The organism is Lactobacillus iners (genome assembly GCF_011058775.1).
Classification (GTDB): domain Bacteria; phylum Bacillota; class Bacilli; order Lactobacillales; family Lactobacillaceae; genus Lactobacillus; species Lactobacillus iners.
The window spans coordinates 519043-634385 of record NZ_CP049230.1 but is presented as its reverse complement, the minus strand read 5'-3'; the positions used below and the strand labels follow the sequence as shown (position 1 = coordinate 634385).

General features: G+C 32.7%; 102 protein-coding genes, 16 tRNA genes, 3 rRNA genes, 1 pseudogene and 1 riboswitch (2 of these 123 only partly in view). Of the genes and pseudogenes, 11 read left to right on the top strand and 111 right to left on the bottom strand.

Annotation, left to right across the window (positions count from 1 at the left end):
* The 4 genes from G6Z82_RS03225 to parE form a co-directional block, all read right to left on the bottom strand.
* A protein-coding gene (locus tag G6Z82_RS03225) for a peptidylprolyl isomerase (RefSeq protein WP_006730740.1) crosses the window boundary here: on the bottom strand, positions 1-377 show its 5' portion. It extends 220 nt beyond the left edge of the window; 377 of the gene's 597 nt are visible here — the first part of the coding sequence; it begins with the start codon at positions 375-377; its stop codon lies beyond the left edge, outside the window.
* Positions 378-497: 120 nt separating this feature from the next.
* Positions 498-1433, bottom strand: coding sequence for a manganese-dependent inorganic pyrophosphatase (locus G6Z82_RS03220; RefSeq protein WP_006735116.1), 936 nt, complete (start codon positions 1431-1433; stop codon positions 498-500).
* A gap of 78 nt (positions 1434-1511) precedes the next feature.
* Entirely contained in the window at positions 1512-4007 is a 2496-nt protein-coding gene (parC, locus tag G6Z82_RS03215) for a DNA topoisomerase IV subunit A (RefSeq protein WP_164785788.1), read from the bottom strand.
* A gap of 25 nt (positions 4008-4032) precedes the next feature.
* The gene (parE, locus tag G6Z82_RS03210) at positions 4033-5976 is read right to left on the bottom strand and encodes a DNA topoisomerase IV subunit B (RefSeq protein ID WP_164785787.1); all 1944 of its coding nucleotides are present in this window, start codon (positions 5974-5976) and stop codon (positions 4033-4035) included.
* Positions 5977-6086: 110 nt separating this feature from the next.
* On the opposite strand from parE, the gene plsY reads away from it, so the two are divergent.
* Positions 6087-6716: a glycerol-3-phosphate 1-O-acyltransferase PlsY gene (plsY, locus tag G6Z82_RS03205; RefSeq protein WP_006732148.1), complete on the top strand. Its 630-nt coding sequence runs from the start codon at positions 6087-6089 to the stop codon at positions 6714-6716.
* Between the two features lie 32 nt (positions 6717-6748).
* Here plsY and G6Z82_RS03200 read toward each other — a convergent pair whose 3' ends face one another.
* From G6Z82_RS03200 to G6Z82_RS03145, 12 genes are all read right to left on the bottom strand, one after another.
* The gene (locus tag G6Z82_RS03200) at positions 6749-7639 is read right to left on the bottom strand and encodes an aldose 1-epimerase family protein (protein WP_006729963.1); all 891 of its coding nucleotides are present in this window, start codon (positions 7637-7639) and stop codon (positions 6749-6751) included.
* A gap of 16 nt (positions 7640-7655) precedes the next feature.
* The gene (gene hslU / locus G6Z82_RS03195) at positions 7656-9050 is read right to left on the bottom strand and encodes an ATP-dependent protease ATPase subunit HslU (protein WP_006731936.1); all 1395 of its coding nucleotides are present in this window, start codon (positions 9048-9050) and stop codon (positions 7656-7658) included.
* A gap of 10 nt (positions 9051-9060) precedes the next feature.
* Entirely contained in the window at positions 9061-9585 is a 525-nt protein-coding gene (hslV, locus tag G6Z82_RS03190) for an HslVU peptidase proteolytic subunit (RefSeq protein WP_102215202.1), read from the bottom strand.
* A gap of 3 nt (positions 9586-9588) precedes the next feature.
* Positions 9589-10512, bottom strand: a complete 924-nt coding sequence (xerC, locus tag G6Z82_RS03185) for a tyrosine recombinase XerC (RefSeq protein ID WP_102215201.1) — start codon at positions 10510-10512, stop codon at positions 9589-9591.
* 2 nt (positions 10513-10514) lie between these two features.
* The gene (gene trmFO, locus G6Z82_RS03180) at positions 10515-11828 is read right to left on the bottom strand and encodes a methylenetetrahydrofolate--tRNA-(uracil(54)-C(5))-methyltransferase (FADH(2)-oxidizing) TrmFO (RefSeq protein ID WP_006738382.1); all 1314 of its coding nucleotides are present in this window, start codon (positions 11826-11828) and stop codon (positions 10515-10517) included.
* A 49-nt stretch (positions 11829-11877) separates the two neighbouring features.
* A complete protein-coding gene (gene topA, locus G6Z82_RS03175) occupies positions 11878-13965 on the bottom strand; it encodes a type I DNA topoisomerase (protein WP_164785786.1) in 2088 nt (695 codons plus the stop codon).
* Between the two features lie 69 nt (positions 13966-14034).
* The gene (gene dprA, locus G6Z82_RS03170; RefSeq protein WP_006731930.1) at positions 14035-14880 is read right to left on the bottom strand and encodes a DNA-processing protein DprA; all 846 of its coding nucleotides are present in this window, start codon (positions 14878-14880) and stop codon (positions 14035-14037) included.
* 48 nt (positions 14881-14928) lie between these two features.
* Positions 14929-15681 carry a ribonuclease HII gene (locus G6Z82_RS03165; protein WP_006731927.1) on the bottom strand — a complete coding sequence of 251 codons (753 nt, stop codon included), beginning with the start codon at positions 15679-15681 and terminating at the stop codon, positions 14929-14931.
* The gene (ylqF, locus tag G6Z82_RS03160; RefSeq protein WP_006731946.1) at positions 15678-16517 is read right to left on the bottom strand and encodes a ribosome biogenesis GTPase YlqF; all 840 of its coding nucleotides are present in this window, start codon (positions 16515-16517) and stop codon (positions 15678-15680) included. The genes G6Z82_RS03165 and ylqF overlap by 4 nt, the downstream gene beginning before the upstream one ends.
* 213 nt (positions 16518-16730) lie before the next feature.
* The gene (locus G6Z82_RS03155; RefSeq protein WP_102695367.1) at positions 16731-18113 is read right to left on the bottom strand and encodes a S41 family peptidase; all 1383 of its coding nucleotides are present in this window, start codon (positions 18111-18113) and stop codon (positions 16731-16733) included.
* A gap of 4 nt (positions 18114-18117) precedes the next feature.
* Positions 18118-18345 (bottom strand): YozE family protein, encoded by a 228-nt coding sequence (locus G6Z82_RS03150; RefSeq protein ID WP_006731940.1) that lies wholly within the window; start codon positions 18343-18345, stop codon positions 18118-18120.
* Between the two features lie 8 nt (positions 18346-18353).
* On the bottom strand, positions 18354-19205 hold the full coding sequence (locus G6Z82_RS03145) for a DegV family protein (RefSeq protein ID WP_006731914.1): 852 nt from the start codon (positions 19203-19205) through the stop codon (positions 18354-18356).
* Between the two features lie 126 nt (positions 19206-19331).
* On the opposite strand from G6Z82_RS03145, the gene trhA reads away from it, so the two are divergent.
* Positions 19332-19997, top strand: a complete 666-nt coding sequence (trhA, locus tag G6Z82_RS03140; protein WP_006729975.1) for a PAQR family membrane homeostasis protein TrhA — start codon at positions 19332-19334, stop codon at positions 19995-19997.
* Between the two features lie 97 nt (positions 19998-20094).
* On the opposite strand, the gene G6Z82_RS03135 is transcribed toward trhA, so the two are convergent.
* On the bottom strand, positions 20095-21288 hold the full coding sequence (locus G6Z82_RS03135) for a CCA tRNA nucleotidyltransferase (protein WP_006730861.1): 1194 nt from the start codon (positions 21286-21288) through the stop codon (positions 20095-20097).
* Positions 21289-21394: 106 nt separating this feature from the next.
* On the opposite strand from G6Z82_RS03135, the gene G6Z82_RS03130 reads away from it, so the two are divergent.
* Complete coding sequence (locus G6Z82_RS03130; protein ID WP_009310270.1) at positions 21395-22339, top strand: YitT family protein; 945 nt, start codon at positions 21395-21397, stop codon at positions 22337-22339.
* 65 nt (positions 22340-22404) lie between these two features.
* On the opposite strand, the gene G6Z82_RS03125 is transcribed toward G6Z82_RS03130, so the two are convergent.
* The 17 genes from G6Z82_RS03125 to G6Z82_RS03045 form a co-directional block, all read right to left on the bottom strand.
* Positions 22405-23895, bottom strand: a complete 1491-nt coding sequence (locus tag G6Z82_RS03125; protein WP_006735013.1) for an amidase family protein — start codon at positions 23893-23895, stop codon at positions 22405-22407.
* Positions 23896-23938: 43 nt separating this feature from the next.
* A complete protein-coding gene (locus G6Z82_RS03120) occupies positions 23939-25186 on the bottom strand; it encodes a tetratricopeptide repeat protein (RefSeq protein ID WP_009310269.1) in 1248 nt (415 codons plus the stop codon).
* A gap of 89 nt (positions 25187-25275) precedes the next feature.
* Positions 25276-25551 carry an HU family DNA-binding protein gene (locus G6Z82_RS03115; protein ID WP_006729980.1) on the bottom strand — a complete coding sequence of 92 codons (276 nt, stop codon included), beginning with the start codon at positions 25549-25551 and terminating at the stop codon, positions 25276-25278.
* Between the two features lie 145 nt (positions 25552-25696).
* A complete protein-coding gene (gene der, locus G6Z82_RS03110) occupies positions 25697-27004 on the bottom strand; it encodes a ribosome biogenesis GTPase Der (protein WP_006730871.1) in 1308 nt (435 codons plus the stop codon).
* Positions 27005-27072: 68 nt separating this feature from the next.
* Positions 27073-28260: a 30S ribosomal protein S1 gene (gene rpsA, locus G6Z82_RS03105; RefSeq protein WP_006729982.1), complete on the bottom strand. Its 1188-nt coding sequence runs from the start codon at positions 28258-28260 to the stop codon at positions 27073-27075.
* A gap of 58 nt (positions 28261-28318) precedes the next feature.
* Entirely contained in the window at positions 28319-28987 is a 669-nt protein-coding gene (gene cmk / locus G6Z82_RS03100; protein ID WP_006729983.1) for a (d)CMP kinase, read from the bottom strand.
* Between the two features lie 87 nt (positions 28988-29074).
* On the bottom strand, positions 29075-29668 hold the full coding sequence (locus tag G6Z82_RS03095) for an ECF transporter S component (RefSeq protein ID WP_164785785.1): 594 nt from the start codon (positions 29666-29668) through the stop codon (positions 29075-29077).
* An 83-nt stretch (positions 29669-29751) separates the two neighbouring features.
* Positions 29752-29863, bottom strand: a riboswitch (FMN riboswitch).
* Positions 29864-29938: 75 nt separating this feature from the next.
* Positions 29939-30652 carry a hypothetical protein gene (locus G6Z82_RS03090; RefSeq protein WP_164785784.1) on the bottom strand — a complete coding sequence of 238 codons (714 nt, stop codon included), beginning with the start codon at positions 30650-30652 and terminating at the stop codon, positions 29939-29941.
* A 66-nt stretch (positions 30653-30718) separates the two neighbouring features.
* Entirely contained in the window at positions 30719-31438 is a 720-nt protein-coding gene (locus G6Z82_RS03085; RefSeq protein ID WP_006729986.1) for a pseudouridine synthase, read from the bottom strand.
* Positions 31439-31456: 18 nt separating this feature from the next.
* Complete coding sequence (scpB, locus tag G6Z82_RS03080) at positions 31457-32023, bottom strand: SMC-Scp complex subunit ScpB (RefSeq protein WP_006730879.1); 567 nt, start codon at positions 32021-32023, stop codon at positions 31457-31459.
* A gap of 1 nt (position 32024) precedes the next feature.
* The gene (locus G6Z82_RS03075) at positions 32025-32756 is read right to left on the bottom strand and encodes a segregation and condensation protein A (protein WP_006730885.1); all 732 of its coding nucleotides are present in this window, start codon (positions 32754-32756) and stop codon (positions 32025-32027) included.
* Positions 32753-33112: a hypothetical protein gene (locus G6Z82_RS03070; RefSeq protein ID WP_006733169.1), complete on the bottom strand. Its 360-nt coding sequence runs from the start codon at positions 33110-33112 to the stop codon at positions 32753-32755. The genes G6Z82_RS03075 and G6Z82_RS03070 overlap by 4 nt, the downstream gene beginning before the upstream one ends.
* Positions 33113-33122: 10 nt before the next feature.
* Positions 33123-34013 (bottom strand): site-specific tyrosine recombinase XerD, encoded by an 891-nt coding sequence (xerD, locus tag G6Z82_RS03065; protein WP_006732783.1) that lies wholly within the window; start codon positions 34011-34013, stop codon positions 33123-33125.
* On the bottom strand, positions 34006-34887 hold the full coding sequence (locus G6Z82_RS03060; protein WP_006732799.1) for a CvfB family protein: 882 nt from the start codon (positions 34885-34887) through the stop codon (positions 34006-34008). Before G6Z82_RS03060 ends, xerD begins: the two co-directional genes overlap by 8 nt.
* 114 nt (positions 34888-35001) lie before the next feature.
* Entirely contained in the window at positions 35002-36771 is a 1770-nt protein-coding gene (gene pyk / locus G6Z82_RS03055; protein WP_006729992.1) for a pyruvate kinase, read from the bottom strand.
* Between the two features lie 37 nt (positions 36772-36808).
* Complete coding sequence (gene pfkA, locus G6Z82_RS03050; RefSeq protein WP_006730888.1) at positions 36809-37768, bottom strand: 6-phosphofructokinase; 960 nt, start codon at positions 37766-37768, stop codon at positions 36809-36811.
* 138 nt (positions 37769-37906) lie between these two features.
* Positions 37907-41029: a DNA polymerase III subunit alpha gene (locus G6Z82_RS03045; protein ID WP_164785783.1), complete on the bottom strand. Its 3123-nt coding sequence runs from the start codon at positions 41027-41029 to the stop codon at positions 37907-37909.
* Between the two features lie 203 nt (positions 41030-41232).
* On the opposite strand from G6Z82_RS03045, the gene G6Z82_RS03040 reads away from it, so the two are divergent.
* Positions 41233-41439 (top strand): YjzD family protein, encoded by a 207-nt coding sequence (locus G6Z82_RS03040; RefSeq protein ID WP_006731929.1) that lies wholly within the window; start codon positions 41233-41235, stop codon positions 41437-41439.
* A 105-nt stretch (positions 41440-41544) separates the two neighbouring features.
* On the opposite strand, the gene rpmF is transcribed toward G6Z82_RS03040, so the two are convergent.
* The 6 genes from rpmF to uvrC all read right to left on the bottom strand — a co-directional run bounded on the left by rpmF (position 41545) and on the right by uvrC (position 48719).
* On the bottom strand, positions 41545-41736 hold the full coding sequence (gene rpmF, locus G6Z82_RS03035; protein WP_006729996.1) for a 50S ribosomal protein L32: 192 nt from the start codon (positions 41734-41736) through the stop codon (positions 41545-41547).
* Between the two features lie 123 nt (positions 41737-41859).
* A complete protein-coding gene (locus tag G6Z82_RS03030) occupies positions 41860-42654 on the bottom strand; it encodes an SDR family NAD(P)-dependent oxidoreductase (protein ID WP_006733360.1) in 795 nt (264 codons plus the stop codon).
* A 4-nt stretch (positions 42655-42658) separates the two neighbouring features.
* The gene (gene rnz, locus G6Z82_RS03025) at positions 42659-43585 is read right to left on the bottom strand and encodes a ribonuclease Z (RefSeq protein WP_006731917.1); all 927 of its coding nucleotides are present in this window, start codon (positions 43583-43585) and stop codon (positions 42659-42661) included.
* Between the two features lie 6 nt (positions 43586-43591).
* Positions 43592-45514 (bottom strand): acyltransferase family protein, encoded by a 1923-nt coding sequence (locus G6Z82_RS03020; protein ID WP_164785782.1) that lies wholly within the window; start codon positions 45512-45514, stop codon positions 43592-43594.
* A 16-nt stretch (positions 45515-45530) separates the two neighbouring features.
* Positions 45531-46814 (bottom strand): GTPase ObgE, encoded by a 1284-nt coding sequence (gene obgE, locus G6Z82_RS03015; protein WP_164785781.1) that lies wholly within the window; start codon positions 46812-46814, stop codon positions 45531-45533.
* A gap of 87 nt (positions 46815-46901) precedes the next feature.
* On the bottom strand, positions 46902-48719 hold the full coding sequence (gene uvrC, locus G6Z82_RS03010; RefSeq protein WP_102878070.1) for an excinuclease ABC subunit UvrC: 1818 nt from the start codon (positions 48717-48719) through the stop codon (positions 46902-46904).
* A gap of 126 nt (positions 48720-48845) precedes the next feature.
* Here uvrC and G6Z82_RS03005 point away from each other — a divergent pair, with 126 nt between their 5' ends.
* The gene (locus G6Z82_RS03005; protein ID WP_035516732.1) at positions 48846-49775 is read left to right on the top strand and encodes a nucleoside hydrolase; all 930 of its coding nucleotides are present in this window, start codon (positions 48846-48848) and stop codon (positions 49773-49775) included.
* 11 nt (positions 49776-49786) lie between these two features.
* The gene (locus G6Z82_RS06670; protein ID WP_006730860.1) at positions 49787-49903 is read left to right on the top strand and encodes an SPJ_0845 family protein; all 117 of its coding nucleotides are present in this window, start codon (positions 49787-49789) and stop codon (positions 49901-49903) included.
* A gap of 59 nt (positions 49904-49962) precedes the next feature.
* Here G6Z82_RS06670 and G6Z82_RS03000 read toward each other — a convergent pair whose 3' ends face one another.
* The 12 genes from G6Z82_RS03000 to rpsO form a co-directional block, all read right to left on the bottom strand.
* Entirely contained in the window at positions 49963-50340 is a 378-nt protein-coding gene (locus G6Z82_RS03000) for a DUF1828 domain-containing protein (RefSeq protein WP_006733368.1), read from the bottom strand.
* A gap of 36 nt (positions 50341-50376) precedes the next feature.
* Positions 50377-50691 carry a metal-sulfur cluster assembly factor gene (locus G6Z82_RS02995; protein ID WP_006735016.1) on the bottom strand — a complete coding sequence of 105 codons (315 nt, stop codon included), beginning with the start codon at positions 50689-50691 and terminating at the stop codon, positions 50377-50379.
* A 1-nt stretch (position 50692) separates the two neighbouring features.
* Entirely contained in the window at positions 50693-51574 is an 882-nt protein-coding gene (sdaAA, locus tag G6Z82_RS02990; RefSeq protein ID WP_006730005.1) for an L-serine ammonia-lyase, iron-sulfur-dependent, subunit alpha, read from the bottom strand.
* Between the two features lie 21 nt (positions 51575-51595).
* The gene (locus G6Z82_RS02985; RefSeq protein ID WP_006732789.1) at positions 51596-52258 is read right to left on the bottom strand and encodes a serine dehydratase beta chain; all 663 of its coding nucleotides are present in this window, start codon (positions 52256-52258) and stop codon (positions 51596-51598) included.
* A gap of 80 nt (positions 52259-52338) precedes the next feature.
* Complete coding sequence (locus G6Z82_RS02980; RefSeq protein ID WP_006732780.1) at positions 52339-52857, bottom strand: SA1002 family membrane protein; 519 nt, start codon at positions 52855-52857, stop codon at positions 52339-52341.
* A gap of 71 nt (positions 52858-52928) precedes the next feature.
* Positions 52929-53516 (bottom strand): ribosome biogenesis GTP-binding protein YihA/YsxC, encoded by a 588-nt coding sequence (gene yihA / locus G6Z82_RS02975; protein ID WP_006730856.1) that lies wholly within the window; start codon positions 53514-53516, stop codon positions 52929-52931.
* Positions 53506-54795, bottom strand: a complete 1290-nt coding sequence (gene clpX, locus G6Z82_RS02970) for an ATP-dependent Clp protease ATP-binding subunit ClpX (RefSeq protein ID WP_164785780.1) — start codon at positions 54793-54795, stop codon at positions 53506-53508. Before clpX ends, yihA begins: the two co-directional genes overlap by 11 nt.
* 107 nt (positions 54796-54902) lie before the next feature.
* Entirely contained in the window at positions 54903-56231 is a 1329-nt protein-coding gene (gene tig / locus G6Z82_RS02965) for a trigger factor (RefSeq protein WP_006734118.1), read from the bottom strand.
* Between the two features lie 126 nt (positions 56232-56357).
* Positions 56358-57548: an elongation factor Tu gene (gene tuf / locus G6Z82_RS02960; protein ID WP_006730011.1), complete on the bottom strand. Its 1191-nt coding sequence runs from the start codon at positions 57546-57548 to the stop codon at positions 56358-56360.
* Between the two features lie 169 nt (positions 57549-57717).
* Entirely contained in the window at positions 57718-58587 is an 870-nt protein-coding gene (locus G6Z82_RS02955; RefSeq protein WP_006737376.1) for a tetratricopeptide repeat protein, read from the bottom strand.
* Entirely contained in the window at positions 58556-60442 is a 1887-nt protein-coding gene (locus G6Z82_RS02950) for a ribonuclease J (protein ID WP_164785779.1), read from the bottom strand. The genes G6Z82_RS02955 and G6Z82_RS02950 overlap by 32 nt, the downstream gene beginning before the upstream one ends.
* Before the next feature lie 186 nt (positions 60443-60628).
* Positions 60629-60898, bottom strand: coding sequence for a 30S ribosomal protein S15 (rpsO, locus tag G6Z82_RS02945; protein ID WP_006730014.1), 270 nt, complete (start codon positions 60896-60898; stop codon positions 60629-60631).
* A 192-nt stretch (positions 60899-61090) separates the two neighbouring features.
* Here rpsO and rpsT point away from each other — a divergent pair, with 192 nt between their 5' ends.
* Positions 61091-61345, top strand: a complete 255-nt coding sequence (rpsT, locus tag G6Z82_RS02940) for a 30S ribosomal protein S20 (protein ID WP_006730015.1) — start codon at positions 61091-61093, stop codon at positions 61343-61345.
* 50 nt (positions 61346-61395) lie between these two features.
* Here rpsT and holA read toward each other — a convergent pair whose 3' ends face one another.
* The 9 genes from holA to typA form a co-directional block, all read right to left on the bottom strand.
* Positions 61396-62382: a DNA polymerase III subunit delta gene (gene holA, locus G6Z82_RS02935; RefSeq protein WP_006730016.1), complete on the bottom strand. Its 987-nt coding sequence runs from the start codon at positions 62380-62382 to the stop codon at positions 61396-61398.
* Positions 62379-64658 carry a DNA internalization-related competence protein ComEC/Rec2 gene (locus tag G6Z82_RS02930; RefSeq protein ID WP_164785778.1) on the bottom strand — a complete coding sequence of 760 codons (2280 nt, stop codon included), beginning with the start codon at positions 64656-64658 and terminating at the stop codon, positions 62379-62381. The genes holA and G6Z82_RS02930 overlap by 4 nt, the downstream gene beginning before the upstream one ends.
* Positions 64627-65259 (bottom strand): helix-hairpin-helix domain-containing protein, encoded by a 633-nt coding sequence (locus tag G6Z82_RS02925; RefSeq protein ID WP_006730728.1) that lies wholly within the window; start codon positions 65257-65259, stop codon positions 64627-64629. Before G6Z82_RS02925 ends, G6Z82_RS02930 begins: the two co-directional genes overlap by 32 nt.
* A gap of 42 nt (positions 65260-65301) precedes the next feature.
* Positions 65302-66333, bottom strand: coding sequence for a SepM family pheromone-processing serine protease (locus G6Z82_RS02920; protein WP_009310262.1), 1032 nt, complete (start codon positions 66331-66333; stop codon positions 65302-65304).
* A gap of 1 nt (position 66334) precedes the next feature.
* Positions 66335-66817, bottom strand: a complete 483-nt coding sequence (coaD, locus tag G6Z82_RS02915; RefSeq protein ID WP_006730720.1) for a pantetheine-phosphate adenylyltransferase — start codon at positions 66815-66817, stop codon at positions 66335-66337.
* Between the two features lies 1 nt (position 66818).
* Positions 66819-67367 (bottom strand): 16S rRNA (guanine(966)-N(2))-methyltransferase RsmD, encoded by a 549-nt coding sequence (gene rsmD, locus G6Z82_RS02910; protein WP_009310260.1) that lies wholly within the window; start codon positions 67365-67367, stop codon positions 66819-66821.
* A 2-nt stretch (positions 67368-67369) separates the two neighbouring features.
* Positions 67370-67702: a DUF2129 domain-containing protein gene (locus G6Z82_RS02905; RefSeq protein ID WP_006732886.1), complete on the bottom strand. Its 333-nt coding sequence runs from the start codon at positions 67700-67702 to the stop codon at positions 67370-67372.
* Positions 67680-68882 carry an FtsW/RodA/SpoVE family cell cycle protein gene (locus tag G6Z82_RS02900; protein ID WP_006736525.1) on the bottom strand — a complete coding sequence of 401 codons (1203 nt, stop codon included), beginning with the start codon at positions 68880-68882 and terminating at the stop codon, positions 67680-67682. Before G6Z82_RS02900 ends, G6Z82_RS02905 begins: the two co-directional genes overlap by 23 nt.
* Before the next feature lie 143 nt (positions 68883-69025).
* Positions 69026-70861, bottom strand: a complete 1836-nt coding sequence (gene typA / locus G6Z82_RS02895) for a translational GTPase TypA (RefSeq protein ID WP_006731691.1) — start codon at positions 70859-70861, stop codon at positions 69026-69028.
* A 249-nt stretch (positions 70862-71110) separates the two neighbouring features.
* On the opposite strand from typA, the gene def reads away from it, so the two are divergent.
* From def to rnjA, 3 genes are all read left to right on the top strand, one after another.
* Entirely contained in the window at positions 71111-71665 is a 555-nt protein-coding gene (gene def, locus G6Z82_RS02890; RefSeq protein ID WP_006734105.1) for a peptide deformylase, read from the top strand.
* Between the two features lie 136 nt (positions 71666-71801).
* Entirely contained in the window at positions 71802-72026 is a 225-nt protein-coding gene (locus G6Z82_RS02885; RefSeq protein WP_006730026.1) for a DNA-dependent RNA polymerase subunit epsilon, read from the top strand.
* Between the two features lie 8 nt (positions 72027-72034).
* Positions 72035-73714, top strand: a complete 1680-nt coding sequence (gene rnjA / locus G6Z82_RS02880; protein WP_006730027.1) for a ribonuclease J1 — start codon at positions 72035-72037, stop codon at positions 73712-73714.
* Between the two features lie 38 nt (positions 73715-73752).
* On the opposite strand, the gene recD2 is transcribed toward rnjA, so the two are convergent.
* The 18 genes from recD2 to G6Z82_RS02785 all read right to left on the bottom strand — a co-directional run bounded on the left by recD2 (position 73753) and on the right by G6Z82_RS02785 (position 92909).
* Positions 73753-76095, bottom strand: coding sequence for an SF1B family DNA helicase RecD2 (gene recD2, locus G6Z82_RS02875; protein ID WP_164785777.1), 2343 nt, complete (start codon positions 76093-76095; stop codon positions 73753-73755).
* A gap of 27 nt (positions 76096-76122) precedes the next feature.
* The gene (locus G6Z82_RS02870) at positions 76123-76755 is read right to left on the bottom strand and encodes a tetratricopeptide repeat protein (protein WP_006730710.1); all 633 of its coding nucleotides are present in this window, start codon (positions 76753-76755) and stop codon (positions 76123-76125) included.
* On the bottom strand, positions 76755-77411 hold the full coding sequence (locus G6Z82_RS02865; protein WP_006730030.1) for a histidine phosphatase family protein: 657 nt from the start codon (positions 77409-77411) through the stop codon (positions 76755-76757). The genes G6Z82_RS02870 and G6Z82_RS02865 overlap by 1 nt, the downstream gene beginning before the upstream one ends.
* Before the next feature lie 28 nt (positions 77412-77439).
* Positions 77440-78567 (bottom strand): tRNA 2-thiouridine(34) synthase MnmA, encoded by a 1128-nt coding sequence (mnmA, locus tag G6Z82_RS02860; RefSeq protein ID WP_006736520.1) that lies wholly within the window; start codon positions 78565-78567, stop codon positions 77440-77442.
* A 10-nt stretch (positions 78568-78577) separates the two neighbouring features.
* Positions 78578-78913, bottom strand: coding sequence for a hypothetical protein (locus tag G6Z82_RS02855; protein WP_006730032.1), 336 nt, complete (start codon positions 78911-78913; stop codon positions 78578-78580).
* A gap of 30 nt (positions 78914-78943) precedes the next feature.
* Entirely contained in the window at positions 78944-79444 is a 501-nt protein-coding gene (locus tag G6Z82_RS02850; protein WP_102215186.1) for a dihydrofolate reductase, read from the bottom strand.
* A gap of 21 nt (positions 79445-79465) precedes the next feature.
* The gene (locus G6Z82_RS02845) at positions 79466-80422 is read right to left on the bottom strand and encodes a thymidylate synthase (RefSeq protein WP_006731701.1); all 957 of its coding nucleotides are present in this window, start codon (positions 80420-80422) and stop codon (positions 79466-79468) included.
* A 63-nt stretch (positions 80423-80485) separates the two neighbouring features.
* Entirely contained in the window at positions 80486-81013 is a 528-nt protein-coding gene (locus tag G6Z82_RS02840) for an adenine phosphoribosyltransferase (RefSeq protein WP_006730035.1), read from the bottom strand.
* Positions 81014-81108: 95 nt separating this feature from the next.
* Positions 81109-83394 (bottom strand): single-stranded-DNA-specific exonuclease RecJ, encoded by a 2286-nt coding sequence (gene recJ, locus G6Z82_RS02835; RefSeq protein WP_164785776.1) that lies wholly within the window; start codon positions 83392-83394, stop codon positions 81109-81111.
* Positions 83391-84077, bottom strand: coding sequence for a class A sortase (locus G6Z82_RS02830; protein ID WP_006730037.1), 687 nt, complete (start codon positions 84075-84077; stop codon positions 83391-83393). The genes recJ and G6Z82_RS02830 overlap by 4 nt, the downstream gene beginning before the upstream one ends.
* Before the next feature lies 1 nt (position 84078).
* Positions 84079-85917, bottom strand: coding sequence for a translation elongation factor 4 (lepA, locus tag G6Z82_RS02825; RefSeq protein ID WP_006731694.1), 1839 nt, complete (start codon positions 85915-85917; stop codon positions 84079-84081).
* A gap of 189 nt (positions 85918-86106) precedes the next feature.
* A complete protein-coding gene (gene dnaJ, locus G6Z82_RS02820) occupies positions 86107-87240 on the bottom strand; it encodes a molecular chaperone DnaJ (RefSeq protein ID WP_006736862.1) in 1134 nt (377 codons plus the stop codon).
* Positions 87241-87308: 68 nt separating this feature from the next.
* Positions 87309-89156, bottom strand: coding sequence for a molecular chaperone DnaK (gene dnaK / locus G6Z82_RS02815; protein WP_006730040.1), 1848 nt, complete (start codon positions 89154-89156; stop codon positions 87309-87311).
* A gap of 16 nt (positions 89157-89172) precedes the next feature.
* Positions 89173-89721, bottom strand: a complete 549-nt coding sequence (grpE, locus tag G6Z82_RS02810) for a nucleotide exchange factor GrpE (RefSeq protein WP_006733208.1) — start codon at positions 89719-89721, stop codon at positions 89173-89175.
* Between the two features lie 11 nt (positions 89722-89732).
* Positions 89733-90791, bottom strand: a complete 1059-nt coding sequence (hrcA, locus tag G6Z82_RS02805; RefSeq protein WP_006731688.1) for a heat-inducible transcriptional repressor HrcA — start codon at positions 90789-90791, stop codon at positions 89733-89735.
* A gap of 258 nt (positions 90792-91049) precedes the next feature.
* Positions 91050-91793 (bottom strand): hypothetical protein, encoded by a 744-nt coding sequence (locus tag G6Z82_RS02800; RefSeq protein WP_006735630.1) that lies wholly within the window; start codon positions 91791-91793, stop codon positions 91050-91052.
* Between the two features lie 650 nt (positions 91794-92443).
* On the bottom strand, positions 92444-92641 hold the full coding sequence (locus G6Z82_RS02790) for a hypothetical protein (protein WP_153611477.1): 198 nt from the start codon (positions 92639-92641) through the stop codon (positions 92444-92446).
* A 4-nt stretch (positions 92642-92645) separates the two neighbouring features.
* Positions 92646-92909 (bottom strand): hypothetical protein, encoded by a 264-nt coding sequence (locus tag G6Z82_RS02785; RefSeq protein ID WP_206528195.1) that lies wholly within the window; start codon positions 92907-92909, stop codon positions 92646-92648.
* Between the two features lie 31 nt (positions 92910-92940).
* Between G6Z82_RS02785 and G6Z82_RS06700 the strand changes: the two are divergent.
* Positions 92941-93069: pseudogene (locus tag G6Z82_RS06700) on the top strand (site-specific integrase); the annotation flags it as partial.
* A gap of 79 nt (positions 93070-93148) precedes the next feature.
* Here the strand turns inward: G6Z82_RS06700 and G6Z82_RS02780 are convergent.
* From G6Z82_RS02780 to G6Z82_RS02625, 32 genes are all read right to left on the bottom strand, one after another.
* Positions 93149-93238, bottom strand: a tRNA-Ser gene (locus tag G6Z82_RS02780).
* 2 nt (positions 93239-93240) lie between these two features.
* Positions 93241-93314 (bottom strand) — tRNA-Ile (locus G6Z82_RS02775).
* Positions 93315-93320: 6 nt separating this feature from the next.
* A tRNA-Gly gene (locus G6Z82_RS02770) sits at positions 93321-93391 on the bottom strand.
* A 13-nt stretch (positions 93392-93404) separates the two neighbouring features.
* Positions 93405-93477: transfer RNA gene (locus G6Z82_RS02765), tRNA-Phe, on the bottom strand.
* Positions 93478-93483: 6 nt separating this feature from the next.
* Positions 93484-93556, bottom strand: a tRNA-Asp gene (locus G6Z82_RS02760).
* A 2-nt stretch (positions 93557-93558) separates the two neighbouring features.
* A tRNA-Met gene (locus tag G6Z82_RS02755) sits at positions 93559-93632 on the bottom strand.
* A gap of 36 nt (positions 93633-93668) precedes the next feature.
* A tRNA-Ile gene (locus G6Z82_RS02750) sits at positions 93669-93742 on the bottom strand.
* Between the two features lie 13 nt (positions 93743-93755).
* A tRNA-Met gene (locus G6Z82_RS02745) sits at positions 93756-93829 on the bottom strand.
* A gap of 27 nt (positions 93830-93856) precedes the next feature.
* Positions 93857-93930, bottom strand: a tRNA-Pro gene (locus G6Z82_RS02740).
* Between the two features lie 3 nt (positions 93931-93933).
* A tRNA-Arg gene (locus tag G6Z82_RS02735) sits at positions 93934-94010 on the bottom strand.
* Between the two features lie 9 nt (positions 94011-94019).
* Positions 94020-94105 (bottom strand) — tRNA-Leu (locus G6Z82_RS02730).
* A gap of 12 nt (positions 94106-94117) precedes the next feature.
* A tRNA-Gly gene (locus tag G6Z82_RS02725) sits at positions 94118-94189 on the bottom strand.
* Between the two features lie 4 nt (positions 94190-94193).
* Positions 94194-94267, bottom strand: a tRNA-Thr gene (locus G6Z82_RS02720).
* Positions 94268-94299: 32 nt separating this feature from the next.
* Positions 94300-94381 (bottom strand) — tRNA-Leu (locus G6Z82_RS02715).
* Positions 94382-94396: 15 nt separating this feature from the next.
* Positions 94397-94469: transfer RNA gene (locus G6Z82_RS02710), tRNA-Lys, on the bottom strand.
* A gap of 2 nt (positions 94470-94471) precedes the next feature.
* Positions 94472-94544 (bottom strand) — tRNA-Val (locus tag G6Z82_RS02705).
* Positions 94545-94547: 3 nt separating this feature from the next.
* A 5S ribosomal RNA gene (gene rrf / locus G6Z82_RS02700) occupies positions 94548-94664 on the bottom strand.
* Positions 94665-94724: 60 nt separating this feature from the next.
* Positions 94725-97624 (bottom strand): 23S ribosomal RNA (locus G6Z82_RS02695).
* Between the two features lie 217 nt (positions 97625-97841).
* A 16S ribosomal RNA gene (locus G6Z82_RS02690) occupies positions 97842-99412 on the bottom strand.
* Together the 16S, 23S and 5S rRNA genes with 16 tRNA genes alongside form the textbook arrangement of a ribosomal RNA operon.
* A 421-nt stretch (positions 99413-99833) precedes the next feature.
* Positions 99834-100763 carry a bifunctional riboflavin kinase/FAD synthetase gene (locus tag G6Z82_RS02685; protein ID WP_006731077.1) on the bottom strand — a complete coding sequence of 310 codons (930 nt, stop codon included), beginning with the start codon at positions 100761-100763 and terminating at the stop codon, positions 99834-99836.
* Positions 100764-100780: 17 nt separating this feature from the next.
* On the bottom strand, positions 100781-101674 hold the full coding sequence (gene truB / locus G6Z82_RS02680) for a tRNA pseudouridine(55) synthase TruB (RefSeq protein WP_164785775.1): 894 nt from the start codon (positions 101672-101674) through the stop codon (positions 100781-100783).
* A gap of 60 nt (positions 101675-101734) precedes the next feature.
* A complete protein-coding gene (locus tag G6Z82_RS02675; RefSeq protein WP_006731073.1) occupies positions 101735-102091 on the bottom strand; it encodes a ribosome-binding factor A in 357 nt (118 codons plus the stop codon).
* Positions 102092-102124: 33 nt separating this feature from the next.
* Positions 102125-104761: a translation initiation factor IF-2 gene (infB, locus tag G6Z82_RS02670; RefSeq protein ID WP_164785774.1), complete on the bottom strand. Its 2637-nt coding sequence runs from the start codon at positions 104759-104761 to the stop codon at positions 102125-102127.
* 4 nt (positions 104762-104765) lie between these two features.
* Positions 104766-105071: a L7Ae/L30e/S12e/Gadd45 family ribosomal protein gene (locus tag G6Z82_RS02665; protein ID WP_006734288.1), complete on the bottom strand. Its 306-nt coding sequence runs from the start codon at positions 105069-105071 to the stop codon at positions 104766-104768.
* A gap of 1 nt (position 105072) precedes the next feature.
* Complete coding sequence (gene rnpM, locus G6Z82_RS02660) at positions 105073-105369, bottom strand: RNase P modulator RnpM (RefSeq protein WP_006729140.1); 297 nt, start codon at positions 105367-105369, stop codon at positions 105073-105075.
* A gap of 24 nt (positions 105370-105393) precedes the next feature.
* Complete coding sequence (gene nusA, locus G6Z82_RS02655; protein ID WP_006731075.1) at positions 105394-106482, bottom strand: transcription termination factor NusA; 1089 nt, start codon at positions 106480-106482, stop codon at positions 105394-105396.
* A 19-nt stretch (positions 106483-106501) separates the two neighbouring features.
* The gene (gene rimP / locus G6Z82_RS02650; RefSeq protein ID WP_006735224.1) at positions 106502-106978 is read right to left on the bottom strand and encodes a ribosome maturation factor RimP; all 477 of its coding nucleotides are present in this window, start codon (positions 106976-106978) and stop codon (positions 106502-106504) included.
* A 121-nt stretch (positions 106979-107099) separates the two neighbouring features.
* Entirely contained in the window at positions 107100-111362 is a 4263-nt protein-coding gene (locus G6Z82_RS02645) for a PolC-type DNA polymerase III (RefSeq protein WP_164785773.1), read from the bottom strand.
* Between the two features lie 4 nt (positions 111363-111366).
* On the bottom strand, positions 111367-113067 hold the full coding sequence (locus G6Z82_RS02640; RefSeq protein ID WP_006735227.1) for a proline--tRNA ligase: 1701 nt from the start codon (positions 113065-113067) through the stop codon (positions 111367-111369).
* 16 nt (positions 113068-113083) lie between these two features.
* Complete coding sequence (gene rseP / locus G6Z82_RS02635; RefSeq protein WP_006729135.1) at positions 113084-114340, bottom strand: RIP metalloprotease RseP; 1257 nt, start codon at positions 114338-114340, stop codon at positions 113084-113086.
* A 9-nt stretch (positions 114341-114349) separates the two neighbouring features.
* On the bottom strand, positions 114350-115147 hold the full coding sequence (locus G6Z82_RS02630; RefSeq protein WP_006730922.1) for a phosphatidate cytidylyltransferase: 798 nt from the start codon (positions 115145-115147) through the stop codon (positions 114350-114352).
* A 17-nt stretch (positions 115148-115164) separates the two neighbouring features.
* Positions 115165-115343, bottom strand: the final stretch of a protein-coding gene (locus G6Z82_RS02625) for an isoprenyl transferase (RefSeq protein WP_006729133.1). The gene runs 541 nt beyond the window's last position; only the last 179 of its 720 coding nucleotides appear in the window; its start codon lies off the right edge, out of view — the gene reads right to left on this strand; the stop codon is at positions 115165-115167.

The following is a 115343-nucleotide window of genomic DNA, read 5'->3' as shown; positions in this document are numbered from 1 at the left end:
GGCATTGTCTTATTTTGAACAATAAAGAATTGACTGCCATTAGTGTTAGGACCAGAATTAGCCATCGATAATGCACCTCGGATATTAAAAAGAACATCTGAGAATTCATCTTCAAATGAATGACCCCATATACTGGTTCCACCAGTTCCATTTCCTTTGGGATCACCACCTTGAATCATAAAGTCTGATATAACACGATGAAAAATTGTATTATTATAATAGTCTTTTTTGGCTAATTGTAAAAAATTTTCAACAGTCATAGGGGCTTCTTTTTCAAATAACTTAATTGTAATATCACCATAGCTAGTTGTAATACGAACAACAGGACCTACTTCTTGTTCTGGTGCAATTTGTGGAAATACGTTTTCTTTTGACATAAATATAAAAACCTTTCAAAAAAACACTTTGCTTATTTGCTACATAAATAATATATAAACATCAAAAGAAAAGTGTTTTTTACTTAAATTAATTTAATTCAATACTTTAACTCAAAACTTTTAATTTGCAAAAGCCTGCGTTAAAGGTGGAACAACTTGTTTTTTACGAGAAACTACTCCTGGTAAAGCTACAGAGGAATCAACCAATTTTTTATCAAAAGCCTTTTCAAATAAAAGCTTGCATTCATCTGTACCGACAACAATTGCTTCAGAATTAGAATCTAAAATATTAGTTATAACAAGCATAAACATTTCATAATTATCTGATGCACTAGCATTTTGCATTTCTTTCATAAATGCTGCTTTTCTTTCCATAGCTTCAGGTAAATCTACAGTATTAATTTGTGCAATTCTAACAATATGACCATTTAATTCAAAACTTTTAGCATCTAAATTAATTAATTCTTTTTCAGTCTTAGATGCAATATTGGTACCAGCCTTTAGTAAGCTCAAACCATACTCTTGATAATCAACACCAGCTACTTTAGCTAAAAACTCGACAGCATTTTTATCATCTTGGGTAGTTGTAGGTGATTTTAATAATAATGTATCAGAAATAATAGCAGATAACATTATACCAGCTATATTAGCAGGAATTTCTACACCATTTTCCTTATACATTTTCCATACAACTGTACTTGTACAACCTACTGGCTCAGCACGATAGTATAATGGGTTAGCAGTATTGAAATTCATAATCCTATGATGATCAACGACCCAACTAACGTTAACTTGATCAATATCAGCTACACTTTGTTGTGGTTCATTATGATCAACTAGCATAACAGAATCCACTTCATTTTTAACTGTTTTTACTACCCTAGGTGCTTTAAAGCCAAACTTATCTAAGGCATATTGCGTCTCATCATTTGGATTACCTAATGCTACAGCTTCAGTATCATAACCTAATTTATTTTGTAAATATGAAAATGCAATGGCAGTACCAATCGCATCAGTATCTGGATTTTGGTGTCCAAAAATCAATTCTTTTGTCATATTGAAATTACTCCTTTTTTTAACGATACACTATTATTTTAAAATAACATTCAACTAACGTCTAGTAGAGATAATCAGCTAATCAAATAAATCACTAACATCATGCCCAAGTTCTTCGGCTAATGGCATACCTAATTTTAGAGCAACAGGTACACCATCAGAAGTAGTATCAACTACAAATGAGCCATTAGAATACCTATCTCCTACTGGATAATCGTTAGTTCTGATCTTAATCGTACGATCACTAGATGTTTTTATATTAATATCATGATTTTGAGTATATATAAGTGCAGCTACTATTCTATGTGGTTTAGTTTTGAGTTCACGCAATATCATACTACCACGTTTAGCACGCGTAAATTTATTTACCAAATCAACTTGCAATTGCTTAAAAGCTCCTCTTTGAGTAACAATTCCTAATTTGAGTGAATTCAAACATTTGGGATCAAAAGTTATAGCACTAACAACATAATCATCATCGTTTTTTAAATTAATTGATTTTACACCAGCTGCTCTAGGACCAACTAATGGAACTTCATTAACATCAAATCTTAATGCATATGCATTGTTGGTTACGAGCAATATTTCATTATCACTATCAGATTTTAATTGCTCTACCATTAATACATTGCTATGATCATCTTTTAATTTAATCACCATAATAGCTCTTGATTTATAAGTTCTAGTAGGTTGTAAATCGCTTAAAGCAACTTGCTTAATATAGCCATCATTAGTAGTAATTAAAAATGTCAAATCACTATTTAAATTATTAATATCAAATACACTGATGATTCTCTCATCATTAGTTAAAACTATTTCTTGAGATAAATGTTGTCCTGTCTCTCGCCATTTTGTATCAACTAATTCGTATACAGGCCTATAAATTAAATTGCCTTTATTGGTAAATATGTATAAATTACTCAAAGTTGATACAGTTTTATCAAAAATAACCTCATCACCACTAGGTAGCCCATTATCAGCACTATCTGTCGATTGATAAGAACGCAATGATGAGCGTTTCAAGTAACCATTGGCACTAACTAATACACGAACATCTTCTTCACTAAGCAATGCTTTTTCATCAATCTCTATTTTTTTGTATTGCTCAACTATTTGTGTTCTACGTGCTGATCCAAACTCTTTTTTTACATCTTCAAATTCTTTAACTATTACTGCTTCCAGTCGATTTTTATTATTAATAATATCTAAATAATCTAAAATATTAGCCTCTAATTGTTTCTTTTCAGATAGCAATTGATTAACATCTGTATTGGTCAATCTATATAATTGTAAAGATACAATTGCTTCTGCTTGTTTTTCTGTAAAGCTATAGTTATTCATCAAATTAACTTTTGCATCTTTTTTATCTTTAGATGCTCGAATAGTTTTGATGACTTGATCTAAAATATTTAACGCATAGATTAACCCTTCAACTATTTCTAATCGTTGTTTAGATTTTACTAAATCAAAATGTGTCCGTTTTAATACAACGCTTTTTTTATGTTCCAGATATGAAGATAAAATACGTTTCAATCCTAATTGAACAGGTGCCATGTAATCAATAGCCACCATATTAAAATTATAAGAAATTTGTAAATCTGTAGATTTAAATAAATAATTAAGAATATTTTCGCTATCTACTTCCTTTTTCAATTCAATAACTATTGATAAACCATGACGATCAGTTTCATCTCTAACTTCAGTAATACCATCAACATCTTTATTTAAACGAATTTCATCTATTTTTTTGACTAACATAGCCTTATTAACGCCAAAAGGTATTTCGGTAATTACAATTTGTGGTTTTTGTCCTTTAGTTACTTTAATCTTAGTTTTTGCACGAACTTGTATTCTGCCTCTACCAGTTTCATAAGCATCTTTAATGCCTTGATTACCAATGATTAACCCACCTGTAGGAAAATCTGGTCCTTTTATATAAGTCATTAATTCATCAATTTTAGCATCAGGATGTTTTATCAAATAAATTAATGCATCAAGAACTTCAGATAAATTATGAGGCGGAATTTCAGTCGCATAACCAGCTGAAATTCCAGTAGATCCATTTACCAGTAAATTAGGAAAATGGGCAGGTAAAACTGTCGGTTCATACTCTGTATCATCAAAGTTTAAAACCATTTGAACAGTATCTTTATCAATATCCTTCAGTAATAAGTTAGATATTTTGCTTAAGCGTGACTCTGTATAACGCATAGCTGCCGGTCCATCACCATCCATAGAACCGTTATTTCCATGCATTTCAATTAATGTTTGTCGCATTTTCCAATCTTGAGACAAATGTACCAATGCACCATAAATTGAACTATCTCCATGCGGGTGAAAATTACCCATAACATTTCCCACTGCTTTAGCAGCTTTCTTATATGCTTTGTCAAAGGTATTGCCATCTTTGTACATAGCATATAAAATTCTCCTCTGTACAGGCTTAAGTCCATCCCTAATATCAGGAAGTGCACGCTCTTGAATAATATATTTTGAATAGCGACCAAAGCGTTCACCCATAACTTCTTCTAAAGGCATTTCTTTAATTCGTTCATTAATTTTAGTATTAGTCATTAAAAATATTTATCCTCTTAAAATATTATTGATTTTCTAAAATAGATGCATCTTCACCTAATTTAAACTTGACATTTTCATCTATCCATTTTCTTCTTGCAGCTACTTTATCACCCATTAATGTAGTAACTCTACGCTCTGCTAATGCAGCATCATCTATCTTAACTCTAATTAAAGTACGAGTATTAGGATTCATCGTTGTTTCCCATAGCTGATCAGCATTCATTTCACCTAATCCTTTAAATCTCTGTAAAGAATAACCCTTACCAAATTCTTTAACATCCTTTTGCAACTCTTCATCTGTCCAAGAATACTTAATCTCTACATTCTTTCCTTGGCCTTTTTCCAATTTGTATAAAGGTGGCAATGCAATATATACACGTCCCGCCTCTATCATTGGTTTCATATAGCGATAAAAGAAAGTTAATAAAAGAATTTGAATATGAGCACCATCAGTATCTGCGTCAGTCATGATAATAATTTTATTGTAATTCGCATCAGCTATTTCAAAATCAGGTCCTACACCAGCACCTATGGTATGAATCATGGTGTTTATTTCTTCATTTTTAAAGATGTCTTGTAACCTAGCTTTTTGCGTATTCAATACTTTTCCACGCAACGGTAAAATAGCTTGGAATTTTCGATCACGACCTTGTTTAGCCGAACCTCCAGCTGAATCCCCTTCGACCAAGAATAATTCATTTTTTTCAGGATTTCTAGATTGAGCGGGAGTCAACTTACCAGATAAAACTTCTTTCTTTTTTCTTTTCTTACCAGATCTACTCTCATCTCTAGCTTTTTTGGCTGCTTCACGTGCCTCCCGTGCTCTTCGAGCTTTTTGAACTAATTTTTGAGCAAATTCACCATTTTCCATCAAATAATATGACAGTTGCTCATAAATAATATTATCAACTACACTTCTAGCTTGAGGTGTACCTAATTTTCCTTTAGTTTGACCCTCAAATTCCAATAATTCTTCAGGTATTTTAACAGATAAAACAGCACTAAGACCTTCTCTATAATCTGATCCTTCCAAGCCCTTATCTTTTGTCTTTAACAATCCTTGTTTCTTAGCATAATCATTAAATGCTCGTGTAAAGCCACTACGTGCTCCTGCTTCATGACTTCCACCATCAATTGTTCTAACATTATTAACAAAAGATACAACATTCTCAGAATAACCATCATTATATTGACCAGAAAATTCAACTTTAATATTGTCGATCTCGCCCTCAAAATAAAAAATATCTCCTATAGTATCTTTATCTTCATTTAAATAAGATACAAATGATTTGATTCCATCATCATAATAAAACTCATCTTTACGTTGAGGATCACGTTCATCAGTCAAAGTGAAACGAACACCTTTTAAAAGGAATGCAGCTTCTCTCAGTCTCTCCTGAATAGTTTCATATTTATAAATTGTAGTCGAAAATATCTTGGAATCAGGTTTAAAAGTAATCAATGTACCTGTTTTATCAGAAGTTGCTCCTAATTTTTTTAATGTTCCTACAGGCTTACCACCATCAACAAATTCTTCTTCAAAAGCTTGACCATCACGAACTACTCTAACTTTTAACCATTCTGATAGAGCATTAACTACAGAAGAACCTACACCGTGTAATCCTCCTGATGTTTGATAATTCTTTTCAGTGAATTTACCACCTGCATGTAACACTGTTAAAATAACTTCAATAGTAGGTAACCCTGATGCATGCATTCCTGTAGGCATTCCACGGCCGAAATCCTGTACCGATACTGAATTATCTGGATGAATAGTCACATTTATTTCCTTGCCATAACCTGCCATAGCTTCATCAACAGAATTATCTAATATTTCATATACTAAATGATTAAGACCTTGTCGATCAGTCGAACCTATGTACATACCTGGTCTTTTTCTAACTGCTTCCAATCCATGAAGTATTTGAATTGAAGAATCATCATACGTATTATTTAAATTAGTCAAACAATTTTTCCTCCATTTCAAATCAAACTCAATTAATTCTACACAATTTGGATAATTTTATAAATTTTGATAAAATAGTTTTATGTTTAATTGAGGTTGATGATAACATTATGTCTGTATTTAATTCTAATATTATATTATTTATTTTAGCATATTTATTAGGTTCATTTCCTAGTGGACTAATCGTTGGCCTAATATTCTTTAAAAAGGATATTAGAAACTTCGGATCAGGAAATATTGGTACAACAAATACATTTCGAATCTTAGGTCCTAAAGCAGGAATAGCTGTATTATTCGCAGATGTCTTTAAGGGATGGTTAGCAGTAAATATGTTTAAACTATGCCATATCCATGTTGTAAATTTGGTTTTACTGATAACAGGTTTATTAGCAATTTTAGGTCACACATTCTCCATATTTTTAAAATTTAAAGGTGGAAAAGCTGTAGCAACAATAGCTGGTGTTTTGTTTGCATATAACTTTAATTTTACTTTAGTATGTGCAACTATTTTTTTACCTATGATTTTTATCACTAGTTGTATTAGTTTATCTGCTCTAATATCTATTGTAATTATTTTTATTGTGTCCTTTTTATTTCATGACATTTATTTATCTATATTATTAGGATTTCTGGTTTTACTAGTCTATATTAGACATAGATCTAATATTATCAGGTTAATAAATGGAAAAGAAAATATTATCCCCTTTGGATTATTTTATTGGTATAGAAAAATAAAATAAAAAATTCTACTGTTCATCAGTAGAATTTTTTATTATTTTGTTTCATCATGAAATGCCATTGAAAATCCATTACTCCACGTTTGACCGGCAGCAACTCTATTCATACCTATTTTATCTTCTAATTTACCATTAGTATCTTTGGTATCTGCAATTCCCCACCATGGCTCTATACAAATATAATCGGCTGTAACAGGATATTGTGACCATAAACCAACATAAGGTGCATTATCGATGTGAACATTAATATGGTAATTACTTTTATCTGTCTTAATTGACACTTTTGTAGGATGATTATCTAACTGAAAAATCCAAGCGTCCTTTTCAAAAAGTTGATCATTAATTTCAAATAAAGAATTAGTAGAAACAAGTGATCTGTTCTCCCAATCTAGTAAAGGAGCTTCCAAAGGAATTCTTACATGATCAATTGAAGGATCAAATTTAAAATAATAGTCTTCCTTTTTCAAACCTTGGTTAGTTGGTAAATTAAATCCAGGATGACCACCAACACCGAAAATCATTTCTTCACTACCTGTATTAGTGACGATAAAATCTTCCTTAATCAAATTGTTAACTAAACTGTATTTAACCCTAAATTCAAAATCAAAAGGGTACTGTTTTTTAGTCTCTTCATCAGACTTTAATAACAAAGTTATTGATGTATCGTCTTGTTGATCAAGCTCAAATTCCTTTTTATGAGCGAAACCATGTTGTCCCAAATGATATGTTTTATTCTTATAGGTATATTGATCATTCTTTAATCTACCTACTATCGGGAATAAAACAGGTGCGTGCTGTGGCCAAACTTCTTTTTTAGCAGTCCAAATATATTCACATTTGCTATTATTGTCAACAACACTCTGTATCTCAGCCCCTAAAGTTGATACAGTTAAAGTTAAAAAACTGTTTTTTAATTGATATTCCATTACATTAACACCCTCTTTATAATATGAATTTCGTTAAATCCTTATTAGTAATAATATCGCCCAGTTTTTTATCAACATACTGTTCTGTAACGGTGATTTCACCCTCTGACATATCAGGACCATCAAATAAAATATCTTCAAGTAGTTTTTCTAAAATTGTAGCTAATCTACGTGCACCAACATTGTCTGTTCCTTGGTTAACATCATAAGCTATTTTAGCTAGTTTACAAATGGCTTCTTGCGTGAAAATAAGATTTATACCATCAGTCTTCAATAATGATTCATATTGCTTCAACAAAGAGTTCTTTGAATCTTTTAAAATCCTAACAAAATCAGATTCTCTTAAAGGATTTAGTTCAACTCTGATAGGGAAACGTCCTTGTAATTCAGGAATTAAATCACTTGGTTTGCTTTCAGCAAAAGCTCCAGCAGCAATAAATAATATATGTTCAGTATTAACAGGTCCATACTTCGTTGAAACTATTGAACCCTCAACAATAGGCAAAATATCTCTTTGAACACCTTCACGAGAAACTTGACCAGTAGTATTTTTATCACCTGCCACTGTTTTATCTATTTCATCTATGAAAATAATACCATTTTGCTGAGCTTGTACAACAGCCTTTTGATATAAACTATCATAATTAATAAGTTTTTTTGCTTCCTCTTGAATTAAAAGTTCGCGTGCATCTTTAACAGATAGTGTCCTTCTAACGCGTTTTTTAGGCATCAAACCACCCATTAAACTAGACATATCCATTCCCATTTGCCCTATCATGTCGTTCATTTGATTAGCTTTAGTAGCGGATTCAACATAAAGTGTAACTTCATGATTTTCCAACAAACCTTTTTTAAGCTTATCTGCAACAGATGCTCTTTTATCTATAATTTGATCATCTAATTCTTCATCGTCTTCATCGTCATCTTCATCATCCAAAGTGTCGGAAAAAAAGTCAACCCATCTCTCTGAAGGATCATCCTCTTCCTCTTCATCTCCGAAACCTGGCACTAATAATTTTATCAATCGATCATTGGCATGTTCAGTTGCTTCAATTTTAACTCGATCAAACTCTGCTTGTTCTGATATTCGGACGGATTCTTCTACCAAATCACGTACCATTGATTCAACATTACGTCCAACATATCCAACTTCTGTAAATTTTGTTGCTTCTACTTTTACAAAAGGTGCATTAACAATCTTAGCTAACCTACGAGCAATTTCTGTTTTACCAACTCCTGTGGGTCCCGCCATTAAAATATTTTTAGGTGTAATTTCTTGTTGCAAATCTTTTGGCAATTGCAATCTACGATAACGATTATATAATGCAACTGCTACAGCTTTCTTGGCAGAATCTTGTCCAATTATATAATTATCTAATAACTCTACTATTTGTTTTGGGGTTTTTACCATATAATCTCTCCTAAATTTCATCACTAGTTATTTTATCGTCTGTAAATACATCTATTCCTGCTGCAATCAAAACTGCTTCTTTAGCTATGTCACAAGCATCCATATCAGAACTATGTCTAATCATTGCTAATGCTGCAGCTTGTGCATAATTGCCACCTGAGCCTATAGCTACTACATCTTCATCTGGTTCCAATACTTCACCATTACCAGAAATTAATAGTAGATCCTGGTCATTAAATGCTATCATCATAGCTTGTAATTTAGCTAAGGTAGGATCTTTTCTCCAGCCTTGAGCCATCTCAACAGTAGACCTACGTAAATCTCCAGAATAAGTCTCTAGCTTACCCTCTAGCATATCTTGTAAACTTACTGCATCAGCAACACCGCCAGCAAAACCAACTACAACTTGGTTATGATATATACGGCGTACTTTTTTAGCAGTTGATTTTGCTATAACCTTTTCACCTAAAGTTACTTGACCATCTCCAGCAATTGCTATTTTTCCTTTATGTCTAACTGCACATATAGTTGTCATTTTTTATTTCGCCTCATTTTCTTTATTATCTCTAGGAAAATACTTATGATAAATATCACATAAATGTTGTTTAGTTACATGAGTATAAATCTGTGTAGTAGAAATAGATTCATGTCCTAATAATTCTTGAACAGTTCTCAAATCTGCACCATTATTCAGCATCTGCGTAGCAAATGTATGTCTCAACATATGTGGATGAACACTAGCAGATATACCAGCATTTAAAAAGATATTTTTAATAATATATTCTAGTCCTCGACTTGTTATCCTATTGCCATTAGAATTCAAAAAAACATATCCATAATCTGTTTTATGTAATAAAAGTTTTTTTCGAGCTTCCACAAGGTAGTTATTTAGAGCAGTCTTTGCTTCTTCTCCAAATGCAACATATCGATCCTTATTTCCTTTACCATGTACCAATATTAAATTCAATTCAAAATCAATTTGATCTAGTTTCAGGTTTGAAATTTCACTAACACGCATACCAGTTGCATAAAATAACTCTAACAAAGCCATATTACGCAAACCCAATGGCGTAGTCGTCGAAATAGATTTTAAAACCTTGACCATTTCGTCACTATACAAGAATTCAGGTAAATTTTTATGATTTCCCCTCAAACTAATTAATTCTACAGGATTAACGGGAATTATATTTCTCTTATTAAGAAATCTGTAAAACGAACGTAAAGTTGAAATTTTTCGACTTTGGGTGCTACGCTTATCTTTTTTTTGTGCTAAATATTGTATAAAAATTTCAATATCTCTTGATGATAATTTTAGCCAATCAATAAAACCACCATTTTCAACAAAAAAGGTTCGTGCCTCTGACAAATCGTCCATATACGCCTTACAAGTATTAATACTATAATTTCGCTCATTTTTCAAATAATTATAATATAATTTCAAAAAATCATCTGCTTGTTTCAACTTTATAGCCCAACTTTATTTTTAAACTCGTTTAATTCGTCTAATGCTATCTTAGATTGCATTAGATGTCTTTCTTGTTTGTTACGAATCTTCTTTTCCAACTGTGGCATCAACGAATAAGATGCATTCATTGGTTGGAAATTTTTAGCTGATGTAGATGTAATATAATTTGCCATTGATCCTATCGCTGTATTTTTTGGAAAAACAATAGGTGATTCACCGATAGCACGCAACGAAGCATTAATTCCAGCTACTAATCCAGAACCTGCACTTTCAACATATCCTTCTACACCTGTCATCTGACCCGCAAAAAATAAATTCTCACACAATTTTGTTTCATAAGTAGAATTTAAAACTTCCGGACTAGAAATATATGTATTACGATGCATCTTTCCATATCGAACAAATACTGCATTGGCTAACCCAGGTATCAATGAAAATACTCTTTTCTGCTCACCAAATTTCAAATGCGTTTGAAAACCAACAATATTATACATTGAAGCAGAAGCATTATCTTGACGTAACTGTACCACAGCATAAGGTAATTTGCCTGTTTTTGGATCTTCTAACCCTACTGGTTTCAATGGGCCAAATAACATCGTTTTTTCTCCACGCTTTGCCATTACTTCAATAGGCATGCATCCTTCAAAAACATTATTTTTTTCAAACTCATGTAATTCAGCAGTCTCTGCAGTAATTAAATTGTTATAAAAATTAACAAACTGTTCTTTATCCATTGGGCAGTTTAAATATGCAGCTTCGCCTTTATCATAGCGAGATTTTTTATAAACAATGTTATAATCTATCGATTCTGCAGTAATAATAGGAGCAGCAGCATCAAAGAAATGCAATGACTCACTACCACAGAATTCTTTTATTTTCGTTGCTAGCGAATCAGATGTTAGCGGACCTGTAGCAATAATATTAATTCCTTCTTTAGGAATATCCTTAATTTCCTCATTATGCACATGTACATTAGGCAATTCATTAATTATTTGCGTAATCTTTTTACTAAAACTATCTCGATCTACTGCCAAAGCACCACCGGCTGGAACAGCAGTTTCATCTGCTACTCTCATGATCAAAGAATCTAATTGTCGCATTTCTTCTTTTAATAAACCTACCGCATTAGACAACTGATTTGATCGCATAGAATTTGTACAAACTAACTCGGATAAATTGCCAGTTTCATGAGCAGGTGTCATTTTAACAGGTCTCATTTCATATAAGTCAACTTCAATTCCACGCTTGGCCAATTGCCAGGTTGCCTCACTACCAGCTAATCCGCCTCCAATAACCGTAACCTTTTCAGGCATAAACAAATCCTTTCTACCACTAATACCATATCAATCAAAAATCTGGCAACTAGTTACTTTCTTCTTGATCTTCCCTATAATCACCATTAGGACATAAAACAAGCAAGCCTTTTTTAGTTTTCTTTTGAACGAGAAAATGACCATCATTTGGGCAAGTTCTAGCAATAGGCTGATCCCATGAAACAAAATCACAATCAGGATAATTGGAACATCCGTAAAACTTGCGATTTTTTTTGGATTTTTTCTCAATAATATCGCCCTTACCACACTTAGGACAAACAACCCCAACTTTTTTAGTAATAGCTTGTGTATTCCTACAATCAGGGAATCTTGAACAAGCATAAAATTTACCATACCTACCTAATTTGATAACCATAGGTGCACCGCAAACTTCACAATCAAACTTAGCATCTTCATCTTTTATTTGAATTTTTTCCATTTGATCATCAGCTTTAGCTAATTCTTTGGAAAAAGGTTGATAATATGCATCAACAATCTTCACCCAATCTTTTTTTCCAACTTCAACACTATCAAGATCATTTTCCAGTTGTGCCGTAAAATCGACATTAACAATGTCTGGGAAAAATTTCTCAATTAATTTATTAACTATCTCTCCCAATTCTGTAGGAACAATAGATCTTCCTTCTAATTTTACATAATACCGTTTTTGAATAGTATCTATAGTTGGTGCATACGTAGATGGTCGGCCAACACCATTCTCCTCTAACGTATGAACTAAACTAGCTTCAGTATACCTTGCAGGAGGTTGCGTAAAATGCTGATCTGTTGACATTTTGACTAAATCTACTAACTCTCCTTCTACTAATTCGGGTAAATCTTTGTTTTTTTCGGAATTGGAGTCATAAACTTTAGTAAATCCTGCAAATTTCAATTTCGAACCAGTAGTTCTAAATGTAACATCATTTTGAACTATATCAGCTCTTACAGTATCATAAATTGCTGCATTCATCTGGCTAGCAATAAATCTAGACCATATCAAATTATATAAACGATACTCTTCTGGTGTAAGATAATCTTTTATAGACTCAGGTGTTCTAAAAGCAGAAGTTGGTCTAATAGCTTCATGTGCATCCTGTGCATCCCCATCATTTTTGAAATTTTTAGGATTATGTGCAGCAAAAGCATCCCCAAATTCACTTTTAATAAAATCAGCTGCTTCCTGTTTAGCAACGTTAGCAATACGTTTAGAATCAGTTCGCATATAAGTAATTAATCCTACACTACCTTTGCCCAAATTAATTCCTTCATAAAGTGATTGAGCAATCCGCATAGTTCTATGTGTTCGATAACCCAATCTTTTATTTGCTTCTTGTTGCATTGTTGAAGTAGTAAATGGTGCAGCTGCTTGTCTCTTGCGTTCTTTTTTGATCACTTGAGTAACTTCAAAAGGCTGTTTTTTGTCAATTTTAGCTAAAATTTTTCTAACGTCATCATTATTGGTCAAATCAATTTTTTTACCAGCTAATCCATAAAAATCACCATTAAACGTTGATTTTTGCTCATTTTTTTTGAAAGTTGAAGAAATAGTCCAATACTCTTGAGGAACAAAATTAAGAATTTCCTTTTCTCTATCAATTACCAATTTTAATGCAATGGATTGAACTCGTCCTGCTGATAAGCCTTTTTTAACTTTTGCCCATAAAATAGGAGATATAGAATACCCTACAAGTCTGTCTAAAACACGTCTAGCTTGCTGAGCATCTACAATATTCATATCAATAGCCCTTGGTTCTTTAAAGGCAGCTTTAACAGCATCTTTAGTAATTTCATTAAATGCTACACGATTCATATCTTTGGGATCTAAGCCTAAAATATGTGAAATATGCCAAGCAATCGCTTCACCCTCACGATCCGGGTCAGAAGCCAGATATACATTTTTGGCTTTTTTGGCTTCAGCTTTTAATTCCTTAATGGTAGAACCTTTTCCTCTAATAGAAATATATTTGGGTTCATAATCATTATCAATATCAACGCCCATTTGAGACTTAGGTAAATCACGTACATGACCCTTAGATGCAATAACATGATAATTACATCCTAAATATTTTTCAATTGTCTTAGCTTTGTGCGGTGATTCAACTATCACCAAATTCTTCTTTACTTTAGCAGTAGGCATACTCCTAATTGACCTTCCCTTAATTATATTCTATAAACTATAAATTACCAGAAAACTATTTCTTGTCAACTATATAGTATCATCCAAGAAATAATCAATAACTGGTACAGCACCAGCAGCAATTAATTCGTTTGGTCCTTCAGATAAATTACTATTTATAGGTCCTGGAACAGCAAAAATATTACGATTAGCTTCTAAGCCTAAATTAGCAGTTATCAAAGAGCCGGATTTTTTTCGTGCCTCTGTTACTAAAATATTTTCACTCAAACCTGCTAATATCCTATTTCTTTCTGGAAATCTAAATGGTAAAGGCGGTGTATCTGGTAAATATTCACTTAATACTAGTCCTTTTCTAAAAATTTCTTGTTGGAGACCTTCATTTTGATGAGGATAAAAATAATTAAGTCCATTACCTATTACAGCAATAGTATCCCCGTGATTAGCTAAAGTTAATCGATGAGCTAATTCATCAACTCCTTTGGCCAATCCACTAGCAATTACCCAACCATCTTGTATTATATTTGGTATTAATCTCTGCAATACCTGTTCACTATACTTAGTAGGTGTCCTAGAGCCTACTATAACAGTAATTCTCCTCTGCAATAAATCTAAATTACCTCTAGCAAATAAAACTAAAGGTGGATTATATATTTCTTTTAAGCATTCAGGATATATATCATCAAATATAGTTATAACATCACATTGACTACAAATTTTATCTATTAATTTAGAATAATTTTCATTATCAAACGCAGATAAAACAAGACCTCTTAATTCAAAATCAATATTTAATTCATTAATTAGTTGATATGTTATTTCCTTTTCTGAACTAAGTTGAAAAAGAATCTTATACATATTTTTATAGCCAATCTTTTTTTGCAATTTTAGTCGTAAACACAATTCTTTAATATTCATAAAAACCCCTTAAAATATTTACGCTAAAAAGTGGAGTTTTCATTTATATTATCTATAAGAACTAACTGGTTCAAAACTGAAACGATGGATAGGTGTAGGACCATATTGTTTTAATGCAGACAAATGTTTGGCAGTACCATAACCAGCATTATGAGCAAAATCGTATTCCGGATAAAGCTCACCATACGCATCCATCAAACGATCACGAAAAACTTTCGCTACAATACTTGCTGCTGCAATAGAATTTGACTTACTGTCTCCTCTAATCAATTTTAGTTGTGGTAAATCTACAGGGACATCCATAGCATCTACCAGTAAAGCATCAGGTTTTACCTTCAATCCTTTAACTGCACGTGCCATAGCTACTCTATCTGCTTCGTATATATTGATTTTATCAATTAAATCATTATTAGCTAGACCAACGCTCACACACACTGCCTTGTCTAAAATCATTGGAAATAATTCATTACGTTTTTTAGGTGTTAATTTTTTAGAATCATTAACATCTATCAAATCGAAATTTTTATCCAAAATAACAGCAGCTGTCACAACTGGACCAGCTAAAGGTCCTCTACCAACTTCGTCTACACCAGCAACTAATTTGTTTTGACACCAAAATTCTTTTTCATAAGAAAATCTTGTTTTAAATTCTAAAAATGCCTTTTCTTTTTTAGCTTTTTGCATTTTGTAGCTTTTAACTAAACGTTGAACGCCTTGTCTGGAATCATTCTCTAATTTTATTAAAAGATCAGTAGACACATCACCAGAAGACAACAATTTTTTTATTTCAGCAATTGTCATGGTAGATCAAAAGTTATCCTCCCTATTTTGCCTTTACGTAGACGTTGCAAAAAGAAAATCGAAAAACGTTCATAATCATCACGCATTCCAAACAACTGTGTCATAGCTAGCAACAAATCAATATCATTTATTTTTTCTATTTTTTCGGCACTAGTTTTACAAAAGTCAACTAATAAATCTAAATATTGTTCTCTTAAGTATTTTAAAACAAAAATTGATACATCATCAGCATGAAATACGCTATCTTTAATAGCACCGCAAGCAGCTAATTTTAAGCCTATATTTCTATCATCAAATTTGGGCCATAAAATACCAGGAGTATCTAATATTTGAATATTTGTATCGGTTTTCAACCAATTTTGCCCCCTAGTGACACCAGGTTTATCTCCTACAATAGTTGCATTTCTACCAACTAATCGATTAATAATAGTTGATTTACCGCAGTTTGGAATTCCAGCTATAGCAACTTTAATCACAGGTTCTTTAGCTCCCTTGGCTATAATTTTATCTACCTTATCTTTTGTAGCAATTTTAATCAATTTAATTAAACCAGACATATTATTACTATGCTGTGCATCCATAGGTAAAACAAGTATTCCTTGTTTCTGAAAAAACTTCACCCATGCTTTGGTCTTAATTGCATCAGCTAAATCTGCTTTATTCAAAATTATTATGTGAGCCTTATTAGCAATCAATTTGCTAATCATTGGATTTTTGGAAGACATCGGCAATCTTGCATCTAAGACTTCTATTATGACGTCAATTAAATCTAATTTATCTTCTAATTGATTTTTTGCCTTATTCATATGACCTGGATACCACTGAATATTAGCCATTATCATTCTCCTTTCATAATAAGTATAAAACTAATTTATTACACAAGATTTTATTTTATTTAAATTAAATCAAAAAATAAATTACTACCATAAAAAATAGTCGAACACCGAATATTATATCACTTATTTTTTACTTTGTCTGTTATTAAGCATTATAGCTAACACGACTTAATTATATTATAAAAGAATCTCAAATAAGCCCTTTAATGGAAATTAAAAATCAATTGATAACGCTTTGGATACAGTCACATCATCATTATAAAATTTATTATATGCTGCTACATAAAGAGCATATCTAATATCTTTATTCACTATTCCAGTAACTTTAAGATTATTGTCTTTTTGAAACATTTTAACTGAATTCAAAGTAGCATTGTCATACACACCGGTTAAATTATTAGATAAGTAACCTAATGCCATTAAATATTTTTGCAAAATTGCAATATCCAACCCCATCATATTGTATTTGAGCAAAGTATTAGTTTGAAATTTAGGTAGATTTTCAATAGCAGAAACAGGTGTCTCATAAGTAGGCTTAATACCACGCTTATTAATCCATTTTCCTCTAGGTGTCAGCCATTTTGCGATAGTAAACTTATACTCAACATTATCATCGGCTCCAACTTGTTGTACTGTACCCTTACCAAAACTATGTTGACCAACAGTAACAGCACATCGATTATCCACTAAAGCTGCAGTAAAAATCTCACTAGCACTGGCTGTATGCTGGTTAATTATAATTATCGGTTTTAACTTTGTTCTAAAATTATTCGATAATTTTTTATTTGAACGAATAATTTGGTGCTCATTTCTGCCTTCATATTTCATTATAATTTTTCCATATGGTACAAAATATGCCGCACAAGTCATAGCCTGCTCCATAATACCACCTGGATTATTACGCAAATCAATAATTAGTTTCTTTGAATGTAATACTTTTGCATTCTTAAGTGCTTCCCTTAGATCTTTAGCTGTATTAACATCAAATTGTGATATAGCAATGATTGTAGCTGAACCTTTTTGTCTAACTGATACTGTAGATTGCTTGATATTGGCTCTAACTATAGTTACATCAAATTTTTTATTATTACGTATCAAAGTTAGAGTAACTTTAGTTCCTATTTTGCCTCTAATCATTTTGGATAATTCCATGAAATTTCTAGCATCTACATTTTTACCATTGACGCCAATAAGTTCATCATTCACCTTAATATGAGCCTTAAAAGCAGGTGTATCACGTAACACTGAGCAAATAACGATTTTATTATGAAAAACTTGCATCTCTACTCCAATGCCACCAAAGCTATTACCAGTCAAAACACCATTAATTTGCTTTAAATGATTGCCTTCTAATTTTTGTGAATATGGATCACTTAAACTATTAAGCATTCCGTCAATTGCACCAGATATCAATCTTTTATCGGAGATATCACAATAGTATGTTTTCTTTAATTTTTGATAAAAATTATTTATTTTGCCCAAAGGCGATTTTTGCTGATAAATAGTCATTGCACTGTATGTAGATATACAGCCCAGAAAAATTCCTATTAATCCTACAATAAACAAATACTTATATTCAGATAGCTTTTTTTTCATAAAATTACATCATCTTTTCCTGATACATTTGATAAGCCCGATCAAAAATGGTCATACTAACCAGATAGGTTGCATTAAGTTCCAAATATTCCGATAATTTTTCATAATCCTGTTCTTGTCTAGGAAAACTACTGTCAAATTCCGCATTATTGGCAAATTGCACTACTTCATCAGTAGAATTATGATCTCGCAAGGTCATTAAAAACCTATAAAAACTTTCATGATATGCCATAAACATACCTACTCCGTATAATAAATAATTGCAATAGCACCACTACCAGCATGCGAACTTATTATCGGACTGGTAATATTACTTAAAACATTAATATCTGAATTAATTAAATGTATCTTCTCAGCAATTTCTGCTGCAATATCAGGAGTATCAACGTAAGATATACCCACTTCAGAAATTCGATTTTTATTTGCCTCGATATCTGCTAATACCCTTTCTTCAAAATCTTTAAAGAATTTTTTTCCACGACCTTTTTTATATACAGACAATTTTCCATCTGTCATCTGCAAAACTAATTTAATATTTAACAATGTGGCAATCTTACCAGAAATAGAGCCCAATCTTCCACCCTTGATTAAATTATCCAAATTAGAAACCATCATCTCTAAATGCTGATTTTTCTTAATAGCTTCAATATGCAATTTAATTTCTTGTAAAGTCTTACCTGCTATAAGATCTTTAGCAGCAGCTAACACTTGCAACCCTAATGCACGGTCAGTCAACCCTGAATCAATAATAGTAATATTATCACCAAGATTCAGCAAATCAGCTGCTTGTTTAGCAGCGGAAATCGTACCACTTAAACTTTGAGTTAAAAAAATACCAAGTATATGACTACCATCAGATGCTAAGTCCTTAAAGACATCTTCAAATAATCCAATAGAAGGTTGACTTGTTTTAGGTAGTTCATCAGCAGATAACATTTTCTTTACAAAGTCTTCTCTACTGATGTCAACGCCATCAGTGTATGTCTTATCAGAAAAAGTTATTGATAGTGGAACTATATGGATATCATATTTATTAATTTCATCTATTGTCAATTGAGCAGAGGAATCTGTAACTATTTTTATTTTTTTCATCTAAGGTCCTTCATTTCGTAACATAAAATGTATTTATGTCAATATATTATGTTAAAATTTATCTATCGATATAACTATTAGTATATCAAAAAAAAAGATTTTAAGTGAGAAAGGTGGAATAATTTTATGACCTTCAAAAAACTATGGGAGGAACCTAAAAACGTATCAACAAAATACTTTATTTTAAATAATGTTTTTAGTGCAATAACTCACTGTATAGGTTTTGGATTAGCAATTGCAGGATTAGTCATTTTAATAATACGATCAGCAAGTACAGGTAATGCGATAAGAGTTGTCTCATTTACTATTTTTGGTACTAGTTTAGTCATCTTATATTTATTTTCTACTTTATATCACAGTCTAGTATTTACTAAAGCAAAAAGAATTTTTCAAATATTTGATCACTCTTCAATTTTCATTTTAATTGCTGGTTCTTATACACCATATGCATTAGTAATGATCGGTGGCTTTAAAGGCTGGCTTTTATTTGGAATTATCTATACGCTAGCAGTAATCGGAATTTTATTTTGTATATTTAACAAGGGTAAGCGACCATTGGGCGAGATAATTTTATATATCGCCATGGGATGGACAGCATTGACATTTGGTAATACGATTTTTCCTCTACTTGGAAAAAGTGGATTTTTACTTCTATTGTCAGGCGGTCTTGCTTATACTATAGGTGCTTTATTGTACACAATGAAAAGAATTCCATATATTCATGTCATATGGCACTTATTCGTCATATTAGGTTCGGCATTAATATATTTTTCAATTCTATTATATGTTTGATTTAAGCTATAAATGAAAAAACTTGATCAGCTATGAGTGACTCTCCTTATAATCATAAGGTTGAGATAACATCACTACATGCTTTTCAAGCTTTTTTTTATTTATTATTCAAGAAAACATCTATTGCAGAAATATTATTTTCTAATTTTCTTTCTAAAATTGCTTTCTTTATTTCAATTAATAACTCTCCTATCCTAGGTCCAGCAGGTATTCCTTTTTTCAATAAGTAATGACCATCTATTACTAATTCTGATTCATTTTTCAATGGTAATGCTTCATATCTATCTATTATTGCTTGACTATTAACGGGTTGCCCTAAGATATTAGACAAATCAAGCGTTTGCATAATAGTATCTAAATTAGTACTAAATAATTCATAATTTGACGGAATACGATAACTAAGTAAATCAAAGAAAGTCACTATATCATAAACGCAGTGCTCCATGGCATTAGAATTTTTCCAAGCACGCATAAATTTAGCTATTTCATTATTAGGTAGCTTTAATAAAATAATTATAGTTGCCCAAAATGTTTCCTCCGTAACAGGCGAAAAATTCAATTTAGAAAAAACACTTAGCTGTTCTTTCTTATGTTCTAAATATGGTACTTCATTATACAATTCTGTATCTAAAAAGACTTCAAAAGCACGCTTACTAGACTTACCGACACCCATTTTAACAAATTCATCACGAATACGTTCAATGGAAATTTTACTCAGCAATTCATGATTATCAAAAATTGCTTTTTTGGTATCCAAATCTAATTCAAAACCTAATTGGCTCATGAATCTAACAGCCCGCATCATTCTCAGTGCATCTTCATGAAATCTATTTTCGGCTTTACCTACAGCTTTAATATTATGAACAACTAAGTCATTCAAGCCATAAAAATGATCTATGATTTTGCCTTCTGCATCCATAGCTAATGCGTTAATAGTAAAGTCTCTACGCTTTAAATCTTCAGATAAATTTTGGACAAAAGTAACCTTATCAGGTCTACGATAATCTTGATAACCAGATTCAGTCCTAAAAGTAGTTATTTCATAGCTTTGACCTTCATATAAAACTGTAACTGTACCATGTTTAATACCAGTATCTATTGTTTTCTCAAAAATTTGTTTAATTTCTTCAGGATATGCACTTGTTGCTATATCAATATCATGAATATGCCGATTAAGCAAAAGATCGCGAACACATCCACCAACAAAATATGCTTCATAACCCACCTTATTTATTTTATTTAAAATAGGTAAGGCTGCTTTAAAAACATTAGGTAATTCAGTAATATTCATTATTGACTTCCTTTCATACTCACTATTAAATTTTACCAGATTTAAGGCTAAATTTGGTAAAATAAGATAATAACTATTAGTTTTAGAAAGGAAATGATATATATTCATGAATTTTTTGCCAAATAATTCAAAAACAAATTTTTCAAAATCCATTATTAAATCTATTTTAAATACTAAAACCATAAAAGATTTATTATTCATTGCACTTGGTGCTTCTATCTATGCATTTAGCCTTGATGCAATCAATATCAAAAATCAATTAGCAGACGGTGGTATAAGTGGTGTAACATTGTTACTACGATATTGGTTTAAAATCAATCCTGGTATTTCTACCCTTGTTCTCAATATTCCATTAATCATTATTGGTTATAAATATATGGGACGAAGAATGTTAATTTTAACTATCTGGGGAACATCCTGCCTATCTTTTTTCCTAAATTTTTGGCTACATACGCCTTTTATTCATCAAATAAACTTAGATCATGATCTTTTTTTAGCTGGATTATTAACAGGATTGTTATCTGGTCTAGGTATTGGAATTGTATTTAAATTTGGTGGTACTACTGGTGGAACGGATATTATTGCCAGAATATTAGAACTAAAATTAGGCATTCCAATTGGTAAAACATTATTAGGACTAGACGTTTTAGTACTTGGTATTTCATTATCATACCTAGATACCAAACATATGTTATATACATTAGTAGGTAGCTATTTCTTAGCTAAAATCGCTGATTATGTTCAAGAAGGCTCTTATGCAGCTAAAGGTGTAATCATTATTTCAGATAAATATTTAGATATAGCTAAAATGATAAATTTAAACCTAGACAGAGGTTATACATATTTATTAGCTGAAGGTGGATATCAAAATGACACCAAAAAAATTATATATTGCGTTGTTTCACCACGTGAACTTTCCAATTTAAAGTCTATAGTCCTTAATGAAGATAAAAAAGCCTTTGTTTCGATTATTGATGTTCATGAAACATTGGGAGAAGGTTTCACTTACTTACGGAAGAAAAATAATATATTTGAAAATCTAAAAAAATAAAGTAAAAAATACTAACCATGTAGGTTAGTATTTTTTTGCAATTAATGCCTTCTTATACCTTTTTATCACAATGAAACTATGTGCGTTTTTAATAATCCATGTTCTTCAAAATCTTTAGCTACTTGCAACAAACGATATTCATTACCTTTTAAAGATGAAATTTGTACTCCTATAGGTAGACCATTAATCGTTTCATAAACTGGTAAACTTATTGCAGGATCTCCAGTCAAATTCATTAATTGTGTAAAAGGCGTCCACCTATAAGTATTATCAAAAGCTTGTATAGCCACATCACGTTGTTCCCTAATAGACATGCTTTGAAGATTTGATAATAAATTTTTAAGTGTCTGAGGCAAAGCACACTCTGTTTGTTTTTTAGCAACACTTATTGTAGTAGGTGTCAAAAATAGGTCATAATTTTGATAAAATTTAGCATTTTGCTCTATCAATATATCTTGATCTTTAAGCATACCGCTATATTCATAGGCAGAAATTTGTGGTCCTATCTTATAAGATAGCCAAGCAAGATCACCTAAAGCTTTGCATAATACCCTATCACTCTGATCTTTAAAATTAGCTAAGTTTCGTCCTGTTTCTACTAAACACGTTGTATAGTAAAAATGAAATAGTTTTACTATATCAATAGCTGGAGCATCCTCTATTACTTCATGCCCCATCGCTTTCAAATAAGAGACTATACTTTTGATGGCTTTAATAGCATCGCTTGACGTAGGCTCATCAGACAAACTTTGAACACTATAAGCAATCTTTAAAGGTTTAGTTAACGATTGGATTTTTTCTTCTTTTATAGTCGGTAAACTACACATTGCATAAGGACTATAAACTGATGCATTTTTTAACATGGTAAATACATCTCTCACAGACTTAGCTAAGGCAAACTGTGTAGATAAACTATTAAAGCCCCGATAAATACCGGGGCCTGAAGCAATGCGTCCCCTTGAAGGTTTTAAACCAATAAGCCCAGTGTATCCTGCTGGAACACGAATGGATCCTCCAGCATCACTACCCATTGCAATAGGTACTATACCTGCTTTAACTGCAGCTGCTGCCCCTCCACTTGAACCACCAGGATTACGAGTTATATCTTGAGGCAAGCAAACTGCACCAAAAGCATTAGAATCAGCAACAGTCTTTAATCCAAATTCTGACACATTGCTACGTCCTATTGGTAGAAAACCCATCTCTAAAACTTTTTGTACATAAGCATCTGTGCGTGAGCTCACTTTATCACGCATCAAGGCACAGCCATTAGACGTTACTGTCCCTTCCCAAAATTCTGTCAAATCTTTTAATAAAGTAGGAACGCCATAAAAAGGTGGCAACTTTTGTCGCTCATCCTCTGTTAAATACTGTAATTGCCGATCCATCTTTTTTGCTTGACATAAGGCCTTATCAAACCAAGTAATTGTAATACAATTTAATATAGGTTGAAGTTTAATGGCATTGTCGATAGCATATTCCACTAATTTTAAACAACTTATTTTTTTATTTTTAACAAGGTCTGCATAATATGTCGCATCTTCTGTAAATAACATATAGCCTCCCTTTAATTCATAACTCTCTTTTTTAGATTTGATATTATAATTCAGTTAACAAATCTTGCATTTCAATATCTTCAGGCACCATCTCAATATATTTTTTCAAAACTAATTTAAAGTTATGAGTATCTCCTATTTCATGGAAGAATAAAGCCATTTGACGCAAAAAGTCAGCATTATTTTTAAAATTTGGATAAGCTAACAAAAATTGCTCTTTGGCCTTTTGATAATTTTCCGTCCTTTGATATGATATAGCTAAATTCCAAATCAATTGTGGATCATGTTGATTATCATCATGAGACAATAATAATATATTGTTCTTATCTTGATTGGTTATGATATATAGATTGGATAAATCTAATTTTAAATCATCATTATTAGATAATATATCAACACCTTTTTCTAAAATTTGCTGTGCCTGATCATAATCCTTCAAAGATAAAGCTGCTTTAGACCCAATTCTATATAAAGAAATATCATATTCGTTATAACTAATGCCTGCATTAGCAACGTCAAGTGCCTTATTTAATTCACCAATATTAAAATATGCCTTTGCTAAATTTGGATATACATTAACATAATCGGATTGACTATCAATAACTGCCTGAAACAATTTTATAGCCTGCTTCCAATTGCTAGTAGCCATCATAATTAATCCAGCGTCATATTGGCTATCAATATTTAGTAAACTATCCATATTATTTTGGATGATTTCAGCTGCTTCTTCATATTTACCCATCTTAGCTAAACATGACATAATTCTTTGAGAAATTGCAACCTCACCAAAGGTTTTGTTACCTTGATCTAATAATTCTTGATAATATTGCATAGCCCTATCATATGAGCCTTTTAAGTAATTAATTTCAGCACAGCCAAAAATAATAGCTGGTTCATCTTTTCGCAATGCTAATGCCTGCTTTAATTTGTCTTCAGCCACATCAAAACATCCATTTGTTTGATAATAATCTGCCTGAGCTAATAAGCTTTCAATATAACCACTACTATTAGGTTTAATATCATATAGTAATTGTAATCCTTGGTCCTCATCACCATCATTTAATAATATTTCTGCTAAATAAACCTTAAATACACCTTCATCTGGGAATGTTTTAATTAAATGCATATATACTGTTTTAGCTAAATCTGTAAAGCCAAAACCTAATAAATTTTCCGCCAAATCTATTAATACATTATTATCATCATTCTGCAAAGCTTTTTTCAATAGAATATTATTATTTGAAAAATTATGTTTCTGTATCTCATCTAATAATTTTTCTGAATATGACATATAAATTCACCCGTTTAATATATTTAAAATTAATAACAAAAACATCAGACCATAAAAGATCTGATGTTTTAAATTGAATGAAAATCCAATTATTTAACTGCTTCCTTAAGAGCCTTACCAGGCTTAAATGCAGGAACTTTAGAAGCTGGAATTTCAATTTCAGCTCCTGTTTGAGGATTACGTCCTTTACGTGCAGCACGCTCACGTACTTCAAAAGTACCGAACCCAATCAATTGAACTTTTTCATCTTTAGATAAAGTCTCTTTTACAAAGTTAAAAACTAAATCTACAGCATCAGCTGCTTCTTTTTTACTTAACTTAGTATTTGATGCTACCAAAGAAACCAAGTCAGCTTTATTTGCCATTTGCTTTCACCTCCTGAAATTGAACTTCATTTAAAAGTTCAAAAATTCATCTCCAAACGGGATAAATGAAGAATGACGAAAAATAAACATCATGCCCCTGCATTTAAAAATAGCATATAAAGAGCATAACGACAAGCTTTTTTTCCTATTTTCTTTTTCTAGCCAATATTTTAATGGGAGTTCCCTCAAAATTAAAATTCTGTCTCATTTGATTAATCAAAAAACGTTTATATGAAAAGTGTAATAGTTCAGGATCATTAACAAAAACAACAAATGTAGGTGGGACAACAGCTACTTGCGTCATATAATATATTCTTAATCGTTTACCATTTACTAATGGCGTAGGCGTAATCCTAGTTGCATCTAATAATAAATCATTTAAAACACTGGATTGAATTCTTCTTTGTTGATTTTCTTTAACATTTTTAACTAAAGAAACAATATCTTCAATTCTTTGTCCCGTTTTAGCTGAAACAAATACAATTGGAGCATAATCTAAATATTGAAATTCTTGTCTAATAACCTTAACAAAATCTTGCATGCTTGTAGTGGTCTTAGAAGGCACATCCCATTTATTAACAGCAATAATTACGCCTTTTCCAGCATCATGTGCATATCCAGCAATATGTTTATCTTGTTCTATAATACCTACACTAGCATCTATAACGATAATTGCAACATCACTTTGTTCTATAGCAGATATAGACCTCATAACTGAATATTTTTCAACTTTTTCATATACCTTACCTTTACGTCTTATTCCGGCTGTATCAACAATGGTATACTTTTGACCATCTTTTTCAAAAATAGTATCAATAGCATCTCTCGTTGTACCTTCCATGTCAGCCACAATAACCCGATTTTCACCTAAAATAGAATTAACTATAGAAGATTTACCCACATTAGGTCGTCCAATGATGCTAAAACGTATATTATTATCATCATCAGTCGTATTATTTCCATTGAATTTTGAAACAATAGCATCCAAAAGATCACCTAATCCCGTACCATGACTACCTGATACTGGAATAGGATCGCCTAATCCTAAAGAATAAAAGTCATATATATCATTTCTTTGTTCTGGATTATCAGCTTTATTAATAGCTAGTATTATCGGTTTCTTAGCTTTATATAAAATTTTAGCAATGGTTTCATCCAAATTAGTCACATGTCCAGTAACATCACTTAACATGACAATTACATCAGCTTCATTGATCGCAATCTCCGCTTGAGTCTTAATTTGCTCTTCAATTACATTATCTTCAAAAGTAATACCACCAGTATCTACTAAGACAAATTGCTTACCCATCCATTGAGCATTAGCATAAATTCTATCTCTAGTAACACCTGGTTGATCCTCTACAATAGCTACACGTGAATTTATAATTCGATTAAAAATCGTTGATTTTCCTACATTAGGTCTACCAACCAAAGCTACTACAGGTAAAGACATATTATCTCCTCCTTTTAACAAAAAAAAGAACTGAAATACATCAGCTCTATTTTAATGGTAAATAAGACCTAATCCTTCAATTGATCTCCAATAAGATCTCCTAAAGCAAATCCATTATCACCATCACTCATATACTTTTTAGCAACATTATCCTCATGACGTGGACGAGATTCATTACTCTTATTATCTGATTCAGTTTGCTTAATTGAAAGAGAAATTCTCTTATCACTAGGATCGATACCTAATACTTTAACCTTAACAGTTTGACCAACCTTCAAGAAATCACTAGGCTTTTCAACACGCTTATTGGAAATTTCTGAAACATGTACCAATCCTTGAATTCCACTAGCAACTTCTATAAAAGCACCGAAAGAAGTCAAAGATTTAACTTCTCCATCAATAACATCGCCTTCATGTAACTCAGAAGTTGCTTCTTCAAACGGAGATGGTAAAGTTTGCTTAATTGAAAGGGAGATTCGACGTCTATCATCATCAATGCCAATAACTTTTACTTTAACTTCTTGGCCAACTTTCAAAACATCACTTGGCTTATCAATGTGCTTGTATGAAATTTCTGAAATATGAACCAAACCATCTACACCACCAACATTGATGAATGCACCAAACCCTGTTAAACGTGATACTTTACCTTCTATAGTATCACCTACTACTAATTGATTAGCAACAGATTCAAAAGCCTCTTCACGTTCTTCTTCAATTAAATCTTTTCTAGAAAGAATCAATCGGTTCTTATTAGGATCAATTTCTGTAATCTTTAAGTTCATCTTCTTACCGATATATGGCTTAAGATCAGAAACATAACGATTAGAAATAAGGGATGCAGGTAAAAATCCACGAGTTCCAACATCTACCAACAAACCGCCACGTACGGCACCTGTTACAACACCTTCTACAGTGTTACCCTCAGCATAAACTTTCTCAAGTTCAGAATATGCTTCTCTTTCTTTCAATCGTGTAACAGAGAAGAAGAACTCACCATTTTCTTTATCACCGCCAGCTTTTCTAAGAACTAAAGCTTTAAACTTATCACCTGGCTTAACCAAGCTTTGCAAATTGGCATTACGATCTGCAGTGAATTCACGCTTGATGATAATACCTTCTACACCTTCATTAACAACACCAACAGTAAGTTGACCGTCTTCCACATTTAGAACTTCCACTTCTACAATGCTTCCAACTTCAACTCCTTGCATTTGCTTCAACGCATCTAAGAATTGATTACTATTATCTGACATATTTACCTCCCAATATCATCTTCCATTTTATAGGAAAACGAATGTTTTTTCTACACTTTTATTTATTTTTTTTATTTTTTTTAATTATTTGGGTCAACTTGTTAACAACTTGATCAATAGACATATCTGTCGTGTCAACCTGATATGCATCTTCAGCCTTTCTTAAAGGAGATATTTGCCTATGCATATCCTTATAATCTCTATCTGCAATATCTTTCTCAATATCAGTTAAATTTTGATTAATGCCCTTTTCTTTAAAATCCAAATATCTTCTTTTAGCTCTAGAAGCTACACTGGCAATCAAAAATATCTTAACATCAGCATTAGGCAAGACTGTAGTCCCAATATCTCTACCATCCATAATTATATTATTCTCACCAGCAATTTTTCGTTGAATTTCTACCATTTTCTTTCTAATTTCTGATAATGCTGAAACTTGCGATACATTTGCAGTTATCTCTGGAGTTCTAATATCAAAAGAGACATCTTTATCATTGATATAAACTCTTTGATCATCATTTATATTTTTAAAAGATATAATATTATTATTTAAAGCTTTCAAAATTCCACTTTGATCATCATATGCTAAGTGATTTTGTTTAGCGACTAAAGTACATGCACGATACATTGCACCTGTGTCTAAATAAATATATCCCATATTTTTAGCTATTATTTTAGCTACTGTACTTTTTCCTGCAGATGCAGGTCCATCAATTGCTACTTGCATTAACTAAAACACCTCATGTTATTATCTAGTTACTGATTTTAACATAAATATATGGAAAAATATTACAATTTTAAAAACAAGTTATCATTAACAATTTTTTTCTATAAACTTTTGCAAAGTAGGTATTATTTTGTTGGATAATATCAAAAATAATATACCATTAATAATTCCCTTTATAAGATTAAATGGAGCTATTAAAAATAATATGTAAGCCATTAAATCATTTATTCTAAAATTAACCAGTTGCATATACAAAGGAAGCAAAACATAGTAATTAATTATTGACATTGATATTGTCAACCCACATGTACCTAAAAGAATACCTATGATTTTATGCTTTAACATGTACATTTTATTTTTAGACCAACAATATATGGGAAAAATATAGCATAAACTCGCTACTAAAGCTGCTATTTGAACTAATAATGCTATTAAATTAAATCCCCCTATTATTAAACATAATATCCCCCTAACAATAGCTACTGTAGATCCTACAATAGGATTAAATACGAAAAATGAAACCATAATAATAATGTCTGAACAATCAAGTTTCAAAAATGATGCCCCAGGAATGATCGGAATAGATATTTGCATAACTATAAAGGAAAAAACTCCTAACATCATCGACAATAATAGTATTTTCAATTCATTAATATTATTAACTTTTTGATATCGCTTCATAAAAAAAACCTCCTAAATAATAAAAAGTCCGTCGTCCAAAGAACAACAGACTTTAATTACATATACTAAGTAGGTAAAAAAATGTCTGTCTTCTTTCATCTAGACTATACTATCGGTATCCTTGTGGATTCTGCTAAAAAGCTCGCGGACTGATTTACCGCCGGTCAGGAATTTCACCTTGCCCTGAAGACAACATACTTTTTTTATTATAATAATATATATTTCAACAAATGTAAATTAAAAGTGTGCAGATGTACTGCACACTTTCGATTATTTCTTATTTTCAGAAGACTTTTCTTTCGACTCTTTTTCCGTATTAGATGATTTAGCACTATCTGACTTTTTATCATTTGCATTGGATTTCTTATCATCTTTTGCTTTGTCATCTTTTTTACTACCATTATCTTTGCCTTTTTCAGATCCCTTGTCGACTTTATGCTCGACCTTGGCCTTAGAAGTTGCAGCCTTACTATGACTAGCCTTAGCACTCACACCTTTATGTTGATTTACATGAGTAGTTTTAGTAGATGCAGCTGAACTATTACTGTTATGACTACTATCTTGGGTATTATTAGATGCTGTAGTGGTTGAACTGTCATTACTTTTTTCATTAGATGAATCGTCACTAGACGAATCATCCTTATCTGCATCATCATCATCATCATCAGACTTTTTCTCGTGTTTTTTCTTTTTATGACTGTCTTTTGAGTCACGGTTATGCACCAATTCCGACTTTTGACTATCATTATCAGAGCGTGATGTAAAATGTGCTATAACTAAAGGAACACACACCAAAAATAATAAAACTAATGTAGCTAAGACCAATATACTGCGTCTTTTACTTTTTCTCTTAGCAACTGTAGATGAAGGAACAGATCGTATTCTGCGTTTAGTATTTCCTGCCGATGAAGTTTTCTGCACACTACCTCGAGGAGTACTTGGTCTTTCATAATGTTTAATAGGTTCTTCTGAGTCTTTATTCATAATAATATCTCCTATATAGACTTAATCTCCCTTATATTTTAACACATACAAAAAATATATATGAAATTAATTTTCACTATGTTTTAATTTGTTAATTTCTTCATGTGTCAACTCTCTATATTCACCCGAAATCAATGATTTCAAAGTTAGAAAAGCATAACGTTCACGTGATAATTTATCAACCAAATGATTAACTGCTTTAAACATATTTTTTACTTGATGATAATGACCTTCATGAATAGTCAACTGAACCAACTGAATATTGCGATTCTTATCTGTTTTAATGATTTTGACTTTAGCTGGTGCTGTCTTCCTACCATCAATTGTTACACCATGTTTTAAATCATATATCTCACTAGCAGTTAAAAAGCCGCTAATTTTAGCTACATAAACTTTTTCAATTTCATTTTTAGGATGCATCAAACGGTTAGCAAGTTCACCATCATTAGTCATTAATAACAAGCCAGATGTATCATAATCCAACCGCCCTACTGGATATAATCTATAAGGTAAATCTTTAAAAAAATCGGTTACTGTTTTTCGACCCTTATTATCACTTACAGTTGATACAACATTACGTGGTTTATACAAAAGATACGTATGTAACTGTTCTTTATGGATAGGAACTCCATTAACTTCAATTTTATCGTTATCGTCCACTTTAGTTCCCAATGTCGTAACAAGATTTCCATTTACTGTAACTTGGCCCGAGGTAATAAGTATTTCAGCCTTTCTTCTTGATGCTATTCCTGCTTCAGCAATAACTTTTTGCAATCTTAATTTCATATTTACTCCTCTTATTAATTAAATATCGTCACTATTATTAAATAGTTCTACTTGTTGACTATCTATAACTGAATCTGAAAAACTTTCTATCAAAGGCAGATCGTCTAAAGATTGATAACCAAAATATTGCAAAAAATATTCAGTAGTAACATACAAATTTGGATGCCCTGCTACTTCTTTCTTGCCACTGATTTCGACTAATCCTCGCCATATTAATGTTTGAATTGCACCTGCAGAATTAACACCACGAATATCATCAATCTCAATTCTTGTGATTGGTTGTCTATATGCAACAATAGATAAAACTTCTAAAGCAGATTGACTAAGGTTTTTATTCAAATCTTTTTGGAAATATTTACCTACAATGTCTGAACATGAATTTTTTGTTACTAATTTTATAACATCATTAACCCTTAAGATACTCAACCCACAATCGTGATCATCTTCTAATTTATCTTTGGTCTTTTTTATTATCTCATGTAATTGCAAAGCAGGAATATCTAATAATTGCGATAACTGATCTTCTGTAATACCTTCATCTCCTGCTAAATACAATATTGCTTCTAATTGTGCCTCTTTACTCATTTTATGCAACTAAACTTTCTATCACTAAATCTTCAAAATCACTTTCTTGATACACTTTAATCTTTTGATTTCTACATAACTCCAAAATTGCCAAAAATAATGATATTAATTCATCAACTGTGGTTAGTTCTGCACTTAATTCAAAAAAACTTAATTTATGTGCAGAATGTAATTTAGAAGAAAGCCATAGAACCATATCTTCAATCGATACTTCTTTAATATTAACTTCACCAACATTATTTTTGTGTTGAAACCGTTGCAAAACAACAAAAAAAGCACGAGCTAATTGCTTACTTGAAATTTCTCCAAATGGCAATAAACTAACTTTCTTTTGCGAAGCAACAGATGGCTCTTTAGCTACAGTGATAGGTGCACTTTTCTGTCTTTCATCTAAAAATTCTGATATTTTCTTAAATATCGAATATTGTACTAACTGTTCTACTAACTCTTCTCTAGGATCGTCATCTTCTATTATTTCATTATCAAAATCATTTTTAGGCAACAAATATTGCGATTTAATTTTAAGCAATGAAGAAGCCATCACAAAATATTCACCAGCAATTTTTAAATCCAAAGTTTGCCACTTACTTAAGTAAGCTAAATATTGACTTGTAATCTTAGCTATCGGAATATCATAAATATCAATCTTCTGTGATTTAATTAAATGTAGTAACAAATCTAACGGACCTGAAAAATTAGGCAGTTCAAGATTCAAATTAGTATCATCTATCATGTATCAGATTCCTCTATATATTTCATTAAATATGCATAATCAGGCATCGTACATAATAATCTATTTTGATATAATTCATGCAATTCCTTCATAATCATTTCTATTATCTTTTCACGATCATAGCTAGGATTAATAGATACATATCTAATGACAACAAACTCAGCTTCCACTTGCACACAAACTACGCCTTGAAAATCAACTGTGGGATTACTACGATATAAATAAACAGTATATATATCACTTTCATTATACAATTTTATTTCTGCAAGCAAATTTTTTAAAATCTTAAACTCATCAAAATAGGACAAATATCCCATAACTATTTTTTCATAATTGTTTTTATATTTATATAACATAGCAACTACCTTAAATACGAGGATGTGTACGTTTATAAACATCCATAATATGTTTTTGAGTTAAATTAGTATAAATCTGTGTGGTAGAAATATCACTATGGCCCAAAATTTCTTGAACAATACGCAAATCTGCACCATTTTCTAATAAATGTGTTGCAAATGTATGGCGTAATGTATGTGGAGTAACATTTTTATTGATCCCTGCTAATTGGCAATAACGTTTTATCATTTGCCAAACGGCCTGTCTAGTAATTTTTCCTCCCCTACTATTTAAAAATATTGCTTTTTCAAATTTGCCAGATTCTAAGAGCGTTTTATTTCTCACTGTAATCTGATACTTTTTTATCCATGACATAGCAACATTACTGATAGGTATGAGTCTTTGCTTTGATCCCTTACCAAATACTTTAATTAAATGCAATTCTTCATGAATACTATCCTCATTTAGATTAATAACTTCACTTACTCGCATACCAGTAGCATACAAAGTCTCTAAAATTGCACGATCTCTAATTCCTAAATCTGTTGTAGTATCAGGCATATTAATCAATTTAGTCACCTCTGTAGTACTCAGAGCAGTAGGTAACCTTTTTTCTTTTTTCGGAGAATCAATTCTCAAAAGAGGATCTTGTTTAATCAAATTTTGTCTAAACAACCATTGATAAAATTTTCTCAAACTTGATAACATACGACTAATACTTGCAATAGCTTTTCCTTTATCACGCTCTTGTGCTAAAAACGAATCGATAATTAAAGCGTCTACTTCCCATGTAGTAATACCCAATGATTTTAAAAATGAGAAATACTCCAATAAATCTTGCCGATAGGATAATAAAGTATTATTACTCAATCCACGTTCAATTTGGGCAAAACGCAAATAATCTTCAAGACTATCATTCATCATTTTCAACCTTATCAAATAAACTAATAACGCCAGCGTCATTATCAACAGTAATTAATTTTGCTTTCAGCAAATGACCTAAAGCACGCTTAAAGGCTGATTTAGAAATACCAAAATGTTGTTTAATTAAGTTAGCATCTGATCTATCACAAAATGGTAAGGACTTTGTGCTTTCACGATTTAAACTAACCAAAATCATCTGTGCATCATCATCTATTTCTTCATAATTACGTGGTAACACACTCATATTTAACCTACCATACTGACTATTACCAATTACCCGTCCAGTAACTTGTTCTCCTAGACGTAACGGTCTATATGATTGTGATTCATGAATAAACGCTAAATAAAAATCGGTTGTTATTAAAAAGGCACCAATTTCATATGTCAAATACACTGTACCAGTTAATTCTTTATTCATCAAATTATTGGGATAATTAGCAGCTAGTTGAGTAAATACATCACCATCAGCTAATTTTGCCCATATTCTATCTTTATGGTCTGTCTCTAACCTGACTAATAAACGGTCACCTTTCTTAGGCCATCTACTTTTATCTAATGGCAAATCATCTAACGAAAGTGCAACATCCTTATCTTTCAATCCTATATCTAAAAACACACCCAAATCTTTTCTAACTTCTGTAACAGTTGACCATCCATATTGATCTTCTTGAGCAAAAGGATAAAATTGCGTCATCACATGCTTATGATTTTTATTTTCATAAACAAATCCTTTAACTATGTCACCGAGTTTTAATGGTTCTTCTTGTGTAAGTTCAACATTATTCAACTCAAAGGTCACACCTGAAACCTGAACAAAAAATGCATTAGTATTTTTATCAATTACTTTACCAGAAACAATTTTTCCAAGCATATTATTCCTCATCTTTACATAATCATTATTATGATAAGTATAAATTAAAATCAAGAAAAATAAAAGAATCTAGACAACATATCTAGATTCTTTATTATTTTAAATTACTCTAATTTAAATATTTGAGGCTTCGCCTAAGTATACTGCTCCACGACGTGCATCAACAGTGATCTTAGAACCATCTTTAACCTTGCTTACAGCATCAGTAGCACCAACAACAACAGGAATTCCCAATGAAAGTCCTACAACTGCTGCATGACTAGTTAAACCAGATGCTTCAACTACTAAAGCAGATGCTTTCTTAATAGCAGGTAAATAATCTTTGTTAGTAGTCTTAGCAACTAAAATATCGCCTTCTTGTACTTTGTTATTTGCATCTTCTGCAGAATCAACAACAACAGCACTACCTATAACTGATTGTTCACCTACACCTAAACCTTTAACAAGTTGTGTACCGATTAATTGTAATTTCATCAAGTTTGTAGTACCAGTTTGACCCAAAGGCACACCTGCTACGATGATTACTAAATCACCATCTTTAGCAAGTCCAGATTCCTTAGCCAATTCTGCAGCTTTATCAAACATTTCTTCAGTAGTCTTTGGCTTTTCAACCAACATTGGTTTAACACCCCAAACAACTCCCAATGAATGTTGTGTCTTTTCGTCAAATGTCATAGCAATAATATCTGCATTTGGACGATACTTAGAAATCATACGTGCAGTATAACCTGATTCAGTAGCAGCGATAATAGTCTTAACGCCCAATTCTTCTGCAGTTCTAACAACGGATTCACCAATTGCTTCAGTAACATTAGAACCTTGGTATTCTTCAAATCTTTGAAGAGCCAAGCTATTACGCTCTGCAAGTTGCTTTTCAGTACGCATATCAATATCAGCCATAGCTTTAACTGAGTTAACAGGGTAAAGACCATTAGCAGATTCACCTGAAAGCATAGTAGCATCAGTACCATCCAAAACAGCATTAGCAACGTCAGTAACTTCAGCACGAGTTGGACGTGGATGTTCTTGCATAGAGTCAAGCATTTGAGTAGCAGTTATAACTGGCTTACCTAATCTGTTACACTTCTTGATCAATTCTTTTTGTACAAATGGCACATTGATAAATGGAATTTCAACACCCATGTCACCACGAGCAATCATCAAACCATCTGATACTTTCAAAATTTCATCAATATTGTCAATACCTTCTTGAGATTCAATCTTAGGGAAGATCTTTACATATTCACAATGACCTTCTTCAAGTAATTGTCTGATATCCAAAACATCTTGTGCTTTACGAACAAATGAAGCAGCAATAAAGTTAATACCTTGTGTTAAACCAAATTTGATATCATCAGTATCTTTTTCAGTAATACCTGGGAGGCGGATTTCAACACCTGGTGCATTAACACCTTTCTTAGAACCAATTTTACCTGTGTTTTGAGCTTCACAAACAAGTTCTTGATTAGCTTCATCTTTTTCTAAGATAAGCAAGTCTACTAAACCGTCATCGATTAAAACATGACCGCCAACCTTAGTATCACTATATAATCCTGGATAAGTAACATGAATCTTGTCTTTGTTACCTACTTTGGTAGCATCCATTGAGATTCTAATCTTATCACCAGTATTGATAATAAACTTACCGCCTTCTTGATCAGTAGTTCTAATTTCAGCACCTTTGGTATCAAGAAGAACTCCTAATAATAAGCCTGTTTTCTTCTCAATTTCACGAACCATTCTCATACGTTCAGCATGTTCAGGGTGATCACCGTGTGAAAAATTGAAACGGAAAATGTTTGCACCAGCTTCTGCCAATTTGGTAATTGTTTCAATATCATTTGAGGCTGGTCCTAAAGTACTAACAATCTTAGTTTTCTTCATCTATAAAATCTCCTATAAAATATTTATTAATGCAAAATTACTTAGCCATATCTTTATTTAAAGAATATAACGAATAATCTCCTTGATGCTTAGCATCAAACAAGTCTAGTATACTATGTGCAATTAACTTGTTATTTTCGATACCGACAGCTAAACCGCCTTTACCATCGAGCAATAACTTAACTGCATAAGCACCCATCTTGCTTGACAATACACGATCACGAACAGTTGGATTTCCACCTCTTTGCATATGTGCTAATACATTAGCACGAGCATCGAAATCACCATACTTCAAAAGTTCATTTTTGAAGTCTTCTGCATTCATGACACCTTCTGCAACAACAACAAGACCATGTTTCTTGCCATTAGCAAAACCTTGTTTCAAAGTTTCAGCAATTTCTTTAATGTCATATTCTTCTTCTGGAACTACAATAGCATCTGCACCAGTAGCAACACCTACATGAAGTGCAATATCCCCACAATCACGACCCATAACATTTACAACAAATACACGTTGGTGACTTGTAGCAGTATCACGAATCTTATCAATAGCTTCCATTGCAGTATTACATGCAGTGTCAAAGCCAATTGTATAATCAGTGTAAGGAATATCATTATCAATTGATCCAGGAAGACCTATGGCATTATAACCATGTTCTGTTAATCTTAATGCACCATGGTATGAACCATCGCCACCGATAACAACAAGTGCTTCAATACCATGTTTCTTTAACTGCTCAATTCCCTTTAATTGCACTTCTTTTTGTGCAAATTCTGGGAAACGTGCAGAATAAAGAAAGGTACCACCACGCTCAATTTTATCTGCGACAGTTGCAGAAGTCATTTGAAATATATCACCAGCTACTAATCCTGCATAACCATAACGTATTCCAAATACCTCTACTCCATTAGCTAAAGCTGTTCTAGTAACTGCTCTAACTGCAGCATTCATACCAGGAGCATCACCACCACTAGTTAAAATACCAATTCTTTTCATGAATTCACCTCTACGATAATTCTGAATTTTACTCACATCATCTTTATATTACCATTTTTTTTGATAGTTGTCTTATACTATCTAAAAGTTGAATTTTTATGTTATCGGTATCATTATTACATTATTAAATAAATCATACTATTTAAGATCAATTTGTTTAACTGATAGCAATATAAACTTGAATTTATTAGCATTAAACTTATCAGTTTGCGTTTCAATTTTCAACAAATAAACTTTTCCAACAGACAAAATAGACTTAATAGATTCATAAACTGCTGGAAAAATAACAAAATCAACAGTTTCATGCAAATCGTTAAATTTTGCAAAAGCCATTTTCTTATTATTTTTGGTAGTAATTACTTTAATATCCATCATCTTTCCAACACTAACACCTTCATCATAAAAAGTGAAGTCTGAGAAAGGCTTAAAACCATACTTTTTAGCATATATCTGTGCAGCTAAAATAGGATCGATTTGCGGACTAAACCCCAAAACAGATGTCTCCCACTCTTCTTTTTGAGCATTAGAAGGCATTTTTATATCTAATTCCTTAGGTTCTAAAGCTTGAAATAAAACATTATTACCACCTGACATTTTAATGCAAATAAGTAAATCCTCGTAACTAGCTAACAAGGCCGAGCGATTTTTATGTAACTTATCAAAAGCACCAGATTTAATCAAATTGCCAATCATATCAGGCGATAAATATTTAGTATCAATTTTCCATAAAAAATCAGTTAAGGATTTAATAGGTCGTTGCAAGTTCATAATTTGCTCTACAAAATCCATTCGCAAGCCTATAATAGAATCCAATCCCGTAACAATTTCACCTTTATCTGATATATAGAAATTTCTTTTTGAATAATTAATATCAGGCAGGGTAATTTTAATATTATCCATTTTCAGATCCATAATATATTTTGTGACCTTCTGTTTATCATAAATATTACTATTCAGCAATGCCACATAAAATTGCTTTGGATAATGTACTTTTAAATAAGCAAGCAAATAGGACATTTTACTATAAGCAACAGAGTGCGACTTATTAAATCCATAATTTGAAAATTTCAAAATATATTCAAATATTGATGACGCTGCAGAAGCTGAATGCCCCTGCTGTACAGCTCTATTCACAAAGTCAACACCGATTTTCTTCATTTCCATAGAATCTTTACTGGAAATAGCTCTTCTTAATAAATCAGCTTCACCTAATGAAAATCCTGCATAAATTTGTGCAGTTTTCATAACTTGCTCTTGATAAATAATAATGCCATAAGTTGGTTTTAGTAAATTAATAAGTACGGGATCTGGATATACCACCTTTTCTTCCTTATTTTTTCTTCTAATGTAACTATCTATATTTTTAATAGGACCAGGTCTATATAAAGCATTCATAGCAACAATATCATCAAAACTATTAGGCTGCATCTTTTTCAAGGCATTTCTAATGCCTTGAGATTCAAATTGAAAAATATCATCTGTCTTACCTTTTTGAAAAAGTTTGATAGTGGCTGGATCGTCTAAGGGTATCTTATCCATATCTAATTTTATACCCGACATTTTTACTTCATTGAATGCATTATCCAAAATAGTTAAATTACATAATCCTAAAAAATCTATTTTTAAAAGTCCTAAGGCTTCAACATATTTTTTGGTTTGCTGCGTAACCGGAATGCCTAACGACCCATTTTGCAATCCAACCGTTTTAGCAATAGACATATCACTAATAACAAGTCCAGCTGCATGAATAGAATAATGTCGAGGCAGACCTTCAATTTTCTTTGCAACTTCAAAAAATAATTTATTACTTTCTGTAGCATTAACCAACATCCGAAAATCTTTAGATAATTTGTATGCATCAGATAAAGTGATTTTCGACTTACTTTTAGGTATAGCCCTTTGCCAGCTATTAATAGTAATTTTATTAAAAGAAAATGCATTGCCAACATCGTGTAAAACTTGTTTTGCTGCAAAAGTACTAAATGATAAAATCTGTGCAACATGATCCATACCATACTTATGGAACATATATAAAACAACTTCATTTCGCCTATTATCTGGAATATCTAAATCTATATCTGGCATTTGATGACGTGCAGGATTAAGAAATCGTTCAAAGAGCAAATCGTACCTCAAAGGATCAACTCGCGTAATATTCAAACAATATGCAACCAAACTACCAGCAGCTGATCCTCTTCCTGGACCAGTTAATATACCTATACTGTGGCAGTAATTAATAACATCCCATACAATCAAAAAATAATCATTAAATCCCATTTCATCAATAATTTTCAACTCATATTTTAATCTATTCAGATATTTGGCTGGGATATCATGCTTATTAAATTTAGCTTGTAGTCCTGTCATAGCTAGATGATGCAAGAACTCATAAGACGTATCAAATTTATGCTGAATAAACTTAGGTAATTGAGGCATAGTAAATTTAATCTCAACATTTGAATCATCAAAAACTTGTTTAGTATTTCTTAAGGCCTCTAAAATACCTAAAGAATTATAAGACTCACATAATTTATCTTTGGTTTTTAAATAATGGTTGCCCACATGTTTTAACGTCAATTCATAGCCATCTCTAATAGACTGATTATCATCTATAGACTGCAAAACTTCTTGTAAAAAAACATCATGTGGATCAATATATTGAACGTCTTCCACAGCCACTAACTTAAGATTAAACTGCTCACTCAATGACTTAACTGAATTAATATAATTTGATTCACTTTTATCAGCAAAAACACCTAGATAAAGATTACTTGATTGGGGCAATATTTTTGCTAACTTCCTGATATAATCGGGCATCAAATCAAAGTTATGGTAGAACAAATCACGCAACTCACTATGTTGGTTGGCAGTAGTGATAATATGTAAATTACCTAAATATTTTTGAAGCTTATTTAAGGTAACATCTATTTCTTTTTTTCCATTTTCTGTAATTAAATTCACCGCACTAGATAATCGCATTATATTTTGATAACCGACATTATTTTTAGCTATAACAATTAAATCAAAATTTTGATTTTCATTAATTAAACCATTAATCCGCAATTGCATACCTAATAATGGCTTAATACCCTCAGATTTCGCTATTTTATAAAAATCTATTAAACCATAAGTAAAGTTGATATCCGTCAAAGCTATAGCCTTATAGCCTCTTTTTTTAGCTGAACCTATAAGTTGTTCGACACTTATTGGGCTTTTTAATAATGTGAAACTTGAAATATTTTGTAACCCAGCAATTTCCATCTGTTAGTATATCCTTTCACATCAAATATTTAATAATTCATATTACAATTATAATACACGATTTTAATTAATAATATCTGCAGATAATGAGATCTTTAAAGCAAAATAGTCACTTCACATGTATAAATTTAAAAGATATTGTTAACTTATTCTTGATAAAAAACATTATTTTTGTTAAGATACGAACGGAAGAAGGTATTTTTATGCGTTATATTATCACCACGGTATGGGCCGTAATTTTCGTCGAAATAATTGGATTTATTGGATCAAAATTAACACAAATGGCATTTAATCCCTGCGAATCAGCTTTAATAGGTGCTGCATTTGGACTATTATTTACAGCAATTATTCCTACAGTTGCAATTATCAAAAAAAATGATAGTAAAAACGCATCTGATGTAGTTAAGTAAAATTTATAATATTAGTAAAAACTTCGAATTAGTAGAATTTCGGAGTTTTTTTTGTATGCTTAAAAAAGAAGAAAAAAAAAGCACCTTACTAAGGTGCTTTGAAAATTACTCGTTATCTTCTTTTTTTGTTTCGTTAAGAACTTGCTTACCTTTGTAGAAGCCCTTAGGTGAAACACGGTGACCCAAACGGTATTCACCAGTAGTTGCATCATAATGCATTGCAGGCACACTCAATTTAATGTGACCACGACGTGAACGTTTCTTTTGCTTAGAAGTTTTTCTTGCAGGAACTGCCATTGAATAGATCTCCTTTATTATAGAATTGAGATTTACGGACCTATGTTAAAGGTCACTTATACTCACATAATTAATATAATACATATATATACCCGATAAATCAAGCATAATATTCTATTAGTGCTATTTTTTACTTGCAAATTTAATGCTAGCCCAATCACCTAAGGTTGGACACAGCTGATATAATTTAGCTAATGCTGCTAAACTAAAGGGAAGATTTAATTCTCTAACAGAACAACCGAATAATTTTACAACACGTTTAGCAACATAATCAGAATTCAACATAAATCTATCAACGTTGCTTAAATAATTACCACTTTTATCAGCAATATTGAAAAAATTAGTTTTCACTGGACCACAATTTACTGTCAAAACTTTAACATTAAATGGCTTCAATTCTAAACGCAATACGTTAGAAAATTGAATAACGGCTGCCTTAGTTGCACTATAAACTGCTGATTTAACAGTCGGGATTTTACCTGCTAACGAGCCAAAATTTATAACTTGACCATTTCTTTGATCAATCATCATTCCCGCCAGCAAACGAGTTAAATACATCAAGCCAATTACATTAGTTCGAAACATATCTTCACACGTATTAATGTCCATATGCATAAAATCTTCCAATATGCCAAAACCTGCTGCATTAACCAAATAATCAACTCTACCAACTACATGCTTAATACGATCAACCGTCATATCTATCTGATCAACTTTACTAACATCCGTAGCATATACATATACTGGTGCCTGAGATAAGGATTGTACAGCTTTTGCTACGCTATTTAATTTTTCTACACTTCTAGATATAAGAATTAAAGTTGCTCCATTTTTCGCACATTCTAATGCAATTGATTTACCTATACCACTAGAAGCCCCAGTAATAGCAACCACCTTATTATCTAAAGTCTTTTCCATTTAATCAATCCCTCGCTTTAATTTCATAAGAATCAAAATCATTAGCCAATTTAGTATTAGAAAAAATCTTCTGTGCTTCTTTTTCAAGAATTCTTGAATTTTTACCTATGTAACGAGCTGATATATGAGTTAAAAATAATCTTCTGACATTATGTTGAAGTGCCACTGTAGCAGCGTCTACACAAGTAGAGTGATAATATCGATGTGCCATCTTACTATCTATTCCACTAAATGTTGATTCATGAATTAAAACATCAGCATCTTCGGCTAATTGACCTATTACATTTGTAGGCCTAGTATCATAAATTATGGATACTATACGTCCTAACCTAGGTTTTCCTAAAAAATCTTTGCCATTTAACACGTGACCATTATATTCGACTGTCTCACCTGCTTTAAGCCTGCCCAAAATGGGGCCATTGGGTAAATTATACTGCTTTAATTTATCCATTTGTAACTCTCCTGGTCTAGGCTTTTCTACAACCCTAAAGCCATAACTTTCAATTCTATGATCTAACTTAGCTGTAAAAACTGCAAATTGTTTATCTTCAAAAATAATACCATCATCCTTCAAAATCACATATTTAATTGGATACGTAATTTTAGTTTTAGAAACTTTTAGCGATATTTGCACAAATTGTTCAATACCAGCTGGACCATAAATAGTAAGACCACCACTATCTCCCTGAAAAGATCTTGATGATAATAATCCTGGCAAGCCAAAAATATGATCTCCATGATTATGAGAAATAAATATCTTAGTAATCTTTCTGGGCTTAATATTTGTTTCTAAAATTTGATGTTGCGTTGCTTCACCAACGTCAAAAAGCCATATTTCATTTAATTCGTCTAAAAGCTTTAATGCTGTACTTGAAACATTTCTACCCTTAGATGGTTGTCCAGCACCTGTACCTAAAAATTGTATTTCCATAATTTATTAAAACTTTCCATGTTCAACAAGATATTTAGTAATCATTACCGAATAGTACTTAGAGCCTTCCACATTCGGATGTGTATGATCAGCATATAGCAATTTACTATGATTTTTTGCAAAGCCATTCCAATTAATTATATAAAGATTTTTATATTTTTTCTCTGCTTGAGATAACAACTGATTGACTGGCTGTTGCCATGAACGAGAAGGAACATACACATTAACCCAAAATACTCTGCGTTTATCACCCAAAATTCTCATCAAATTATCTACATCACTCATCTTAAATGGACCGTTGGTGCCTAAGCCGATCAATACATTTGGATATAATGCTCCATTTTGTTTATATTTTTCAAATAAATTAATAGTAGGAACTAATTGTCTAGAAACTGTAGCATCAACAAGAGAACTAGGAATCATTTTTTTGAGATTTTGACTGGAGCCTGCCATCACTGAATCACCAATTGCAGTTACACATAATTTTTGAGCTAATTGCAAATCCAATTGTGATATACCGTAACGCTCAAAATCCTTGTTAACAATATTGGCTTTCATTCTCCTTTTCGCCCAATTAACAATTTTTTCTTTACCAGCTAGTTTCACCTTATTTGCTTTAGCTTTGGCTATTATTTTTTTATTATCTTCCAATTGCTTACGTCTATTTTTCTTAATTTGTCTAGCAAGTGGTGAATTATCTGCATTTTTAGCTTTTACAGTAGGAGCGGTAAAAATTGCTATTGTGCCCAATATAAAAATAATTAAACCCACCATAGCTACTAATTTTTGGCATAAGTATCTTTTATTAATTGTCAAAATTTTTCTCGTAAAATCATGCACTTGATTCCACTTCAGACTGCCAAATGGTTTTTCAATCAAACGATATGAGAGCTCTGAGATAAGCAAAATTAATATAATTTCTGAAACTCTGTAAAAGAAAACGTTATAGGCTAAATTTTTGGCCTGGCTTTCAAAAAAAATCATAATAGGAAATTGATATAAATATATTCCATATGAACGCGAGCCAATCCAATTAAAAATGGGATTAGTTAATACTAAATTCCAATGACTATGAGGGTTAGCTATAATTGCAACCATTATTGCTGTCAATATTGAAAATATAAACATACCACCCATGTATGGAAATGCCTGCATTGGGTTCATACATTGATTTGTAGCTAGGATAAACATTCCTATAAAACTAACTGCACCTAAAGAATCTAACAAAATGGTATTATTTTTCTTAATACCTATTCTTAGTCTATTTGTAGGACAAACAATTGCTAACAACGCTCCTATACCTAGAGCAAAAAATCTAGTATCTGTTCCATAATAAATTCTACTGGTATCTACGCCTGGCTTATATAATAGTGCCATTTCAATAGCAGACAATATAGTTAACACAGAAATCGTAATAAAGAGCTCTTTTTTTGTTCTCAATTTATAAACTAAAATGTACATTATAATCGGCCACAATAAATAAAACTGACCTAGAATTGACATTGTCCAAAGATGTACGAATGGCGATTCGTTAGATGCAAAACGCTCAAAGTAACTTTGACCATTAAATATCTGCCAAATATTATATACATTAAATAAATTAGCTAAAACAATCTCATTAAATTTTGATAGAATATCACGCTGAAAAATTAAAATATAGGCACCAGATATCCACAAAACTGAGATTAATTGCGGATATAATTTTTTTATTCTTTTTAAATAAAACAGTCGATTCGAATATTTACCATATGTTTGATAGGAAAATAACATATGATCAGTAACCAAATAACCAGATAAAACGAAAAAGATCAAAACACCGAGGTATCCACCAATGAATACGTTGGGATTTAAATGATACAATATCACACCAATAACAGCTAAACTTCTCAATCCAGAATAACCAGTAATAAAACGATTTTTATTTTTCAAAGTAATACTCCAATATTTATTCTACAAACTCAAAAGTAAAGTTACCAATTGTAACCTCATCACCATTCTGAGCACCTTTTTCTCTTAATGCATCATCGATACCCATTCTTTTAAGTTTGCGAGCAAGCATCATAACACCATCTGTATGATCAAGATTAATTCTCTGAACAAGTCTTTCTAATTTATCTCCACTTATCACAAAATAATGTTCATCAACTTTTTCAACTACAAAATTATCATCCAATTTCTTATAAACATATTCTTGTTCGCCTTTATCAGCTACAACTTGAGCAGTTTCAGCTTGATCATTTGCAGCATATACAATGTCTGCTGCTTTGATCATTAAATCTCTTACGCCCTTATGGGTTATGCTAGAAATAGGGTATATAATTTTGTCATTTAATTTTTTCTTTAATTCTTGTAATTTTTCTTCACTACCTGGAATATCCATCTGACTAGCTACAACTATTTCTGTTTTCTTAGTTAAATCATTAGTATATCCAGCCAACTCTTGACGAATAGTCAAATAATCTTCATAAGCATCCCTGCCATTATTAGGATCCATAGAAATTAGATGTAGGATAACTTTTGTTCTTTCTACATGACGCAAAAATTGAATTCCTAATCCAACACCCTGACTTGCTCCCTTAATTAGACCAGGTAAATCAGCCATAGAAAAATCTCGACCATCATCTAAAACAACCATACCTAAGTTAGGTGTAAGTGTCGTAAATTCATATGCAGCAATTTTAGGTTTAGCTTTAGTTACAACTGATAGCAGTGTAGACTTACCAACAGAAGGAAAACCAACTAATCCCACATCAGCCAAAACCTTAAGCTCTAAACGTAATGTTCTAAATTCTCCTGGTTCACCATTTTCTGCAATCTCAGGTGCCGTCCTAGTAGAGGTAGCAAAGTGAATATTACCACGACCACCTCGACCACCACATGCTACTCTTAACTTTTGACCATTGCCAACCAAGTCACCCAACAATTCATTGGTATAAAAGTCATATACTGCAGTTCCCATAGGAACTTTTAAGAAAACATCTTTAGCTCCCCGACCATATTGTGATTTAATACGACCATTTTCACCATTTTCAGCCTTGAATTTACGTCTAAATCTAAAATCCATCAACGTACGTAATCCAGAATCTGCAACTAAATAAATACTGCCTCCACGGCCACCATCTCCACCAGCGGGGCCACCGAGTGGGGCATATTTTTCATGACGAAATGCTACAGCACCGTCTCCACCATTTCCTGCTTGAACTTCAATCTTAGTCTGATCAACAAACATATATTACCTCCTTCATCAATAGATTTTTTTGCATAAGATACCTTACTATAATAACATATGACTATTTATATTAAATATAAATTTATCTTAGTTTTGACTATTTTCTAATACCAATTTTACGGACTGTGCTTGCGTTAAAGTTAATCCTACACCCTTCAGGTCTTCAATACTTGCTTCTCGTATTTTTTTTAATGAGCCAAAATTCTTTAACAATTTATTTCTACTTTTTGGACCAATACCTTTAATTTCATCTAATTTGCTAGCTAGAGAATTTTTATTATGAAGATTTCTATGAAATGTTATAGCAAAACGATGCACCTCATCTTGAATACGTGTAATCAAATAAAATGCTTGCGACTTAGAATCTAATGGTATAGTACGCAATTCTTCACCTACAGTAGGATCACCAAAAATCAAATGATTAGTCCGATGGCAATTATCCTTAACCATACCTGCAACTGGAATATTAACATTTAATTCGTTTCTTAATACATCTAAGCATGCATCCACCTGTATTTTTCCGCCATCCATCAAAATTAAATTGGGTAGCACAAGATGCTCTTTTAACATCCGACTATACCTACGCCTTACTACCTCTCTAGTATTTTTAACTTCATCTGCACCATTTTGATGTTCTATTTCACCTTTTAATTTAAACTTACGATACTCATGTTTAGCAGGCATACCATCAATAAATACTACTAATGCAGAAACAGGATCCGTCCCTTGAATATGTGAATGATCAAAGCTTTCAATTCGGGATCCATAAGGTAACCCTAAAGCGTTAAAAATTTCTTCTTGTGCTCCCTTAGTTTTAAGATTATTCAACTCTAACAATCTTATTTTTTCATCCAACTTAATTTTGGAATTTTCATATGCCATATCTAATAAAGCCTTTTTCTGCCCTCTGCTAGGTATTTTAACTCTAACCTTTAATACAGCTGCAAGTGAACTAGCATTTACTCCCTTAGGAACTAAAATTTCATTGGGAAATAATCTATTTTTTGCATTATAAAATTGTACAATAAATGATTCAAACTCATCTTTTGCCTTATCAATATCAGTCAAATTAAAAATCTTCGTCTCACGTCGCATTAATTTAGATTGTCTAATAAAAAGAATCTGAATAGATATCCATCCTTGGCTTACATAAAAATTAAAAATATCACGTTGTAGTTTATCATTTAGCATTATTTTTTGTTTTTCTACAGTCTGTTCAATGTAAGATAATTGATCTCTATATTCACTTGCTCGTTCAAACTCCAAATTATCAGAAGCAATTTGCATTTTTTTTATTAATTCAGTTTTAGCCTTAGTAATATCACCATTCAAAAAACACTTAATCTGCTTAATTTGATGATCATACCTATCAGATGATACTTCCTTAAAACAAGATCCTAAACACTGACCCATACTATAATATAAGCATGGTCGTCCCAATTTACCACTACACCTTCTCAAAGGCCACATTTTTTGAATAAATTTCAATGTTGCTTGAGCTGCATAGACATTAGGATATGGGCCAAAATAGTATCCCTTATCTTTTTTGATTATTGATGTTAATTTGACTTCAGGATCTCTTTCATTAGTAATTTCAATAAATGGATACCCCCCACCATTTTTTAATTGCACATTATAATATGGTTGATATTTCTTTATTAAAGTAATTTCTAAAAGAAAAGCTTCTTTATCAGATGAAACTACTATAATTTCAAAATCATTAATGTCTCTAACAAGCTCTGCTCGTCGTCCAACTTGTTTGCTTTTGAAATAAGAACGAACTCTATTTTTTAAATTTTTAGATTTACCAACGTAAATAACTTTACCATTTAAATCTTTCATCAAATAGCAACCAGGACAGTCTGGCAATAACTTTAACTTATTTTCAATATTTTGATTAGCCATTTGAAATCACCTTTCTCATCTGTTACTCAACATTATAATATTCATATAGACTTTTGTATTTTTTTATTTTACTTTTAGCTCAATTACCTTAAAATAATACTTAGATATAGAGAAGGGATAATGCATATGAAAAATATATACTTTAACCATGATGGAAATATAGACGATTTAGTATCATTACTAATTTTATTACAAGCACCCGATATTAAATTAATAGGTGTTTCAGCTATAGATGCTGACGGCTACATTGAGCCAAGTGTTGATGCATGTAGAAAAATGATTGATCTTTTCAATCTACGCAATGATAATTTAGAGGTTGCCAAATCAACATCTCGAGCTGTTCATCAATTTCCAAATGAATGGCGTATGGCTACATATTCATTTAATTATTTTCCAATGCTTAATGAATCTGGAACCATTAAAACTCCAATTGCCAAATTACCTGCACATTTAGACATGGTAGATAAAATTAAAAAAGCTGATGATATGGTAGATTTAATCATGACAGGTCCTATCACCGATTTGGCACGTGCATTAAAAGCCGATCCTTCAATACAAGAAAAAATCAATAAAGTATATTGGATGGGAGGTTCATTAAATGGGCACGGAAATGTAATGTCAGTAGATGCTGATGGCACACAAGAGTGGAATGCTTTTTGGGATTCTCAATCTGTAGCAACAGTTTTAGAGTCAGATTTAAACATTCAGATGGTTGGACTAGAAAGCACTGAAGAATTACCTTTAACAGATGAATTAAGAATGCATTGGGCTAAAATGCGTCAATTTCCCGCTATTGATTTAATAGGTTTGGGCTATAGTTTGATTGTTTCTATACCTGGTGCAGAGTTATACCTTTGGGATGTTTTAACTACCATGTCAGCTTTATACCCTGAAGTAGTAACTTCATCAATTGAAGCAAAAGCCAAAATCATCACCTCTGGCTTAGCTGATGGACGTATGTACAAAGCTGATGACGGAAAAAAGTTAACATTAGTTACTAGTGCAAATAAAGAATTATTCTTCCAAAAAATGGATGAAATATTGAAACGTAGTTAGGAGTAATAATCATGGGATTAACTATGAAAAGCAACAATGAATTAGAAAAGTTATTTAATAAATTTGCTATCCTGCCAGATGACAAAGACAAGAAAAAAAATAGCAAAAATAAAGATAATAAGAAATAATTGTTACCATAATCTTAGTAAAAAAGGATGCTCACTCTGTTGGCATCCTTTTTTTATACTTACTTCAAATATGATAAAGCTACTTGCAATTGTGCTAATTGATTAAGTGCCAAGGGAAGTTCATCTATACTTACTTCCATAAAAAATTCCCCAGTTTCCTCATCAATTTCAAATCCGGTACCGATTATAATATCCACTGCTTGATTATAAAAATCCGAATCACTCATATCAGGATCAAGTTTAAATAAAAACCAGCCGCCATCACTTATTAAATAGTATTCACCCTTTTTAATAATAAAACAATATATATTCTGACCGAATGAATCTATTAAAGGTGTTTCAACTTCTATTGTTTGACTGTCCATTCGATAAAAATTAAGATTATTTTTTAACCAAGCTACACTTTGAGCTTTTATTTCATTTAGTTCGTTATCCATAATTTACCACTTTACATAATTTAATTTATGTTTGTACTAATGTACACCTAATATCATTTTTGCTTCTCTACTTAATCTATCTGGTGTCCATGCAGGCTCCCATATAAATCTAACGTCAACATTTTTTATTTCCGGTATATTTTTTAATTGCTTAATAACCATCTTTGCTAATACATCTGCTAGTGGGCAACCCATTGTAGTGAGCATCATTTGCACTAAGCAGATACCATCTTCATCCAAATCAATAGCATAAACTAATCCTAAATTAACAATATCTATATTCAATTCAGGATCTATTACTTTTGCTAGTTGAGCAACAATTTCATCTTTAATAATATTAATATCCCGCATTTTATACATCTTTTCCAAAAATTTTTGCCTTTATAGCTTGTCCAGTAGCAGTACTTGCTAACCCACCAAGGCCTGTCTCTCGCAATTCTTCGGGCATTAATTTACCTACATTTGACATCGCTTGAATACATTCGTCAGGTGGTATTAAACTCGTACAGCCAGCCAAGGCTAAATCTGCAGAAATTAATGCATTAGTGGTACCAATTGCATTTCTTTTAACACATGGAACTTCAACCAAACCAGCAATCGGATCGCATACCAGACCTAACAAATTAGAAATCGCTATAGCAAGTGCTTGAGCAGATTGTTCAGCACTTCCTCCTGCAACTTCTACTGCTGCTGCAGCACCCATGGCAGATGCACTGCCAACTTCGGCTTGGCATCCTCCAGTAGCCCCTGCTATACCTGAATGGTTAGCTATAACTAACCCTAATCCACCAGCTGTAAATAAAAATCTTAACATTTGTTCTTGATTTAAATTAAGTTTTTTCTTTAACAAATATAAAACACCTGGCAATGTTCCAGAAGATCCGGCTGTTGGCGTCGCACAAACAACACCCATTGCTGCATTAACTTCATTGGTTGCCATAGCTGCTTCTACTGCAATCATCATATCATCACCAGATAATGACTTATTCAATTTTCTATATTTTTTGACTTTAACAGCCTCCCCTCCCGTTAATCCTGTTTTAGAAAATACGCCCTGACCTTGAATACCACGTTCAACACTAGCCAGCATAACTTCTAAATTACACTTCATTTTTTCAAAAACTGCATCACGTGTTAATCCAGAAAGGGTACACTCTTGTTCAATTATTAATTCAGAAATTGGTTTTTTAGTGGACAAACTATTCGCTACAATTTCGCTAATACTATCATACATATTTTGTTCACCTCTATTTTTTTAAAGACAGATAATGCCCGGATATTTTTTATGTAATGAATTTACTATTTGGGGCGATATGTAATTAATAATATCAAACTCATACAAAACAAAACCTGTACCATTAAATGATTGTTGCTTATTATAAGGTGCAACTTTATTTAAATAATTCATTAATTCCGTCGCACAATATAACTTATTGGACGGAATTTTATAAATAATGATGGGCAAAGGACCAGCAATATCCATTTTAATTCCAGATATCTCTATACCCCTAATTTCAATTGTACCTCCACCTATAGAACAACCAATCAATTTCACCCGGTGATTATCTGCTTTAAGATCTAACAACGCTGTGTTAGGATGTCCAATTGGACTATTACCGTCTTCTTCAACAAACCTGATATCTATACCTCGTTTACGAGCTAAATTGATAGCATTAGGAACACGATAATCATCAGCAGCTAATCCCATAATGCCTGCAGCTATAGCATAATCTGTTCCATGACCTCTATGTGTTTGTGCAAAAGAGCCATAATAATAAACGGTTACTTTTTTAGGAATACCACCAAAAAGTTTATTACCTGCCTGCCCTATAGCTACCGCACCAGCAGTATGCGAACTCGACGGACCAATCATAATTGGCCCAATAATATCAAATACACTACGATATTTTTGATTCACAGAATCATTCACTCCAATTTAAATTTAATTATTAATCAAACACCAATATAAGTATTATACTAAAAAATAACCTATAATCATTACAATTGATTATTATGTTTTTTCAACAAAATGACAGCAATCCAGGCAGAAATAAATGATGGTAAGATCATCACTACAAAAACGTCTGGATTTAACAAATTACCAACCTTAATGTATATGTCAATATCTTTGACTTTTTTCAAATTCTCAAAAATAACCTGATAAATAGTAACATAAATTAATGTCCACTGAATATAATATTCAATTATTGATAAGATAGTTGAATTAAGTGGAAATATCCAATTAAGCAATAGCAAATATAAATATAAAATTAGGCCAGACATGATTATCATTAATCCGAGTAAAATAAATAAATTACCAGCCTTCAATCCGTTATCAATATTGAGAAAATTATATTCTAAAAGCAAAAAAATAATAAAATTAATGGTACTACCAATTATTAAAGCTAAAAATAAAAATAGAGCCTTAAAAAAGATAAAATGATTTTTATTTCTAAATAAGGATACTAAAAATATAATAATTAAAATAGCTCCTAAAATTATATTAAATATTTTCATAAAATAAATACATCCTTTTACAATATAATAAAACGCTATCATCTGTATTATAGCAGCTGTAGCGTTTTTTACTATTTTATACTGTTTTCAATCCATTGCCAAAACTTATCAATATTAATTTTGGTTTCACTAGAAAAAGGTAGAAAAGTAACTTGACTTTGTGTTAAATCTAAAGACAAACCAATTTTTGATTTTAATTGACCAATTGCAGACTTTTTCAATTTATCAATTTTAGTAGCAACTACCAAGATTGGAATATTTAAGCATAAAGCATAATTAAACATATTAATATCATCTACTGTTGGATCATGTCTTGCATCAACTAATAAAACCAATCCTTTTAAATCTGCTCTAGTTTCTAAATAATCTTGAATCATCTCACCGAATTTTTGACGTTGTTCTTTAGATACCTTGGCATATCCATATCCTGGCACATCGACAAAATATAAATCCGTATTTACTAAATAGAAATTTAATGTTTGTGTTTTACCTGGTTGTTGTGAGGTTCTGGCCAAATTTCTCCTATTTAAAACAGCATTGATCAAACTTGATTTTCCAACATTAGAACGTCCAGAAAGTGCAATTTCAGGTAAATCATCTTGAGGATATTGCTTATCAGATACTGCACTAATTACAAACTTACTATTATTAACCTTCATCAATAAGTTCTCCCTCATCAGTTTCTAAATCGTTATTAGTTTGTCTATCATCAAATACTATAATAGGATCACTAGCTTTAGTTATAACTGATTCTGTGACAATGACTTTGGATATATTCTTCTCACTAGGGATGCCATACATAATATCCATCATTGCATTTTCCATGATTGATCTTAAGCCACGTGCTCCCATATTTTTATTTAAAGCCATTGTAGCAATTGCATTAAGAGCATCGGAAGAAAATTCTAGCTCTACTCCATCAAGACTCAACAATTTCTTATATTGCTTAACAAGAGCATTTTTGGGCTCTGTTAAAATTCTAACTAGATCATCTTCAGTTAATTTATCTAAAGTTGTAATAATAGGCACACGACCAATAAATTCAGGAATAAGACCATATTTTACTAGATCATCAGTAGTAAGATGCTTTTGCCAGTTCTCAATATCTGCAATACTATTATTCTTTGAACCAAAACCTATAGTTTTCTTTCCTAGACGATCATTAACAATATTTTGAATTCCATCGAATGCTCCGCCAACAATAAAAAGTATGTTGGTAGTATCAATTTTTATCATTTCTGCTTGAGGATGTTTTCTACCACCCTGTGGTGGCACAGAAGCAACTGTTCCTTCCAATATTTTAAGTAAAGACTGTTGCACACCCTCTCCTGATACGTCACGAGTAATCGACAAGTTTTCTGATTTTTTAGATATTTTATCTATCTCGTCGATATAAATTATTCCTCGTTGGGCTCTATTAATGTCATAATCTGCATTTTGAATCAATTTCAATAAAATATTCTCAACGTCTTCTCCGACATAACCAGCTTCAGTCAAGGTAGTAGCATCTGCTATAGCAAAAGGTACATTCAAAATACGAGCTAAAGATTGTGCCAAATATGTTTTTCCTGAACCAGTTGGACCAATTAATGCAATATTAGATTTTTGTAACTCAGTATCAGAATATGCATCTGTGTCTATTTGACTAATTCTCTTATAATGATTATATACAGCTACAGACAACACTTTTTTAGCACTATCCTGACCAACCACATAATCGTCTAAATGCTTTTTAATCTCAATTGGCTTAGGTATATCTTTGATTTCATTGACTGAATCGAGTTTTAACTCTTCATCAACCAATTTTTTTGAAATATCAATACATTCGTTACAAATGTACACATCCTGGCCGGCTATTATTTTACTAACTTGAGATTGTAATTTACCACAAAAAGAGCATCTAATCTCCTCGTTATCTCCTCGTCTATTAGTCGACATTTTTACCTCCATTACAATAATGCATACGTCTTACCTAAATATGATTATATCAAACCATGCAAACAAAAAAGACGACTAAAGAGCCGTCTCTGTATCTATAAGATTTATTACTTATCAGAATCTTCTGAAGTGGCTGTCTTAGTTGAACTCTTCTTAGCAACTTCCTTAGCGTTATCAACTACTAATTTGATTGCTTTTCTAATAGAAATATCGTGCTTTAGCATATCATCAGATAGAGTACGACGAACTACTTTTTCATCCATATTATAATCTGTTGCTAAATTCTTAATCTCTTGATTAATTTCTTCAGCTGTAACTTCAATGTTTTCTGCAGATACTATTGCTTCAAGAACTAAATTAGTCTTAACACGCTCTGGTGCATCAGTTGCTAATTGTTGACGTAATTGTTCTTCAGTAGTTCCTGTTAATTTGAAATAAGTCTTAGGATCTATACCTTGACGTTGCATACCACCTAAATATTGTTTAAGTTGATTATCAACATCTTCATTAATCATTGCTTCAGGAATCTCATCTACAGAAGCATTATTAACTGCTTCTTTTACTGCAGCTTCTTGAATAGCATCTTCAGCTGCTTCTTCCTTTTGCTTCTTTAAATCTGCTTTAATCTTTTCTTTTAATTCGTCCAAAGATTCTACAGAATCATCTATATCCTTAGCAAATTCATCGTCAATCTTAGGCAAATGTTTAGATTTAACTTCATGAATTTTAGTAGCAAAGTGTGCTTCTTTACCAGCTAAATCTTTAGCACTGTAATCTTCTGGGAAGGTAACTACTACGTCAACTTCATCACCAGCAACATGATTCAATAATTGATCTTCAAATCCTGGAATAAATGTCTTAGAACCCAATTCCAATGAATAGTTCTTAGCAGATCCACCTTCGAATTTGGTACCATCAACAGTTCCTTCGTAATCAATAGTAACTGTATCACCTTCAGCTGATTTGCCATCCTTCAATACTAATTCAGCATTTTGTTCTTGACGCTTCTTAAGTTCAGCATCAACATCCTTTACCAAAACACGCTTATTTTGTTTTGGAACTTCAACACCTTTGTAATCACCAAGCTTAACTTCTGGCTTAGTAGAAACAATTGCTTTAAAAGTCCATGCCTTACCTTTTTCCATTGATACAGGCATAATTTTAGGTTGTCCAACAACTTCAGCTTTAGATTCTGCTATAGCATTAGCATAAGCTACTGGCAAAACTGCGTTAACAGCATCTTCATATAAAGCTTCTTCACCATAAAATTGATCAAAAACAACACGAGAAACATGTCCCTTACGAAAACCAGGTACACGTAAATTCTTTTTAACACGCTTAAAAGCAATGTCTAATCCCTTACTTATCTCTTCTGTTGAAATTTCAAAAGTTAATTCACCGGTAGTTTTTCCGGTTTTTTCCCATTTTGCAGACATTAATTACTACCTCCGATGTCAAATTTGGGTTTGTCTTGCACACTCAATTATCTTACCTTAAATTGACAAAAAAAACAAATTTTAAATAAAAAAAAAGCATGTCACAAAGACATACTCCTTTTTATATTAATCAACAATGTCAGTAACCTGACCAGCACCAACAGTTCTACCACCTTCACGGATAGTGAACTTAGTACCTTTTTCAATGGCAACTGGCTTGATCAACTCTACAGTAAACTCTACGTTGTCTCCAGGCATAACCATTTCGGTTCCTTCTGGTAATTCAATCTTACCAGTAACATCAGTTGTGTGGAAATAAAATTGTGGACGATAATCTGAGAAGAATGGAGTATGACGTCCACCTTCATCCTTGTTCAAGATATAAACTTGACCCTTGAATTGTTTATGGGTTTGAATTGAACCTGGCTTAGCTAAAACTTGACCACGTTCGATTTGATCACGGTCAATACCACGAAGCAATACACCAACGTTATCTCCGGCTTCACCTAAATCAAGTGTCTTACGGAACATTTCCAATCCAGTTACAGTTGATTTTTCAACTTTATCAGTCAAACCAACAATTTCAACTTCGTCACCAATCTTAACAGTACCACGATCGATACGACCAGAAGCAACAGTACCACGACCAGTAATTGTAAATACGTCTTCTACTGGCATCAAGAATGGCTTATCAGTATCACGTACAGGTGTTGGAATGTATTCATCAACAGTATCCATCAATTTCTTGATAACTGCTTCTTGTTCAGGATCGCCTTGAAGTGCCTTCAATGCTGAACCACGAATTACAGGTACATCGTCACCAGGGTAACCGTACTCTGATAACAAGTCACGTACTTCCATTTCAACCAAGTCAATCAATTCTGGATCGTCAACAAGATCTACTTTGTTCAAGAATACAACTATATAGTTAACACCAACCTGACGAGCAAGCAAGATGTGTTCACGAGTTTGTGGCATAGGACCATCAGTTGCAGCAACAACCAAAATAGCTCCATCCATTTGTGCAGCACCAGTAATCATGTTCTTAATGTAGTCTGCGTGACCTGGAGCATCCATATGTGCATAGTGACGCTTTTCAGTTTCATACTCAACGTGAGCGGTATTGATAGTAATACCACGTTCCTTTTCTTCTGGTGCAGCATCAATACCTGCATAATCCTTAGCTTCTGCTAAACCTTCTTTTGCTAAAACAGTAGTGATAGCTGCTGTTAAAGTCGTTTTACCATGGTCAACGTGGCCGATGGTACCAATGTTTACGTGCGGCTTAGTTCTAACGTAATGTTCTTTTTCTGCCATTAAAATGACCCTCCTGTATATTTGCAAGAAGTCCGTCTACAAGTAACGGATATTTCTTTCTTTTATTATTATACTACTTTCAAAGATAAAAGCATAGCAATTACCGCTTTGAAAATATCCTTAACTGATATTATCACACAGAATTTAATTGGGCAATAGTTATATCTTATTAATTATTTTTTATTTTGTAATTGTAATTAAATCGATATAATTCTGCATAAACATCATTTAATAATTTAGTATATTCATTGATATTATCAGATTCTCCATTTATATAATCTATAAAACACCTAGCAAATTTATCTGCATCGATAATATAGAATTCTATACACGGAAAAATAACTTCACAAAAAATTGTAATTTCATTGACTAATAAATTCAATTTACTTGGATTATTTTCATAGTGATGCTTCAAGAATGAAATTAAATATTTATAAATAGAATTTTGATAAAAAATACTCGTATCGGCAGGCACAAAAGACTGCATTTGACCCAAAATTCTAATATTGATTTTTTGGCTTACTCCCAGCTTGATAAAGTCATTACACAAAGTTGCTTTAACCATAAAGTTAGTAGTGGGATCTAACAATAAACTTTTGGAAAATTCAATAAATGTTTCTTCATCTAGACTATACAATTTAATATAATCTTCTTGCGTAATTATATTAAGCTTATGAAAATCCGACATTATTTTATCTGCATCAAATCCTACAATAGGCACTATTTCAATAGCTAGAGGTTTACCCAGCAAATAGGATACCTGTTTAGCTTCAATATAAAAATGTCGTTCCTGAAGAACTTTCAAATAAAATTTAAATAGCATATCATCAGAAAAAAGATCAGATTCATCTTTTAAAAGTTTATAAGCTTCATCTGGTCTTTTTTCTTGTAAAAATATATTTCCCAATGCAATAACGCACTTTATATCATGTTGTACACTCAAGTATTGTAAATAACAATTCTTTGCACGTTCTAAATCACCTATAGTTAACGCTTTTTGTGCCAACTCAATTAATTTTTTTAGGTCTGAAACGGACATTTTTTATATCCCTTTTTATCTTAATTTTTCTATTATTAAATTTATATTTGGAAACTGCAGCTGAATTACTATATGTGCCTTTTTTAACAATCTGACTAATAACGTTTAAATTAGAATTAGCTTTAACAACTTCAATATCATCATGATCAGCAGATACATTTGCTTGACGTCTTACCATAGCACGATGTCTATTTTGATTTACTTCCATCACTATGGGTAAAACAACGGGTCTACGTCCAGTTTCCTTATATAAAAATTTCTCTAAATTAGTATGTAAATCTTGTTTTAACTCTGTCCAATCAAATTTCTTATGATTGAAATTATTACTTATAGTCGTTTTAATTACATCCGATGCTCCATCCATCACATCATGACTTTCCTTAATATAAATGAATCCTCTGGTAGAAACTAATGGTTCAGCAACGATTTTTTTCTTTTTTCTGTCAATTGTAACAGCTGCAATAAAAATACCGTCATCAGACAATATTTCTCTATCTCTCAAAACAATATTTCCAACATCACCAACACCCGAACCATCTATCATGGTATCTTCTGCAGGTACAGGATCTGTCAAATAAAACTTATCATCATCAAGTAATAAACAATCCCCATTTTTTGTAATATATATATTTTCAGGATCCATGCCAGCCTCTACAGCTAAGTTTTTATGTATTTCCAATAAGCGATACTCACCTATTACTGGAATTAGATACTTAGGTTTTAACGTATCAATAAGCATCTGTAAATCTCTACCCGTAGCATGACCACTAGTATGCTTATCATACCCTAATTGCTTAACAATACCACCCGATCTATAAATAATATCACTAGTTTGAGCAACCATAGTTTCTACAGAATGTGATGGTGTAGTAGCTATAAAAACTAGGTCTCCATTTTTTATTTTGATCATTCGATGCCTATTAGTTGCCATTTTTTGCAATGACTTCAACGGCTCGCCCATCCTACCTGTTTCTAAAATTAATATATTTTTGTCAGGTATATTTTTTAGATCTTTACCATGAATTAAGATATCTTTTGGAACATTTAAATATCCCATTTGCATGGCAGTATAAACGATTCTACCAATATCTCTACCTGTCAAAAATACCTTTCTTTCAGTAGCTGCTGCTGCTTGAAAAATCTCTTGTACACGTACAATATTAGAGGCCTTAGATGCAACGATAATCCTACCATCATGGTTTTTAAATACATTCAAAATATATTTTTCAATATCTGGTTGTTGATCATTCTGCAGAACAGATTCAGAATTGGTTGAATCACTTAATAAGGCTAATACTCCCTTACGTGAAATATCAGCTAATCGAACAAAATCCATTCTGTAGTCTTTTTTAGCAGACGGATCAAATTTAAAATCACCAGTATAAACTATTTCACCTTTTTCAGTAGAAACGTCAATTCCTAAAGAATCTGGCAATGAATGCGTTGTTTTGAAAAATGAAATAGTAACATTATTGAAATCAATCTCAGTATCTTCATCGATAACATGAAATAAATCATCATTACATTGTTTGTTTTCATGTTGTACTGCAATCTTAGCTAATTCAATTGTTAATTTAGATCCAAAAACTGGAATATCATAATCACGCAAAATATATGGCAATGCTCCAATAGCATCTGCATGACCATGCGTAAGAAAAATACCAGCTACTCTATCTCCATAATCTGCAAAAAATTGCAAATCTGGTATAACAATATCTATCCCGAGCAAAGAACTATCTGGATACTTAAGACCTGCATCAAGTACAAAAATTTCATCATCAACTTGTACACCATACATGTTCTTACCATTTTCGCGTACTCCGCCCAGCATCATTATTTTTATTTGTTGTGTCATATAATTTTCTTCCTTTTCAGATTGATAATATATTTGGATCTAATAGATCAAATTGATTATGTTCACGACCATTTTAACATATTACACAACTATTTTAAAAGATTAATGATTTTTGATTATTTATCGCAAACAAAAAAGTCCAATAACATCAATGACGATGATTATTAGACTTATATTATTCATGTATTAACGACGTAAACCTAACTTAGTAATCAAATCACGGTAACGTTGAATATCCTTACCCTTCAAATAACGAAGTAAGTTACGACGGTGACCAATCTTCTTCAACAAACCAACATATGAATGGTGATCTTGCTTGTTCAATTTTAAATGATCATTAAGATTGTTGATATCTTCAGTCAACAATGCGATTTGCACTTCTGCTGAACCTGTATCGCCTTCATGACGTGCAAATTCTTTAACTAATTGATCTTTCTTTTCCTTTGTAATTGCCATAATAAATACCTCTCAATTATAAAATGCCATTAACAACGTTGAGCGATGGCACCGCTTAACAGCGCTAATGGTTCTAACAAATATTTATGTTACTAAATTTTTTTTAGAAATGCAAGTATATTTTTTCTTGCACCATACTTAACTATTTAGTACAATTAACAAGTAAACCTATATTTAATCGAGGTGATTTTGATGCCACAAATTAAATCAGCAATTAAACGTGTAATTACTAGTGATAAGGCTAATAAGCGTAATGCATCTGACTTAAGTAAGTTAAGAACACAAGTTAGAAAGTTTAAAGAAGCTGTTGCAGCTAATGCAGATAACGTAAATGATTTGCATATTGAAGCAGCTAGAGCTCTTGATAAAGCAGCTTCTAAAGGTCTTATTTCTAAGAATAAGGCTAATCGTGATAAGTCACGTTTAACTAAGAAAGTAGCTAAATAATTTAGATGGTACTAAAAAAACAGATAATATATTGATATTATCTGTTTTTTTTATATGTTTAATAGATATACTTTTAAAAAGGATTCACCTGTATAAGTACCATTTTTATATCCATAATCTAATTTTATCGCATACTTAATACTCTGCTTTAGACGAGTAATATCTAACCTGTTGTTTAAAGCATAATATATTCTATAAGGATTGGCGTCTAATTCATCAACAATTTGATCTTTAATCCATCCTCTTTTTTGTAAAATCTTAACACACAATAAAAATTCCAACTGGCTCTCAAAAATTGCTAATAATGCAATCGGTGTCAGTCCATTATTGATTTGGTCGTCTAATCTACGATTAGCTTCAACATAATTTTTATTAAAGATAGCAGTCATAATCTCAAAAACATTTTCAGATAAAGACTGATCGATATTACTTTTAACAACTTCAGGTAATATTTCTTTACCTTCAACAATATTTTTTAATTTTAAATAATTATTTAAAGCTAGCGAAAAAACATTGTCACTTCGCTTAATTAATTCCGTAAATGCATCCCCAATAAATTTTATTTTTTCTGCAGCAGCAATAGATTTCAAAATTTTAGCCACTTCTTGAGCTTTAAAATTGGTTTCGACAACATTTACATTTTTAATTAACAACTTAACAATAGCTTTACGTTTATCAATTTTTTCATAATTAGCCACAAAAACTATCAAATCATCTAAAATAGATAAATTATCAATTAACTGCTTTAATTTTTCTAATTGTTTAGAATCCTTAACTACAAATTTAGTACTCAAAAATATTGGATTTTTAACAATAATTAGCCTTTGCAAACTAAATAATGAGGACTCACTAATTGTGGCAATTAATCCATCTATCCCAGATTCTAAAACATCAACATATATAAGATCGTAATTGCTAAATTGTTTTTGTTTAACAAAATCTGTCATTATGTAATTATTAAGTAAATCATTGGTACCATAAATTAAAAGATGGTTTTTATCTTTATTAGATTGTTTAAATAATGATATTAATGTCATAACCTACCCTTGTTGAAACATGTCTTAATTGTTTTCTTATTCCATAAATAATGTCTAAATATGATTGTACCATTATCTTGCGTATTCAAATATGGAATTTTACATTCATTTAATGTTTTCAGCGTTTCCGCATGAGGATGACCAAAACGGTTATTTCTACCAGAAGAAATAATTGCTAACTTTGGTCTTATTTGCCGTAAATACTTAGGATCAGTCGCTGTTCTACTGCCATGATGGCCTAATTTAATATAATCAGCTTTAATATTAAAGTTATTAATAATTTTGACCTCACCTGCACGATCAAGATCACCAGTAAAAATCCAATTATCACCTGATAGGTTAAACATCAAACTTAAAGAATCTTCATTCTTACCAACCGATTTTTCAAAAGGGTAAAGAATATGAAATTTAATATTTGCTTCTTGAACTAAATTACCTGCTAACAAATTAATTAACTTAGTATGTGCTACTTTTCCAGCTATCCGTCTTTTAAAAGAATTATTATCCAATAACCCATCACCTAAATATATTTTTTTAACTCTTATATAACTTAAAAGATCTCGCAAATTTCCAACATGGTCAGCATCTTGGTGAGACAAAAAAATACCATCTATTTTATTAATTCCTTGAGAATACAAAAATGGTAATAATATTTTTTCAGTTTGCGATATTCCGCTATTACCTTTCTTACCGAAATTAACTTTTCCTCCTACATCTATTAAATAACATTTGCGATTGAGAGGTGTAGTAATTAAAATGCTATCACCCTGCCCAACATCAATGAAAGCAACTTGCGAATAGAGCGGAAAATGTATCAAAATGAAAAATAGCAGATACCCTAAAGATAGCCAATAGTAGATACGTAATTTAAATAAAATCATTTTAGGTTTAATGATTAATATAAACGTTAATATCAACAAAAGTATAGTTTGCCACCAATTTATTTGTCCAAATATAATTATTCCAATTTTAGCACGTGCTACCGTTTCTATAACCTTAGTTATTGTTTGCATTATCATTTCAAATAAAAAAGATAACTTCGGGATAATAGCAAACGTAACTAAATTTATAAAAGTTATCGGCAATAAAACAAAATTAAAAATTGGTACAATAAGGAAGTTAAATATAATCGTTAGAATATTCATCTGAAAAAAATAATGCAACAAAATTGGCAAAATAGCTAGATTAACAAAAATATTTTGCATTATCATTGAATATTTTTTGGTCGCTATTATTGCAACTACCAATAAATAAGATAAAATAGCACCAACATTTAATAACAATGAAGGTTGCAAAAACAAATGAAATATAAAAACTAATGATAATATATCTAACAAACTTAAAGGTATTTTTTTACTTTTAAAAAATGAACTTAATAAAAAAGTTAAAGTCGCTCTAAAAAAGCCTGGTTGAAAAGCAGATAAAAAAAGTTCCACGAATAATATTACTGTACATAAGATAAAGCACTCTCTTTCAGTTCGTTTTATTATAGAACAAAACTTACTAATAATCATAGTATATAGACTAACATGCAGACCTGAAATACTTAATAAATGAATAACTCCTAAATTGCGATAACTATTCAAAATATCTTTATTATTAACTTTATCTGGATTTTCAGCCAAAATTAACTCATGTGAGAAAAAAGATAGTAAACGTGGCATTTTACTAAGATATTCTTTTATTTTATAACGTATCAAATAAAACAAATCATATATACTTGGTTTTCTATTTACAATTGTGAAGTGTTTTATCTGAATTTGTTGTTTTATCTCTCTACATAAGCCCCACTTTTTAAAATTAAACTGTCCTGGAACTGTATTAGGCATTAAGCTATTAATTTTACTATCATCAACTTTTATCCAAAAAGGAATACCTTTTTTAAATTTCTCAATGAATTGCTGATTAGAATTTATACTTATATATAAATTACTATTTTTATATTTTGCACAACCAAAATATAGATTTTCACTATGAGATAATTTATCTGGATACACTTTAATTGGACTATCTATCTTCTTATATTCACTTATATTTTTTCTATAAGAGCCCCATAAAAAGAAAACCAATAATATGCAAAGTATGGTTAAAAAAGCTTCTTTAAATTTAAAATAAAATACAAATAACAAATATGCTATAAAAAAAATCGAAACTAAAACTTGCCAAATATTTGTTGCCAAAAATAGTGCTATAGATTCTATAGCCAAAATCAGTGCTAATAAGAATAATTGCCCATTTTTTAAATTATAAAACGAGATGTGGTTTAAGCTTTTCAATAGTTTTTACACCTATTCCTGACACTTGTTTTAAATCATCAATAGACTTAAATCCTCCTATACGCTCACGACATTCAATAATTTGTTCAGCTCTTTTTTGACCAATACCAGATAATTTTTGTAATTCCTGTGCAGTAGCAGTATTTATATTTATTTTATCTTGCTTATCATCAGAGTTAACATTATTTGCTTCGGCAGCTGTATCAGCTACCTTCTCTGTTTTATCTGGAATATAAATCTGATCCTGATCTTTTAAAATACGTGCTCTATTAATTGCACGTAGTTGTGCATCTGATCTTAATCCACCCGCTTTTTTAATCAAGTCATTTAACCTAGAACCAGATTTCAAAGTATATACACCGCTTTTATTAATTGCACCTGAAATATCACAAGTTATAAATTTCGAACTGTGTGACGAATGCTGTTTATTATCAGAATTAGTTTTCTTTTGGTTTGCATTTTGTTGCACCAAAGGTTCATTTTCAATCATATTGTCATCTCTTACTTGAAAATAAAGAAAAATACCAAATAATATTAATCCCCCAATAACACATATCGTCTTTTTTTCATCCAAAAATTTCTTAATTTTATCAAAAAACACAATTTTCACCTCGTAACTTATATACGAAAAATTGTGTCTTTTTTATTTATTATTTTTTAAATAATTGATAGCATCCCTAAAATTATATACTGGAACAATTTTCATCTTCGTCTTTAACTTTTTAGCTGTTTTCAATGCTATTTGATAATTAGTTTGTGATTTTTTCTCACCTTGCAGGCGTTCAGCTGGTACTAAGAAAATATCTGCATTTGCACGTGCAGCAGCTATCGTTTTCTGCTTAATACAACCTATTGCACCAACATGACCATCTGCTTCGATTGTACCAGTACCGACGATTTTTTTATGCATACTTAATCTTTTATGTGTAAATACTTGATAACATGCTAATGTAAACATAAGACCTGCTGAAGGTCCACCAATGTCAGGCGTACAAATTTTCAAAGGAGTCTTCGTTATAATCTCAGTATTATCGAGCAAAGTTATCCCTATACCATGTTTTTTAAGACGTGGTATATTAATTAATTTACCATCAACCTGCTTTTCTTTTTTGTTACGCAAAATGGTTAATTTTAGTTTTTTATGTAATGGATATTTTTTCAAATATTCAATCAAAGCTGCACTCGATCGGATATTCTTTTTATTGACTTTAATAATCATATCGCCAATTTTTAACTTAGAATAAAATCGTGACTGAGGCAAAACATCCAAAACATTAACACCTTGATAACGAATTTTAAACTTCATTCCTGCTGATTTAGCTGCAATATAGATAGCGTTATTTTGACTAGATTTCATATAACATTTTTGCATTTGATCATATTGATTATCATTTGTATCGCCCATGATCTCTTTAGAATAAAATCGTGATTCATCACTACGCAATAAAGATAGCAAATAATCAATCATATTAGCTTTGCGGCCATAAACAGTTACTAAATATAAATTATGGCTTACTTTATTTTCTTTTGTAACTAAATAATCACTTACTCTGTCAACTTCTCCAGGCGATTCAATGTAATAATTGGTTGGCCAAATAAAAAATATCAATAAAATTACTAAACAAAACCCGATAATAAGAAATTTTACCTTTATATTAATTTTCTTTTTAAACATATTATTTATTCAATTTCTTCTTTAACGCTTCAGACACTATATCGGGTACAAGTTTGGTTATATCGCCACCAAAAGTTGCTGTCTCCTTAATCATAGTAGAAGAAATGAAACTATTTTCCGGTCCTGTTAACAATAATATTGTATTCAATTGTGGTGCTAAAGTTTTATTAATTGCTGCTATTTCCCTTTCATAATTAAAATCTGCATCATTACGTAAACCTCTTACAATCGTATTGGCACCCAATTTCATAGCGACATCGACAGCTAATTCTTGAGGTCTAGCTATAACTTCAACTTTTGAATTATCTTTAAAAACAGTTTTAGCTATTTCCAAACGTTCCTCTTCAGTAAATAAATATTTTTTATTAGTGTTGGTCATAATAACAAAAAACACTTTATCAAATATCGTTGTAGCAATATTAACTGTCTCTACATGACCATTTGTCAGTGGATCAAAGCTACCAGGAAATATCGCTTTTCTCATATTATTTTCTTTCATAAATTTTAAACTTAGTTCTTCCTAAATGATGACTATTTATTAAACTATAACCTTCTACATCAGGTAACTCTACATTTTCATCAGTTTCTGCTACTATCAATGCCTTTTCATTCAAAATATTTGCATCAAGCATAATTTTCATTACCTTGATTATTTTTTCTTTAGCATAGGGTGGATCTAAAAACACCAAATCAAAATGATAATTTCGAGATGCAAGAATACTGATAGCTCTTAAATCACTATTTTTAAAGATTTCAAATCTTTCTCTTTCTTTAGTCAATAAAATATTTTTTTTAATGATTTCACATGCTGCATAATTTATATCTACAAAAACTGCACTATCATATCCCCTAGAAACGGCTTCTAATCCTAAAGCACCACTACCAGCATATAAATCTAGTACACGACCTCCATTAAAAAATTGACCCATTGCGTTAAATAAAGATTCTTTTACTTTGTCACTCGTAGGACGAGTTAAATTACTTTTTAATGTAAATAGGTTTCTCCTAGCATATTTTCCAGAAATAATTCGCAAAATTAAAATTCCTCACCATTCTTCAACTTGTTTTCTGCTGTTGTTTTTAAATTATTCATTAGCTCAGTTGTATGTTCAGAAGAAAAATCTAAATCATTATATTTAGAAATTTCAACCGATTTAACAAATTTATTTTCAGTCAGCATTGTTATAATTTTTTGGGCTTTAGATTCACTTATATACATGATAGCATAATCGTTTTTTTGGGAAGCGTAGATTAGATTTCCGAATTTATATAAGAAACTTTTTTCATAGTTTTTATTAAGATACACTATGATAGCAACTCGATCACCTATTTGCTCAACTTTATTTTTATCTTGAAAAACTAACCCCATTCAGTATATCCTTTCTTGCACGCATAATTTTTTCATTTGCTTCAATATTTAAAACTACAGCTACTGCCGCAGTCAATGCCATGATAGATGATCCACCATATGATATAAAAGGTAACGTAACTCCAGTTATTGGTAACATTCCTAATACAGCACCCACATTAAAAAATGTTTCTGTAAATATAATTGTTGCAATACCAAAACATAATAATGAATTGAACTGATTTTGAGTATGTAATCCTACTTCCGTTATACGCCAAACCAAAAAGAATAAAATAGCTACAACGGCAATTCCACCAATTGATCCTAATTCCTCTGAAATAATAGACAAAATGAAGTCAGTATACGGTTCTGGCAAATATCCTCTTTTTTGCATAGAATTACCTATTCCTACGCCAAATAAACCACCATTATGAATCGCATAATAAGAGTTAACTAATTGTCCTCCTGAAGTTTTCTCTAACTCAAAAGGATGTGCAAAAGCCAATAAACGTTGAAATTGATAATATTTTGTAATAAAAGCAGGTTGAAAATGTAACAAAAGAAACACAATAGCTAATACAGCAAAAAGCAAAATCAATAACCCACCTACAGCATATTTAATGGGCATCCCTGAAACTGAATACATTATACAAACAATTAAAAACAAAATAGAAGTACCACCAAAATCAGGTTCCAATATTGTTAAAAACAACATTAACCCAACTAACATAGTCGGTTTCTTTAAATTTTCAATAATTTTACCTGGTATTAAATATCCATCTTTCTTAGATAAAACAAAAGCCAAATAAAATATTAATGCTAATTTTGCAAATTCAACTGGTTGCACATTAATCGGCCCTACTTTAATCCAACCAACAGCACCATTAATTTCTGCTTGACCATGAGATACTATTTTTAAAACGATTAGAAAAAATAACATTGCTATAGCAATAACAAGAAAAATAAAGACAAAATTTAGTCGTTTTAAAAGTTCTAATTTTATAGTAAAAAATGGTACACCCAAAGCAAAAAATGCAAGTATAAAATTAATAATTTGCTTACGCATATATACCATTGGAGAAAATCCATTAACTAACAAAATATCCGAACTGGCCGAATATATCATAACAATACCAAATAAGGATAAAAGCAAATATGGTATTAGAATGCTATAATCTAAATATTTCAGTTTCTGTCTCATGCTCGATTCTCCCTAACTCATATTTATTGTATTATATCACTTAAACATACATCATTTATATTGTAACGAATATCTTAACTCAAAAAAACACCACACAGTCAATCATTATCATGTGCGGTGTTTAATTTGTATAATATCAGATATTAATCTTTGTCACGTTTTTTATCTGCTTTTTTACGTTCATTAGTATTCAAGATTTTCTTACGTAGTCTAATACTCTGAGGTGTTACTTCACAATACTCGTCATCATTTAAGAACTCAATAGCTTCTTCCAAGGTTAATGTTTTCGGTGTCTTAATTGCTGCAGCATGATCCTTACCAGCTGCACGTGTATTTGTTAGGTTTTTACCCTTAGTTACATTAACTGCTATATCACGTTCCCTTGAGGATTGACCAACAATCATTCCTTCATAAACTTCAACTCCCGCACCAATAAATAATTGGCCACGTTCTTCAACTGATTGTAGAGAATATGTAGTTGAAGGACCTTGGTTAATAGAAACTAAAGCTCCATTTCTACGACCTGGTGCCCAATTCTTAATTACAGGACCATATTTTTCAAAAGTATGGTTAAGAATACCATATCCAGCAGTTTGTGACATAAACTCGTTGTTATATCCTATTAATCCACGAGATGGTACTAAAAATTCCAATCTGGTTTGACCATTACCAGTTGATTCCATATTTTTCATTTCTCCTTTTCTTTGAGAAATTGAATCAATTACAGAACCAACATATTGGTCAGGCGTATCAACTTGCACAGCTTCAAAAGGCTCACACATCTGTCCATCAATTTCACGATAAATAACTTTTGGACGAGACAATTGCATTTCAAACCCTTCACGACGTAATTCTTCGACAAGAATAGACAAGTGTAATTCTCCACGACCAGAAACTGTCCAAGAATTAATTTGATCGGTTGATTCAACTTTCAAAGAAACATCGGTTCTTGTCTGTTTAATCAATCTATCTTCCAACTTCTTTGGAGTAACTTGTGTACCTTCCTTGCCTGCAAATGGTGAATCATTTGCTACAAAATTCATTTGCAATGTAGGTGGATCAATATGTAATGGCGGTAAAGCTTCAGCATCCTCAGCAGACGCAATTGTTTCACCAACGAAAATATCATTAATACCAGATATCGCAATAATATCCCCTGCTTTGGCCTCTTGGATTTCATTTCTATTTAACCCAAAGTACCCAAATAATTTTGTAACACGAAAGTTTTGCTTAGTACCGTCAATTTTCATAACGGTAATATTATCTCCGACTTTTACTTTTCCTCGGTAAATTCTACCAACTCCAATTCTTCCTACATAATCATCCCAATCTAACATAGTAATTTGAAATTGTAATGATTCATCAGAATTATCAACTGGTGCTGGTATATTTTTACATATAGTTTCAAAAACAGGAGCCATAGTTTGTTCCTGCTTAGCTGGATCATCTTCATACGAAGATGTACCATTAAGGGCACTAGCATATACAACTGGAAATTCTAGTTGATCATCAGATGCACCTAATTCGATAAACAACTCTAATACTTCATCTAGCACTTCAGCTGGACGTGCACCAGGTCTATCAATCTTGTTAATAACAACAATAGGTTTTACGCCGGCTTCCAAAGCTTTTTTCAAAACAAAACGCGTTTGTGGCATAGTTCCTTCATAAGCATCAACTAATAGCAATGCACCATCAACCATATGCATAATACGTTCAACTTCTCCACCAAAGTCAGCGTGTCCAGGTGTGTCTAAAATATTAATTGTTGTATTTTTGTACTTAACAGCTGTATTCTTGGACAAAATAGTTATACCACGCTCACGCTCTATAGCATTGGAATCCATAGCTCTATCTGCTATTTGAATATGCTCCGGTAAAGTATCTGATTGCTTTAATAATTGATTAACCAATGTCGTCTTACCATGGTCAACATGGGCTATAATAGCAATATTTCTAATGTCGTCTCTTCTTTGCAAAAGATATTCCTCCCTAAAACTAACGAAAAAGCCGTGACTCCAGTCACAGCTAATAAAAATCATGCATTTCGATGAAGCTTTACATTAACTATAGTTACGTTATGGTATTTTAAACAAAAATTTAGCAAACGTCAATATAAAATGAGCATTTACCACATAAAAATATTTTATTTATATTGCAACAGGGTTGTTGTATAATAATCATCTGATATACATATTTATTAAAATTTTTAAAAGGAGATTTTTTCATTGATACTCATGCACGATATTGTACGTGATGGCAATCATGTACTTAGACAAGTTGGTAAAGAGCTAACCTTTCCATTAAATGATAAGTATAAAAAACTAGCTGAAGATATGATGCAATATCTAATAAATTCTCAAGATCCCAAAATTGCTGAAAAGCATCAATTGAGAGCTGGTGTAGGATTAGCTGCACCACAAGTAGGTGAAAGTGTCCAAATGGCTGCCCTACTAGTTCCCGATGACCAAGGCAATATTATCTTCAAAGAAACTTTTGTTAATCCAAAAATTATTTCAGAATCAGTTAGACGTACCTGCCTATCTGAAGGAGAAGGTTGCTTAAGCGTAGATAAAGATATTCAAGGCTATGTACCTCGAGCATACAAATTAAAAATAAAATATCAGACAGTAGATGGCGAGCAAAAGCAAATATCTCTCAAAGGATATCCCGCAATCGTTGCTTCACATGAAATTGATCATTTAAATGGTCATTTATTCTACGATCGTATTGACAAGAAAAATCCGTTTTCATTAGATGAAGACACTGTTGTAATTTCTTAAACAAAGAGCTGCTTGAGGCAGCTCTTTGTTTAAGCTTAATTTGTATACTTATTTATACATTTATGATAAAATTTTGTTAGCTGTTGGTTTTATCCAACATTTAGACGTTTATTAAAATTAAAAAGGAGATTACATAATGATCTACAAAGTTTTATATCAAAAAGACCAGATTGTTAATCCAAGAAGAGAAACAACACAAACTTTATATTTAAAAGCAGATAATTTAGTTGAAGCTCGCAAATTGGTTGAAGACAACACCCCCTACAACATTGAGTTTATCCAAGAATTAACGGGCAATTCCCTTGCTTATGAAAAGCAAAGTCCGGATTTTAAGCTTTCAACTTTTCCATCAAATAATTAATTAAAATCTTGAAATTAAAAAATGATGAAGTAGGCATTTTCGCCATAGGGGGATTAGGCGAAATTGGTCGAAACATGTATTGTGTACAATACCAAGATGAAATTATCATAATGGATTGCGGAATCAAATTCCCTGAAGATGGTGAAATGGGAATTAACTATATCATTTCTGACTATTCATATTTGATTAAAAACAGAGAAAAAATAAAAGCCTTAGTGGTTACACATGGACACGAAGATCATATTGGTGGGATTCCATTTTTACTCAAAAAAATACCAGAAATACCTGTATATGCCACTCCTTTCGCACTTGCATTAATAAGGGGTAAATTGGATGAACATGGTATTTTAAAAAATAGTGTGCTACATGAAGAATACGAAGATACAGTTCTACAATTTTCAAAATTGTCTGTAACCTTTTTCAGAACAACACACTCTATTCCTGATACATTAGGAATTGCTGTTCATACACCACAAGGTACTGTTATCTTCACTGGCGATTTTAAATTTGACCTTACACCAGTAATGGATCAACCAGCACCGGATTTTCAAAAAATGGCTAAACTAGGAGAAGAAGGCGTACTTGCCTTACTTTCTGATTCAACCAATGCAGAAGTAGCTACATTCACAAAATCTGAACGATTTGTTGCAAAATCCCTGCATAATATTATAACGGGTATTAAAGGACGTATTATTTTCGCTACTTTTGCTTCAAATCTGTATCGTGTATCTACTGCGATTAAAGCTGCTGTAGCTACCGGACGCAAAGTGGCTATATTTGGTCGTTCTATGGAGAATGGTATTCAAAATGGTATAGATTTGGGTTATCTTGATATACCTGAAGGTACAATTGTTGAAGCATCTGAAATTAATAAATTACCTCCTGAGAAGGCTATGATATTATGTACAGGTTCGCAAGGTGAACCCTTAGCAGCACTTTCTAGAATTGCCGACGGTTCACATAGACAGATTAGTATTAAACCAGGCGATACTGTTATCTTTTCTTCAAATCCAATACCAGGAAATACCACTAGTGTTAACCATTTGATTAACAAATTATATGAAGCTGGTGCTGATGTTGTGCACGGAAAAATACACAATGTTCATACTTCTGGACATGGTGGTCAAGAAGAACAAAAAATGATGATCGAGCTAACTAAGCCTGAGTACTTCATCCCTGTACATGGTGAATATCGTATGCAAGTAATACATACAGAAACTGCCCAAGCTACAGGAATGGCTAAGGATCATACTTTTGTACTTGAAAATGGTGATGTACTAGCGTTAACAAAGACTAGTTCTAGAATAGCTGGAAAAATACAAATACCAGATGTTTTCGTTGATACTTCTAGCACATCTGAAGTTGGTGACATAGTAGTTCATGACCGTAAAATACTTGCAGAAGAAGGCTTAGTGGTAGTGGTCGCTACGATTGATTATCAGCATCAACGAGTTCTTGCAGGTCCTGATATTTTAAGTCGTGGTTTCGTTTATATGCGTGAATCAACTGACTTAATTACCGCTGCACAAAAGCATATATATCACCTACTAAGAGTAGAAATGGCCAAAGAAACTAAATCTGATGAGCGTGAGTTAAAAAAGAATATTATTGAAACTTTACAAGATTTTCTATATTCCAGAACAGAACGTCGTCCTATGATTTTACCTATGATTATTGAAAAGAAGTAATAAAAAAGCAATTGCAAAATAACTCGCAGTTGCTTTTTTTATATATCACTCAATCGAACATCTTCCATACCAATCATTGGATCAATTTTATTAGAATATATCAAATCAGGCGTTAAAATATAATTTTCAGAATGATTATCAGCATTATCAATCTCATTTTCTTGTAACTCAATATCATTTTTATTGAATATACACTGAATTTTACTACACAAATCAGTTTGTCGATCATTGCCTTCAGTTTTTAATGCCATTTGATATGCTTGTTCTTCACCAATCATAACCAAATTTTGTTGAGCACGGGTAATCGCAGTATACAATAAATTCTTCTTTAACATAATATAATTTTGCATCGTTAATGCTAAGATAACCAGTGGAAACTCAGAACCTTGTGATTTATGAATAGTAATAGCATATGCTCTTGTTAAATCTGATAAATCATTAGATGTAAGCATTACTTCGCGATCATCGAATCTAACAATCAATTTGGCCGATTTTTGTGAATCATCAATACCAACTACTTTACCGATTTGCCCATTATAAATTTCTTTTTCAGGATTATTTTGTAATTGTAAGACACGATCACCTATTCTAAAAATTTCATTATGCACTTCTACTTTTTTGGAATCAATCTTAGCAGGATTCATTATATTCTGTAACAAATCATTTAAGCTATTTATACCACTTACACCATTATACATAGCTGTCAAAACTTGAATATCATCAGCACAAAAGCCCTTTTCTAATGCAATATCAACTATCTTTTCTATAGCATCAGCAATACTATTAGGATTGCAAGATATAAAGGAATAATTAGGCGTTTTAGTAAATATATTTGCTTGAGCATTATTCTGATTAATCTTATGTGCAAGATCGACAATATATGAATCATCACTCTGTCGATGTATCATACTTAATTTTGTTGTAGGAAAAGCACTAGAATCTATCAGATCACTAAAAATGTTTCCAGGCCCTACTGAAGGTAATTGATCTTTATCACCAACAAATACAATATGTTTTAGTTGAAAAATGGAACTAACTAAATTCTTAAATAAAAACATATCAACCATAGACATTTCATCTACAATTAAAATTTCTCCATTTAGTTCATTCATATTTTCTTGATTTAAATCAGATATGCCTAATCCTAATAAGCGATGTATAGTTTTAGCATCTATACCTGTTAATTCGGACATTCTTTTTGCAGCTCTACCAGTTGGAGCTGCTAATAAAAAAGGAGGATCATCAGTATAAAGGACATCATTTGGAATTTTTTCAATTTCCTGCAAAGTAGCTAAAATACCTCTAATAATAGTTGTTTTTCCCGTACCAGGTCCACCAGTCAGAATAGAAATTGAATTATTCAATGCTGTTTTTATAGCCTTTTTCTGCGTATCATCGTAACTTATATCAAACTTTTGTTCAACGTGCTTAATAGCAGAATTTAAGTCGTCATCTAGATATGGTATATCCCTTTTATTGCTATCACTAATTCTTTTTAAATCATTAGCAATATCTTTTTCTATCGTATACATATTTGTTAAAGATACTTTATCATCAAATATGACTACTTTGTTATCTTTTTTTAAATTATTGACTTCATTAGCTAGCAGATCGAAATCATCTATATAAAGCAATTTACTAGTATTTTCTAGCCACTTATCCATCAAAAGATATGTATTTCCATCTTTTAGAGCCGAATCTAATAATACCTGCATAAGTGCACCCTTTAGACGCCTGCTATCATCCGCTTTAAAGCCTAATTTATTTGCAATACTGTCTGCAATTTTAAAACCATAGCCACGTGTTTCAGCAATTAAAGCATATGGATCTTCTTCTATCTTGGATAATGTCTCACCTTTATATTTATTATACAAATCAGTAATAATACTTTTATTAATCCCATATTGCACCGCTTGAGTTAATATCTCACCCAATTGATCCATATGCAAAATTCCATTTAACAAGCTTTGACGTTGCTTATCTGTTAATTTTAGATCTTCTACAACCTTGTTATTATCTTTAATTTTGGTAAAAAGATCTTCCCCCAATTGTGAAACTATTTTTTCAGCTGTTTTTTTTCCTATTCCTGCAAATTTATCTGAAGCTAAATAATCTACAATCGCATTATATTCCGCAGGCATTATGGCTTGATAACTTTTAGCCTTAAATTGCATACCAAATTTTGAATGCTCAATTATTTCACCTACAAACTTATATCGAATTGACAGATCCATCTCTCCGAAATTACCCATAACTCTAATAGAATCATGATCATATCCAGCTATTTTTCGAATTATATGAACATCCAATATTTTAAACAATTCTTCATTGTTTTCATAAATAATTCCCTCTACCATTCCTATTAACTGTAATTCTGCCATATTAACTCCTAAGAAATATATTAAATCTTATTTTTTAATCATATTAACAATCGAATTATATTGTTTCTTAGCTGAATAAAAATATTTTTCATCCTGCTTTTTCGAACGTTCAAAATATTTTTCTGCTTCAGCTCTATCTTCAGGAAAGTAGGTAACACCCAATAAAAAATTAATCTTAGCCGATCGTATCGAGGCCTCTATCTTTTTATACTCTAATCTTGCTTCGACTAACTTACCCTGACTTAACCAGCAATCTCCTATTAATTCATATGTACGCATACTAGGTTTTTTAATAGTAATAGCATACGCCAAAGCTTTAGCATACTGACCACTTTTTATTGCAACTAGGGCTTTTTGATAAAGAGTCGCATCATTATTAGGCATGCTATCTAAAATTTTACCAGCAGCTTGATAATCCCCTAGCATATAAAAGCAAATGGCAATATTGTAGTCCAGCGACGAGGTATCATCATTAGTACATGCTTTAGCCTTTTGCAACAATTCCAAAGCCTGTTCTGGAGAATTATTTTCTATCAAATATGTAGATAATTCTAAATAATTATTTACATCACTCGGAGCTGCATCTATTTTACAAATCAACGAATGAATGTACGCTTCTTGCTTATTTGATGGTAATACTTTTCTTATTTTCTTATTCATTATATTGAATCTCTACTAGTAATTTTTCTTCCTAAATAAGATGTCTCATTCCATCTTAATTCATTAAAATTAATACTATCTTTAGTTTCTAAAATAGTTAAACTAGTATTAATTAAACCTCCACGCTTACGCAAATCAGCTAATCGATAACCTTCCAAACTTCTAATCAATGCACATAAAGCAGCACCATGACTTACTAAAAGAACCTTATCATTATTGCCACTATACTTAGAAGTTATTTCGTCAATCAACAGTTTTCCTCGCTTAATCATATGACTAAAACTCTCACCATGAAATTTACGAGGATCATACAAGTCAGGTTCATATCTAAATGCCTTAATTTGATCAGGATATAATCTCTCAGCTTCGGAAAATTTCATTCCCTCCAATTCTCCCAAATCAAATTCACGCAATCGATTATCTGCAATCACAGGAACATCTATATTCATATTTTCTTTAATCTTTAATGCGGTTTGCAATGCACGCTCCAAAGGACTAGCATAAAAAGCTACAAATTTCGTATCCTTTAAAAAAAGAGATAACCGTTTAATATCTTCATAACTTTCGGGTAACAAAGGAGAATTACCATGGCATCCCTGATACCTACCCTCTAAATTCCATTCTGTTTTACCATGTCTGACAAAATATAATTGCATACCTATTCCTCGATAACTAAAAATAACCTTATATTAATTGCAATTGATGATTACCTCTATATGCCTTATCAATGATAGCACCACCTAAACATTCTTCGCCATCATAAAAGACTATTGCTTGACCAGGAGTCACTGCTCTTGCCAATTCATCAAATTCAACATGAACAGTATTATTAGCCTTATTATAATTCATTGTAACTGCAACATCTGGTTGTCTATATCTGAATTTTGCAGTGCAATGAATCGTAGTATCATTAGAAGGCAAACCAGTAAAAAATGAGACTTCACTGGCATCTAAACTAGATGCATATAATAAGTCACTATCATATCCTTGTTCTACAATCAATTCGTTTTTTTGTAAATTCTTGCCCACAACAAACCATGGTGCACATGAACTTTGATTCCCGCCTAATCCTAAGCCAGAACGTTGCCCAATAGTATAATACATAAGACCACTATGTTTACCAACAATACGACCGTCTGAAGTTACAATATTACCGCCCATAGCTGGTAAAAATTCACTGAGGAAGTTTTTGAAATTTCTTTCGCCAATAAAACAAATACCTGTAGAATCTTTCTTTTTGGCTGTAGCTAAGCCAGCTTGTTCTGCTATCATTCTAACTTGCGGTTTACTTAAATCAGCTAAAGGGAAAATTGCCTTTTTCAATTGCTCCTGAGTTACCTGACTTAAAAAATATGTTTGATCTTTATTACCATCTTTTGGTCTCATCATATGGACTACACCATTTTTATCAGTAACAGTTTTCGCATAGTGACCCATGGCAATATAATCGGCATCTAATTTCATTGCAAAATCTAAAAAAGATTTAAATTTTATCTCCTTATTGCACATAATATCTGGATTAGGGGTACGTCCTCTTTTATATTCACTTAAAAAATATTCAAATACCTTATTCCAATATTCCTTTTCAAAATTAATAGAATAATATGGTATCCCTATCTTATCCGCAACTCGTTTAACATCTTCAAAATCCTCTGTAGCAGTACAAACACCAGAATCATCAGTATCGTCCCAATTTTTCATGAAGACACCTACTACATCATACCCTTGTTCTTTTAATAAAAGTGCAGATACTGATGAATCAACTCCACCACTCATACCAACAACGACTCTAATATGACTGTTATCTGTCATTATGTTCCCCTTAATTTTCTACTATAATTTCTTTTTCTTCCAAATCTTTCAAAACAAATTGTAGTAATTCGACCATAGATACCAACTGCTTGTTTTTAAAAATATTTACTTTAGTTAACCCATTTATATCTGTTACTACCATAGTTAAATGATTTAACTCTTTATTAATAGTCATTTTCAATTTAGCAGTAGCATTATATGGAGAATCTTTATATAAAGGGTGCTCATAGGTATAATTACCATTCACTGTTTTTTTAAATCCTGCATCAATTAATGCATATATCTTGATATTTGAACTTAATGTATATTCTTTATTGCTACCATTAATTTTCACTGTATTAGACATAGTATCTCCTTACTTATCAAAAATACTAACTTACAACCTAACATATGTTAAAAAACTATAGTTATATTTATTTTTAGTATCTTTACAAAAATCTTCTCTATTTATTAACTTATACCTATTATAATCAATAATTGCCATTTTAGTATCAGCTTTAAACCTATTTTGAATAATCGTTTGTTCTAATCGATCTGGTATGTCTTTTAAAGCATCAAATAAAGAAAAGCCACCAATTATATATATAGTTTTTTGCTCATTTAAAAGCCATTTACGCAAATCAGTTAAACTATTAAAAATAGTTATTTGATCATTATCTTTATAATAATTAGTAAATTCTGCGTCTGTTGTTAAAATCACATGGTGTCGATTCTTAAGTAAGCCCGGAAAACTATCAAAAGTTTTTCGACCCATCACTATAGTATGATTTTCCGTCAATCTTTTAAAATGTTTTAGATCAGCTGGCAAATGCCATGGTAATTTTCCCTTATTACCAATATTGCCAGCTAAATCCTCTGCCCAAATAAAAACAATCACTAATATACTTACCTCTCACAATTAAACTGCAACTGGTGCTTTAATAGTCCCATGATGATTATAATCTATTAACTTTATATCTTTCATTTCAAAATCTAAAACTCTGTGTTTCAATGGATTAAGCCATAATGTAGGAGAATCATATGCATTCCGTGATAATTGCTTGTTAACCTGATCAAAATGATTCTTATAAATATGTGCATCACCCAAAGTATGCACAAATTCACCTAATTCCAGTCCAGTTTCTCTAGCAACCAAATTCAATAATAAAGAATAACTTGCAATATTAAATGGAACACCTAAAAACATGTCACCAGATCTCTGATACAACTGCAAACTCAATTTATTATCATTAACATAAAATTGAAATAAAACATGGCATGGTGGCAATGCAACATTAGGAATATCTTCAGGATTCCATGCACTAACTATTAAGCGACGTGAATCTGGATTAGTCTTAATTTGTTCAATAACATTACCTAACTGATCAATAGTATCACCCCTACTAGTTTGCCAACGCCTCCATTGAGCACCATAAACATTACCCAAATCACCATATTTTTTGGAAAATGTTGCATCACTTAATATTTTCTCGGTAAATATATTCATTTGTTCTTGATATTTTATATTAAACAATTCATCGGTTTGTTGTCGCAAGCCAAAATTTGTCATGTCGGGGCCATTATATTCAGTAGAACTTACCCAATTCTTAAAAGCCCACTCATCCCAAATATGATTTTTGTGTTCCAACAAAAATTTTATATTAGTATCGCCCCTTAAAAACCATAACAATTCACTTTTTATTAAACCAAAAGGAACATGTTTTGTGGTAATTATAGGAAATCCCTCGGACAGATCAAAATGCATTTGTGCACCAAAGATGCTGCGTGTGCCAACACCTGTGCGATCAGACTTATCATGCCCTTCCAACATTATTTTTTGTAATAAATCTAAATATGGCTGTTCAAGCTTAGTCAATTCAATAATCCTCCTAAAAAAAAATCTAAGCATTTATTAAACTTAGATTCTTAGAAATAATATTTATTCGCCGTGATATTTAACTAAAGAATATATATCAATATCACTAAATTTTTCTACGCCTTTTAAATCAACAAGTTCAACATAAAATGCTGCACCTACTACTTCACCACCAAGTTCTTTTACTAATTTGACAGTTGCATGCAATGTTCCCGCAGTTGCCATCAAATCATCACAAATCACAACTTTTTGACCCGGTTTAATTGCATCTATATGCATTTCCAAAGAATTAGAACCATACTCTAAGTCATATGAAGCTTTTTTAACTGCACGAGGTAATTTATGTGGTTTACGTGCTGGAACAAAGCCAATACCTAATTCATTTGCTACAGGACATCCTACAATAAAACCTCTAGCTTCAGGACCTACAATAACTTCTGCACCCTTGCTCTTAGCAAATTCTGCCAATTCATGTGTTGCAGCTCGATAAGCCGTACCATTTTGTAAAATAGGTGTTATATCTCTAAAAATTATTCCTTCATTGGGAAAATCCTTAATACTAGCTATATATTTTTTAAAATCAATTGCCATAAAATCACAAACCAACTTCCTATATGCAATAACATTTACTCACACTATATGTAAAAGTATTATAACATTCTACTTTTTGTTTTAACAAATTCATATTATAAATTACTATTATGATCCTTAATATATTTTAACAAACTATCTGAAGACATGTTTTTTAACATATCTGTAAATGTCAATCGTTGACTAATCGCCTGGAAATACTTAGAATCAGTAATTTTAGTAACTTTAGGACTAGTTATAGCCTTAATTAGCTCATTTTTAACATCATAATCAATCCAATTCAATTCCCAAAATACACGCAAAACAAATTTGATACAATCATAATTTATACCTAAGTATGTAGCAACTAGCTTATAATCAGACAATGATAAATTTGGATGATTAACAATATAGTTGAATATACTTTCAAATAATTCTCTATCTGGTAATTTTGATATTGGATATGGATCAATCAAAAAACGTAAATATATTTTGTTAAAATCATTGTTAAGCACCCTATCGAATTGTTCTTTACTTGTAGGAGTATCTAAAAAAACAACACTCTCATTATTTTGCATATAATCAGTTGCCAAAATAATTTTATCAGATGATATATTATCAATATTATTAGCTATTTCTATACTATTTTTGTCAAAAAGCAGATATCTATCTGCAAAGCCCATAATATAATTTTCATTACGTAAATCGACAATTCTAACACTCGTCAACGATGGCGGAGCAGCAAAAATAAAATCGCTGATAATTCCCTGTAATTTAGCTTTATTATTCCACTTATTTATGCCTAAAGTTACCATAATCATATGAACATATGGCAATATATTTGTATCTAAGTAGCTCCTATCAAATCCTATTAAATCAAGCTCATTGGAAAAGTTGCTCACACACATTTTAATATGATTTTTATTCTGGCCTATTTTAATTAACTTAGATATATGTGGATTAGTTATAGAAAAAACAGGTTCTGGATTATCCGTTCCAAAAGGACCTACTTTAACCATTTGACGGTAAGTATCCAATGTCAAATCGTTAAGATTTAACTCATCATCATACATTTTTACGAGTTCACTAGTAGCAACAGGCTGAAAAGAACTCTCAAAACAATCACGCAATTTTACTAAAGAATCTTTTTTTAATGAAAGACCACATGCAAACTCATGACCACCAAATTTTGTTAAAACTGTACCTTTAAGTTTTATAAGTGCATTGAATAGATTGAATCCTACAACAGACCGACCTGATCCTTTTAATTCACCATTATCGGCTTCAGTTAGAATAATAGTCGGTTTATGATATTTTTCCGCTATTTTATTAGTTACTAAGCCCAATACTCCTTCGTGAAAATTATGATCGTATAAAACTAATGTCTTTTTAGATTGCCATCCATATTGCTGAATTTGCTTTTCACATATCTCAAATATTTCCTGAGTTAATTGTTTACGTTTATCATTCAATTTTTCAACTATTGATGCCAATTTTTCAGCTTCTTCTTCGTCATCACACAGCAAAAGATTTACCGCTAAATTTGCATCTGCTAACCTACCTACAGCATTAATTCTAGGACAAATAGCAAATCCAACATCACTAGCATCAATAGATCCCAACTCTAATCCTGCATTTTTGATCAATGCACGTAATCCTGGCCTTTGAGTATTATTTAAAATTTCAAGCCCTTGCTTAACTATTATATGACCTTCACCAGATACTTTAACCATATCACCTATGGTACCTATCATAGCTAAATCCAATAACTCAGACATATTATCAGTCATTAGTGCACGACAAATAGTATATGCTACACCAGCACCACAATAATCATCAAATGGGTAATCTTGATTAGGATAATTACAATGAACTATTGCATATGCATCAGGAATTTCATCTTGAAAAATATGGTGATCAGTCACAATAGTATCTACCCCACATTTTTTGGCATAATTCACTTCTTCAATTCCTGTTACGCCATTATCTACTGTAATTATCAACTTAGTACCATTACTTACCAATTCCTGATAACGTTCCAAACTAGGTCCATATCCATCATCAAACCTATTTGGAATAAAAAAATCAACATCAGCTCCTAAGATACTCAAAGTTTCGACCATAATACTTGTCGCAGTAATACCATCAGCATCATAATCGCCATATACTGTAATTTTTTCACCCTTATCGATAGCCTGATTAATTCTATCGACTGTCTTTTCCATATCATGCATTAAAAATGGATCAGCTAATTTACTTTCATCGGCATTTAACCAAAAATCTAATTGTTGATCAGTATTGATGCCTCTAATCGCAAATAATTTAGCTTGTATAGGACTTAATTTATACTTTGCAATTAAATCTTTATCTAAAGATTCTGCTTGTTTTTTCTTCCATATCATTGTCGTAACTTAAATATCCTCAATTTTTCATCAGTAGCTTTAACTGTTTTTATTAAAGACCCTCTGATAGCCCATCGATTAGCTCCCCAATCAGCACACGTTATTAATGTAACTATATTTTTTCTAGTATCATCCACTAACCATACAGCAGTAGGTGGAACTTTTTTCTTCATATATATTTTATAAATATAAACTTTTTTTAAATCTGTTAAATATATTAATTTGCCCTTTTTTACTGATTCTAATGGTGAAAAGAGGCTACCATTAGCAGTCATGTAATGACCAGCTAATGGATAATTACCATGACCCATTTTTTGATCTGGACGCATAGTGCCACCACCTGTAGATAATGAATCATTACTTAATCCTTTTAGAATTGGTAAATACATATGGACACTTGGAATTGCAATAGCACCCACTGCTTTAGCATTATTTTTGATCCGAGATTTAGTAACCTGGGCAAAATCAATACTTTTAACCTTGGAAAAATCAAATTGACCTTTAGATTTCTCATTCTCTCTAATCTTATCCTTATTAAGATTATGCAATACTTCATTTTGGGACTGTTTGGCAATAAATGATGTTATTTGTGGACTAAAAATTAAAGCTAGACCTACAATAAAACAAATAAATGCTAAAATATAACGTAAATTTATATTTCTACGTGTTTTTTTATCTGCCATCTTATTTTCCTTTTATATCGTCATCATCCATTTTCAATACAGCCATAAATGCATCTTGGGGAACTTCTACTCGTCCAATAGCTTTCATTCTTTTTTTACCCTTGCGTTGTTTTTCTAACAACTTGGCTCTTCGATCTGGATCTCCAGTATGAATCTTCCATGTAACATCTTTACGATAAGGTTTAATAGTTGCTCTAGAAATAATCTTAGCACCAATAGCACCTTGAACATCAACTTCAAAATTTTGACGAGGAATAAGTTTCTTTAACATACTCGTCATTTGTCGTGCTCTGGTTTGTGCTTCATCATTATGTGCAATAAAACTCAATGCATCTACTGGTTCATGATTTAATAACATATCTATTTTTACTAAATTTGTCGATCGATAGCCTATAATTTCATAATCTAAGGACGCATAACCTTTTGTGAAAGATTTCAAATCATCAAAGAAATCATAAATTATATCAGCTAATGGCATTTTATAAATAACATTAACCCTAAACTTATCTAGATAATCCATAGTCTGAAACTCGCCATGTTTTTTTTGACATAATTCCATAACCGCACCCACAAAATCATTTGGAACCATAATTTCCGCCTTCACAAATGGTTCTTGAACATCTTGATATTCACCCGCATCAGGTAAATCTGAAGGATTATCTATCAACTTTACAGATCCATCATTCATAATCGCATGATAATCTACACTAGGTGCCGTCATAATCAATTGCATCCCGAATTCCTGCTCTAATCTCTCTTGAACAACATCCATATGCAATAATCCCAAAAAACCACATCTAAAACCAAATCCTAGTGCTTGTGAAGTTTCAGGCTCAAATTCTAATGCAGCATCATTCAATTGCAATTTTTGCAATGCTTCCTTTAAATCATCATATTTTTGATTATCAACTGGATACATACCTGAATATACCATAGGTGGAATTTGTCTATAACCTGGTAATGGTGTAGCCGTAGGATTGCAACTACTAGTAATAGTATCACCTACTCGCGTTTCACGTACTGACTTAATATTGGCAGTAATATAGCCTACATCACCAGCAACCAACATTTCCTTTTTTACAGGATATGGACTAGAAACACCGACTTCAGTAACTTCAAAATCCTTGCCAGTATTCATAATCCTAATCTTATCACCTGGCTTTACAATTCCATCTTCTATTCTTACAGATAATACAACTCCACGATAATCATCATATTTTGAATCAAAGATAAGTGCTTTTAACGGTGCCTTTAAATCACCTGAAGGAGCTGGTATATCTTGAACAATTCTTTCCAACAAATCAGGGATTCCTATACCAGTTTTGCCTGAAACTTCAACAGCTTCAGTGGCATCCAATCCCAACATTTCTTCTATTTCATCCTTACACATATCTGGATCAGCTGAAGGCAAATCGATTTTATTTATAACTGGCAAGATTTCCAAATCACTATCCATTGCTAAATATGTATTAGCTAAAGTTTGAGCCTGTACACCTTGGGATGCATCAACAATTAATAATGCACCTTCACATGCTACAAGTGATCGCGAAACTTCATATGAAAAATCTACATGTCCTGGCGTATCAATTAAATGAAAAAAATAAGTTTCTCCATCCTTAGCACAATATTTAACTTCAACAGAATTTAGCTTAATGGTAATACCACGTTGTCGCTCTAATGGCATATCATCTAACAATTGATTTTTCATTTGGCGTTCACTAACAGTATCTGTTAGTTCTAAAATTCTATCAGCAATGGTCGATTTTCCATGATCAATATGTGCCACAATGGAAAAATTTCTAATATGCTTTTGATATTCTTTCAATTTATCAAGATCCATGTATTCACCCGTTTAATTCTTTCTATCACTAGGAAATTATTATAACAAATAAAAACATTAATTAAAATAAATAATAGTCTTAGATAACAAACTTCACCTTTAACTACAAAAGGTCTGATTCTGATTATTTAATATCAAAATCAAACCTTAAAATTTAATACTGTATCTCAGTTACTATCTTAAAAAACTTTATGATAACTTATCTTTCAATCTTTCAAAGAAATTTTTTTCCTGAGGTGTAATACTTCCACCACCAGCTTTAACAAAATCAACAAGGGCTTCTTTTTGCTTATCATTAATTTCTTTTGGTATCACAATATTAATCAGAACTTCCTGATCACCATTACCCTTACCATTCAAGCGAGGAACACCTTCACCACGCAATTTAAATCTTGTATTTGGTTGTGTACCTGCAGGTATTTTTAATGAAACCTTACCATGAACGGTATCAACTTGAATATAATCACCCAAAGTAGCTTGTGCAAAGGAAATCTTGGCTTCAGAATAAATTGTTGTGCCTCTACGTGTAAATTCAGCACTTGGTTTTACTTTAAACACAATATATAAATCACCATACGTGCCACCATTTTTACCAGCTTCACCTTGTTCACTTAGCCTAATTTGTTGCCCATTATCAATACCAGCTGGAATATCAACCTGCAAAGTTTGTTCTTTATCTATGCATCCCTTGCCATGGCAAGTATTACATGGATGTTTAATAATTAATCCTTTTCCTCCACATTGATCACAACTAGCTTGCTGTCTAATAATGCCAAATGGAGTTTGACGAGTAATATTTATAACACCCATTCCTTTACATTTTGAACAAGTAATTGGATGTGTACCTTTTTCTGCTCCATTACCATGACAAGATGAACATATTTCACTTCTAGTATATGTAATATTTGTTTTCTTGCCTCTAATAGCATCCATAAAGTCAATTGTAAGCGTATAATCCAAATCTTGACCACGTTGCGGTGCAGTAGGATCTACATGTCGTCTACCTGTACCACCACCAAAGAGATCACCAAAGATATCGCCAAAACCATCAAAGCCACTAAAATCACTATACTGAGTGCCACCGCCGAAACCACTTTGTCCATTAACACCAGCATGTCCAAATTGATCATATTGAGCTCTTTTTTGCTTATCATGCAAAACTTCATATGCTTCGTTAACTTCTTTATATTTTTCTTCCGCACCCTGTTCATGGTTTATATCAGGATGATATTTTTTAGCTAATTTTCGATACGCTTTATTAATTTCAGCATCACTAGCAGTTTTATCAACCCCTAAAATATCATAATAATCACGTTGTGACATTTAATTACTCCTTAACTATCAAAAGAAAAGAACTACAACATGGCAGTTCTTTTCTTTATAATCGACAACTATTTATCAGGATCAACCTTGTGGAAGTCACCATCTACCGTTGAATTACCATTACCATCCGTACCTTTATCATTACCATTACCATTTTCTTTAGTACCAGATTGACCTTGGGTATTTTGTTTTTGATACAACTTAACTGCTAAATCTTGTGCAACCTTTGACAAAGCATCTTTCTTTTCCTTCATTGCTACAAGGTCATTATCTTTTTGAGCTTTCTTCAAAGCTTCTAATGCATCTTCAACCGGTTTAATATCATTGTCACTAAGTTTACCTTTTACTTCTTCCAATGTCTTATTAGTACTAAAGATAACTTGATCTACTTCATTACGTAAATCTGCTTCTTCCTTTTTCTTTTTATCTTCTTCTGCATGTTCTTCTGCTTCTTTTTGCATGCGTTTAATTTCTTCATCAGATAATCCAGTAGAACTCTTAATAGTTATCTTTTGCTCTTTACCAGTACCCATATCTTTAGCAGACACATTAACGATACCATTCTTATCAATATCAAACGTTACTTGAATTTGTGGAACACCACGTGGTGCAGCAGGAATATCAGTTAATTGGAATCTTCCTAAAGTCTTATTATCTGCTGCCATAGGACGTTCACCTTGTAGAACATGAACATCAACGGCAGGTTGATTATCTGCAGCTGTGGAGAAGATTTGACTCTTTGAAGTTGGAATAGTAGTGTTTTTATCAATTAACTTAGTAAATACACCACCCATAGTTTCTATACCAAGAGACAAAGGCGTAACATCAAGCAACACAATATCTTTAACATCACCAGTTATTACACCACCCTGAACGGCAGCACCCAAAGCAACAGCTTCATCAGGATTAATAGAATGATCAGGATCCTTCCCAGCCCATTGCTTAACAGCTTCTTGAACTGCTGGAATACGAGTTGAACCACCATTTAAAATTACTTTATCGATATCCGAAACTGATAAGCCTGCATCCTTCAATGCATTGTCAAATGGTATCTTAGTTCTAGCAACTAAATCATGTGTCAATTCGTCAAACTTAGCTCTACTTAAATCAGCTTCTAAATGCAATGGACCTGATTCTCCAGCTGAAATAAATGGCAATGAAATATGTGTAGATGAAATACCTGATAAATCTTTTTTAGCCTTTTCTGCAGCATCTTTCAAACGTTGTAAAGCCATCTTATCGGATGATAAATCAACACCATTTTCCTTCTTAAAGTTTTCAATTAACCAATCGATAATGGCATTATCAAAGTCATCACCACCAAGGTTAGTATCACCATTTGTAGACAAAACTTGGAAAACGCCGTCGCCTAACTCTAACACAGAGACGTCAAACGTACCACCACCAAGATCATATACTAAGATCTTTTCATCTTTTTCATCTTTATCTAATCCATATGCTAATGAACTTGCAGTTGGTTCATTAATAATTCTTTGAACATTTAATCCAGCAATTTTTCCAGCATCTTTAGTAGCTTGTCTTTGAGCATCGTTAAAGTAAGCAGGAACAGTAATTACAGCATCCTTTACTGGTTCACCTAGATAATCTTCAGCAAACTTTTTGATATATTGCAAAATCATTGCTGATATTTCTTGTGGAGTATATTCCTTACCATCTACCTTAACTTTATATCCTTCTTCACCCATATGACGTTTAATTGAAGAAATAGTATTTGGATTAGTTATTGCTTGTCTTTTAGCTACTTCACCAACTTGAATTTCACCATTCTTAAAAGCAACAACTGATGGTGTAGTACGATTACCTTCAGGATTAGTAATAATCTTAGGTTCTTTTCCTTCCAACACAGCTACAGCTGAATTAGTAGTTCCTAAATCTATTCCGATAACTTTTGACATAAATTAACTTCCTCTCTTATTTTGTTACAACTACCATAGCAGGTCTTAAAGTTCTATCTTTGTACAAGTATCCTTTTTGCAATACTTGTACAACATGATCAGGTTCCTGATCTTTCACTGCATCAACAGTTTGAACAGCTTGATGTAATTTTGGATCAAATTTTTCACCATCAGCTTTAATTTCTGATATTCCATGATCACTTAACGCTTTAATCAACGCATCTAATGTCATTTGAACTCCCTTTTTTAACTGAACAGTCACATCGCTATCACTTTCGACCATTAATGCACGCTCAAGATTATCCAATGCAGGAAGAATATCTTTAGCTATACTTTGTGACTCATACTTTATCAACTGTGCACGCTCCTTGGAATAGCGATTTTGTGCATTTTGAATTTCTGCTTCACTACGTAGATATTTATCTTCCAATTCCTGATTTTTTAACTCCAGCTCTTGGATCTTTTTAGTGTATTTGCTTACATCTTCTTTATTAGAAGACGTTTTTGGTTTGGTATTATTTTTTTCTTTTTTACTATCCGCTGAATTATCTTTATGTTCTTTCACAACTTACCTCCTCACTTAAAATCACCATAATACTCCAATAACTTATTAGCTAACTCGTTTCTAAAATATTCAAGTAAGCCTATCATCTGCGAATATGGCATATTACTTGGACCTAACAATGCTATCGTCCCTGTACCATGTTTGCCAACACTATAATCGACAGTCAATAAACTGCAATCTTCTAATAACTTTGATGGCATCTCAGAACCTAAATGGACTCTAACATTAGTATGTGAATTATGATTTATAATCTGATTAGTATCAAATCCAATAAAATCTGACATTAATTGTTTTTGATCTATCAACTGATAAAGCGATCGTAATTTATTAAGATCATTAATCCCAGAATTATTTAACAAATTTATTTGACCATTTACATACATTTGCTCACTAGCTGCATCTTTTATAACGTCTTGAAGAAGATCTAAAAATATTGTAGCAGAGCCACGAGAAACTAACTCTTTAGCAATTTGATTTAAACAGCCACTATTCACATCAGTTAAAGATTTACCAATTAACTGCTTATTAATTAAAGCAACGGCTTTTTCAACTTCGTCACCCGAAGTATGATGGGGCAAAGTATATATCTGATTTTGAACATTTCCATCATCAGTAACTAAAATGGCCATCACCCTGTTGGCAGACAATGGAACAATCCTAAACCCAGTAATATAAATATCAATATTTTCAGGACCTGCAGCAAATGCTGTATAATTAGTCAAATCAGATAAAATTTTTGTCGCCTCTTCAATAATTTCATTTACTTGATGAAAAGGTTGATCCAATTGCTTAATAATTTGGTGATATACAGAATCTGAAATTTCTATAGGATCTACCAAATAATCTAAATAATATCTATATCCGGAAGCAGACGGTACCCTACCGCTAGAAGAATGTGTTTTTTCCAAAAATCCAAAATCTTCTAATACAACCATTTCATTTCTAATTGTTGCACTAGAAACCTTGATAGGTAATTGTAACATCACCGTTTTTGATCCTACCGGTTCATGCGTCTGCGTAAAATCATTAATGATAGTCTCTAAAATCAATTCTTGGCGTTCGGTTAACATCTGATCCCCCCTTTTAATTAGCACTCAAGATGTTATTGTGCTAACAATTAATATAATACTAGATTTTAGCATTTTTTCAAGTAAAGTATTCAATTTTTTCAAAAATTATTTAACAAGGATTACTAATTGCTGTTAAACTAAGTCAACATCCAAATAGTGTGTCATAAATATCAAAAATTTTACAATATAAAAAACTGACCGCTCAAGAATGGCTGAAGGTCAGTTTTATTACATATATAACTAATACATAAATTATTATTATTTATTATTTTTAGTTTTACTTAAATTCATAAACAAAGTAACAATGGAAACAATGGTCAATATCAAAACAATAAATAAAAATACTGCCAACATTTTTCCACTATTTTCAACATCTGCATAATTAGTAAAAGTAGATATTAAACTACTAAAAGAATACTTTCCACCTAATATGCTGAATATTTTATGACAAACTACGTGCATAAGTACTGTAACTACAACTGTAACTGCTGGAAAAACAAATGTTGCTTTTTTCCACTTGTTTCCATCTTTTAGCTCCGAAAATTTAATTACAAGTGCAGCAATAGCACAAAATACTACAAAATTTTGAAATGCAAATGCACTACTAAGATTTGATAAATAACTTAACATAGAATATATACTTGCTTTGTATTGTGAACTCATATATAAAATATAAATAATATTTAAGCCCAACACTGAAAATATAGCGAGCAATATCTTGTCAAATAAATTATTGACATCGTATTTAACTATATTATCTATAAATCCTTGCACCCCTTCATCATTTGAAATTTTGTTAGTAAAGTCACTAACTTTATCTGATAAATTAGAAGTTTTAGGTGTTTTTTTAGAAAATATCTTCTTATCGCCCATTTCATACATTTCAAATTCATCACCAACATGAACAGAGCAATCAAAATCCGAAATAGGAACTTCTTTGGCTGTTCCGTCAGGAAATCCTAAAATCACGCTCTTCTCCGTTACTTTTATTGCTTTAATCATAATTTAACCCCTCATATTATTATAATTAATTAATATTATACGACATATTCTTTAAAAGAAAAATATAAAAATAAAGATGTTATATATATTTTTTAAAAAATATATATTTTGACTAAATATACTTCTAGCTATCTTTTTTGGGCAAAAAAACTAAAAAGTGAGCTCCTTTATATAATTATTTTACCTAATATTTATGTTTAATGAAACTATGTATTCGTGTACACAGCAGAATGTTTGAATAAACCATATTTTAATTCTATATAATGTACACATGTCCCCTAACCCTAACTACTTAATTTTGTGCAAAATAAAATCGCCTTACTTTAGGTTGGCGGTTAGTTATCTTGCTCTTGTAATATTTTAAGAACTTCTTTTAATTTTCTTCTTCGTTCTTCTGCTAGCTTTCGTTGTTCTTCATTTTCTGGTTGACGCATTTCAGAATATACAGACCATCATATTCTAATTTTTCTAACTCTAGCCCTGTATTAAACAAGAATTCTCTTTACTTTTTGAATTTTCCCCAGCTTAATACTTCAACGTAAGCTCCTAATGTGCCTTTAGGAACTATAATTGCAATATTATGGTTACTACCAAACACTCCCTTAGTAGTAACTGAGGTACTAAGAAATTTATCAATAGCCTTTCTAGGTTTAATTTTGTTTATCTTGTTGTTTTGCTAGTCTTTCTCTTTCTTCAAATAATTTTTTTTGAATACGTAAAAATTTTTTCATTTCTCTTTTATTTTTTTCGAGCCTTTTCTTGGATTTGATTCGCCCGAATATCTGATCTGGTGATGCATCTTCATGCCATCTTTTAGCAGAAAACGGCTTTTGTTTCTGTTCTTCCATTTTATTATTCCTCCAGCATAACTACAGTCATAATTCCATTTTGTTCATAGGTTTTAACTATCCTAAATTTGGTATTCCTAGGGAAAATAACTTCTTGTTCATTATAGTTGTATTTTGACACATCCCTAGCCGACTTGCAATGTTTAATAATCATATGAACTTGCTCTGTTCCTTCACCATAGTGATCTTTAGAAGCTGAAAGATACGCTTTATCTACAAAAACAACGTTAAAGAAGCTACTGCAAATAAAACAAATATCAATTATCAAAAACAATTAAAAGCGATTTTAATACTTTATCGTAAAACCTAAAACAGTACAAATGCTATTGGGTCACTCTGATATAAGAATTACTTTAGATATTTACACACACATCACAAAAAAGAACCAGGATGATGCAATTGACGCACTTAAAAAATTAGATCTGTAAATAAAAAAGCACTTTGTTAGCCAAAAAGTGCTTTTTTATACTATAAATGTTGATATACTACAATTATTTGCTTTAACTACGGAGATTGAGAGATTCGAACCCTCGCGCCAGCCTTAGCCAACCTACACCCTTAGCAGGGGCGCCTCTTCAGCCTCTTGAGTAAATCTCCAATGGGCCTAAATGGACTTGAACCATCGACCTCACGCTTATCAGGCGTGCGCTCTAACCAGCTGAGCTATAGGCCCATTTTAAGCGGGTAACGAGAATCGGACTCGCGACTAAAGCTTGGAAGGCTTTCATTTTACCACTAAACTATACCCGCTTTTTCCTATAAATGGCGCGGGACGGAATCGAACCGCCGACACAAGGAGCTTCAATCCTTTGCTCTACCAACTGAGCTACCGAGCCATTCTACGGTCCCTACCGGATTCGGACCGGTGATCTCCTCCGTGACAGGGAGGCGTGATAACCCCTACACCAAGGGACCAATTGCGGGAACAGGATTTGAACCTATGACCTTCGGGTTATGAGCCCGACGAGCTACCAGACTGCTCCATCCCGCGATATTTACCTTTTTATAAAAAAAACAAAGATCTCTATGGACCTTGTAGGACTCGAACCTACGACCCGACGGTTATGAGCCGTCTGCTCTAACCAACTGAGCTAAAGGTCCAACTTACCTTTTATAGCGGCGGGGGGGATCGAACCCTCGACCTCCCGGGTATGAACCGGACGCTCTAGCCAGCTGAGCTACACCGCCATTCATTTCCTTGTAACCTTGTTACAATCGGGAAAACAGGATTCGAACCTGCGACCCCCTGGTCCCAAACCAGGTGCTCTACCAAGCTGAGCCATTTCCCGTTATGGTGCACCCTGAAGGATTTGAACCTTCAACCTTCTGATTCGTAGTCAGACACTCTATCCAGTTGCGCTAAGGGTGCATCATTATATGCCGAGGACCGGAATCGAACCGGTACGGTTGTCACCAACCGCAGGATTTTAAGTCCTGTGCGTCTGCCAGTTCCGCCACCCCGGCATTATAATGATAAGCGGAAGACGGGATTCGAACCCGCGACCCCCACCATGGCAAGGTGATGTTCTACCACTGAACTACTTCCGCATTATGCCGATTAAAGGATTCGAACCTTCGACCCCCTGTTTACAAGACAGGTGCTCTAGCCAACTGAGCTAAATCGGCTTCCTATTCTTTTTTTCTGTTTACTCACAGAATACGGGTGATGAGACTTGAACTCATACGTCCGGAGACACTAGAACCTAAATCTAGCGCGTCTGCCAATTCCGCCACACCCGCAAAACTTGGGTCTAATGAGTCGTGGCAGGCTCGAACTGCCGACCCTCTGATTAAAAGTCAGATGCTCTACCAACTGAGCTAACGACTCGATGGAGGATACAGGGCTCGAACCTGTGACCTCCTGCTTGTAAGGCAGATGCTCTCCCAGCTGAGCTAATCCTCCATTGCACGGCAACGTCCTACCCTCGCAGGCAGTTTCCCACCAACTACTCTCGGCGTTAAGAACCTTAACTTCTGTGTTCGACATGGGAACAGGTGTTTCCTTCTTGCTTTCGCCACCGTACTCTTCCTTGAGCTTTTACACTCAAAACTGAATATAATCTCTGCTTCTTCCGAGCTCTCTTTGGTCAAGTTCTCGACTTATTAGTACCGGTCCGCTCCAAGCATCACTGCTCTTCCACTCCCGGCCTATCTACCTCATCGTCTCTAAGGTGTCTTACTGCTTTCGCTTCGGAAATCTCATCTTGAGGGGGGCTTCGCACTTAGATGCTTTCAGCGCTTATCCCTTCCATACATAGCTACCCAGCGGTGCCTTTGGCAAGACAACTGGTACACCAGCGGTATGTCCATCCCGGTCCTCTCGTACTAAGGACAGCTCCTCTCAAATTTCCTACGCCCACGACGGATAGGGACCGAACTGTCTCACGACGTTCTGAACCCAGCTCGCGTGCCGCTTTAATGGGCGAACAGCCCAACCCTTGGGACCGACTTCAGCCCCAGGATGCGACGAGCCGACATCGAGGTGCCAAACCTCCCCGTCGATGTGAACTCTTGGGGGAGATAAGCCTGTTATCCCCAGGGTAGCTTTTATCCGTTGAGTGATGGCCTTTCCATGCAGTACCACCAGATCACTAAGCCCTACTTTCGTACCTGCTCGAGTTGTCTCTCTCGCAGTCAAGCTCCCTTCTACCTTTACACTCTGCGAATGATTTCCAACCATTCTGAGGGAACCTTTGGGCGCCTCCGTTACTCTTTAGGAGGCGACCGCCCCAGTCAAACTGCCCACCTGACACTGTCCTCTCACACGCTTAGTGTGACGAGTTAGAGGATCCATCAAACAAGGGTAGTATCCCAACATTGCCTCTGATAAAACTGGCGTCCTATCTTCTCTGGCTCCTACCTATCCTGTACATGTTTAACAAATACTCAATATCAAGCTACAGTAAAGCTCCATGGGGTCTTTCCGTCCTGTCGCGGGTAACCCGCATCTTCACGGGTATTATAATTTCACCGAGTCTCTCGTTGAGACAGTGCCCAAATCATTACACCTTTCGTGCAGGTCGGAACTTACCCGACAAGGAATTTCGCTACCTTAGGACCGTTATAGTTACGGCCGCCGTTTACTGGGGCTTCAATTCTAACCTTCGCTTTCGCTAAGCTATCCTCTTAACCTTCCAGCACCGGGCAGGTGTCAGTACCTATACGTCATCTTACGATTTTGCAGATACCTGTGTTTTTGATAAACAGTTGTTTGGGCCTCTTCACTGCGGCTGATTTCTCTTCAGCACCCCTTCTCCCTAAGTTACGGGGTTATTTTGCCGAGTTCCTTAACGAGAGTTCTCTCGCTCACCTGAGGATTCTCTCCTCGACTACCTGTGTCGGTTTGCGGTACGGGTACTCGCTCTCTGGCTAGAAGCTTTTCTTGGCAGTGTGACTTCATGACCTTCGCTACTTTGATTTCACTCCGCATCACGTCTCAAAATTGGCTACAAGCATTTGACTCGCATCCTTCCTTAACGCTTACACATGATTCCATCTCCATGCGTCATTAGCCTCCTGCGTCCCTCCTTCGCTCTTATCGATTACGAATAGTACAGGAATATCTACCTGTTGTCCATCGGCTACGCCTCTCGGCCTTACCTTAGGTCCCGACTTACCCTGGGCGGACGAGCCTGCCCCAGGAAACCTTAGTCTTTCGGCGGACAGGATTCTCACCTGTCTTTCGCTACTTATACCGGCATTCTCACTTCTAAACGCTCCAACAGTCCTTTCGATCTGCCTTCTCCGCCTTTAGAACGCTCTCCTACCACGCAGCTAACTGCATCCACGGTTTCGGTACTATGCTTAGCCCCGGTAAATTTTCGGCGCAGCGTCACTCGACTAGTGAGCTATTACGCACTCTTTAAATGGTGGCTGCTTCTGAGCCAACATCCTAGTTGTCTGTGCAACTCCACATCCTTTTCCACTTAGCATAGATTTTGGGACCTTAACCGGTGATCTGGGCTGTTTCCCTTTCGACTACGGATCTTATCACTCGCAGTCTGACTCCCGTGCATTGATATCTGGCATTCGGAGTTTATCTGGATTCAGTAACCCCTGACGGGCCCCTAGTCCAAACAGTGCTCTACCTCCATTATCATTCACACGAGGCTAGCCCTAAAGCTATTTCGGAGAGAACCAGCTATCTCCAAGTTCGTTTGGAATTTCACCGCTACCCACAACTCATCCCCGCAATTTTCAACTTGCGTGGGTTCGGTCCTCCAGCGTGTTTTACCACGCCTTCAACCTGGTCATGGGTAGGTCACTTGGTTTCGGGTCTGCGTCATGATACTATCTCGCCCTCTTCAGACTCGCTTTCGCTTCGGCTCCGTCTTTTCTGACTTAACCTTGCACCACAACGCAACTCGCCGGTTCATTCTACAAAAGGCACGCCATCACACTTTAACGTGCTCTGACTACTTGTAGGCACACGGTTTCAGGTTCTCTTTCACTCCCCTCCCGGGGTTCTTTTCACCTTTCCCTCACGGTACTGGTTCACTATCGGTCACTGGTTAGTATTTAGCCTTGCGAGATGGTCCTCGCGGATTCAATCGGGATTCCTCGTGTCCCGACCTACTCAGGATCCTGCTCACCTCGTTTCCGGATTTCGCTTACGGGGCTCTCACCCTCTTTGGCTTATCTTCCCAGATAATTCTGCTATCCTTCCATTCGGCTTTTTACAGTCCTTCTACCCCTAATGGCAAGCCATTAGGTTTGGGCTCTTTCCTGTTCGCTCGCCGCTACTTGGGAAATCGATCTTTCTTTCTCTTCCTGCAGCTACTTAGATGTTTCAGTTCACTGCGTCTTCCTCCTTAATGCTATCTATTCACATTCAAGGTGACACCTCGCGGTGCCGGGTTCCCCCATTCGGATATCTCCGGATCTCTGCGTACTTACCGCTCCCCGAAGCATTTCGTCGTTTGTCACGTCCTTCATCGGCTTCCAGTGCCTAGGCATTCACCGTGCGCCCTTCTCTACTTGACCTATTCAAGTTGAGCTTCTCTCTTCTCGGTCGCTCTTTTTTCAATCTGTTCTTTGATTGTCTCGGTTTTTGCTTTGATTATATTCAGTTTTCAATGTCCTAACTCTTGAGTGCTTATTGCCCTCAAAACTAAACAAAGTTTCTTTGTGTGCTTTCCGCTTGGCTTCTCATATCCTTCTCTTAGCATCTCTGCTCTCCAGATACTTTCGCCTTCCTTAGAAAGGAGGTGATCCAGCCGCAGGTTCTCCTACGGCTACCTTGTTACGACTTCACCCTAATCATCTGTCCCGCCTTAGACGGCTGACTCCTTTCGGTTATCCCGCCGGCTTCGGGCGTTACAGACTCTCATGGTGTGACGGGCGGTGTGTACAAGGCCCGGGAACGTATTCACCGCAACGTGCTGATTTGCGATTACTAGCGATTCCAGCTTCATGCAGGCGAGTTGCAGCCTGCAATCCGAACTGAGAACGGCTTTCAGAGATCCGCTTGCCTTCACAGGGTCGCTTCTCGTTGTACCGTCCATTGTAGCACGTGTGTAGCCCAGGTCATAAGGGGCATGATGACTTGACGTCATCCCCACCTTCCTCCGGTTTGTCACCGGCAGTCTCATTAGAGTGCCCAACTTAATGCTGGCAACTAATGACAAGGGTTGCGCTCGTTGCGGGACTTAACCCAACATCTCACGACACGAGCTGACGACAGCCATGCACCACCTGTCTCATAGTCCCCGAAGGGAACATCTAATCTCTTAGACTGGCTATGGATGTCAAGACCTGGTAAGGTTCTTCGCGTTGCTTCGAATTAAACCACATGCTCCACCGCTTGTGCGGGCCCCCGTCAATTCCTTTGAGTTTCAACCTTGCGGTCGTACTCCCCAGGCGGAGTGCTTAATGCGTTAGCTGCAGCACTGAGAGGCGGAAACCTCCCAACACTTAGCACTCATCGTTTACGGCATGGACTACCAGGGTATCTAATCCTGTTCGCTACCCATGCTTTCGAGCCTCAGCGTCAGTAACAGACCAGAGAGCCGCCTTCGCCACCGGTGTTCTTCCATATATCTACGCATTTCACCGCTACACATGGAGTTCCACTCTCCTCTTCTGTACTCAAGCTCGACAGTTTCTGATGCAATTCTCCGGTTGAGCCGAAGGCTTTCACATCAGACTTATCGAGCCGCCTGCACTCGCTTTACGCCCAATAAATCCGGACAACGCTTGCCACCTACGTATTACCGCGGCTGCTGGCACGTAGTTAGCCGTGACTTTCTAATTGATTACCGTCAAACAAAGGTCAGTTACTACCCCTGTCCTTCTTCACCAACAACAGAGCTTTACGAGCCGAAACCCTTCTTCACTCACGCGGCGTTGCTCCATCAGACTTGCGTCCATTGTGGAAGATTCCCTACTGCTGCCTCCCGTAGGAGTTTGGGCCGTGTCTCAGTCCCAATGTGGCCGATCAGTCTCTCAACTCGGCTATGCATCATCGCCTTGGTAGGCCGTTACCCTACCAACTAGCTAATGCACCGCAGGTCCATCCAAGAGTGATAGCAGAACCATCTTTTAAACAGTTGATAGGCATCATCTGTTGTTATCCGGTATTAGCATCTGTTTCCAGGTGTTATCCCGATCTCTTGGGCAGGTTACCCACGTGTTACTCACCCGTCCGCCGCTAGCCTGTATCTTGTTTCACAGAGTGCAAGCACTCCGATCTTCAAGGCAGACTCGCTCGACTTGCATGTATTAGGCACGCCGCCAGCGTTCGTCCTGAGCCAGGATCAAACTCTCAATTTATTTTTAAATTGAACTGTTCTAGCTCATTTTCGATTTGTTTGATTTGTTATCTCAAATTTATTGCTTGCGAAATTGACTTCGCTTTTGTTTGGGGTCTTACCCCCGCACACAATTAGCGAAACTTTGTTCAGTTTTCAAGGTACTACGCACATCTAGTGCTTGTTTAGTTTATCATACTTAGTTCTGTTTGTAAAGAACTTTTTTCTCATAAACCTGCCGCTCACGTCTTATCCGTGACGACATTTAAAAATTATACATGATTGAAAAGTGTTTTTCAACTACTTTTTTCAATTTTTATGTCATCTGAAATGTAATCATTCAGACAACTTCTTTATGTTACTCTTTTAATCGAATTTTTGCAAGAGATTATAAAAAAAATGATTTAAATTTATTAGCTACTTAAAATTCAAATCATTTTTTGTTATTTTTTGTCGAAATATCGCTGTATATTTGTTTTATCTATATTTAATTGATTAATTAGCGAATTAATATCATTAAATTTAATATTATCTCGGATAAATTCATACCAATATAAAATTATTTTTTCGTCATATATATCTTCGCAAAAGTCGAATATATAAGTCTCTATTGTTTTTTTACTATTATTAAAAGTGTCATTATAACCCACAGATGTCATAGAATTATATAATTTACCTTTTATTAACGTTTGTGTTGCATACACACCATTATAAGGCAGTATTTTTTTACAATTAATGCATAAATTAGCGGTAGGAAAGCCCAACATATGTCCACGATGAAAACCATGAACTACCACACCTGACATGCTATATGGACAACCCAATAAATCAGCTGCCAATTTTACATTGCCATGAGATATTGCTTCCTTTATTTCTGTAGAACCAATTTTTTCACCCTTAAATGTTGCCTCAGGCTCTATCACCAAATCAAATTTTCCTTTAGAGTAGGTCAACAAAGTCTGAATATTGGCAATTTTTTGTGGACCGTATGTATAATCATACCCAACTACAACGACACTGGGATTAAACATCAGAATTACATTATCAATAAAATCAGCTGGTTTTAATCTACACATAGATTCATTAAATTTCATTACCACTAATAAATCTACGTTAAATTTTCGCATTTTTGCCGTTTTTTCACTCAGGGTATCGATATATTTAAAATTTTTATCATCTAGATACAATTCTTTAGGATGTTTATCAAATGTCAAAACAACTAAAGGAACTTGTTTATCATCAGCAATTTTTCTAGCCTTAAAAATTATTTTTTGATGTGCAATATGTACTCCATCAAAAAAACCTAGTACTACAACAGCATTTGAACAAATCTTTCTACTATCAATAGGATTATCCAATAATATCGTTTCCAATATCTCTAACCTTCTTATTAATCATTTTGTAAAAGCATTAATTGTGGTTTATAAACATTTAGTTTCTTTTCATATATGGCCTTAATTTTACCGCTATAAACTAATGCTACTTCATTGCTGGAGGCATTTATTTTCAAAGCTGCTCCATTTCTAACCTGGTCATATTGTTCTGAATTCAAAACAAAATGCTCTACATTATCAAAAAAACTGTCAATAGGCTGTAACCAAAACTGAGGTTGATCTATTTGTCTGCTAATATCTTCTAATGTTACTGCATCTGTAATATTATAGCCAGAACTAGCAATTCGCGTTAATTTAACCATAACTGCAGGTACATCCAATATAACACCTAAATCATTTACTAATGACCTAACATAAGTTCCTTTAGAGCATGTAACAGAAAAATCAAACGTTTGTTGCTGCTTTTCACAATCATAAGTAGAAGTATTAACTAAATTATAGCTCTTTACTGTTACATCTCTCATTGGACGCTGTACTTCAATATTTTCCCTAGCATATTCATATAATCTTTTGCCATTGACTTTGACTGCAGAATATATGGGAGGCATCTGAGAAATATCACCAACTAATTTTTTCATCCCAGATTGAATCTCTTCATCCGAGAAGGGAGTTATGATTTTTTTCTCTGCTATTTTCTTACCAGTTACGTCATAACTATCGGTAGCAAAACCTAATAAGCCTACACCTATATATTTTTTATCTTTTTCATGCATTTTTTCTATTAATTTAGTTGCCTGCCCAACTGCAATAGGTAAAACACCATTTACCTCTGGATCTAGCGTCCCAGCATGCCCTATTTTCTTTATTTTTAATAGTTTTCGTAATTTATAAACGCAGTCACTACTTGTTACTCCACGTGGCTTATTTAATACAATAATCCCATTTAGCATATATAAATATATCTCCTTACACTAAAAGACGTCCAATGGGCGTCTTTTTTAAAACAAATATTATCTTTTTTTATCTTGTTCTTGCACTTGCTTAATCAATTGATCAATTTTACTACCATATGCAACAGAATTATCACGTTTAAAAATCAATTCAGGTACTTTAAATAAGGTTAAATTATTACTTAACAAATGCCTCATTAATCCTTTTGCTTTTTCTAGCCCTTGTGATACTTCTTCTTCTCTCACAGAATTATCTGTTAATAAACTATAGTAAATAGTAGCATAAGAAAAGTCATTAGTACACTCAACAGCTGTAATAGAAATTTCTCTTAATCTTGGATCGCTAATTTCTTTACGTAAGATCTTAGTTAATTCACGTAAAATTTCTCCTTCAACACGACCTATTCTATGCTTCATTTATAAGCTCCTTTTATAATTTATCAAACTAATTTATTTAACTGGAACCTCTTGCATCTCATATGCTTCCAGTTGATCATCGATTTTAATATCATTAAAGTTTTCGATAGTAATTCCACATTCAAATCCTTGTTTTACTTCTTTAACATCGTCTTTAAATCGTTTCAGAGATGCTACTTTACCATCATATTTAACAATACCATCGCGAATAACACGTACGCCAGAATCCTTAGTAATATAACCGCTATCGACCAATGCTCCTGCAATTGTACCTACTTTAGAAACTTTCCAAGTTTCACGAACAGTTAAACTACCAACCACTTTCTCTTCATAAGTAGGTTCAAGCATTCCCTTCATAGCTGCTTCAACATCATCTATTGCTTTATAAATTATATTATAAAGACGAATATCCAATCCTTCATTATCCGCTTGACTTCTAGCAGTAGCTGTAGGTCTCACATTGAATCCAATGATAAATGCATTAGATGCACTAGCTAAAGTTACATCAGATTCATTAATTGCTCCAACACCTGCGTGAATAATATTAACACGAACTCCTTCAACATCAATTTTTTCCAATGATTGTTGTAAAGCTTCAGTAGATCCTTGTACATCTGCCTTTAATACAATACCTACTTCCTTCATATTTTCTTTCTTCATAGTGTCAAACAAATTATCTAAAGTTACATGCTGTGTATTTTCACGTTGTTTTTCTAGTGAATTTCTAGCTCTTTGTTCACCAACACTTCTAGCAGTCTTTTCATCTTCAAATACTACCAACTTATCTGCAGCTTCTGGCACATCACTCAAGCCTGTAATCTCTACAGGTGTTGATGGCGTTGCCTTTTTTACTCTGCGACCCTTATCATTGGTCATAACACGTACACGTCCAAATGTATCACCAATAACGATTGGATCACCTATATTCAAAGTACCTTGTTGAACTAAAACGTCAGCTACGGGGCCTCTTCCCTTAGATAATCGTGCTTCAATAACAGTACCTATAGCTTTTTGGTTAGGATCTGCTTGTAATTCCATCATATCAGCTTGCAATAGAATCATTTGTAACAAATCATCAACATTTTCACCAGATTTAGCAGAAATTTTAACGAAAATTGTATCTCCACCCCAATCTTCTGGTACAAGTCCATATTTCATCAATTGCTCCATAACATGATCGGGATTAGCACCTGGTTTATCTATCTTATTAACCGCTACAATAATAGGTACACCTGCACTCTTAGCGTGATCTATTGCTTCTACGGTTTGTGGCATAACTCCATCGTCTGCAGCAACTACTAAAACAACAATATCAGTAACTTCAGCACCACGGGCACGCATATTTGAAAATGCTGCATGACCTGGAGTATCCAAGAATGTAATTAAACGATCATCCAATTTAACTTGATATGCACCAATTTTTTGTGTAATACCACCAGCTTCATGTGCAGAAACATTGGTGTTACGCAATCTATCAAGTAAAGTAGTCTTACCATGGTCAACATGTCCCATAATAGTAACAACTGGTGGTCTTTTTACCAAGTTTTGCGATTTTTTTGATACTTCCATTTCATGCTCATATAGATTATCAATATCTGATATATCTTCATGAACTTTTTCTTTGGATTCAATACCATATTCTGCAGCAAGTAATTCAATAGTATCTTTACTCAAAGATTGATTTTGATTAGTCATGATACCCAACATGAACAATTTTTTGACAATTTCTGCTGGTTCACGATGAAGTAATTTACCTAAATCCTGAGCATTCATACCCTCTTCAAAAACTAATATTTCTGGTAATGGACGATCTTTTCTTTGTGTTGGTTGTTTTTTTATTAAATCAACTTGTTGTTGACCCTTGACTTTTCTATTCTTACGACGTCTAGCTTTATCAGATTGCTCACTTCTTTCAAAATCAGCATCATCATCACGTTGCTTCTTACGCCCAGTTTTACCATATTCTTTATTACGCAATTTACGGTTCTCTTCTGGTGGCACTGGACTATCAGAAATAACTGCTGAAATATCCATACTTTTAGTTGCTTTTGCCTGTCTTGGTCTAAAATCACGTTTAGCATTACTATGTTTAACTTGATCATTTTTAGCTTCGTTATCAGCCTTTTGACGAGCAGGAGATAATTTTATAATTTTTGGACCAGCAACTTTCTTGGCAACTTTTACTCTAGCTCTCACAGCCTCTGCACCTTCAACTGGCATCTTATTTTCAGTCGCATCAACTTTTTTGATTTGTTCCTCATGCCATTGCTTTTTTGAACGCTTAACTTGCTCTTCTAATGCTACAGATTCTTGTCTTTGTTTTTTCTGCAATTTATTTAATAAATCGCGTGCTGCTGGTTTTGGATTATTTACTTTTTCTTTTGGAGAGTTTGTATTTTTAGTTAAATCAGCCTTTTTTTTCTTTTTATTATTATCTTCATTACCATTGGTACGACGTAATGCACCTACAGATACTTTTATCTTACTTTTATTTGGTCTCTTTTTATCAGATTTATTTTTGTACAATTCACGTATCTTATTAATTTGATCATCAGTTAATGAAGACATATGACTTTTCACATCAAATCCTAACTCTCTAGCCTTTTCCACAATAAATTTATTTTCGATGCCTAATTCTTTAGCCAATTCATATAACCTAATCCTAGTCATCAAATCACTCTCCTTCATTTATTTTTTTCATAATTGCTTTGGCAAAACCACTATCAGTTACAGCTAATATTTTTCTATTTTTGCCCATAATGTGGGATAATTCAGCAGTGCTGAATTGCCGACACACATTTATATTATTTTTTTGGCATACAAATAATACTTTTTCCTTAGTATTATTACTAATATCACTTGCTATAAATACTAATATTGCTTTTTTATTTAAAATAGCTATATTAGTTGCATCATAGCCGCCAACCATTTTTCCTGCCTTTTGGGCTAATCCCAGCATATTTAAAGCTTTATTATTCAATCTATTTATCACCAAATAATTCTTTTCTTGCTCTCTGATGTTCTACATAAGCATATAATTCATCATAAAATTCATCTGAAATCTTGATACCTAAACTATTTTCAAGAACTCTTCTTTTTTTGGCCTGCTGAATCTTTTCAGGTTCTAATGAAACATATGCACCACGCCCAGCTTTTTTACCAGTAGGATCAACAAAGATATTCTTTTCTTTATCAACCACAATACGAACAAGCTCTTTTTTGGGCATCATTGTATTAGTAATCAAATCTTTTCGCATTGGTATTTTTCTTTTTTTCACAAAAGATCACCTATTCTTTTCTATTTAATCTGCAGATTCAACTTCTCCATTTGCGGAACTATCCTCATCAACAAATTCCACTTGAGATTCTGGCTTAATATCAATTTTATATTCTGTCAATCTTGCTGCTAAGCGAACATTTTGACCTTTTTTACCAATAGCCAATGATAATTGATAATCTGGGACAATAACCAATGCACTCTTATCATCATTAGCCTCACCAAACTGGACTGCTATTACTTCTGCAGGATTCAACGCATTAGCTATATAATCTGATGGATCTTCTTCGTACTTTACTACATCAATATTTTCACCAGATAATTCATTAACAATATTTTGTACTCTAGATCCTTTAGGACCAACTAAAGTTCCAACTGGATCAATATTAGGGTCACTACTCTTAACTGCAATTTTGGTTCTATCACCAGCTTCTCTAGCAATAGAAATAATTTCTACTGTTCCATTATAAACTTCAGGAACTTCTTGTTCGAATAAACGTTTTACTAAACCTGGAGCAGTTCTTGAAACAGTGATCTGCGTACCTTTAGCATCAGAACCAACTTTTGTAACTAATACTTTAATCCTATCTTGTGGCTTATAAACTTCACCAGGCATCTGATCATTATGGGGCATAACAGCTTCAACGTTGCCTATCTTGATATATACAAATCTATTATCTACCCTTTCTACAGTTCCTGTGATCAATTCATTTTGATATTGAGAATATTCTTCAATAATATGTGCACGTTCAGCTTCACGTAATCGTTGCATAATTACTTGCTTAGCTGTCTGTGCAGCTAAACGTCCAAAATTTTGAGGAGTAACTTCAAAACGAATCTCATCTCCTACTTCATAAGCCCGATTTATCTCAAGAGCATCTTTTAAACTGACTTGTTGTCTATCATCTTGGACTTCATCAACGACAGTTTTAACTGCTTGAACTATAAACTTACCTTTGTTCTCATCAAAAATAACCTCAACATTTTGTGCCTGATTATAATTTTTTTTATAAGCTGCAATCAATGCAGCTTTAATTGCATCAACTATTTCTTCTTGTTTAATTCCTTTTTGTTCTTCTAAAGCCGTAAAAGACTTAATTAATTCTTTGGACATTATTCTAATATCATCCTTTCTAAAATTTAATGGCAAATCGTATATTAGCTATCATATTACGTGGTATAGTAATCTTTTGTTGTTGAGTTTTTATTTTTATTTCTAAAATTATTTTATCCATATCATAATCCAACAAAGTTCCTTCATAACTTTTCTGCCCATTAATTTTTTTATAAAGTCCTACATGAACATAGTCATCCTTAGCTTTACACCAATCGGCTTCAGTTTTGATGGGTCTTTCTACACCTGGTGATGATAATTCCAAAATATATGGATCTGGTAATGGATCTGGATTTATTAAGTCGAGTTGTTCTGAAACACTTTCACTTAAAGTAGCTATTTCATCAATATCAATTCCATTAGGTTCTCGATCAACATAAATACGTAAATAATTCTGATTATTTTCTTTTACATACTCAATATCAACAAGTTCATCTCCTCTAGCGTGAACTAATGGAGTAATAACTTCTATAACTTTATCTATATTTTTGAACAAAATAATCCTCCGCAATAAAAAGAGTGAGCATCCCTGCTCACTCGAACACATTATTCGAATTATATGTTTAATTATATATCATATTTGTTCATTTGTAAATTAAAAACTTACCCTTAATAGTCTAAAACAATGATAATTGATTTTGATCTGGTAACCCGTCAAGGACACCATTATTTTCAAAATATTCCATAATTGTCTGAGAAACCTTACCTCTAATAGATAAATCTTCCTTAGAAAGAAATGGTTGTTCATCTCTTGCAGCAACAATCTGTTTAGCAACATTATCACCCAAACCTGGCACAGTATTAAACGGTGCTAAAATATTATGTTCATCAAGAATTTTAAAATTCAACGCATCCGATTTTTCAATATCGACCATATTAATGTTGATTCCTCTCTCTAAACATTCATTAGCAATTTCTAAAACTGTTAACAAGGTTTTATCTTTAGTAGAAGCATTGTTGCCTTGATCTCTAATTTTCTTCATAGCTGCTTTAACAGTATTTTTACCATGACTCATAGCTACAATATCAAATAAATCTGCACGAACAGATAAATATGATGTGTAATAAATAACTGGATAATAAACTTTAAACCATGCAATTCTCAGAGCCATTAATATATATGCTGTTGCATGTGCTTTAGGGAACATATACTTTATTTTTAAACATGATTGAATATACCAATCTGGGATATTTTTGTTTTTACTCAGTATAGCCATATTTTCATCACTAATACCCTTACCATGTCTAACTGATTCCATCGTTGAAAAAGCGACTTCTGGTGGAACATCCCAGTGAATTAAGTCTGTCATAATATTATCACGACAACCAATTACATTTTTTAACTTACATATACCTTTATTAATTAAATCTTCTGCATTTCCTAGCCAAACATCTGTACCATGTGACAATCCAGATATTTGTAATAATTCTGAAAATGTAGTTGGCTTAGTTTCCTCTAACATTCCACGGACAAATTTAGTTCCAAATTCAGGAACTCCCAACGTACCAGTATTAACACCAATTTGTTCAGGTGTAACACCCAAAATATCTGTACCAGAAAATAAAGACATAACTCCAGGATCACATGGAGGTATTGTTAAAGGATCTACGCCTGATAAATCTTGTAGCATTCTAATCATAGTAGGATCATCATGACCTAAAATATCAAATTTTAAAATATTATCATGAATAGAATGAAAATCAAAGTGCGTTGTTAACCAAGCTGCATCTAAGTCATCTGCGGGGTACTGTACTGGAGTAAAATCATAAATGTCCATATCATTAGGTACTACAACGATTCCGGCTGGATGTTGCCCTGTTGTTCTCTTAACTCCACTAGCTCCTTGAGATAAGCGATCTAATTCTGCATTTCGCAATTTCAACTCATTTTCATCTTCGTAATGCTTTACATATCCATAAGCAATCTTATCTGCAACAGTTCCAATAGTACCTGCACGATACGAATTATCTGGACCAAACATTACTCTTATATAACTATGAGCAACAGGTTGATAATCTCCTGAGAAATTCAAATCGATATCAGGAACTTTATCACCATGAAATCCTAAAAAAGTAGCAAAAGGTATATCTTGACCATCCTTGGCTAAATCAGCATTACATTTTGGACATTTTTTATCTGGTAAATCATAACCAGAACCATATTCTCCTTTTTCAAAGAATTGAGAATATTTACAATTGGGGCACCTATAATGTGGAGCTAAAGGATTAACTTCTGTAATTCCTGACATAGTAGCAACTAAACTCGATCCCACAGATCCTCTAGAACCAACTAAATAGCCATCTTTATTTGATTTTGCAACTAAGCGTTGTGATATCAAATATATAACTGCATATCCATTGCTAATAATTGACTTCAACTCATATTCAAGCCTATCCTTGACTATTTTAGGCAACGGATTTCCATATAACTCATGAGCTTTGTCATAAGTCAATTGTTCCATCTCTTTATCAGCATTTTCAATATGTGGTGGATATAGTCCGGATTTTATAGGTTCTACATTTTCAATTTTATCTGCAATTATATTAGTATTTTTAATAACTATTTCTTCAGCAATTTTGGGATCTAAAAAACTAAACGCATCTAACATTTCTTGCGTAGTATAAAAATGTAAATCTGGCAATTCATAATTTTTACCTCTATTAGCTTTTTGAGCAGATAGTAAAATTTTACGATAAATTGCATCTTTTTTATCTATATAGTGAGCATCACTCGTCGCAACAACTGGAATTCCTAATTCCTTACCTAATTTATAAATGTTAGTAATAATCTCTTGTAATTCTTTTTTATCTTTTATTAGCTTATCGTCCAATAAATGTTGATATGCGGCTGGAGGTTGCACTTCAAGAAAATCGTAAATTCTAGCTTTTTCTCTTGTAGCATCATATCCTTTTTGCATCATACTTATAAAAACATCACCCTGCAGACAACCACTTCCATATAGTAATCCTTCATGTAACCTTTTTAATTCTGATAATGGTGTTCTTGGAAGACGATAAAAATACTTAGTAGAAGCTAAAGAAACTAACTTATACATGTTTTTTAGACCAACTTTATTAATTGCCAATACCGTCATATGATTAGGTTTAGCTCTCTTATATACTTGTCCAAATTTAGCATAATCATTCATTTTACCTAAATTAGCTTCTTGAAATCTTTCATAGAAAGCATCTAGCAATTTGAACATTAAATAACCTGTAGCTTCTGCATCTTGATTGGCACGATGATGATGCTCCAATACAACATTGTATTTTTTAGCTAAAGAATCTAACGTATGTCTTGTCTGTTCTGGATGTAATAACCTAGAAACTTCTAATGTATCAACGACAGGTTGCGTTATAATGTCCATATTGCACCGTCTTAAAGCGGCATTTAAAAATCCGATATCAAATTGTACATTATGTCCGCACAATGGTAAATCTTGATAAAATTCTTGGAATTGCCTAATAACAATATTCTCATCATCCGCATTTTGCACCATCTCATCAGTAATGGAAGTCAAATTAATTGTAGTATCACTTAATAAATGATGTGGATTAATAAATTTATCGAAACGATCAATTACTACACCATCTTTCATTTTGACCGCACCTATTTCAATAATGGTATCGTAAACCGATGATAGACCCGTAGTTTCAACATCAAAAATTACATATTCTTGACCACGATAATCCATATTAGCAGGGTTTAAAACCAACAAAGCTTGATCATTAATCATATTAGCTTCATAGCCATAAATGATTTTTAATCCATTCTTTTTGCCTGCCACATATGCTTCTGGAAAGGCTTGAACATCCGCATGATCTGTAATTGCAATAGCTTTCTGATCAAATTTTTTCGCTGCCTTAACAAAATCTCCAGCAGAATTCGTTGCATCCAACTGCGACATATTGGTATGTAAATGTAATTCTACCCTTTTTTGTTTACCCTCATAGGTCTCTTGCCTACCAATATGTTTGATCAACTTTATAGACTTAATGTTCAGTACTATTTCATGTTGAAATGTATCATCTAAAACATTTCCTTGTATCTGAACCCACACACCTGGCTTAATATCCTCTAAATCAGCCAATTTATCTTTGCTAGATAAAAATTTTTTAAAACTTATAGAATCAGTATAATCAGTAATTTCTCCCGTCAAAATGACTTTACCTGACTTTAATTCACGAGATTCTACGTTAAAAACATGCCCTTCAACAAAAATATCTTTATTACCATCTTCCAAATCTTTGATTTTAGTAATTTCCATATTATGTTCTGGATTATATTCTGGACTTTGTTCTGGATTTTGTTCATACATTTTTTGCATAGCATTTTCATGCTCTAATTGCTGCTGTTCTAGCTGCTTAATATCTTCCTTAGTCTTATCTTCTAAATTAATATTAAATCTAAGATCTTTAAATCCATATTTATTAAATTCTGAAGCTAAGGCATCTAAAACCTCTGAAGTAAACATAGATTGAACAAAATTATTTTGACAAGTAATTTGCCAATTTGCATCAAGATAACAAGGCTTAGTATGTATCAAAAATTCTTTAACTGATGCAGATAATTTTTCAACATGTTCAATACCAAACTCCCAATAATTGTTCAGTTCACTATTATCATCTAATTGGCATCGCACAACTAGATCCACATTAACAAATGGATCAAATGTTTTATGCAACGCCTTATATAACATGATATATGTATCAAATTCTAACACTTTAGGTAAAAAAACGTGGATTACCCACTTACGCTCCTTAGCATAAACATCCACGTTTTCTATTTCGCCTTTTTTTAAGTCAGAATTTTGAGCAATATTATCAATAATTTGTATTTGCTCTAAGAGCCTTAAAAATAGCTTGTTTTTATCTTCCACAACATTACCTTAATTCTTTTGAAATATATTCAGTAAGTGAATCCAAAGACATTTCAACAGATTCTTGTTCTGTTGATTTTTTAACTTCAACAATCTGTTCGCTCACACGACGACCAACGATAATTCTAATTGGTGCACCAATTAAATCTGCATCATTGAACTTAACACCCGGACGCTCATTTCTGTCATCATAAAGAACATCATATTTATCACTAAATATTTCTTCTAATTTCTTTGAAACTACAGTCTGTTCATCATTTTTCATATTCATTTGAATAATATGGATTTCAAAAGGAGCAACTTCTTTTGGCCAAAAAATACTATTATCTGTAGAATGTTGTTCTACAATAGCAGACAACATTCTAGTAACACCGATACCATATGAGCCCATGATAATTGGTTGGGTTTTACCATTTTGATCCAAAAACTTAGCATTCATTGAATTGGTATAATATGTACCTAACTTAAATATGTGACCTACTTCAATACTGGTTGTAAATTTCAAAGGTAAATGATCTACTGGATCAGGTTCACCCGCATTTGCCGTACGTAAATCAGCAAATTCATTTACTTTGAAATCACGATCTATATTTGCATTAATATATTGGTAATCACTCTCATTAGCACCTACAACAACATTATATAAACCTTTGACTGTTTCATCAGCAATAATATAATCGGCGTATGCTGCATTAACTGGACCTACACCACCCTTAGTTGCTTTAACTACGGATAATAATTCCTCATTTGTAGCCACACGTGGTTCAGAATCGGCATCAAGTGCATTTTGCAATTTTACTTCGTTTACTTGTTTATCACCACGTATTAATACTAATACTTTCTTATCGTCAACAATATATAATATACTTTTTACTATTCTCGTATTTGGAACATGTAAAAATTCTGACAATTGTTCTATAGTTGCACAATCAGGAGTTGCAACCTTTTCAAGCGGTTTTAATTCTTCTTTTTCTGGTGAAAATGTGTCAATACTTCGTGCCATTTCTAAGTTAGCTGAATATGTACCAGTTTCATTTGTAGCTATAACATCTTCACCTATAGATGCTGGTGCTTGAAATTCAGTTGAATTCTTACCACCCATAGTACCGGAATTAGCAATTACAGGGTATACTTCAACACCACAACGCTTAAATATCTTTTTATATGCATGTTTTTGATCATCAAATTGCTTATCTAATTGTTCTCTAGTAGCAGCAAAGCTATAACCATCTAACATAACAAATTCACGACCACGCAATAATCCAAAACGAGGTCTATTTTCATCACGAAACTTAGTTTGAATTTGATACAAAGCTATCGGCATTTGCTTGTAACTCTTTATATTTTTACCAATAATTTCAGTAAAAGTTTCCTCATGTGTTGGCCCTAATAAACTTTCACGACCATGTCTATCTTTCAATCTAAACATCTCTGGGCCATACTTAGGTAATCTACCAGATTCTTCCCATAAAGTAGCAGGAAGAAAATGCGGCATTATCATTTCTGGAACATTAATATTCTCCATCTCTTCTTCGATAATTTTTTCAGCCTTACGTAAAACCAAATATGCTAATGGTAAATAAGCATAAACACCAGCTGTAACTTGACGAATGTATCCACCACGTAACATAAGTTGATGGCTTTTAGCCACTGCATCACTTGGTACTTCCTTAAGAGTTGGTATAAATAAAATAGATTGACGCATATTTTCCTCCAAATAATCATTTAATAAAGAAACGATATATATCATTTCCTGTAACAGCTATAATCAATATCAATAAAAAGACAAAGCCTATAATATTGACTAATTCTTCTTTTTCTGGTGAAAGTGGTTTACCTGTTACTAATTCAACCACATTCAATAACAATTTTCCGCCATCAAGGCCAGGTATTGGTAATAAATTAACAATACCCAAATTAATTGAAATCATTGCTAAAAATGTTACTACATATGCAAAACCTAAATCAGACATTTTTCTTGTCTGTGAATAAATACCTACTGGTCCAGATAATTTATCCAAACTAAAATGTCTAATCAAGCCAGATAATGCATTAAAAATCAAGCCCATAGTCCTTAAACTGGTTTTACAGCCATGTGATAATTTGCTGAACAAATTATTATCTAACTTACAAATAAAGCCTAATTGATAAAGCGTTTGCCCATTATCAACAACCTTCATTGGTTTTATTTTAAATTTCCGGTAAGAATTATTCCGTAGAACTACAACTTCAACTTTTTTTCCTTTGTATTCTGCAATAATTTTAGAAATATCTTCTAACTGACTAACTTTTTGATGTTCTATTTCTTTTACTTGATCACCATTCTTTAATCCGATTCTCTGTGCAGGGCTATTATCTATAGTCTTATTAATAATAGTTGTTGGTGCACCAGGTCCAGAAATTGATAGTCCAATAAAAACAATAAATCCTAAAATAATATTCATTAATGGACCTGCAACATTACTTGCTATTTTCTTTAAAACTTTAGCATTTTGAAACTGTGTATCTTCAGGTGCAATAATTAATTCGCTGCCATTTTTTTCAATTATAGTTGCATCATGATTAACAGAATAAGTAATATTTTCATTCTCATCGCCATTTTTATAGCCACGAATAATTAATCTATTAACCAAATCACTTTCAATAACTTGAACAGGTATTCCGGAAATAGGCATTTGTGAGCCCGAGTTATCTATTCTAACTACCTCACCATTATCATTAAATTGTAATACAACTGTTGCACCCGGATCTATTTTAGCAATATCATCTGGTCCTGCAAATCGTACATATCCTCCAATTGGTAACCATCTTATTGTATAAGTAGTTTTCTTTTTCATAACTTGAAAAAGTTTTGGCCCCATACCAATAGAAAATTCTCTTACCAGTATTCCACATTTTTTTCCTACAAAAAAATGTCCAAATTCATGCACAAATACTAATATTCCAAATATAACTAAAAATATTAAAATACTCTTCATAAATAAAACCTACATAATTCCTATATAAGCAACAACTGGTAAAACAAATAATAAGCTATCAAATCTATCTAAGATCCCACCATGTCCAGGTAAAATCTTTCCAGAATCTTTTACACCATAAAATCTTTTTATAGCTGATTCTACTAAATCTCCAATTTGACCTACAACTGATAGTACAATTGATAGACCAATTAATAATAATTGATTTCTACCTGTTGGAACAATCAGCACATATATAGTAGTACATACAATCGCACATATTATACCGCCTATTGATCCTTCCCACGTTTTGTTAGGGCTGATAACTGGCCAAAGCTTACGCTTACCATATTTTCTGCCAAAAACATAAGCTCCAATATCACTCGCCCACACTACAATTAATGCAAATCCTAAAATTGCTAATCCATATCCATCATTTATGTTCCTAATTGCAGCTAAATAATGAAAACCGGCACCAACATATATGCTACCCAATACATAAGTTCCGACATCATCAAAGGACGTTTTATTTTTAGATAATACTGTAATTGTCAAAAGAAGCATATTCAAAATACAGAATAATTGTATTTTGCCTAAAAATACAGGTAAAAAGTTAAAGAACTTATCAGGCAATGTCAAAGTTAAAGTTGCTAACAAACTTATCAAAAAATTAATTGATATTAAAATTTGTTTTTTCATTATAAAAATTTCGCTAATCGCACAGCAAGCTAATAAGCAAGCCATTACATCTATCCAATAACCACCCAATAATAATACTGGAATAAAAAAGATTAATGCAACTAACGCTGTTATTATTCTTTGTTTCATATATTTTCATCTCTTATTTAAATTTTTCCGAAACGTCGGTCACGATGCTGATATTCTTCTACTATTTTTTTAAATTCATCGGTAGTAAAATCTGGCCAATATGTTTTAGTAAAATAAAATTCTGAATAGGCTAATTGCCATAACATAAAATTAGATAAGCGTTCTTCACCAGAAGTTCTAATTAACAAATCAGGAT

Coding starts and splice junctions, on each gene's coding strand:
- G6Z82_RS03220 (WP_006735116.1), bottom strand. CDS start 1,433: ATGACAAAAGAATTGATTTTTGGACACCAAAATCCAGATACTGATGCG.
- parC (WP_164785788.1), bottom strand. CDS start 4,007: ATGACTAATACTAAAATTAATGAACGAATTAAAGAAATGCCTTTAGAA.
- plsY (WP_006732148.1), top strand. CDS start 6,087: ATGTCTGTATTTAATTCTAATATTATATTATTTATTTTAGCATATTTA.
- G6Z82_RS03200 (WP_006729963.1), bottom strand. CDS start 7,639: ATGGAATATCAATTAAAAAACAGTTTTTTAACTTTAACTGTATCAACT.
- hslU (WP_006731936.1), bottom strand. CDS start 9,050: ATGGTAAAAACCCCAAAACAAATAGTAGAGTTATTAGATAATTATATA.
- hslV (WP_102215202.1), bottom strand. CDS start 9,585: ATGACAACTATATGTGCAGTTAGACATAAAGGAAAAATAGCAATTGCT.
- trmFO (WP_006738382.1), bottom strand. CDS start 11,828: ATGCCTGAAAAGGTTACGGTTATTGGAGGCGGATTAGCTGGTAGTGAG.
- topA (WP_164785786.1), bottom strand. CDS start 13,965: ATGCCTACTGCTAAAGTAAAGAAGAATTTGGTGATAGTTGAATCACCG.
- dprA (WP_006731930.1), bottom strand. CDS start 14,880: ATGAATATTAAAGAATTGTGTTTACGACTAAAATTGCAAAAAAAGATT.
- G6Z82_RS03165 (WP_006731927.1), bottom strand. CDS start 15,681: ATGACAATTGCTGAAATAAAAAAATTGTTGTCTTCTGGTGATGTGTCT.
- ylqF (WP_006731946.1), bottom strand. CDS start 16,517: ATGGCTAATATTCAGTGGTATCCAGGTCATATGAATAAGGCAAAAAAT.
- G6Z82_RS03155 (WP_102695367.1), bottom strand. CDS start 18,113: ATGAAAAAAAAGCTATCTGAATATAAGTATTTGTTTATTGTAGGATTA.
- G6Z82_RS03150 (WP_006731940.1), bottom strand. CDS start 18,345: ATGGCATATCATGAAAGTTTTTATAGGTTTTTAATGACCTTGCGAGAT.
- G6Z82_RS03145 (WP_006731914.1), bottom strand. CDS start 19,205: ATGAAAAAAATAAAAATAGTTACAGATTCCTCTGCTCAATTGACAATA.
- trhA (WP_006729975.1), top strand. CDS start 19,332: ATGACCTTCAAAAAACTATGGGAGGAACCTAAAAACGTATCAACAAAA.
- G6Z82_RS03135 (WP_006730861.1), bottom strand. CDS start 21,288: ATGAATATTACTGAATTACCTAATGTTTTTAAAGCAGCCTTACCTATT.
- G6Z82_RS03130 (WP_009310270.1), top strand. CDS start 21,395: ATGAATTTTTTGCCAAATAATTCAAAAACAAATTTTTCAAAATCCATT.
- G6Z82_RS03125 (WP_006735013.1), bottom strand. CDS start 23,895: ATGTTATTTACAGAAGATGCGACATATTATGCAGACCTTGTTAAAAAT.
- G6Z82_RS03120 (WP_009310269.1), bottom strand. CDS start 25,186: ATGTCATATTCAGAAAAATTATTAGATGAGATACAGAAACATAATTTT.
- G6Z82_RS03115 (WP_006729980.1), bottom strand. CDS start 25,551: ATGGCAAATAAAGCTGACTTGGTTTCTTTGGTAGCATCAAATACTAAG.
- der (WP_006730871.1), bottom strand. CDS start 27,004: ATGTCTTTACCTGTAGTAGCTTTGGTTGGTAGACCTAATGTAGGAAAA.
- rpsA (WP_006729982.1), bottom strand. CDS start 28,260: ATGTCAGATAATAGTAATCAATTCTTAGATGCGTTGAAGCAAATGCAA.
- cmk (WP_006729983.1), bottom strand. CDS start 28,987: ATGCAAGTAGCAATTGATGGACCTGCATCTGCAGGAAAAAGTACAGTA.
- G6Z82_RS03095 (WP_164785785.1), bottom strand. CDS start 29,668: ATGAAGCGATATCAAAAAGTTAATAATATTAATGAATTGAAAATACTA.
- G6Z82_RS03090 (WP_164785784.1), bottom strand. CDS start 30,652: ATGAATAAAGACTCAGAAGAACCTATTAAACATTATGAAAGACCAAGT.
- G6Z82_RS03085 (WP_006729986.1), bottom strand. CDS start 31,438: ATGAAATTAAGATTGCAAAAAGTTATTGCTGAAGCAGGAATAGCATCA.
- scpB (WP_006730879.1), bottom strand. CDS start 32,023: ATGAGTAAAGAGGCACAATTAGAAGCAATATTGTATTTAGCAGGAGAT.
- G6Z82_RS03075 (WP_006730885.1), bottom strand. CDS start 32,756: ATGATAGATGATACTAATTTGAATCTTGAACTGCCTAATTTTTCAGGT.
- G6Z82_RS03070 (WP_006733169.1), bottom strand. CDS start 33,112: ATGTTATATAAATATAAAAACAATTATGAAAAAATAGTTATGGGATAT.
- xerD (WP_006732783.1), bottom strand. CDS start 34,013: ATGAATGATAGTCTTGAAGATTATTTGCGTTTTGCCCAAATTGAACGT.
- G6Z82_RS03060 (WP_006732799.1), bottom strand. CDS start 34,887: ATGCTTGGAAAAATTGTTTCTGGTAAAGTAATTGATAAAAATACTAAT.
- pyk (WP_006729992.1), bottom strand. CDS start 36,771: ATGAAGAAAACTAAGATTGTTAGTACTTTAGGACCAGCCTCAAATGAT.
- pfkA (WP_006730888.1), bottom strand. CDS start 37,768: ATGAAAAGAATTGGTATTTTAACTAGTGGTGGTGATGCTCCTGGTATG.
- G6Z82_RS03045 (WP_164785783.1), bottom strand. CDS start 41,029: ATGGAAATTGCTGGGTTACAAAATATTTCAAGTTTCACATTATTAAAA.
- G6Z82_RS03040 (WP_006731929.1), top strand. CDS start 41,233: ATGCGTTATATTATCACCACGGTATGGGCCGTAATTTTCGTCGAAATA.
- rpmF (WP_006729996.1), bottom strand. CDS start 41,736: ATGGCAGTTCCTGCAAGAAAAACTTCTAAGCAAAAGAAACGTTCACGT.
- G6Z82_RS03030 (WP_006733360.1), bottom strand. CDS start 42,654: ATGGAAAAGACTTTAGATAATAAGGTGGTTGCTATTACTGGGGCTTCT.
- rnz (WP_006731917.1), bottom strand. CDS start 43,585: ATGGAAATACAATTTTTAGGTACAGGTGCTGGACAACCATCTAAGGGT.
- obgE (WP_164785781.1), bottom strand. CDS start 46,814: ATGTTTGTTGATCAGACTAAGATTGAAGTTCAAGCAGGAAATGGTGGA.
- uvrC (WP_102878070.1), bottom strand. CDS start 48,719: ATGGCTAATCAAAATATTGAAAATAAGTTAAAGTTATTGCCAGACTGT.
- G6Z82_RS03005 (WP_035516732.1), top strand. CDS start 48,846: ATGAAAAATATATACTTTAACCATGATGGAAATATAGACGATTTAGTA.
- G6Z82_RS06670 (WP_006730860.1), top strand. CDS start 49,787: ATGGGATTAACTATGAAAAGCAACAATGAATTAGAAAAGTTATTTAAT.
- G6Z82_RS03000 (WP_006733368.1), bottom strand. CDS start 50,340: ATGGATAACGAACTAAATGAAATAAAAGCTCAAAGTGTAGCTTGGTTA.
- G6Z82_RS02995 (WP_006735016.1), bottom strand. CDS start 50,691: ATGCGGGATATTAATATTATTAAAGATGAAATTGTTGCTCAACTAGCA.
- sdaAA (WP_006730005.1), bottom strand. CDS start 51,574: ATGTATGATAGTATTAGCGAAATTGTAGCGAATAGTTTGTCCACTAAA.
- G6Z82_RS02980 (WP_006732780.1), bottom strand. CDS start 52,857: ATGAAAATATTTAATATAATTTTAGGAGCTATTTTAATTATTATATTT.
- yihA (WP_006730856.1), bottom strand. CDS start 53,516: ATGAAGGTTAATAATAGTAAGTTTGTAATTAGTGCAGTATCTGATAAG.
- clpX (WP_164785780.1), bottom strand. CDS start 54,795: ATGTCGACTAATAGACGAGGAGATAACGAGGAGATTAGATGCTCTTTT.
- tig (WP_006734118.1), bottom strand. CDS start 56,231: ATGTCTGCAAAATGGGAAAAAACCGGAAAAACTACCGGTGAATTAACT.
- tuf (WP_006730011.1), bottom strand. CDS start 57,548: ATGGCAGAAAAAGAACATTACGTTAGAACTAAGCCGCACGTAAACATT.
- G6Z82_RS02955 (WP_006737376.1), bottom strand. CDS start 58,587: ATGTCCGTTTCAGACCTAAAAAAATTAATTGAGTTGGCACAAAAAGCG.
- G6Z82_RS02950 (WP_164785779.1), bottom strand. CDS start 60,442: ATGACACAACAAATAAAAATAATGATGCTGGGCGGAGTACGCGAAAAT.
- rpsO (WP_006730014.1), bottom strand. CDS start 60,898: ATGGCAATTACAAAGGAAAAGAAAGATCAATTAGTTAAAGAATTTGCA.
- rpsT (WP_006730015.1), top strand. CDS start 61,091: ATGCCACAAATTAAATCAGCAATTAAACGTGTAATTACTAGTGATAAG.
- holA (WP_006730016.1), bottom strand. CDS start 62,382: ATGACATTAATATCATTATTTAAACAATCTAATAAAGATAAAAACCAT.
- G6Z82_RS02920 (WP_009310262.1), bottom strand. CDS start 66,333: ATGTTTAAAAAGAAAATTAATATAAAGGTAAAATTTCTTATTATCGGG.
- coaD (WP_006730720.1), bottom strand. CDS start 66,817: ATGAGAAAAGCGATATTTCCTGGTAGCTTTGATCCACTGACAAATGGT.
- G6Z82_RS02905 (WP_006732886.1), bottom strand. CDS start 67,702: ATGGGGTTAGTTTTTCAAGATAAAAATAAAGTTGAGCAAATAGGTGAT.
- G6Z82_RS02900 (WP_006736525.1), bottom strand. CDS start 68,882: ATGAGACAGAAACTGAAATATTTAGATTATAGCATTCTAATACCATAT.
- G6Z82_RS02885 (WP_006730026.1), top strand. CDS start 71,802: ATGATCTACAAAGTTTTATATCAAAAAGACCAGATTGTTAATCCAAGA.
- recD2 (WP_164785777.1), bottom strand. CDS start 76,095: ATGGCAGAATTACAGTTAATAGGAATGGTAGAGGGAATTATTTATGAA.
- G6Z82_RS02870 (WP_006730710.1), bottom strand. CDS start 76,755: ATGAATAAGAAAATAAGAAAAGTATTACCATCAAATAAGCAAGAAGCG.
- G6Z82_RS02865 (WP_006730030.1), bottom strand. CDS start 77,411: ATGCAATTATATTTTGTCAGACATGGTAAAACAGAATGGAATTTAGAG.
- mnmA (WP_006736520.1), bottom strand. CDS start 78,567: ATGACAGATAACAGTCATATTAGAGTCGTTGTTGGTATGAGTGGTGGA.
- G6Z82_RS02855 (WP_006730032.1), bottom strand. CDS start 78,913: ATGTCTAATACAGTGAAAATTAATGGTAGCAATAAAGAATATACATTA.
- G6Z82_RS02840 (WP_006730035.1), bottom strand. CDS start 81,013: ATGGCAATTGATTTTAAAAAATATATAGCTAGTATTAAGGATTTTCCC.
- recJ (WP_164785776.1), bottom strand. CDS start 83,394: ATGATATGGAAGAAAAAACAAGCAGAATCTTTAGATAAAGATTTAATT.
- G6Z82_RS02830 (WP_006730037.1), bottom strand. CDS start 84,077: ATGGCAGATAAAAAAACACGTAGAAATATAAATTTACGTTATATTTTA.
- lepA (WP_006731694.1), bottom strand. CDS start 85,917: ATGGATCTTGATAAATTGAAAGAATATCAAAAGCATATTAGAAATTTT.
- dnaJ (WP_006736862.1), bottom strand. CDS start 87,240: ATGTCACAACGTGATTATTATGATATTTTAGGGGTTGATAAAACTGCT.
- dnaK (WP_006730040.1), bottom strand. CDS start 89,156: ATGTCAAAAGTTATCGGAATAGATTTAGGAACTACTAATTCAGCTGTA.
- hrcA (WP_006731688.1), bottom strand. CDS start 90,791: ATGTTAACCGAACGCCAAGAATTGATTTTAGAGACTATCATTAATGAT.
- G6Z82_RS02800 (WP_006735630.1), bottom strand. CDS start 91,793: ATGATTAAAGCAATAAAAGTAACGGAGAAGAGCGTGATTTTAGGATTT.
- G6Z82_RS02790 (WP_153611477.1), bottom strand. CDS start 92,641: ATGGAAGAACAGAAACAAAAGCCGTTTTCTGCTAAAAGATGGCATGAA.
- truB (WP_164785775.1), bottom strand. CDS start 101,674: ATGCTAAATGGGATTATTGTATTAAATAAGCCACGTGGAGTAACAAGT.
- G6Z82_RS02675 (WP_006731073.1), bottom strand. CDS start 102,091: ATGAAGCATAGAATAGGTCGTGTTGAAGGAGAAATTTTACGTGAATTA.
- infB (WP_164785774.1), bottom strand. CDS start 104,761: ATGACTAGGATTAGGTTATATGAATTGGCTAAAGAATTAGGCATCGAA.
- nusA (WP_006731075.1), bottom strand. CDS start 106,482: ATGTCCAAAGAATTAATTAAGTCTTTTACGGCTTTAGAAGAACAAAAA.
- G6Z82_RS02640 (WP_006735227.1), bottom strand. CDS start 113,067: ATGCGTCAATCTATTTTATTTATACCAACTCTTAAGGAAGTACCAAGT.
- rseP (WP_006729135.1), bottom strand. CDS start 114,340: ATGAAGAGTATTTTAATATTTTTAGTTATATTTGGAATATTAGTATTT.
- G6Z82_RS02630 (WP_006730922.1), bottom strand. CDS start 115,147: ATGAAACAAAGAATAATAACAGCGTTAGTTGCATTAATCTTTTTTATT.